Source organism: Kitasatospora sp. NPDC001683 (genome assembly GCF_053596495.1).
In genome coordinates this window covers 1-104,365 of record NZ_JBSFGK010000024.1, presented here as the reverse complement: position 1 = coordinate 104,365, position 104,365 = coordinate 1, and the positions used below count along the sequence as shown (strand labels likewise).

Genomic DNA, 104,365 nt, shown 5'->3' with positions numbered 1-104,365 from the left:
CTCGCTTGTTGCTCCTCCCTTTCGGCACCGGCGCGCCCCTTCGGCTCGGGGCGGGGCCACTCACCCGCTCGCCTCCGGGGCGCTCTGACCCGGTGCTTCGGCTCGGGGCGGGGCCACTCACCCGCTCGCCTCCGGGGCGCTCTGGCCCGGTGCCGACGGTCGGCGCTCCGGCGCTCGTTCCTCGCTTGTTGCTCCTCCCTTTCGGCACCGGCGCGCCCCTTCGGCTCGGGGCGGGGAGTAGCCAGGGTCACGGAGGCCGGGCGCCCGGAGTGTCGGCTGCGCCCGTTAACGTTGCGGGGTGACCGCCGTGCTCAGCCATCCCGACCAGCTCAAGGAGCTGCTGGGCATCCCGTTCAACCGGGAACAGATGGCGGCCATCGGCGCCCCCCTCGCCCCCGCCGTGATCGTGGCCGGCGCCGGCTCCGGCAAGACCACCGTGATGGCCGCCCGGGTCGTCTGGCTGGTCGGCTCCGGCGCCGTACGCCCCGACGAGGTGCTCGGCCTCACCTTCACCAACAAGGCCGCCGGCGAACTCGCCGAACGCGTCCGCACCGCCCTGCTGCGCGCCGGCGTCGCCGACCGGGACGCCGCCGAACCGCTCGGCGAACCCGAGATCTCCACCTACCACGCCTTCGCCGGCCGCCTGCTCAAGGAACACGGCCTGCGCATCGGCATCGAGCCGGACGTGCGGCTGCTCGCCGACGCCACCCGCTTCCAGCTCGCCGCCAAGGTGCTGCGCACCGCCCGCGGCCCCTTCCCCGCCCTGACCGGCACCTTCGCCAACCTGGTCGCCGACCTGACCGCCCTGGACGGCGAACTCGCCGAGCACCTGGTCGAACCCGCCGCGCTGCGCGCGTACGACGAGGAACTGCTCGACACCCTCGCCACCGTCAAGCTCAGCAACGACGACTTGCGGGCCGTCCCCGTCACCGCCCGCGCCCGGCTGGAACTGCTGCGCCTGGTCGAGGACTACCGGCGCCGCAAGCAGAGCGCCGGACTGATGGACTTCGGCGACCAGATAGCCGCCGCCGCCCGCCTCGCCCAGCAGCGCCCCGAGGTCGGCGCCCTGTTGCGCGGCCAGTTCAAGGTCGTCCTGCTGGACGAGTACCAGGACACCTCCGTCGCCCAGCGCCTCATGCTGGCCGGCCTCTTCGGAGCCGGGGCCGGCCACCCGGTGACCGCCGTCGGCGACCCCTGCCAGGCCATCTACGGCTGGCGCGGCGCCTCCGTAGCCAACCTCGACGACTTCCCCCGGCACTTCCCCCGGGCCGACGGCCGCCCCGCCGACCGCTACGCGCTCAGCGAGAACCGCCGCAGCGGTGGGCGCCTGCTCGCCTTCGCCAACGAACTCGCCGCCCCGCTGCGCGCCGTGCACGAGGGCGTCGAGGCGCTGCGCCCGGCCCCCGGCGCCGAACAGGACGGCTACGTGCGGGCCGCGCTGCTGCCCACCCACGCCGAGGAGGTCGACTGGCTCGCCGACTCGATCGCCCACCTGGTGCGCACCGGCACCGCGCCCGGCCGGATCGCCGTACTGTGCCGGGGGGGCGCGGCCTTCCCGGACATCCACGCCGCGCTGGTCGCCCGCGAGGTGCCGGTCGAGGTGGTCGGCCTCGGCGGGCTGCTGCAACTGCCCGAGGTGGCCGACGTGGTGGCGGTATGCGAGGTGCTGCAGGACCCGACCGCCAACGCCGCCCTGGTGCGCCTGCTGATCGGCCCGCGCTGGCGGATCGGCACGCGCGACCTCGCCCTGCTCGGCCGCCGGGCCGCCGACCTGGTGCGCACCGAGCGGCCCGAGGGCGTGGAGGCGCTGGCCGCGGCCGTCGCCGAGGCCGACCCGACCGAGGTGGTCTCGCTGGCCGACGCGGTGGAGACCTTCCTCGACGCGGACCAGCCGGACGACCTGCCGTTCTCCGCCGAGGCCAGGGTGCGCTTCGCCCGGCTCGCCGCCGAACTGCGCGAACTGCGCCGCTCGCTCGCCGACCCGCTGATGGACGTGCTGCACCGGGTGCTGACCGTCACCGGGCTGGAGGTCGAACTCGCCGCCTCCCCGCAGGCGCTGGCCGCCCGCCGGCGGGAGACCCTGCACGCCTTCCTGGACGTCGCCGCCTCCTTCGCCGACCTGGACGGCGACCCGGGCCTGGCCGCCTTCCTCGGCTTCCTGCGCGCCGCCCAGGAGTACGAGCGCGGCCTGGACAGCAGCCTGCCCGGCGGCGAGGACACCGTGAAGGTGCTCACCGCGCACAAGTCCAAGGGCCTGGAGTGGGACGTGGTGGCCGTCCCCGGCCTGGTCAAGGGCGCGTTCCCGTCCGGCACCGCGCGCGAGCGCTGGACCAGCACCAAGCGGGTGCTCCCGCACGCCCTGCGCGGCGACGCCGCCACCCTGCCCGACGTGCGCGGCGGCTGGACCGCGAAGTCGATGGCCGCGTTCAAGAAGGAGCTGGCCGAGCACTCCGGCACCGAGGAACTGCGCCTGGGCTACGTCGCGTTCACCCGCCCCCGGTCCCTGCTGCTGGCCTCCGGGCACTGGTGGGGGCCCAGCCAGAAGACCGTCCGCGGCCCGTCGGCCTTCCTGGAGCAGCTGCGCGCGCACTGCGAGCAGCCGGGCGCCGGCGAGGTCGAGCACTGGGCCGAGCAGCCGGAGAAGGGCGCCGTGAACCCGGCGCTGGCCGCCGCCGTCGAACGCCCCTGGCCGCTGCCGCTGGACCCGGCCGCCCAGCAGGCCCGCCGCCGGGTCGCCGAGGTGGTGCGGGCCAGGATCGCCGTGACTCGCCCGTTCGCCTCCGGGCCCTCGGACCCGGAGCCGATGGCCGTCGAGGACCAGCGCCAGGTCGCCTCCTGGGACCGTGACCTGACCGCGCTGCTGGGCGAGTTGGAGCGCTCCCGGCGCACGGCCCGCGAGGTGCCGCTGCCGCCCGCGCTGTCCGCCACCCAGCTGCTGCGGCTGGCCGCCGACCCGGACGGCTTCGCCCGCGACCTGGCCCGCCCGATGCCGCGCCCCCCGCAGCCCGCCGCCCGGCGCGGCACCCGCTTCCACGCCTGGGTGCAGTCCCGGATCGAGCCGCTGCTGCTGATCGAACCCGGCGCGCTGCCCGGCGCCGACGACGACGGCATCGAGGACGAGCAGGACCTGGAGCGGCTCAAGGAGGCGTTCCTGCGCACCCCGTACGCCCAGCGCCGGCCCCACCGGGTCGAGGCGCCGTTCCAACTGGTGCTCGCGGGGCGGGTGGTGCGCGGCCGGATCGACGCGGTCTACCGGGACGGTGACGGGGTGACGGAATCCGGTGGTGCGTCACGCTACGAAGTGGTCGACTGGAAGACCCACCGCGAGGAGACCGCCGACCCGCTGCAGCTCGCGGTCTACCGGCTCGCCTGGGCCGAGCAGGCGGGCGTCGATCCCGAGCAGGTCACGGCTTCGTTCCTGTACGTCCGCAGCGGACGGATCGTGCGTCCGGAAGGACTTCCCGACCGAAAAGAGTTGGAACGGCTCCTGATCGGGAACAGTGACTAATGAGTCACGCAGCGCATCCAAGTCATCGCGCCGACGCCCGAAACCTGTGCGTCGTGCACGTTTCGTGCCTATTGTGGGGTCGGTAACCGGTCAACCCCCGTGCTCCGGCCGCCAGCGAGGCCCGCATTCCCTGACCCTCAGTCATCACCGCAGGTGCCCACGGGCATCGGCGTCTTCTGCTGGAGAGACCGAAGTTGAGCGCGACCGGATGGATCAGAGAGCGGTTCACCGGGCCGACCCCGGGACCCGCTCCGGGCGCGACCGGCACCTGGCCGAGGACGGCGCTCGCGCTGCCCCTCATCGGCATGGCGCTGATCGTCGTCCTCGACTACCTCAGCGGCACCGAGGTGACGGTCGAACCCGCCCTCACCGCCGTACCCGCGCTGGCCGCCGTGGTCAGCCGCCGCACCTGGTACCCGCTCGCCATCGGCCTGTGCACCGAGGCGGCGGCCTTCCTGATGGCCTTCCGCAGCGACGCGCTCGGCGAGTCCGTGCACGCCGCCAGCGTCATCGCGATCCTGCTGGTCGCCACGATCGGCTGGGTCAGCGCCACCCTGAGACTGCGCCAGGAACGCGCCCTGGCCGACGCCCAGCTGGTCGCCTCGATCGCCCGCCGGGTGCTGCTGCGGCCCGTCCCGGAAAGGGTCGGCAGCGTGCGCGCCGCCGTCCACTACGAGGCTGCCGCCGCCCACGCCCGCATCGGCGGCGACCTGTACGAGGTCGTCAACACCCGGCACGGCGTGCGGGCCGTGGTCGGCGACGTGCGAGGCAAGGGCCTCGGCGCGGTCGAGACCGCCGCCGCCGTCCTCGGCGCCTTCCGCGAGGCCGCCCACCAGGAGCCCGCCCTCGACCGGGTCGCCGGATGGCTGGCCGTCAGCCTCGACCGAGCCCTGCACGAGAACGACCATCCCGGAGTGGAGGAGGAGTTCGTCACCCTCGTACTGATCGGGGTGCGCCCCGACGGCACCGCCGAACTCGTCAACTGCGGCCACCCCGCGCCGCTGCTGCTGCGCGGCGGACTGGTCCGCCCGCTCGAACTCGCCGACACCGTACCGCCGCTGGGCGTCCTCGACCCGGCCGACGTCCACCCCCCGGTGCACCGGGTCCCGCTGGACGGCGGCGACCGGATACTGCTGTACACCGACGGGATGATCGAGGCCCGCGACCGTTCCGGCGTCTTCTACCCGCTCGCCGAACGCTTCCCGCGCTGCGCCGACGGCCGCCCCGCCGACGTGCTGCGGCGCCTGCACGAGGATGTGGTGCGCCACGTCGGCCGCCAACTCGGCGACGACGCGGCCATGCTGCTCCTGCAGTACGACCCGGCCCCGCCCGCCGTCGCCCACCTGCCCCAGCAGACCGGCGTCCTGACGAACACCCGCTGACGCCTCACCGCCTCACCGCCTCACCGCCTCACAGCGACACCCGCACCAGCAGCGGCCGGTGGTCCGACACCACGGCGCGCGGCGCCGCCGCCGGGCCCACCGCCGCGCGCGGCACCCCCACCGCCAGCACGTGGTCGAACTGCACCGCCGGCCGGTGCGAGGGGTACGTCGGCGTGCGCGCCAGGTCGTACCAGCCCTGCAGCCGGGCCCGCGGCTCGCGCAGCCGCCGCCGGCGCGGCCCGGGCACCGCCGTCCGGGCCCGCCGGGCCGCCCGCAGCTCCCGCACCCGCACCCGTGGCGCCGTGCGCTCCAGCGCCATCGCCCCGCCGAGCACCGTGCGCGGCACCGCACCGACCAGGTTGAAGTCCCCCAGCACCAGGTACGGCTGCGGCAGGTCGGCGATCCAGCTCCGGATCCCGGCCAGCTGCGCCATGTTCCAGCCCGGCACGAAGGACAGGTGCGCGGCCACCACGGTGAACGGTCCGCGCTCACCCTCCAGCACCGCCGCCAGCGCCGCCCGCGGCTCGTCCGGCACCGGGGTCAGCCCCCGCCGCCCGGCCACCCGCAGCGGCAGCCCGAACGGGGCCGGGGCGAAGCGCCGGGCCCGCCAGTGCCGCACCGGCAGCCTGGTCAGCAGCGCCGTCCCGTACGAGGGCACGGCACCGTCGCCGACCTCGCCCGGCCCGTACACCCGCAACCCGTTCGGCCCGGACGGCTCCGGCACCCAGCCCGCCACCGGCGCCGGGCGCCCGTGCAGCGCGGCGGCGAAGCGCCAGTCGCCCGCGCCCATCGCCGCGGCCGCCACCGCCGCCTGGTCCGTGCCGCCCGAGCGCACCTGGTGCCGGTCCACCTCCTGCAGCGCCAGGACGTCGGCGTCCAGCGCGGCGATCGCCTCGGCCAGCGGCGCGCCCGCGTCCACCGGGTAGGGCCGCGGCGCGCCGTCCGGGGCGAGCGGCTGACCGTGCAACAGGTTGAAGGTGGCGATGCGCAACTGGCTCACACCGCACGACGGTACCCGAGGGGCGCGGCTTGAGGCCGTAGGGCATACCGGGTATACATACTGAGTATGTCCATCCGCCACGGTCTGCTCGCCCTCCTCGACCAGGGCCCCCGCTACGGCTACCAGCTGCGCACCGAATTCGAGGCGCGCACCGGCGCCACCTGGCCGCTCAACGTCGGTCAGGTCTACACCACACTGTCCCGGCTGGAGCGCGACGGCCTGGTCGAGGCCGCCGGGGAGGACGAGGAAGGGCACCAGTTCTACGCCGTCACCGACGCCGGCCGCGCCGAACTGCGGGCCTGGTTCGACACCCCGGTGCCCCGGACCAACCCGCCGCGCGACGAACTGGCGATCAAGCTCGCGATGGCGGTGACCGTCCCGGGGGTGGACGTCTCCGCCGTCGTCCAGGGCCAGCGCCGGCACAGCATCAAGGCACTGCAGGACTACACCCGGCTCAAGGGCCGCGCCCTGGCCGGCGAGACGAGACCCGGCACCGTGCCCTCCGAGAGCAACGAACTCGCCTGGCTGCTCGTCCTCGACCAGCTCATCTTCCAGACCGAAGCCGAGATCCGCTGGCTCGACCACTGCGAGACCCGGCTCGCCCAGCAGGCCGAACTCCAGCAGGCCCGCGCCGCCGAGGCCGCCCGCGACGGCGCCGCCAAGAAGCCCGGCCGGCTCGGCCGCCGCACCCGCGCCTAGGCCCCCGAGGCCCCGCCACCCGATCCACACGGCCGGCGCCCCGAACGCCTGGCCCGTACCCAGTACAAGGGGGGAACCGTGTCCCACACCGACCAGTCCCGGCAGGCGCCGGTGCTGCACCTGGAGGACGTCACCCGCGTCCACGGCCAGGGCGCCGCCGAGGTCCAGGCCCTGCGCGGCGTCGACCTCAAGGTCCACCCCGGCGAGTTCGTCGCCGTCATGGGCCCCTCCGGCTCCGGCAAGTCGACCCTGCTCACCCTCGCCGGCGGCCTCGACACCCCGACCACCGGCCAGGTCCTGGTCGAAGGCGTCGCCCTCGGCACCCTCACCCGCAAGAAGCTCGCCCAGGTCCGCCGCCGCTCCGTCGGCTACGTCTTCCAGGACTACAACCTGATACCGGCCCTCACCGCCGCCGAGAACATCTCGCTGCCGCGCGAACTCGACGGCCTGTCCGCCCGCGCCGCCCGCCGCGAGGCCCTCGCCGCCCTGGAGGAACTCGGCATCCCCGAACTCGCCGACCGCTTCCCCGACGACATGTCCGGCGGCCAGCAGCAGCGCGTCGCCATCGCCCGCGCCCTGATCGGCGACCGCCGCCTCGTCCTCGCCGACGAACCCACCGGCGCCCTCGACTCCACCACCGGCGAAGCCGTCCTCGCCGTCCTGCGCGCCCGCTGCGACGCCGGCGCCGCCGCCATGATGGTCACCCACGAAGCCCGGCACGCCGCCTGGGCCGACCGGGTCGTCTTCCTGCGCGACGGCCGCATGGTCGACGAATCCGTCAGCCAGGACGCCGCCAGCCTGCTCGTCAGCGCCGCCGCCAACAGCAAGCAGGGGGACGAGTGAAGCCCGGCGCCTGGCGGCTCGCCCTGCGCATCGCCCGCCGCGACGCCCTGCGCGCCAAGGGCCGCAGCGCCCTGGTGATCGCCATGGTGGCGCTGCCCGTCCTCGGCGTCACCGGCGCCGACGTGTTCTTCCGCAGCGCCACCCTCGAACCCGCCGAGAAGGTCGTCCGGACCATGGGCCGGGCCGACGGCCAACTGGAGATGGTCGAACGCGGCGGCTCCGTCAAACAGGCCCCCGACCCGAGCGACCAGTCGTACCTGGTCCTCAACCCCAAGTACGAGGTCAAGGACGGCGCCGCCCCCCAGTACACCCCCGCCCAGCAGCGCTCCCGCGACACCGAACCCGCCCGACTCGCCCAGCAGTTGCTGCCACCCGGCAGCACCCTGGTGCCCGAGAGCCAGGGCCCGGACACCGCGGCCAGCAGCACCGAGGGCCTGCTCACCACCCGCACCAGCGAAGCCGACCTCACCGACCCCATCTGGCACGGCCGGATCGACCTGGTCGAGGGCAGCGCCCCCGTCGACGACCGACAGGTCGCCGTCACAAGGGCGTTCCTCAACCGCTCCGGCCTCAGGATCGGCGACCGCACCACCGTCCGCGGCCTGGAAGCCAGCCCCTTCACCATCACCGCCGTCGTCGAGCACCCCGGCGACCTCAAGGGCACCGAACTCATCGCCCGCCCCGGCACCCTGATCGGAAAGCTCCCCGAGACCACCGGCCACGACGCCGCCTCCGCCACCCGCTGGCTGGTCAAGCTCCCCGCCGGCGCCACCCTCGACTGGGCCAAGGTCACCGAACTCAACGGCTACGGCTTCGTCCTGGCCTCCCGCACCGTCATGCTCGACCCGCCGGCCCGCGCCGACGTCCCCTACTACGTCGAAATGGACCGGATCACCCGCGCCAGCGGCACCGCGCTCCTCGACCGCACCGCCGTCGTCATCCTCGCCACCGTCGTCGGCATGGCCCTGCTGGAGATCGTCCTCCTCGCCGGCCCCGCCTTCGCCGTCGGGGCCCGCCGCTCCCGGCGCCAGCTCGGCCTGCTCGCCGCCGCGGGCGGTGACCGCGCCAACGTCCGCGCGGTCGTCCTCGGCGGCGGCATCGTCCTCGGCCTCACCGGCGCCGCCATCGGACTCGGCCTCGGCGTCGGCCTGGTCGCCCTGCTGCGCACCCGGGCCGAGGACTACTCCGGCGCCCGCTTCGGCCACTTCAACCTCCAGCCGCTCGACCTGCTCGCCGTGCTCCTGGTCGGCCTCGTCACCGGACTGCTCGCCGCCATCGTGCCCGCCGTCCAGGCCTCCCGCCAGGACGTCGTCTCCGCCCTCACCGGCCGCGACTCGCTCAAGCCCCCGAGCCGCAAACTCGCCCTGCTCGGCCTGCTGATGCTCCTCGCCGGCGCCGCCCTCGCCTTGGTCGGAGCGACCAGCGGCTTCTCCAGCCGCACCCTCGCCGTCCTCGGCGGCTCGCTCCTCGCCGAACTCGGCATGGTCGCCCTCACCCCGTACCTGGTCGGCCTGTTCGGCAAGCTCGGCCGCTGGCTCTCGCTCGGCCCCCGGCTCGCCCTGCGCGACTCCGTCCGCCACCGCGGCCGCACCGCGCCCGCCGTCGCCGCCGTGATGGCCGCCGTCGCCGGCTCCGTCGCCGTCAACGTCTACCTCGCCAGCTACGACGACCAGTACCGCCGCGAGTACGTCGCCGCCGGCCCCTCCGGCGCCGTCATGCTCGGCACCGGCTACGGCAACGCCACCGAGACCAAACTGCTGCCGCAGATGCGCGACAGCGTGGAACGCAGCATCCCCGCCCTCGGCCCGCGCGCCGACGTCTCCCAGGTCGACTACAAGGGCGACTGCCAGAACGGCGACTCCTGCGGCTACATCCAGGTCATGCCGCCCAAGGAACGGCGCTGCCCGGTCTTCGACCGCGACTCCCCGGCCGGACCCGACGAGATCAAGCAGGTGATGAGCACCGACCCGCGCTGCCAGGTCCACGACCGCCGCGGCAGCCACTACGGCTCCGTCACGGCCGGCGACGCCACCCTGCTGCGCAACCTGTACGGCGTCACCGACCCGGCCGCCGGCCAGGCCCTCACCGCCGGCAAGGCCGTGGTCTTCGACCCGCGCTACTACAAGGACGGCAAGGTCGTCCTGCGCTACAGCGAGCCGGTGACCACGGCCACCGACGGCACGCCCACCAAGCCCAGGACCACCGAGACCGCCATCGACGCCGTCCTCGCCCCCGCCGCGCTGCCGGCCCCCGGCCAGATCGTGCTCACCCCGGACGCGGCCACCCGGCTCGGCTTCACCACCAGGCCCGCCGGCTCGGTCTGGCTGCCCCAGGCCGCGCCCTCCGACGGCGACCAGCAGAAGGCCGACGGCGCCCTCGCCAAGCTCACCGACCACACCGTCCTCGAGATCGAGCGCGGCTACCAGTCCAAGGCCGGACTCATCGGCCTCGGCCTGGCCGGCTTCGCCGCCCTCGTCGCCCTCGGCGCGGCCGGCATCGCCACCGGACTGGCCGCCGCCGACTCCCAGCGCGACCTGACCACCCTCGCCGCGGTCGGCGCCGAACCCCGCATCCGGCGCTCGCTGTCCGGCTTCCAGTGCGGAGTGATCGCCGCCATGGGCACCCTGCTCGGCGCCGTCTGCGGCGTGCTGCCGGCCGTCGCCCTGCGCAAGGTCCAGGGCCTCGCGGCCGACTACCCCGGCATCAGCCCCGAGGAACTCGCCGACAGGTCGTCCGTGGTCCTGCCCTGGCCCACCATCGGCGCCACCGTCGTGGTGCTGCCGCTGCTCGCGGCGGGCCTGGCCGCGCTGCTCACCCGCTCGCGGATCTCGCTGCTGCGCCGCACGGGCTGAGGCCGGCGGCCCGGTCCGATGGCCTGGTCCGTCGCCCCCGTCCGCGCGACCGTCGCGGCGGGGGTGACGGAGGTTACAGCCCCGACGGGGTCCGGCACCCGGAGGGCCGGGGCTGGCACTCACACGGGCGAACTACAGTCGTCGGTATGACGAGAACTCCGGACAGCGCCGTCCGCTCCTACATCGACCAGCACCAGGACGCCTTCCTCGCCGACCTCTCCGAGTGGCTGGCCATCCCCTCGGTCTCCGCCGACCCCGAGCGCGCCGGCGACGTGCGCCGCTCCGCCGAGTGGCTGGCCGCGAAGCTGAGCGGGACCGGCTTCCCGGTCGCCGAGGTGTGGGAGACCGACGGGCTGCCGGCGGTGTTCGCCGAGTGGCCGTCCGGGGACCCGTCCGCGCCGACCGTCCTGGTCTACGGGCACCACGACGTGCAGCCCGCCGCCAAGGAGGACGGTTGGGACACCGAGCCGTTCACCCCGACCGTGATCGGCGAGCGGCTGTACGCGCGCGGCGCGGCCGACGACAAGGGCCAGGTGTTCTTCCACACCCTGGGCGTGCGCGCCCACCTGGCCGCCACCGGCCGCAGCGCGCCGGCCGTCAACCTCAAGCTGCTGATCGAGGGCGAGGAGGAGTCCGGCTCGCCGCACTTCGCCGACCTGGTCCGGCGCGAGGCCGAGCGGCTGGCCGCCGACGTGGTGGTCATCTCCGACACCGGCATGTGGTCCGAGACCACCCCGACCGTGTGCACCGGCATGCGCGGCCTCGCGGACGCCCAGCTCGACCTGTACGGGCCGGACACCGACATCCACTCCGGCTCCTTCGGCGGCGCCGTCCCCAACCCGGCCCAGGTCGCGGCGGAACTGGCCGCCGCCCTGCACGACGACGACCGCAGGGTCGCGATCCCGGGCTTCTACGACGGGATCGTGGAACTGACCGAGCGCGAGCGCGAGCTGTTCGCCGAACTGCCCTTCGACGAGGCGCAGTGGCTGCGCGTCGCCAAGTCGTACGGCACCCGCGGCGAGGCCGGGTACACCACCCTGGAGCGGGTCTGGGCCCGCCCGACCGCCGAGGTCAACGGCATCTGGGGCGGCTACACCGGCCCCGGCGGCAAGACCATCGTGCCGTCCTCGGCCCACCTCAAGCTGTCCTTCCGGCTGGTCGCCGGCATGGAGGTGGAGAAGGTCCGCGAGGCGGTCCGGGCCTGGGTCGCCGAGCGGGTGCCCGAGGGCATCCGGTACGAGCTGGTCTTCCCGGGCGCGACCCGGCCCTGCCTGACCCCGCTCGACCACCCGGCGCTGCAGTCCACCGTCCGCGCCATGGGCCGCGCCTTCGGGCAGAAGATCCTCTTCACCCGCGAGGGCGGCTCGGGCCCCGCGGCCGACCTGCAGGACGTGCTGGGCGCGCCGGTGCTGTTCCTCGGCATCTCGGTGCCCTCGGACGGCTGGCACTCGGTCAACGAGAAGGTCGAGCTGGACCTGCTGGCCAAGGGCGTCGAGACCGCCGCCTACCTGTGGGGCGACCTGGCCGAGAACTTCCGGCCCGGCGCGTGAGCTCGCTCGCTGCAGGCCCGTATGAGAGCCCGTTCGCGCACCATCGCAGTCAGATCACTCATCCGGATGATTCACCACGTGGGGATGGAACGAAGTGAGCACCGTGCCTGAGACCGAGCGCCCGCTGGCCCTGGCCCTGGCCAGGGCAGGGGTGGACCGGGCCGCCGAGCACCGGTTCGACGAGCCCTGGCTGGCGGCCGCCTGGAGCCACCCCACCACCCGGGTGCTGCCGATCGCCGGCGGCGAGGCCTTCGTCGTCGACACCGCGCAGGGCACCGAACTCGTCCTGCTGCCCTCCTTCGAGGCGCCGCAGACCGGGGACCGCTACTTCCTCGGCACCGACGAGGACGGCGTCTCCTACTTCGCGCTGGCCGGCGAGAGCCTGCCCGGCCGACTGGACGGCGACGCCCGCCCGGCCGGGCTGCGCGAGGTCGGCGCGCTGCTGTCCGACCGCGACGCCGGCCTGCTGGTGCACGCCGTCGCCCTGGAGCACTGGCACCGGCTGCACAGCTTCTGCTCGCGCTGCGGCCACCCGACCGAGAAGGCCGGCGCCGGGCACGTGCGGCGCTGCACCTCCTGCGCGGCCGAGCACTACCCGCGCACCGACCCGGCGGTGATCATGGTGATCACCGACGAGCAGGACCGCTGCCTGCTCGGCCGCCAGGCGCTGTGGCCGGAGGGCCGCTGGTCCACGCTGGCCGGCTTCGTCGAGCCGGGGGAGTCCATCGAGCAGGCGGTGGCCCGCGAGGTCCAGGAGGAGGCGGGGGTGCGGGTCGGCGAGGTCCGCTACGTCGCCAGCCAGCCCTGGCCGTTCCCGTCCAGCCTGATGCTCGGCTTCATGGGCAGGGCCCTGCCCGGCGGCACCGAGATCACCGTGGACGGCGAGGAACTGGCCGAGGCGCGCTGGTTCTCCCGCGAGGAGCTGCGCGCCGGGATGGAGGCCGGCGAGATCCTGCCGCCCTCCGGCATCTCGATCGCCCGTCACCTGGTCGAACTCTGGTACGGCGAACCGCTGCCCGCGGCGGCGCGCTGGTAATCCGGTACGAAATCCCGGGCGCTGCCGTGCACTTCCGCGCCCATGGGGGGCGCGTGGCTTATGCCGCGCGCCCCCGATTTCCTTTCCCAACCCTTCCCGAATCCGCCACGACCGGCTGTTCGTGGCCGGACGGGCCAGTTCTGCTACCGTCGGGTGCTCCAGTGTCCCCGCCGTCAACCCGCGCGGACGACATTGCCGGAAACGGCTGAAACCGCGTCACCGCGCTCGCTACATTCACTCGGGTGACAATTCCCCGGGGCACCGCCCAATCCCCCAAATACCAGCGCCTCGCCGCCGACCTGCGCCGCCGGATCGCCGAGGGCGAGTTCACCGCCGACGCCGCCCTGCCGGTCGAGAGCGAACTGGAACGCCAGTACGGCGTCGCCCGCAACACCGTCCGGCTCGCCGTCGACGTCCTGGTCAACGAAGGCCGCCTCGTCCGCCTCCAGGGCAAGGGCACCTACCTGCGCGAACACCCCGTGCTCGACCACCGCGCCTACGGACCCACCCTGCCCCCCGCGCCCCGCGACTGCCTCGCCGCACCCTCCGCCGTCTACCTCGGCGAAGCCGCCGAAGCCGGGCGCGAACTCAGCACCGACTTCGAGATGATGATCGTCCGGGCCCGCGTCGACATCGCCGAACGCCTCGGACTGCGCCCCGGCGAGGCCATCGTCGTCCGCCGCCAGCTGCGCCTGCTCGACCGCGAGCCGTACTCCATCGAGGAGAGCCACTACCGGGCCGGGCTCGCCGCCGGCACCCCGCTGATGGAACCCGACCCCGTCGAAGGCGGCGACGAAGCCGTCCTCGCCGCCCTCGGCCGCACCGAGATCGGCGCCGTCGACCACCTCGTCGCCCGGATGCCCGGCCCCGAGGAAGCCCAGTGGTTCCAGGGCGGCCCCGGCGTCCCGCTCATGGTCCAGACCCGCGTCACCTACGACCGGCGCGGCCCCGTCCGGGTCATCGAGACCCGCTACTCGGCCGACCGCAGCCGGCTCGTCTACGGCATCGGCGACCTCGGCGCGCGCACCACCCTGCCCGCCCCCGCCACCCCCGTCGACCCCGCCCGGGCCGACGCGCCGTGACGCGCGCCGCCCCCGGGCGGACCTCCCGACGCCCGGTCAGGCGGCCAGGGCCTTCTTGACCTGGATCAGGCTCGGGTTCGTCATCACGACCCGCTCGCCGCCGCCCACCGGCTCGACCAGCACCGTCGGCACCGTCTGGTTGCCGTCGTTCACCGACTCCACGAAGGCCGCCGACGCCGGGTCCTCCTCGATGTTGATCTCGGTGTAACCGATGCCTTCACGGTCCAGCTGGCTCTTGAGCCGGTTGCAGTACCCACACCAGGTCGTGCTGTACATCGTCACGCTGCCGGACATCGAGGGGGCTCCTTCGAAAGAGGGGTTCGTACGGTCTCACAGCCGCAACGTCCACCGGACGGCGGGCATTCCGGCCACCGCACCCGGGACATGCGCAGCGATCATCCTGCGATCACACCGGGCCTGTGGACAACCCCGCCCCCGTTGTCCCACCGGGCTGAGAGGATGGAACGCATGCAGGAAGACCTCTTGAGCGGCAGCCCGTACGACGGCCCCCACGGCTCCCCCTGGGCCGACCCCGGCGCCGCCACGGGCCCCGACGCCGTGCTCGCCGGGCTCGACCCCGAACAGCGCGCCGTCGCCACCGCCCTGCACGGACCCGTCTGCGTCCTCGCCGGCGCCGGCACCGGCAAGACCCGCGCCATCACCCACCGCATCGCCTACGGCGTGCGCAGCGGCGTCTACCAACCCGCGCAGGTCCTCGCCGTCACCTTCACCGCCCGCGCCGCCGGCGAGATGCGCGGCCGACTGCGCCAGCTCGGCGCCGACGGCGTCCAGGCCCGCACCTTCCACGCCGCCGCCCTGCGCCAGCTCCAGTACTTCTGGCCCCGCGCCGTCGGCGGCCCGGTGCCCCAGCTCCTCGAACGCAAGGTCCAGCTCGTCGCCGAAGCCGCCGGCCGCTGCGGACTGCGCGTCCAGCGCACCGAACTGCGAGACCTCACCGCCGAGATCGAATGGGCCAAGGTCACCCAGACCGCCCCCGAGGACTACCCCGCCGCCGTCGCCAAGTCCGGCCGCGAAGCCCCCCGCGACCCCGCCGAGACCGCCCAGGTCTACCGCGTCTACGAGGAGACCAAGACCCGCCGCGGCAGCATCGACTTCGAGGACGTCCTGCTGCTCACCGCCGCCATCCTCGAGGACCGCCCCGACATCGCCGACCAGGTCCGCAACCAGTACCGGCACTTCACCGTCGACGAGTACCAGGACGTCTCCCCGCTCCAGCAACGCCTCCTCGACCAGTGGACCGGCCCCGGCGGCGGCGCCAGCCTCTGCGTCGTCGGCGACGCCAGCCAGACCATCTACTCCTTCACCGGTGCCACCCCCGACTACCTGCTGAACTTCCGCAGCCGCCACCCCGAGGCGACCGTCGTCAAACTCGTCCGCGACTACCGCTCCACCCCCCAGGTCGTCCACCTCGCCAACGGACTGCTCGCCCAGGCCCGCGGCGAGGCCGCCCGCCACCGCCTCGAACTCGTCTCCCAGCGCGAGGCCGGCCCCGAACCCGTCTACACCGAGTACGACGACGAACCCACCGAGGCCGAGACCACCGCCCGCCGGATCAAGGACCTGCTCGCCACCGGCGTGCGCGCCAGCGAGATCGCCGTCCTGTTCCGCACCAACGGCCAGTCCGAGGTCTACGAACAGGCCCTCGCCGACCTCGGCGTCCCCTACCAGCTCAAGGGCGCCGAACGGTTCTTCGAACGCCCCGAGGTCCGCGACGCCGGCGTCCTGCTGCGCGGCGCCGCCCGCGCCGCCGCCGACCCGCTCACCGCCGGCGCCCCCGACCTCGCCGGCCAGGTCCGCGCCGTCCTCGCCAGCCGCGGCTTCACCCCCGAACCGCCCGCCGGCTCCGGTGCCGTCCGCGACCGCTGGGAATCCCTCGCCGCCCTCGTCCGCCTCGCCGAGGAGTTCGAGCGCACCCGCACCGCCGACGGCCTGACCACCGACCTCGCCGCGTACGTCGCCGAACTCGACGCCCGCGCCGCCGCCCAGCACGCCCCCGCCGTCGAAGGCGTCACCCTCGCCTCCCTGCACGCCGCCAAGGGCCTCGAATGGGACGCCGTCTTCCTCGTCGGCCTCACCGAGGGCACCCTGCCGATCATCTACGCCAAGACCGACGAACAGATCGAGGAGGAACGCCGCCTCCTCTACGTCGGCGTCACCCGCGCCCGCAAACACCTCAGCCTCTCCTGGGCCCTCTCCCGCTCCCCGGGCGGCCGCGCTTCCCGCAAGCCCAGCCGCTTCATGGACGGGCTGCGCCCCGGCTCCACCGCCCCGGGCGCACGCACCGGCGCGCGCGGCGGGCGGGGGAGCGTCGAACCCGGCGAGCGCTCGGCCGCCCGGCGGGTCCGCGGCCCGGTCAAGTGCCGGGTCTGCGACAAGCCGCTCACCGACGCCGTCGAACGCAAGCTGCGCCGCTGCGAGGACTGCCCGTCCACGATGGACGAGGCGCTGTACGAGCGGCTGCGCGAGTGGCGGTCCCGGGTGGCGAAGGAGCAGGGCGTCCCGGCGTACGTGGTGTTCACCGACGCGACGCTGATGGCGATCGCCGAGGACGTGCCCGCCGGCCACCGGGAACTGTCCCTGATCTCGGGGGTCGGCGCCATGAAGCTGGACAAGTACGGGGCTGCCGTGCTCTCTTTGTGCGCGGGGGAGGAGCCCGAGGAGGATCCGGACGGCGTCGAGGACGACGGTCCGGTCGATCCGGCGTGAGCCGGCGCGGGCGCGGTCCAGGGGACTGCTCGGGGGACTTCGCAACCGCCGCGGACGGTCGTGGCGAGCGCCGCGGGACGTCGCGGCGACCGCTGCGGAACGCCGCGCGGACTGCCGCGGAACACCGCGCGGATCGTGCCGTCGATGGCGTCGCGTGAACTCGCGTGAAAAATAGTTTGCGCGGCATACCGGGAGCGCAATAGCCTGCCGGAGCGGTCAAGGGGACGCGGTCGCACGGGGTGAAACCTGTGCTGATTCCCCTCGCCCCACAGCTTTACCGAGACAGACATCCGAACATTCGGAGCCAGGGGAACCAGGCTCCGCGAGACGCCGAGAGGAGGCGAAGACAGTGGGAAACATCATGATCACCAAAATGACTGGCCAGACCGTTGTCGCTGCCTCCCTGCGTGCCGCCCGTCTGCGGGCGCTCGCCGAGCTCGGTGGAACCGGTCTGGGTCTCGACGCCACCGGTGTCTCCGTCGCCTCCGTTGCCTCCGTTGTCAGTGGTCTTGGACACACTGATCTTTGCCTCACGGGCGGCAGGAGTGTCGAAGGCACCGTTGTCGAGACCGGTCTGTCCCGTGACTGGGCCTCGGTCGGCTTTTCGCGTCCCGAGTGCGATGAGCGACCGACCCAGGCACCGAAGGCGGCCGTAGCCGCCGCCATGCATGGCGGCTATGCGCAGGTCATCGGTGCCGGAAACGCCCAGAAGCAGAACGAGCAGCAGATCAACCAGGCCGCGGCCGCCTTCATCGGCGCCAAGGCCATCCGGATGCGGGCCTTCCGCGGGCCTGAACCCTGGAGAGAACGAACCTGAGTCAGCCTCAGGTCGGCGCCTCCAGGGCCGCGGAACCCGTCACACCGGGATCCGCGGCCCTTCTGTTTTGTCCGGTACGCAAGACCACCCAGGCCCCCCGGGGCCTCCGGCCCAGACCACCAGTCCACTGGGCCGGAACCACTGAGAAGACGAGGAAGACGCCAACAGTGTCCACGGTCATCACGCCGCCCATCCCGTCCGTACCGCCGACAAGCCAGATCACCAAGGCCGACCAGGCCGACCCCCCGGAGGTTCCGTTCATGCAGCTCAACTCGATCGAGCAGGCCGAGGCGCTCGGTCTCCCCATCCCCTGCCGCGCCTTCGACCCCGAGGTCTTCTTCGCCGAGACGCCCGCCGACGTCGAGTACGCGAAGTCCCTCTGCGGCACCTGCCCGGTGAAGGAGGCCTGCCTGGCCGGCGCCCTCGAGCGCCGCGAGCCGTGGGGCGTCTGGGGCGGCGAGCTGTTCGTCCAGGGCGTCGTCGTGGCCCGCAAGCGGCCGCGTGGCCGTCCGCGCAAGACCGAGGTCATGGCGTGAACCCCGCCGACCACGTCAGGGCCGTCCGCCGGGGAGAGCAGCCCCCGCTGGACACCGCCCTCCGCCGGTCCGTACGGATCGCCGCCGCCAAGGCCGACTCAGCGGCCAGCACCCGCCCATTCCCGAGCACGCACCACGAGCAGGACCACCACATGACCCCCGCCGCCATCGATCCCACCGTCCGCGCCGAGCAGACCACCGAACTTCAGATCCAGAACAGGACTCTCGAGATGCAACTTCTGCATGAATCCCTGGCCCGTGCCCATATGCAAGACAGGCTCCAGGAGGCCGAGGAGCAACGCCTCGTCAGCCGGGTCGTCCGGGCCCGCAAGCTCCGGCAGCGGGCCGAGCGGGCCTCCATGCGGGCCCGCAAGGCGCTCGCCGTCGCGCTGATGTAGGCGCGACCGCCGCTGATCCGACTGACCCCCGTCGTGCCGCAGGCCGCCCCCCGTTCGCGGGGAGCGGCCTGCGGCCGTTGTGGTCGGGGGTCGTCGCCTTTGCGGTCGCCCTTGCCGTCGTCCTTGCCGCCGTCCTTCAGGGGCGGGCGGGCTTGGTGGCCTTCCTGGCCGTTGCCGGGGTGCGTTGCGTGGGCTTGGCCGCCTCGGCCGCGTTTGCGGCCTTGACCGGCTTGACCGGTGTCGTGCGCGGCCGGTTGGAGAACTCGGGCAGCCACTCCAGCATCTCGGCGCGGAACGGTGCCTTGGCGCCCAGCTGGCACAGCACCCCGATGGTGCTCAGCGTCACCCGGTGGATCAGCAGGTACGCGGGCGGCAGGTTCAGCTGCTTGCCCAGGTTGTAGGCGGGCGAGCGCGGGTCGGCGATCCGGGCCGCCTGGGCTCGCATCCAGGCCCGGGTGAAGTGGAAGCTGTCCACCGCGGCCGGCTCGATGATCGGCAGCAGGTAGTCCAGCACCGCGTCCGGGTCCAGCTGGATCGAGGGCTTCACGAAGCCCTCCTCGCGCAGCATCTTCAGCACGCCCGCCGCGTCCCCGTCCAACGCCATCCGCAGCGAGGCCCCGATCGGCGCGGGCAGCCCGCCCGGCAGCCGGTCCACCGTGCCGAAGTCCAGCACACCCAGGCGCCAGCCGCCGACCGGTCCGTCGTCCTTCAACAGCCGGAAGTTGCCCGGGTGCGGGTCCGCGTGCAGCAGGCCGGTCCGGGACGGACCGGCGAACAGGAACCGGGCCAGTAGCTGCCCGGCGCGGTCACGCTCCTCCTGGGTGCCGTTCGCGATCACCTCGGCCAGCGGGGTGCCGTCCATCCACTCGGTGACCAGCACCTGGTCGGCCTGCGCCACGACGACCGGCACCACGATGTCCGGGTCGCCCGCGAACTCCTCGGCGTGCCGACGCTGGGCCTGCGCCTCCAGCTCGTAGTCCAGCTCCTCCGAGACGCGCTCGCGCAGTTCGGTGATCAGCGGCTTGATGTCCAGCCCGGGGATCAGCGGGCCGAGCAGCCAGGCCACCCGGCTCAGCTGGGAGAGGTCGGCGAGCAGTGCGTCACCCGCGCCCGGGTACTGCACCTTGACCGCGACCTGTCTGCCGTCGTGCCAGACCGCCCGGTGCACCTGGCCGATCGAGGCGGCCGCCGCCGGGCGGTCGTCGAACTCCAGGAACAGCTCGCGCCACCCGTCCCCGAGCCGCTGGGCCAGCGCGGTGTGCACCTTGGCGGCGGGCATCGGGGGAGCGGCGTCCTGCAGCTTGGTGAGCGCGGCCCGGTACGGCCCGGCGACCTCCTCGGGCAGCGCGGCCTCGAAGACGGACAGCACCTGCCCGAACTTCATCGCCCCGCCCTTGAGCTCCCCCAGGACCTTGAACAGCTGGTCCGCGGTGGCCTGCTGGAGCTCGGCCGTCACCACCTCGGCGGAGCGGCCGCCGATGCGCCTGCCCAGCCCGAGCGTGGCGCGGCCGGCTATCCCCAGCGGCAGGGCGGCGAGCCGTGCCGTGCGGGTCACTGCCTTGCGCGGAAGATCGCTCACCCGGGCCTCCAATCCCCTGGCCCCCCGACACCGGACGGCCCACCATCACTAGGCCATTGTGCCCGCTTCCCGGAGTGCGTCCGCCGGTATTTCACGCGGCCCGGCGGGCGGTGACTTCCCTTTGCGGGGAGTTGGGCGGCTTGATCCGGCGGGCGCCGTCGGCGGGGAGGACGCAGGGTGAGGCGGGCCGGGGAGGACTCTGGGGGCGGGCGGGGGGCTCGGTGTTGCGGTAGGTCGCCGGTGCGGGCGGGGCGGCGCCGCGGCGTCTGCCGCGGGGAGGCAGGGTGAGGCTCGGTGTTCTGGGCGGCCTGCGCAGGAAGTCGGCGGGGTCGACTTCCTGCGCAGGCGGGGTCGGGCGTCATGCGGTGGTGCCAGGGGCGTCGGCTTCGACGGCGCGGCGGTAAGTGGCCACGTGGACACCGGTCTTGGCGATCGCGGTGGAGGCCAGCTCGAGCGTGCGCCGCACGCCGTCGGTCGGGAAGAGCGACTTGCCGCCGCCGAGGAGCACGGGCATCACCATGAGCCGGAGCTCGTCCACCAGGTCCTCGCTCAGGAGGGTGCGGACGAGGGTCGGGCTGCCCATGATCAGCAGGTCGCCGCCGGCGGCCTCGCGCCGCTGCCGGACCCACTCGACGGCCGCGGTGCCAGGGACGAGGGTGCTGTTCGCCCAGGTGAGGTCGGCCTCGTCGAGGGTGTCGGAGACGACGTACTTCTTGATCGAGTTCATTTGGTCGGCGAGCGGGTCGCCGGCCCGGTCGGGCCAGGCGGCGGCCATGGTCTGCCAGGTGCGGCGGCCGAAGAGCAGGGCGTCGGCGGTGCTCATCGCCTCGTTGATGAAGGGGCCGAGGGTCTCCGGGTCGAAGAACCGGTGGGACCAACCACCATGGGCGAAGCCTCCGTCGGTGTCCTCCTGCGGGGCGCCGGGGGCCTGTACGACGCCGTCGAGGCTGATGAACTCGCTGATCACGATGCGCATGGGGTGCTCCTCTGGTGGCTTGTTCGGGTTGTGCAATGGAGACCGGGGGACCGGTGGAGACTCATTGCCCGCAAATGGTGACCTTGGTCACATTGTTGACGCTTCGGGGGTCCGCCCCCTCCCCCCACCCCCCCCACCCACCCGCCTCCTCCCGCCTCACCCGCCGCCTGCCCACCCACCTCCAGCCCTCGCCCCGCTCCTCGGAACAGCGGCTCCCGCTTCTCCCGGCCCGCGCCCTGCCCCAGGCGGGGCGCGGGCCATGGGCTCACCTGGCCATGGGCTCACCTGGCCGGGCGCTTCACCCGTGTCGGCCCGGATCTCAGGTCGGGCGGCTGCTGAGCCCCGCAGCCGCCGGGCCTGTGTCCGGTGCGTCCCTCGTTCCTCCCCTCTCCTCCTCAGCCCGGCGGCAGCGGCTGCCACAGGCAGCCGCAGTCCGGGTGTCCTCGTAGCCGCAGGCGGCGGGGCATCCCGTCGCCCGCCGAGACCTCGCACCAGCCGTCGACGCTCGGTGGCCGACCGCCGTCCAGGTACACCTGGACGTGGAGTGCGGCCAGGCCGGCGACGGCCGTCGCCAGGGCGGTGTCGCAGGCCGGTGTGCGGGCCCGGCCGGGGCCGTTGTCCGCCAGCTGGGCCAGGACCCGCGGCCAGGCCGCGTCCTCGTCCTCCCGCCGCAGCACCAGGCAGTGCCCGCAGGCGGACCTGCCCGGGATCACCAGCGGCCCGATGATGCCGAACTCCTCGACCACGCCCACGTACAAGTGCGGCACCCCAGCCCGGAGCAGCAGCCGGGCCTCGTACGTTCCGCCCGCGAAGGCGGCGCTGCCGTCCCTGGGCGCGAGGACCACGAAGTTGGGCGGCGGGTCGTCGGATTTCCGTCGTGGCACCGGGATCAGTGGACGGCCCGCGGCCCGCTGCACCGTCTCCCGGGCGACCGTCGCGCGCAGCCGCCCGACGTCCGCGGCCGGCAGCCCTGCGGGCGAGCAGTCGCCGGGCTGGACCCGCCCGCTGTCGGCCACGGTGACGGTGCCGGTACCGGCGGCGGCGAGCACCGCCGCGACGGCGGCGCCGACCCGGCCCGCGCCGCGCACCTCGATCCTGGTCTCGGCCCGCCGGGCCAGGACCGCGGGTGCGGCGCCGGGGCCGGAGTGGACCAGGGACAGGGAGGCGAGGTCGGGCCCGAGCAGGTCCCGGTGGGGCCGGGGGAAGCGGGAGAGCGCCCGGTCGGTCGCTTCCGCGTCGTCCAGCAGTCCGGTTTCCTCCAGTTCGCTCAGCAGGGTGTCGGTGGGCTCGCGGCCGAGCCCGATCCGCTCGCCGGCGGACAGCAGCTCGGGTCGGTCGCGCGTTCCGTCGACCAGTTCGAGGAACTCGCACAGGGTCTTGTCGGCGTTGCCGAGCACCCCGGCGTACCGGGTGATGGTGCCGAACTGCAGGGTCTCGGAGTCCCGCCAACTGCGGGACAGAGCGGGCTTCAGCACGAGGCGCACGACGATCTCCCTTCCGATCGTTTCCGGACGGCTGACCGCAGCATGCCCCATCGTGCCGACCGCGTGCAGAAAGTTATCCACAGGTCCGGGGGTATGATCACACCATCTGTTCGCAAGCCCTGTGGATAACTGGCTATCCGCCCTGACGTCGGTTTCCGGACACCCCGCGTCGGTCTTTCGTTCCCGATCGCTCCGTGAAAGATTTCGGCCACGGCACCGGACTTCTGTCAGCGGTACCGGGTAACGTCGTGTGCCATGGCAGCCGAGCGGGACTCCCATCCATCGGCGTCGCGTCGGCGTGCCCGTGCAGCGACCGGGTCGCAGGTGGCGGCGCCGAGCACGCGCGGGCGCCCGGACGAGGACCAGCGCGAGAAGCAGTGCGAGAGCCAGCACGAGAAGCAGCAGGCCAGAGCGCAGCACCCGCCCTCCGGGCTGGTGACCCCGGAGGCACACGACCGCAGCCGGGTCGAGGTGCGGCGCAGCGCCCGCCGGAGTCGTACCGTCTCCGCCTACCGCGAGGGCGATCGCACCGTGGTGCTGATTCCGGCTCGGATGTCGCACGCCGAGGAGCAGCGCTGGGTCGCACAGATGCTGGAGAAGCTCGCCGCTCAGGAACGTCGGCGGATCCTCGGGGACGATGCCCTGATGGCCCGGGCGCGGGAGCTGTCGGCGGCCCATCTGGGCGGTCGTGCCCAGCCCGTCCAGGTCCGCTGGGTGACCAATCAGAATTCGCGCTGGGGCTCGTGCACCCCCAGTGAGGGGACGATCCGGCTGTCCCACCGGCTGCAGGGCATGCCGGAGTACGTGCTGGACTACGTGCTGCTGCACGAGCTGGCGCACCTGCTGGTGCCGGACCACGGTCCGGCGTTCTGGGCGCTGCTGGAGGCCTATCCCCGGACGGAGCGGGCCCGCGGTTACCTGGAGGGCGTGGTGTCCGCCGCCCGTCTGCCGCACATTCCGGGGGCCCGGCACGGTGCACCCGGTCCGGATCCGGCGGCTTCCTGCGGGTGACGACGCGGACGACGGGATGACGGGTGGCGACGATGGCGACAGGTGATGAGGACGGGACACGAAAGGGGGCGCGGGCCATATCGGCCCGCGCCCCCTTGGCGCGTCGCACCTCAGTCGGTCAGGCGGTCAGCCGTCGGGCCCGGGCGACCAGGTCGCGCACCGAGTGGTCGGTGAGCTCCGGAAGCCGGTCGTAGTCGAACCAGCGCAGGTCCAGCGACTCCTCGCTGATCAGCGCCTGCGCCCCGGCCGGGGCCAGCGCGATGTACTGGACGTCCAGGTGGGTGTTCTCCGGCCGGTCCTTGCCGGTGCAGCGGACCTGGTGGCGGTCCAGCTTGGCGGGCACGGGGGAGTCGTTCTCCCGCAGCAGGGTGAGGTCGGGGATGCCGGACTCCTCGACGGCCTCGCGCAGCGCGGCGGAGGCGAGGTCGGCGTCGCCGAGCTCGCAGTGCCCGCCCATCTGCAGCCATCTGCCGACCTTGGGGTGCAGGGTGAGCAGCACCCGTCCGGCGACCGGGTCGACGACGGCCGCGCTCGCCGTGATGTGGGCGGGCAGGCAGGACCGGTACAGGCCCTCGGGCTGCTCGGCCAGGTGCGCGAGGTAGTCGAGCCGGAGCTGTTCCTGGTCCTGGTCGGTGGGCCGCCAGTCGGTCAGGGTGCGGACGGCGTCCGCGTGCAGGGTGGACGTGCCCGTCCCGGTGGCCGTCATGCGGTGGGCTCGTCCTTTCCGTCGGTGCCGTTCTCGTCGGTCTTCGGCTGGTCGTCCTTGGTGAGGTCGGGCTTGCCGGCCGCGGCTTCGCCCAGCAGCCTGTCGAGGGCGTCGAAGTCGAACCCGCCCTCCAGGTCGCCGCTGCCGCGGTGCACGAAGGCGTCGGGGTCGTCCAGGTCGGCGGCGGTGGGCAGCATGTCGGGGTGCTCCCAGAGCGCGTCGCGGCCCTCGACGCCGCGCGCGTCGGCGAGCAGCGCCCACAGCCGGGCGGCGTCGCGCAGTCGGCGCGGGCGCAGCTCCAGGCCGACCAGGGTGGCGAAGGTCTGCTCGGCGGGCCCGCCGGCGGCGCGGCGGCGGCGGACGGTCTCGCGCAGCGCGCCGGCCTGCGGCAGGTGGGGTTGGGCGGCGGCGTGGACGACGGCGTCGACCCAGCCCTCGACCAGCGCGAGCGCGGTCTCCAGGCGGGCGAGCGCGGCCTTCTGCTCGGGGGTGTCCTCGGGCTGGAGCAGGCCGCCGGCGAGGGCCTCCTGGAGGGCCTCCGGGTTGCTCGGGTCGAGCTGGCCGACGAGTTCCTCCATGCGGGAGGTGTCGACCTTGATGCCGCGGGCGTAGGCCTCGACGGCGCCGAGCAGGTGGGCCCGCAGCCACGGCACGTGGGCGAAGAGCCGCTGGTGGGCGGCCTCGCGCAGGGCGAGGTAGAGCCGGACCTCCTCGGCGGGCACGTTCAGGCCCTCGCCGAACTCGGCGACGTTCTGCGGCAGCAGGGCGGCCTTGCCGGCCGGGGCGAGCGGCAGGCCGACGTCGGTGGAGCCGACGACCTCGCCGGCCAGGGCGCCGAGCGCCTGGCCGATCTGGGTGCCGAACATGGCGCCGCCCATGGAGCGCATCATGCCCATCAGCGGGCCGGCCATGGCCTGCATCTCCTCGGGCAGGACGCCGCCCATGGCGGTGCCGACGCGCTCGGCGACCGGGTCGACGAGGTCCTTCCAGACCGGGAGGGTGGCCTCGATCCATTCGGCGCGGCTCCAGGCGACGGCGGTGCCGGCGCCGGAGGGGAACTCGGTGACGCCGTCGAGCCACAGGTCGGCCAGGCGCACGGCCTCCTCGACGGCGGCGCGTTCGGCGGCGCCGACCGAGCGGTCCTTGCTCTTGCCCTCGGCGGGTTCGGCGACGACGGTCTGCCGGGCGATGTTCTGGGCGAGTTCCCAGTTCACCGGGCCGCCCTCGAAGGAGAGCATCTGCCCGAGCTGCTGGAAGGCGGCGCCGAGGTCGCCGGGGTTGAGGCCGCCGAACATCGCGGCGAAGGGGTTGTCGGCTCCGGCGCCGCCGGGGCCGCCCGGGGTGCCGGGCATGCCGAACATCGCGCCGAAGGGGTTGCCGGTTCCGAAGCCGAACGGCTGCGGGCCGCCGGTGCCTTCCTGGCCCTGCTCCTTCTTCTGCGCGTCGTCGGGCTTGGCCTTGCCGTCCTCGGGCTCCTCGGGCGGAACGCCGAATCCGAAGGGAAGGTCGCTCACGGGGTCCTCGATCCGGTCGGCCGTCATGCGGGTGTGGCGGGAAGTGCTGCCCGCCCGGGGGTCCGGTGGAGCGGGGGACTCGTGGGCGGCTCCCGCGCGCAAGGCCCGCGCCGGGTGCACCGCCGGGCCTTCGCCTCGGGCAGGATGGACGTACGTGACACACGTCCGTACGCACATAAGCTAACCGTGGAGGATGGCCGGTGAGTTCCCCGCCTTCGGACGTTCGCTCTGGGCTGACCGCAGGAGAGGACGACCCGGACACCACGGTGTCGCCGCCTCCAGCCTACGGGGGGCGGCCGTTGACCGTGGCCGTCACCGGTGCGGCGGGTGCGCTGGGCGAGCGGGTCGCCGCCCGGCTGGTGGCCTCGCCGCACGTGCGCAGGGTGCTGGCGGTGGACGACCGGCGCGGTGAGGTCGCGGGCGTGCAGTGGCGGGTGCTGGACGTGCGGGATCCGGCGGTGGCCGAGCGGCTGGCCGGGGTCGACGTGGTGGTGCACCTGGCGATGGACTTCGGCATGGAGTCCGATCCGCGGGCCCGCAGCGCCTACAACGTGCGCGGCGCGCAGACGGTGCTGACCGCGGCCGCGGCCGCCGGGGTGCACCGGGTGGTGTTGTGCACCTCGGCGATGGTCTACGGGGCGCTGGCCGACAACGAGGTGCCGCTGGCCGAGGACTCCGAGCTGCGGGCGACCGAGGAGGCCTCGCTGGTCGGGGACCTGCTGGAGATCGAGCGCCTGGCGCGGCGGGCGCCGCGCGCCCACCCGGGGCTGCAGGTGACGGTGCTGCGCCCGGCGGTGGTGGTGGGCCCCGGGGTGGACACCGTGCTGACCCGGCACTTCGAGGCGCCCCGGCTGCTGGTGGTGGCCGGCTCCCGTCCGTGCTGGCAGTTCTGCCACGTCGACGACTTGGCGATGGCGCTGGAGTACGCGGCGCTGGGCCTGGTCGAGGGTGAGGTGACGGTCGGCTGCGACGGCTGGCTGGAGCAGGAGGACGTGGAGCGGCTGTCGGGGATCCGGCGGATGGAGCTGCCGGCCGCGCTGGCGCTCGGGACGGCGGCGCGGCTGCATCGGCTGGGCCTGACCCCGGCCCCGGCGGGGGACCTGGCGTACACGATGTACCCGTGGGTGGTGTCCGGCAGCAGGCTGTACGAGGCGGGCTGGCGTCCGGGGTTCACCAACGAGCAGGTGCTGGCCGAGCTGCTGGCGCAGGTGTCCGGCAAGCACGCGGTGGCGGGGCGCCGGCTGGGCGGCAAGGAGGCCGCGACCAGTCTGGGGGCGGCCGGGGCGACGGTGGCGCTGGTCGGTACGGCGGCACTGGTGCGCCGGGCCCGTAAGCGGCGGCGCCTCTGAGTCCGGGCTCGTGGTGTACGGAGCGGGCGGGGAACCGGTCGGGCGGGCGGCGGTGATTCTCGGATTCTCACGATGCGAAATTTCGTAATCGTGATGCGGAAGCCCCTTGCCGGGGTCGGCCCCGGATGGGCAATCATGGGGTCATGTCCGAGAACCACGACCCCATCCGCCTGCTCGCCATCCGCGACACCCCGCTCTCGCTGGACGAGGTGTACGAGGCGGTCGGCGACGACGCGGCCGGCGGCACCACCGTCTTCGTCGGGACGGTCCGGGACCACGACGGTGGCAAGTCGGTCGCCGCGCTGGAGTACAGCTGCCACCCCACGGCCGAGGAGGAGATGCGCCGGATCGCCGAGAAGGTCGTCGCCGACTTCCCGGTCAAGGCGCTCGCCGCGGTGCACCGGGTGGGCCGGTTGGAGATCACCGACAAGGCCGTGATCGTCGCCGTCTCCTGCGCCCACCGCGGCGAGGCCTTCGCGGCCGCCCGCCGGCTGATCGACGACCTCAAGCACGAGGTGCCGATCTGGAAGCACCAGGTGTTCGCCGACGGCGAGGAGGAGTGGGTCGGCGCCGACGGCTGCTGACCGCGCCCCTGCGGGGGCGGCGGAACCGGGTGCACACGGAGCGCGTCCCTCGGGTCAGGCGCGCCGTGACTTCACCCGAACGGGTTCGATCCGGTAGGCCGGATACTCCCTGGAAGTGAGCCGATCGGCCGTCCCGTAACCCGGACGGCGCCGGCCGCGTTGTCCGCCGGAGTGGTTAATCTGCTCATAGACACGACGAGCTGGGAGTACTGATATGGGTGCGCTCGCCTGGTTGATCATTCCGGTTGTCGCCGTCCTGGTCGCCGCCGCCTGGGCGGCCTGGGCCCAGCGGGCCCCGAAGGCCACGGGGGACCCGGCCTCGCTCGCCGAACACCGGCGCTTCATGGCCGCGATGGAACGCACCACCGCCGGCACCGGCACCCCCGGGGAGCGCTCCGGCCGGTAGCCCGGCGGGCAGCGCGTCACCCGCGTCCCGTACTGTCGAGGCATGCCACGCCGCTCCGCGACGATGCTCGCTGCCACCCTCCTGCTCATAGCGCTGCTCTGCGTCTCGGTGCTGATGAAGGTGCCGTACACGGAGATGAGCCCGGGCCCGACGTACAACACGCTCGGCGACCAGGGTGGCAAGCCGGTGATCAGCATCACCGGCCACGACTCGTACCGGACCTCCGGGCACCTCAACATGACCACCGTCCAGGTCACCGGGGCGAAGTACGAGCCCAGCCTGGTCAACGCGGTGATCGGCTGGATGCGCGACGACGTGCTGGTGGTGCCGCACGACAACGTCTACCCCAAGGGGCAGTCGGACGCCGACGCCAAGAAGCAGAACGCCGAGGAGTTCGCCTCCTCCGAGGACAGCGCCCGCACCGCCGCGCTCAAGCAGCTGGGCGTCCCGGTCGGCAACGAACTGATCGTCAAGTCGGTCACCGCGGGGGCCCCGGCCGAGGGCCGGCTGCACGCGGGCGACCAGATCGTCGCCGTGGACGGCACCGCCGTCGACTCGGTCGACCAGGTGGTCGCCGGCGTCACCAAGCACAAGCCCGGCGAGTCGGTGGTCTTCACCGTGGTGCCGCGGGCCAAGGACAACTCCGGCAACGGCTCGGCCACCCCGGGCACCAGGACCGACGTCACCGTCCCGACCGTACGGGCCAAGGACCTCGACCCGAAGGCCCCGGCCGAGCGGGCCGAGCTCGCGGTGGTCGGCATCGGCACCGGGATCCGGCACACCTACCCGTTCCAGATCGACATCGGCCTGCAGGACGTCGGAGGCCCCAGCGCCGGGCTGATGTTCTCGCTCGGCATCATCGACAAGCTCACCCCCGGCGGCGACCTGACCGGCGGCAAGTTCGTGGCCGGCACCGGCACCATCGACGACGACGGCAAGGTCGGCCCGATCGGCGGGATATCGATGAAGCTGATCGCCGCCCGGGACGCCGGGGCCGAGTACTTCTTCACCCCGTCCTCGAACTGCGCCGAGGCCACCAAGAACGTGCCGTCCGGGCTGACCTTGATCAAGACGGACACCCTGGACGGCGCGCTGAAGTCGCTGGAGCAGATCCGCTCCGGGCAGACCTCCGCGCTGCCGTCCTGCCCCAAGTGATCTAGGCGAAGGTCGCCAGCAGCGCGTCGGTCAGGCCGGGGACCAGGTCCGGGCCGGTCAGCACCTCGCGGGCGACGTCCTTGGAGCGCAGCCGCAGGGCGATCTCCTTCCGGCCGTCGCGCAGCACCGCGGCGGTGATCCGCACCTCCTCGCGCTGGGGGTGGTTGGCCACCCACTCGGCGAGCTGGGCGTCGGAGGCGCCCCGGGGGCGGGACTGCTCGGCGCCCGGCGGCAGCATCATCCGCTCGACCACCAGGGCGCAGCCGGCCACCGCGTCGGGCCAGGCGATGGTGCCGAGGAACTTGTCGAGCTCCATGCCGGCCGGGAGTTCGTCCTGCTCGACCGGGGTGAGGCCGGGCTCGTCGCCCTCCTCGAGGCCGAGTTGCTTGGCGATCCGGGGATCGGCCTTGCGCAGGGCGGCGCTGTCCACCAGGGCGAACAGGCGGGCCGGGAGGTCCCAGCCGAGGGTGGCGGCGTACTCGTCGATCTCCAGCGCGGCCCGGGTGAGCGGGGTGGCGGCCGGGAGCTTCGATACATCGTCGGGGGAGTTGTTCAGATCAGACGCGTCGGACATGACTCAATCCTCACACGCCGGGCGGTGGGCGCTCGCCGGGGCGGGGCGCAGCCGGCCGCGGCGGTCGGTGGCGGGGGCGCCCCCGGCGGGCCGGCGGGGGTCCGGTGGGGGTTGTGGGGGAACGGCGTCGTAACCGTCTGCTAACGGTGGGAACTCGGCCGAAGCCTGGTTTAGTTTTCCTGACGACCGATCGATTCCAGACGACACAGCTGAGGTGCCACCGTGGTATTCCAGATGCCGGAACGCTCAGGGCCGGGTTTCCGGCGGAGGGTGGGGCCGCCCTCCCGGCGGGCGCGGGTGGCGCTGCTGACCCTGGGCGTGCTCGCGGTGCTGTTCCTGCTGTTCGTCATGTTCGCCGGGTTCTGGACGGACTGGCTGTGGTTCAGGTCGGTCCGCTACTCCTCGGTGTTCACCACCCAGCTGTGGACGAAGATCGGGCTGTTCGCGGTGTTCGGCCTGCTGATGGCGGTGATCGTCGGCTTCAACGTCTGGCTGGCGCACCGGTTGCGGCCGCCGCTGTCGGCGATGTCGGTGGAGCAGCAGAGCCTGGACCGCTACCGGGCGGGTCTGGCGCCGTTCAAGCGCTGGGCGCTGATCGGCGTCTCGCTGGTGATCGGTCTGGTGGCGGGCGCCGCGGCGTCGGGCCAGTGGCGGACCTGGCTGATGTGGACGAACGCGACGTCCTTCGGGGAGAAGGACGCCCAGTTCGGCATGGACGTCTCGTTCTACGCCTTCGACCTGCCGTTCTACGAGTTCGTGCTGGGCTTCGCGTTCAGCGCGGTGATCGTCTCGCTGCTGACCTCGGCGCTGGTGCACTACCTGTACGGGGGGCTGCGGCTGCAGGGTCCGGGCCGTCGGGCGAGCGCGGGCGCGCAGGGGCACCTGGCGGTGCTGCTGGGCGTGTTCGTGCTGCTGAAGGCGGTGGCGTACTGGCTGGACCGGTACGCGCTGGCGGTGAAGACCGGCTCCTACAAGGGGGTGTCGGGCTGGACGGGCCTGCGCTTCGTGGACGCCAACGCGTTCCTGCCGGCCAAGACGATCCTGTTCTTCGTCGCGATCATCTGCGCGGTGCTGTTCTTCCTGACCCCGATCCGCCGGACCTGGGCGCCGGCCCTGATCGGGCTGGGGCTGATGGTGCTGTCGGCGGTGCTGATCGGCGGGCTGTACCCGGCGATCGTGCAGCAGTTCCAGGTCAAGCCGAACGAGCAGGCCAAGGAGACGCCGTACATCCAGAAGAACATCGACGCGACGCGGCGGGCGTACGGGATCGCGGACGCGCAGACCACGCCGTACGGTCCGCAGGGCTCGACCAGCGGCGACGCGCTGAAGCCGGACGCCCAGACCATCGCGGACGTGCGGCTGCTGGACCCGAACATCGTGTCGCAGACCTTCCAGTCGCTGGAGCAGGGGCGCAACTACTACGCCTTCCCGAGCACGCTGTCGGTGGACCGGTACGGCTCCGGCGCGGACAAGCAGGACACCGTGATCGGGCTGCGCGAGCTGGACCTCAACGGGGTGCAGCGCAACTGGATCAACGACCACTTCAAGTACACCCACGGGTACGGCGCGGTGGCCGCCAAGGGCAACCAGGTCGACGACCGGGGCCAGCCGGTGTTCACCGAGTCGGGCCTGCCGACCACGGGCACGCTGGGCGACTACCAGCAGCGGATCTACTACGGCGAGAAGACGACGACGTACTCGATCGTCGGCGGCTCGAACAAGGAGATCGACTACACCACGCAGACCGGGGAGAACAAGGAGTTCACCTACGGGGGCGACAGCGGGGTCTCGCTGGACAACCCGATCACCCGGGCCGCGTACGCGGTGCGCTTCGCCGAGCCGCAGATCCTGTACGCGGGGGCGATCACCGACGGCGCCAAGGTGATCTACAACCGGACGCCGAAGGAGCGGGTGGAGAAGGTCGCGCCGTGGCTGTCGATCGACGCCGACCCGTACCCGGTGGTGCAGGACGGCCACGTGGTGTGGGTGGTGGACGGCTACACCACCTCGGACGGCTTCCCCTTCTCGTCGAAGACGACGCTGGGCACCGCGACCAAGGACTCGCTGACCAACCAGCGCGGTGAGCTGCTGGCGGTGGCCAACCAGGTCAACTACATCCGCAACTCGGTCAAGGCCACGGTCGACGCCTACACCGGCGAGGTGAAGCTCTACCAGTGGGACGAGCGGGACCCGGTGCTGAAGACCTGGATGAAGGCCTTCCCGGGCACGGTCGAGCCGAAGGCGGACATCCCGCCGTCGCTGCTGCCGCACCTGCGCTACCCGCAGGACCTGTTCAAGGTGCAGCGCGACCTGCTCGGCCAGTACCACGTGACGGACGCCAACTCCTTCTTCAACGGCAGCGACATCTGGCAGGTCCCGGTGGACCCGACCAGTGACACCAGGCAGGTCCAGCCGCCGTACTACGTGACGGTGCGCACGCCGGACGCCGCCGCCGCGAGCTTCTCGCTGACCAGCACCTTCGTGCCGATCGGCCGCCCGAACCTGGCGGCGTTCATGTCCGTGGACGCGGACCCGGGGGCGGACTACGGGAAGATCCGGATCCTGAAGATGACGGGCGAGAGCGGCGCCCCCGGCCCGGGCCTGGTGCAGTCGAAGTTCAACTCCCGGCCGGAGGTGGCCCAGCAGATCACCCTGCTGAAGAACGGCGACTCGGAGCTGGAGTACGGCAACCTGCTGACCCTGCCGGTCGGCGGCGGGCTGCTCAACGTCGAGCCGGTGTACGTGCGCGGACGCGGCGCCAAGTACCCGACGCTGCAGAAGGTCCTGGCGGTGTACGGGGACGACAACGTGGCGTTCGAGGCCACCCTGCAGGACGCGCTGAAGAAGGTGTTCGGCGGGGCGGCTCCGCCGGCCACGCCGCCCGCGCCGTCCGGCTCGGGCGGTGCCACGACGCCGGGCGGCGGGACGACGCCGACCTCCCCGGGGACGCCGACGCCCGCGCCCACCGGGCCGGCCACCCCGGCGCCGGGCGGGACGATCTCGCCGGACCTGCAGAAGGCGCTGTCGGACGCGGAGAAGGCGTACAACGACAGCCAGACCGCGTTCAAGAACGGTGACTGGGTGGCCTACGGCAACGCCCAGAAGGCGCTCGGGGACGCCCTGAACGCGGCCGCGGCGGCGCGCGGCGCCGGCTCCGCGCCGGCTCCGACGACAGCTCCGTCCACGGCTCCGACGACCGCTCCGACGGCGGCGCCGACCGGGTCGGGGTCGCCGAGCCCGCACCCGTAGTCCCACTGAGCTGCGGTAACCGTTTTCGCTTTCCGTCCCGCGTCCGTGCTATGGTTCAACCACAACGACGCGGGGTGGAGCAGCTCGGTAGCTCGCTGGGCTCATAACCCAGAGGTCGCAGGTTCAAATCCTGTCCCCGCTACTCAGTGTCAGAGGCCCGGAGGATCATTCCTCCGGGCCTCTGTCGTTTCCGTGCGGACGTTCCGTCCGGAAGCGGTGGGAACCGCTCCGGTACTATCGACCGTCGCCAACGGGGACGGCACTGGGGTTTGTGGGGTGGAAGTGTCGGGAAATCGACAAAGCGCCGAAGCAATTTCGTCGGCTTCGGGTCCGCCCCGCCCGAATTCGGCCGGGGCAGGTGTACGCGGGTAGCGGGTGATGCGACGATGGGACACACGGGGGACGGTGCACGGCCGCTGATGGGCCGTCGGGTCCGGCGCCTCTCCTGGGAGTCCCCCCGGCCGTCGGCCGGGGCACGATGCCGCGACACTCTGGGGGAGCGGGAGTCGGCATGAGGCTGATCGGCAAGTCTGGTACCAAGTCCGGTGCGGCGGTCGAGGCGGACACCGACGCCTGGGCGGAGAGCGCCGAGAGCCCCGACAGCCGCCCGGGGGCCCTGCCCGCCCAGCGCACCAGCGGACTGTCCGAGCGCCCCCAGGCCGGCGGCTTCGGGCCCGACAGTCTCGTCCACGTGTCCACCCGTCAGTTCTCCGCCGCCGTCGGCCTGTACGGGGCGCCGGGCGGCGAGGAGTCGCCCGCCGGTGCCGCGCTGGACCCGGCCGGGCTGGACTCGACCAGCTTCGAGACCGCGCTGGCCGCCCGGGAGTCCGCCGCCCTGGAGGCGCGGCACCGGCAGGCCGCCGACGGCGGCGACGCGGACGCCGCCAGCCGGCTCGGCACCCTGCTGCTGCGCCGCGGTGACCTCGAGGACGCCGAGCCCTACCTCCGCGCCGCCGCGGCCGCCGGGGTGCGGGCCGCCGCCAACAACCTGGGCGTCCTGCTGCACCAGCAGGGCCACCGCGCCGAGGCCGGCCAGTGGTGGCACCAGGCCGCGGTGGCGGGCAGCGCCCCCGCCGCGCACGCGCTCGGACTCCAGCTGCGCGACCAGGGCGAGGAGGAGGCCGCCGAGTACTGGCTGCACTTCGCCGCCGACCACGGCCACCCGCTGGGCGCCTACGCGCTGGGCGACCTGATGGAGCACCGGCGCGACGTGCGGGCCGAGCGCTGGTTCAAGGTCTCCGCCGACGCCGGGCACCGCGAGGCCGCCTACCGGCTGGCCCGGATGCGCGAGGCCGCCGGCGACAAGGAGACCGCCGAGGCCTGGTACCGCACCGCCGCCGCCCGCAGTCACGCGCGCGCCGCGCTGCGCCTGGGCGTGCTGCTGGAGGAGCGCGCCCGCACCGACCAGTCGCTGCTGGAGGAGGCGGCCCGCTGGTACCGCCAGTCCGCGCAGAACGGCGAGCCGCGCGCCGCCTGCGCGCTCGGCTTCCTGCTGCGCGACTCCGGGGAGGTCACCGCCGCCGCCGAATGGTGGCGGGAGGCCGCCGAGGCCGGTGACGGCAACGCCGCCAACGCGCTCGGCGCCCTGCACGCGAGCCGCGGCGAGGCCAAGGAGGCCGAGCACTGGTACCGCACCGCCCTCGACGCGGGCGACCAGAACGGCGCCTTCAACCTCGGCCTGCTCTGCGCCGGCACCGGCCGCGAGCAGCAGGCCGAGCAGTGGTACCGCCGGGCCGCGTACGCCGGGCACCGGGAGGCCTGCAACGCGCTGGCCGTGGTGCTGCTGCAGCGCGGCGACGAGTCCGGCGCCGAGCCGTGGTTCTCCAAGGCCGCCGAGGCCGGCAGCGTGGACGGCGCCTTCAACCTGGGCGTGCTGCACGCCGGGCGCGGCGAGGCGCGGCAGGCCCAGGAGTGGTACGCGCGGGCGGCCGCCGAGGGGCACGGCGAGGCGGCGCTGCAGCTGGCCGTCGCCCAGGAGCAGCGCGGCAACCTGGCGGGCGCGCTGGAGCGCTACCGGCAGGCGGCGGCCGGCGGTTCGGCGGAGGGCGCGTTCCGGCTGGCCTCGGTGCTGGACCGGCGCGGGGACGCGGACGCGGAGGCCGAGCACTGGTACGCGCTGGCGGCCGACGCCGGGCACCGGCGGGCGCAGGTGCGGATGGGCGTGCGGGCGGCCGAGCGGGGTGCGCTGGAGATCGCCGAGAGCTGGTACCGGCGGGCCGCCGAGGCGGGCAGCCGCAGCGCCGCGTTCAACCTGGGGCTGCTGCTGGCCCGGCAGGACAGCGAGGCGGAAGCGATGCTCTGGTACACCCGGGCGGCCGATGCCGGGCACGGGCGGGCGGCGCTGCGCCTGGCGCTGCTGGCACTGCGCCGGGGCGAGCCGGTGCAGGCGGAGAACTGGTGCCGGCGGGCGATCGACTGCGGGCCGGCCGAGGTCGCGGAGCGGGCCGGGCGGCTGCTGGGCGCGCTGCACGCGGAGCTGAGCGCGTAGTAGTCCTGCGGGCCTTCAGGGCCTTCAGGGCCGTTCAGGGACGGCAGTCGGGGCACAGGCCGCGGTAGGTGACCTCGGCGGTGGTGACGGCGAAGCCGAAGCGTTCGGTGACGGGCAGCGCGGCGAGCGGGTCGCCCTGCGGGTGGACGTCGCGGATCGCGCCGCAGCCGGAGCAGATCAGGTGCTGGTGGGCGCGGTGGGCGTTGGGGTCGTAGCGCTTGGCGCGGCCGTCGGTGGCGACCTCCAGCACCTCGCCGAGGGCGACGAGTTCGCCGAGCGTGTTGTAGACGGTGGCGCGGCTGATCTCGGGCAGGCGACCGGCGGCGCGGGCGTGCACCTCGTCCGCGGTGAGGTGGACGTGCTCGCCGTCGAGGACCTCGGCCACCACGCGGCGCTGCGAGGTCAGCCGCCAGCCGCGTCCGCGCAGTCTCTCCAGCAGGTCACTCATGGAACCAGAATAAGTCACGCTCTGAGATTGGTTCCAGTGTTGACTTGGACGGAGTCCAAGTTAGGATCGTGTCATCACGACCGGATCCCTCGGAGGCACCCGTTATGACCACGCAGGACGAGCTGCGCCCGACCCTCACCACGGAGGCGGGTGCCCCTGTGGCCGACAACCAGAACACCGAGACCGCGGGCGTCGGCGGCCCGGCCCTGATCCAGGACCAGCTGCTGTTCGAGAAGCTCGCGCACTTCAACCGCGAGCGGATCCCGGAGCGGGTGGTGCACGCCCGCGGCGCCGGCGCGTACGGCACCTTCACGGTGACCGCCGACGTGACCCCCTGGACCCGCGCCGCCTTCCTGTCCGAGATCGGCAAGCGGACCGAGGTCTTCCTGCGCTTCTCCACCGTGGCCGGCAACCTCGGCGCGGCCGACGCGGTGCGCGACCCGCGCGGCTTCGCGCTGAAGTTCTACACCGAGGAGGGCAACTACGACCTCGTCGGCAACAACACCCCGGTGTTCTTCATCAAGGACGCCATCAAGTTCCCGGACTTCATCCACACCCAGAAGCGCGACCCGTACACCGGCTCGCAGGAGGCCGACAACGTCTGGGACTTCTGGGGTCTGTCGCCCGAGTCCACCCACCAGGTGACCTGGCTGTTCGGCGACCGCGGCATCCCGGCCAGCTACCGGCACCTGAACGGCTACGGCTCGCACACCTTCCAGTGGCAGAACGAGGCCGGCGAGCACTTCTGGGTCAAGTACCACTTCAAGACCGACCAGGGCATCCGCAACCTCACCCAGGCCGAGGCCAACAAGCTCGCCGGCGAGGACCCGGACAGCCACCAGCGCGACCTGCGCGAGGCGATCGAGCGCGGCGAGTTCCCCAGCTGGACGGTGCAGGTCCAGATCATGCCGGCGGCCGACGCGGCCACCTACCGCTTCAACCCCTTCGACCTGACCAAGGTCTGGCCGCACGCCGACTACCCGCCGATCGAGATCGGCCGGCTGGAGCTCAACCGCAACCCCGACAACGTCTTCGCCGAGGTCGAGCAGTCGGTGTTCTCCCCGGCGCACTTCGTGCCCGGCATCGGCCCGTCCCCGGACAAGATGCTCCAGGGCCGCCTCTTCGCCTACGCCGACGCCCACCGCTACCGGGTCGGCATCAACGCCGACCACCTGCCGGTGAACCGCCCGCACGCCACCGAGGCCCGCACCAACAGCCGCGACGGCTACCTGTACGACGGCCGGCACGGGCGGCAGAAGAACTACGAGCCGAACAGCTTCGGCGGCCCGGTGCAGACCGGCCGCCCGCTGTGGGCCGCGACCGCGCTCGACGGGTACACCGGCACCCACGCGGCGCCCTCGCACGCCGAGGACGACGACTTCGTGCAGGCCGGCGACCTGTACCGGCTGTACTCCGAGGACGAGAAGCAGCGGCTGATCGCCAACCTGGCGGGCTTCATCGCCAAGGTCTCGGCCGACCGCGAGGACATCGTGGAGCGGGCGATCGACAACTTCCGCAAGGCCGACGCCGACTACGGGCAGCGGCTGGAGACGGCGGTCCGGGAGCTGCGCAAGCAGTAGGACGGGCCGAGCGAGCGGCGGGCCCCTTGACCAGCTCCCACTGGTCAAGGGGCCCGCGCTGCTACTCGCCCGCGCTGCTACTCGCCCGCTCGCCTCCGGGGCGCTCGGACCCGGTGCCGACGGTCGGCGCTCCCTCGCTCCTGCGTCGCTCCCTCGCTTCTCCCTTTCGGCACCGGCGCGCCCCTTCGGCTCGGGGCGGGCTCGCCAGCCGAAGGGGCTCGGGGCGGGGCGGCGGGGCTCAGACGGACAGGCGCCGCAGGGTCTCCTCGTGCAGCAGGCCGTTGCTGGCCACCGCGTCCGCGCCGCCGGGGCCGGGGACGCCGTCCAGGCCGGTGAAGCGGCCGCCGGCCTCCTCGACGACGATGCAGGGCGCGGCCATGTCCCACAGCGACAGCTCGGGCTCGGCGGCGATGTCCACGGCGCCCTCGGCGACCATCATGTAGGACCAGAAGTCGCCGTAGGCGCGGGTGCGCCAGCAGGCACGGGTGAGGTCCAGGAACGGGTCGAGCCGGCCGCGGTCCTCCCAGCCGGTGAGGGAGGAGTACGAGAGGGAGGCGTCCTCGATCCGGGAGACGCCGGAGACGTGGATCCGGGAGGCCTTGGCGAGGCTGCGGCCCGCGTAGGCGCCCAGGCCCTTGGCCGCCCACCAGCGGCGCTGCAGCGCCGGGGCGGAGACGATGCCGACCACCGGGCGTTCGACGCCGTCCGGGCCGTCCTCCAGCAGGGCGATCAGGGTGGCCCAGACCGGGACGCCGCGGATGTAGTTCTTGGTGCCGTCGATCGGGTCGATCACCCAGCGGCGCGGGCCCGAGCCCTGCAGGCCGAACTCCTCGCCGAGGACGGCGTCGCGCGGGCGGGCGCGCTGGAGCACGCTGCGCACGAGCTCCTCGGCGGCCTTGTCGGCGTCGCTGACCGGGGTGAGGTCCGGCTTGGTCTCGATCTTCAGGTCGAGGGCGCGGAAGCGCTCCAGCGTGACCGAGTCGGCCGAGTCGGCGAGGACGTGGGCGAGTCGGAGATCGTCGTGGTAGTCGGCCATGTCGGAAACCCTAGCTCAGGCCGCCCTGAGCCGAAGGGGCGCGCCGGTGCCGAAAGGGTGGGCCCCTCCCCGCCCGCTGGCGGGCAAGGAGGGCGAGCGACAAACGAGGAACGAGCGCCGGAGCGCCGACCGTCGGCGCCGGGTCCGAGCGCCCTGGAGGCGAGTGGGCGAGTCGCAGCTCAGTGGGCGGTGCCGCTGAGCTGGAGGCCGATCACGCCGGCGATCACCAGGGAGATGGAGACCAGCTTGAGCACCGAGGTGGTCTCGTCCAGGAAGACCATGCCGTAGACGGCGGTGCCGGCCGCGCCGATGCCGGTCCACACCGCGTAGGCGGGGCCGACCGGCAGGCTCTTCAGCGAGAGGGTGAGCAGCCCGAAGCTGCCGAGGGCGAACGCGCAGAAGCTGATGGTGGGCCAGAGCTTGGTGAAGCCCTCGCTGAGCTTGAGGTTGATCGCGAAGCCGGTCTCCAGCAGGCCGGCCAGGACCACCAGGGCCCATGCCATCGCGTGCCCTCCCTGTCGATCGACGGGCGGGCCGTTGCCCGGCCCGACTTTCCTATGATCACCAGGCGGGGCCGGTCCGACACCTCGAACGGGCCATGAACCCAAGGGGGGCGGCGCAGCCGTCAGTCGCCCTCGCGGGCCTCCTTGCTGGACAGCAGGCGGCGCAGCGAGTAGAGCCGGGCGGCCTCGGCGTGGCCGTCGGCGACCCAGGCGTCCAGGGCGCAGTCCGGCTCGTCGTGGCTGCACGCGCGCGGGCAGTCGACGGTGCCGGGCTCCAGGTCGGGGAAGGCGTGGATGACCCGGGACGGGTCGATGTGCGAGAGGCCGAAGGAGCGGAAGCCGGGCGTGTCGATCACCCAGCCGGTGTCGAGCGCCTTCCTGGAGCCGGGCTTGGCGCCGGGCGGCGGGGGCAGCCGCAGGGCGAGGGCCGAGACGGTGGTGTGCCGGCCGCGGCCGGTGACGGCGTTGACCTGGCCGGTCTGCCGTTGGCGGTCCGGGACGAGGGCGTTGACCAGGGTGGTCTTGCCGACGCCGGAGTGGCCGATGAACACCGTGGAGAGTCCGCGCAGGTGCTCGCGGACGGCCTCGGCGCCGGTGGTCGCCAGTTCGTCCCGGCGGGTGACGACGTAGTTGATGCCGAGCGGGGCGTAGGACTCCAGCAGCGGCTCGGCCGGGGCGAGGTCCGATTTGGTGAGCACCAGCAGCGGTTCCATGCCCGCGTCGTAGGCGGCGACCAGGCAGCGGTCGATCAGCCGGGGGCGGGGCTCGGGGTCGGCCAGCGCGGTGACGATGGCCAGCTGCTCGGCGTTGGCGACGACGATCCGCTCGTACGGATCGTCGTCGTCCGCGGTGCGCCGCAGCACCGAGCTGCGCTCCTCGACCCGGACGATCCGGGCGAGGGTGTCGGTGTCGCCGGAGAGGTCGCCGACGAGGTTGACCACGTCGCCCACGACGACGCCCTTGCGGCCCAGCTCGCGGGCCTTCATGGCGACGACCTGGCGCTCCTGCTTGGTCCCCGGGTCGACCAGGCAGGTGAGCCGGCCGCGGTCGACGGTCAGGACCATCGCCTCGGCGGCGTCCTCGTGCTTGGGCCGGATCCGGGTCCGCGGCCGGGAGCCCCGGCGGGCGGGGCGGTTGCGGATGTCGTCCTCGTCGGCGTCCTTGCCGTAGCGGCGCATGGTTCCAGTCTCCGCTCAGGCGTCCGTCGCCGCTCCGCCGTCGCGGTCGCCGTCGCGGTCGCCTTCGCCGAGCAGCTCCGCCCACATCTTGGGGAAGTCGGGCAGGGTCTTGGCGGTGGTGGCCACGTTCTCCACCTCGACGCCGGGCACGGCGAGGCCGAGCACCGCGGCGGCGGTGGCCAGTCGGTGGTCCTCGTAGGTGTGGAAGACGCCGCCGCGCAGCGGGCGCGGGCGGATCCGCAGGCCGTCCTCGGTCTCGCTGACGTCGCCGCCGAGGTCGTTGATCTCCTTGGCGAGGGCGGCGAGCCGGTCGGTCTCGTGCAGGCGCAGGTGGGCGATGCCGTACAGGTGGGACTCGGAGTCGGCGAGGGCGGCGACGGCGGCGATCACCGGGGTGAGCTCGCCGACGTCGTGCAGGTCGGCCTCGATGCCGTGGATCCGGCCGGTGCCGGTGAACCGCAGGCCCTCGTCGGTGAACTCGCAGCTGCCGCCCATCCGGGTGTAGAGGTCGCGCAGCTGGTCGCCGGGCTGGGTGGTGTGCTTGGGCCAGTCGCGCACGGTCACCCGGCCGCCGGTGACCAGGGCGGCGGCGAAGAACGGGGCGGCGTTGGACAGGTCGGGCTCGACCACCAGGTCGCGGCCGAGCAGGGCGCCGGGGGTGACCCGCCAGACGTCCTTCTCCCCGCCGTCCTCGGGGGCGTCGACCTGGGCGCCGGCCAGGCGCAGCATCTCGACGGTCATCCGGATGTGCGGCAGCGACGGGACGGGCCCGCCGACGTGCCGGACCTCGACGCCGTGGTGGTAGCGGGCGCCGGAGAGCAGCAGGGCGGAGACGAACTGGGAGGAGGAGGAGGCGTCCAGCTCCACCGGGCCGCCGTCGAGGCCGCCGGTGCCGACGACGGTGAGCGGGAAGGTGCCGCGGCCGTCGTCCTCGATCCGGGCGCCGAGCGCGCGCAGGGCGTTGATCACGCCGTGCTGGGGGCGCTCGTGGCTGCGCGGGTCCCCGTCGAAGTGGACCGGGCCGTCGGCGAGGGCGGCGAGCGGGGGCAGGAAGCGCATCACCGTGCCGGCGTTGCCGACGTCGACGTTGGCGGGGCCGCGCAGCACGGGGGCGGGGATGACCCGCCAGGCCTCGCCGCCGCCGGTGCCACCGGCGTCGTTGTTGACCTTCTCCTCGATGGTGACGCCGAGGGCGCGCAGGCCGTCGGCCATCAGCTGGGAGTCACGGCTGCGCAGCGGTCGGCGCACCCAGCCGGGCCCGTCGGCGAGTGCCGCCAGCACCAGGGCCCGGTTGGTGACCGACTTGGAGCCGGGGATGGTGACGGTGGCGTCGACTGGGGCGGTGGCGACGGGGGCGGGCCACAGGGTCTCGGTCATGTGAGCCAGTCTAGGGGCCGCACCGGGGCGGTCCGGATACTGGACGATGACTCGCCCGCTCGCCTCCGGGCCGCTCCGGCCCGGTGCCGACGGTCGGCGCTCCGGCGCTCGTGCCTCGCTTGTCGCTTCTCGCTTTCGGCACCGGCGCGGCCCTTCGGCTCGGGGCGGGTGCTCGCCCGCTCGCCTCCGGGCCGCTTCGGACCCGGTGCCGACGGTCGGCGCTCCGGCGCTCGTGCCTCGCTTGTCGCTTCTCGCTTTCGGCACCGGCGCGGCCCTTCGGCTCGGGGCGGGTCACAGTGGTTGGAGCAGCCAGCTGGCGCCCAGGGCGAGGCAGGCGAGGGCGATCAGCAGGAAGACGGTGACCCAGGCCAGGGCGGGGACGTGGGTGAGCCGGGCGAGCTGGTCGGCGTCGGAGTCGCGGGCCCAGCCGATGCGGCGCTGGTGCTGGAGTTCCAGGACCGGGCGCACCGCTCCGAACAGCAGGAACCAGCAGCCGAGGTAGGCGAAGCCGGCCTGGACCTGGGCGCTGCCGAACCAGGAGACCAGGAAGAAGGCACCGCCGGCGATCAGGACGGTGAACAGGCCGTAGACATTGCGGATGCGGACGAGCAGGGCCAGCAGCAGGGCGACGGCCAGCCACAGCAGCAGGGTGATCCGGTCGGCGGCGAGCAGGGCGGCGCAGCCGAGGCCGAGCAGGGCGGGGGCGGTGTAGCCGGCGGCGGCGGTGAGGACCATGCCGGGGCCGGTGGGGCGGCCGTAGGAGAGGGTGAGGCCGGAGGTGTCGGAGTGCAGCCGGATGCCGGCGAGCTTGCGGCCGGTGGCGAGCGCGGCGAGGCCGTGGCCGCCTTCGTGGGCGATGGTGACGGCGTTGCGGGCGACGTGCCACAGCGGGCGGGCGAGGACGGCGAGCAGGGCGGCGCAGCCGGTGGCGAGGACGAGCCAGCCGGGCGGGGCGGCCTGGGCGCCGGTGACCCGGTCCCACAGTTCGCCGAGGTTCTGGTTGTTCGGGTTCATCGGCGGGTCTGCGCCTCCGTTCGCTGCGTTGGGCCGTTCGGGGCAGCCTCCCATGCCGGGACGGGAGGGCGGGAGCGGGCGGTTGCGGTCCGTGGATGAGGAAGTGGTGAGGGCGGGCGGCGTGGCAAGCTGGCCCGCATGTGCGGTCGCTTCGCAGCCAGCAGCAAGCCCGAGGACCTCGTCGAGCTGTTCGACGTGGAGTTCTGGGACCCGGCGGAGTCCCTGGACCCGAACTGGAACGTGGCACCGACCAACAGCGCCTTCGTGGTGCTGGAGCGGTTGTCTAAGGGGGCGCCGCGGCCGGTGCGGCAGCTGCGGGCGCTGCGCTGGGGGCTGGTGCCGCAGTGGTCGAGCTCCGCCGAGACGGCGGTGAAGATGATCAACGCGCGGTCGGACACGGTGCACGAGAAGCCCGCCTACCGGCAGGCCTTCGCCTCGCGCCGGTGCATCCTGCCGGTGGACGGCTACTACGAGTGGCAGACGGTGCCGGGGGAGCGGGGCAGGGCCCGCAAGAAGCCGTTCTTCGTCTCGCGGGCGGGCGGCGGCCCGCTGGCGCTGGCCGGGCTGTACGAGTTCTGGCGCAACCGGGCGGTGCCGCCGGGGCACCCGGAGGCCTGGCTGGTGACGTTCACGATCGTCACCACGGACGCCGAGGAGGCGCTGGCGCCGATCCACGAGCGGATGCCGCTGTTCCTCGCCCCGGACTCCTGGGGCGAGTGGCTGGATCCGGGGCTGGACGACCCGGAGGAGGTGCGCCGGCTGCTGATACCCCCGCCGCCCGGCGCGCTGCTGGCCACGCCGGTGTCGCCGGCGGTGGGCAACATCCGCAACAACGGCCCGGAGCTCAAGGAGCCGTGGGTCGAGGTCGAGTACGAGACCACACTGTTCTGAACGTCGTTGGGAGCCGCTGAGATGACCACCTCCGAACTGGTCGCCACCGAGGCCGGGGACGCCCGGATCACGTACCACCGGGCGGCCGCCCCGAAGGCGGTGCTGGCGCTGGGGCACGGCGCGGGCGGCGGGATCGGGGCCCGGGACCTGGTGGCGCTGGCGGAGCGGTTGCCGGCGCGGGGGATCACCGTGGCGCTGGTCGAGCAGCCGTGGCGGGTGGCGGGCCGCAAGCTCGGTCCGGCGCCGAAGACCCTGGACCTCGGCTGGCGGCCGGTCGCGGAGCGATTGGCCGGGCAGGGGGTGCCGCTGGTGGTCGGCGGGCGCAGCGCCGGGGCGCGCGTGGCCTGCCGGACGGGGGCGGCGAGCGGTGCGGTGGGGGTGGTGGCGCTGGCGTTCCCGCTGCACCCGCCGGGCAAGCCGGAGAGGAGCCGGGCGGAGGAGCTCCTGGAGTCGGGGCTGCCGACGCTGGTGGTGCAGGGCGCGGCGGATCCGTTCGGCGGGCCGGAGGAGTTCCCGGAGCTGCCGCGGGGGCACGAGCTGGTGGCGCTGCCGTACGGGAACCACGGGTTCGAGGTGCCCAAGCGGGCGTCGCTGGGGCAGGACGAGGTGCTGGGGATGATCTGCTCGGCGGTGGGGGACTGGGTGCTGGGGCTGCTGTGATCCCTCCCGCTGGTGTGGTCCCGCTGGTGCGACTCCGCCGCGATGAGCAGGGCGTTTCCGCTCGCTCACTCGTGCGAGTGAATGGCGGGCCGGGGCGGGAATGCGGGCGGGGTCGGGGTGGTTGTCGTCTCCGTCAGCACGAGTCACCGGTGAGAGGCAGGGCAGATGGGTTCGATCGCGTGCCCCGAACGGCCTGAGGAGCGTGAGGCCGCCGTGGCGTTCGCTCCCTCCTGGTCGGAGTGGATTGACGCGGGCGAGAAGCCCGTCAGCCCGATATCCTCCATTTCTGGGCGGCCCGCCGTGGGCCGCGCGCGTGTTGCCGAGGAGGTGGGTCCGGTCGTCGGGACCGAGCACGAGGCCGAGCCGGGCCGGGGTCCGGACGAGGCCCAGCCTGCGGGCGAGGCGCTCACCGGTGAGGAACTGGCCGAGGCGATCGGTGAGGACACCTTCCGGGTGTCGGCGGAGGAGTCCGAGGAGGCCCGGCGGGAGCGCTTCGAGCGCGACGCCCTGGGGTACCTCGATCCGATGTACTCCGCGGCGCTGCGCATGACACGCAACCCCGCGGACGCGGAGGACCTGCTCCAGGAGGCGTTCGCGAAGGCGTACGCGTCCTTCCACCAGTTCCGTGAGGGCACGAACCTCAAGGCCTGGCTGTACCGCATCCTCACCAACACGTTCATCAACTCGTACCGCAAGAAGCAGCGGGAGCCCCAGCGCACCGCGGCGGAGGAGATCGAGGACTGGCAGCTGGCCAGGGCCGAGTCGCACATGTCGACCGGTCTGCGCTCGGCCGAGACCCAGGCGCTCGACCACCTCCCCGACAGCGATGTGAAGGACGCGCTCCAGGCCATCCCGGAGGAATTCCGGATCGCCGTCTATCTCGCGGACGTAGAAGGCTTTGCGTACAAGGAGATCGCGGACATCATGGGTACTCCCATCGGTACGGTGATGTCCCGGCTGCACCGCGGCCGCCGGCAGCTGCGCGGCATGCTGGAGGACTACGCCCGTGAGCGCGGGCTGGTCCCGGCCGGCAGCGGGGCAGGGCAGGAAGCGAAGGGCTCGGGCTCATGAGCTGCGGCGATCCGCACGAAACCGAGTGTGGCGAGGTCCTCGACCACCTCTATGAATTCCTCGACAACGAGATGGCCGAGGGCGACTGCGCCAAGTTGCGGGTGCACTTCGAGGAGTGCTCGCCCTGCCTGAAGCAGTACGGGCTGGAGCAGGCGATCAAGGCGCTGATCAAGCGTTCCTGCGGCTGCGACGACACCCCGGCGGACCTGCGCGGCAAGGTGCTGGCCAGGATCGACTCGATCCGGGCCGGGCAGCGCTCGGGCGATCCGGTGGTGGTCGCCGCGGAGGCCTCGGTCGAGGTGCACGCCGAGTCGGCCCGCCCGGCGCCCAGGCCGGGGCAGTCCCCGGCGCAGGCTCAGGAGCGCGCCCAGGCGCAGTCCCCGGCGCAGGGGGGCGCGGCCGAGGAGCCCGCCGTGCGCCCCGGTGCGCCGGTCGAGGCGGGAGCCCCGGCGGAGTAGTCCGGCGGGTGGCCCGTACGTCCGCCGGCGAGGGCGGGCGAAACGGTCGGGCAGGGAGTTCAGCGGCCCCGGGAGCGTGTGCTCCCGGGGCCGCTCCCGTCCTGCTCGCATGCGCCCTCACTCGTTCGAGTGAGTTGGCGGTGCGCCAACTGCGCCATTGCGCGATCATGCGTCCCCGCGCCCGGACGGCGGCCTATCCTCCTGACGGACGCTCACCGCCGGTCATCCCGGCGCGCTGAGGCAAGACGGGGTCCGGACGCGGGGAGGTCGAGATCGCTACCGACAGTGGAGGCGCGACCCTGCCGCGGGGAGCGGCGCGATACCTGGTGGCCGTTCCGGTGGCGGCGCTGTGCTGCCTGCTGCCGCTGCTGCCCCAGGCCCTCACGCCCGGGGCGCCGCACTGGCTCGGCCACCCGGCGGACTGGCCCAAGATCGGGTTACTGGGCTTCCTGCACGGCTGCTGGGAGTCGCTCGCCCAGGGCCTGCCGACCCCCTGCTCGCTCCTGCTGCGCCGGCTGCTGCGCCGCTCCGCGCCCGCGGGCCGGGCACCCGCCCGCCCCGGGGTGAACGCCTTCTTCCCGGTGCTGTTCGCCGGGGCGCTGATGCTCCCGCCGGCCGCCGCCGCCCTGGTCGCCGCCCCGGCCGCGCTGCTCGGCGGCCCGACCGGCCCCGGCTGCCGCGGGCGACAGCTGTTCAACGGCTCCCAGCTCGCGCTGTGCGCCTTCGCCGCGTCGGTCGCCTTCCACCTGCTGCGCGGCCCGCAGCTGCTGCTCGGCTCCCGCTTCCCGGCCGCGCTGCTGCCCGGCTTCGCCGCCGTCGCCGCGTTCTGCCTGGTCAACGGGCTGGTGGTGGGCGTCATGGTGGTGCTCAGCGAGGGCCGGCGGGCCGGCGAGGTGCTGCGCGGGGCCTGCTCGGTGTGCGGGCTGCCGGTGCTGGTGCACGCGGCCGGCGGGCTGATGGTCGCGGTGCTCTGGCAGGGCCCGTACGGGGCGTTCGCCGCGCTGCTGGCGCTGCTGCCGCTGTCCATCTCGGCCTGGGTGTTCGCCCAGGGCCAGCGCGAGCGGGACGCCCACCAGGCCACCGTGCAGTCGCTGGTGCAGGCGGTGGAGATCAAGGACGCGTACACCCGCGGGCACAGCGAACGGGTCGGCCGCGCCTCGGTGCTGATCGCCACTCAGCTCGGCATGGAGCCCGAGCGGCTGCGCACCCTGCGCTTCGCCGGGATCCTGCACGACGTCGGCAAGCTCGGCGTGGCCACCGAGCTGCTGCGCAGAAACGGTCCCCTCAGCGAGGACGAACGCCGGGCCGTGGAGATCCACCCGGTGTACGGGTACGAGCTGGTGCGCGGGATCGACTTCCTCGGCGAGGCGCACGCCGGGATCCTGCACCACCACGAGCGGATGGACGGGCGCGGCTACCCGAGCGGACTGGTCGGCGAGCAGATCCCCGAGTTCGCCCGGATCATCTCCGTCGCCGACGCCTTCGACTCGATGACCTCCACCCGCTCCTACCGGCGCGGCCGGCCCGTCACCGAGGCGGTGACCGAGCTGGAGCGCTGCTCCGGCAGCCAGTTCGACCCGGTGATGGTGCGGGCGCTGATCGACGCGCTGGCCGTGCACGAATGGCGGCCCGTGGTGCCCTCCGAGGACTGCGTGCGGGCCGTGCCGGACATCCCGCTCGGGGTGCCCGAGCCGGTGCGGGCCGCGCCCGGCCGGGTGCCCGCCCAGGGCCGGACCGTCCCCGTGGCCGGGCAGTCGTGACCGGGCGCGGGCGCGGCTCCGACCCTGGGCGGGCGGCCGCCGGCCGGACCGTCCGCGCCCGTTCGGCGCGCGGGAGCACCGCCCGCGCGATGCACACGGCCGCCGCCGCGCTGTTGGTGCTCGCGCTCGGCGCGGTCGCCGTGCGCGGGGTCGCCGAACCGCGGGTCGCGCTGGCGTTCACCGCGCTGATCGCGCTCGGCGAATGCGTTCGGATCACCCTTCCGGGTGACCGCGAGCAGGCGCCCATCGGCGCGGCCGGTGCGCTGGCGTACGCCCTGCTCGGACCGCTGCGCGGGGTGCCGACCGCGCACGGCACCCTCCAGGTGGTCGCGGTCACCGGGATCGGCCTGCTGCTGGCCTGGCTGCCCGGCCTCGCCCTGCCGCACCGCCCCGGACGTCCGCACCGGCGCCCGCCCTGGGCCGACCAGGCCCGCCGTGACAGCGCCGCCCGCCGGCTGCTCGCGGTCGGCTTCTCCGCCGCCGTGTTCCAGCCGCTCTACAACGGCGGCATGGTCGACCGCTTCTCGCCCGAGGGCCCGGCCTACGGGGCGTTCCTGACCGCCGTCGCCGCGCTGACCGGGCTCTGCGACGCGACCCTCGCGGCGCTGCTGCGCGCCTCCTCCGCCAAGGGGCTGCGGTTCCCGGCCGCGCTGGAGGACGAGCTGCGGTCGCTGTTCGGCATCGGCTCGGCGATCGTCGCCACCGGCATGCTGGTCAGCCTCGCGGCCGGCGAGGTGGGGCTGTGGGCGCTGCCGCTGTTCTGCACGCCGCTGCTGCTCGCCCAGATCTCCTTCCGGCGGGCCGCGGCGGTGCGGGCCACCACCGGGCAGACCATCGCCAGCCTGGCCAGGGCCACCGAGGTCGCCGGCTACACCCCGCACGGGCACGCGCGCCGGGTCGCGGACACGGCGTGCGCGCTCGGCCGCGAGCTGGGGCTGGGCACCCGGGAGCTCGCCCTGCTGGAGTACGCGGCGCTGATGCACGACGTCGGCCAGCTGTCCCTGGTCGAGCCGGTGCCGGACGGCGCGACCGCACTGCTGTCCTGCGCCGAGCAGCAGCGCATCGCCCGCCTCGGCAGCGAGGTGATCAGCCGCACCGGGGTGCCCCGGCAGGTCGCCGAGCAGGTCGCCCGACTGGCCGACCCCTGCCCGGGGCCGGTCGGCGGTGAGGGGCCGGTGCCGCTCGCGGCCCGGATCATCCGGGTCGCCAACGCCCACGACGACCTGCTGACCGCCGCCCGGGGCCGGGGCCTGGGCGAGGCGGTGGGGCGGCTGGAGGCCCTGGAGGTGCTGCGGCTGGGGCGCGGGCGGGTCTACGACGCCCGGGTGGTGGACGCGCTCGCCCGGGTCGGCGGGCAGGCCCGGGGCTGAGGCGAGCGGGCCCGGGGTTGCGGCGGTGCGTGTCCGGGCCGGTGCGGGGTGCTTGGTCGAGGCGTGGTCGGGCGGCACCGCCAGGGGTTGAGGAGGCGCGCCGCGGCGGGCAGGCTGGGGAGGGGCGGGCCCCAACCTCGGCGGTGGGGAGCGCGGGCGGGGGCGGGCGTGGTTGGATGCGGTCGTAGCGTGGAACACCGACCCGGAGCACCGGGACCCGGCCCCGTCGAGGACGGGACGGGCCCGGCGGTACGGGACTTGAGCGGACGACGACGGCAGGGACGAACGTGAGGATCTTCCACCGGGCACGGCACCGGCCGTCCGCCACCTGGCGGCAGACGACCGACCGGGCCTTCACGCTGATCGGCGACGGCCGCTACGAGGACGCCGGCGCCCTGCTGGTGATGGCCGCCGACCTGGAGCCCTGGCTGTCCGACTCCTGGTTCAACCTCGCCCTGCTGCACAAGTTCCGCCGCGACTGGGAGCAGGCCCGCTCGGCCGGCCTGCGCGCCGTCGCCCTGCTGGACCGCGAGCACGGCGCCCCCGACTGGTGGAACCTCGGCATCACCGCCACCGCCCTGCAGGACTGGCCGCTCGCCCGCCGCGCCTGGCAGGCCTACGGGCTGAAGCTGCCCGGCGGCCCCGGCGGGGACGGCCCGGTCAGCCTGGACCTCGGCACCACCCCGGTGCGACTGTCCCCGGACGGCGAGTCCGAGGTGGTGTGGGGCCGCCGGCTCGACCCGGCCCGGATCGAGGTGCTGTCCATCCCGCTGCCCTCCTCCGGCCGCCGCTGGGGCGAGGTGGTGCTGCACGACGGCGCCCCGCACGGCGAGCGGGTCACCGACGGCGTCGCCTACCCCGTCTTCGACGAGATCGAGCTGTGGGCGCCATCCCCGGTGCCGACCTACGTGGTGCTGCTGCAGGCCGCCACCGCCGGCGACCGGGACGCCCTGGAGCGGCTGGTCGCCGAGGCCGGGTACGCGGCCGAGGACTGGACCTCCTCGGTGCGGCTGCTGTGCCGGGCCTGTTCGGAGAGCCGGATGGCCTCGGACGACGGCGTCGTCGCCCACCACGACCCGCACGACGACGGCGACGCCGCCCACCCCGGGCACCTCAGCCACCTCAGCCAGGGCGGCGCGGCCGGGATGTCCTGGTTGGTCGAGCGCGAGTGCGGGATCGCGGCGCCGGCGCACCTGGTCCGGGTGCTGCTGGACCGCTGGGTCGCGGCGGCCCCCGCAACCCGGGCTTACCGGGATCTCGAAGAAGTCTGCTGAGTACCCTGGTGAGGTACGCGTAGACCTATTGGAAGCGGAAGACATGGCGGAGCAGCACGACCACGGGCACGAGCACGACGTGGAGGGGGCGGCGCCCGAGGCCCCCGTGAAGGTGATCGGTGAGGAGCCCGACCTCAGCAAGGGCACCGCGCGCCCGATCACCGTGGTCGGCAACCCCGTCCTGCACCGCGAGGTCAAGGACGTCACCGTGTTCGACGGCGAACTGTCCGCGCTGATCGACGACATGTTCCAGTCGATGTACGCCGCCGAGGGCGTGGGCCTGGCCGCCAACCAGATCGGCGTCGACCTCAAGGTCTTCGTCTACGACTGCCCGGACGACGAGGGCGTGCGCCACATCGGCCACGTGATCAACCCGCGGCTGGAGGAGTACCCGGCCGACCGCCGCCGGGTGCTCGACGACGGCAACGAGGGCTGCCTGTCCGTCCCGACCGCGTACGCCGAGCTGCCCCGCCCGGACTACGCGGCGGTGACCGGCGTCGACAAGGACGGCGAGCCGATCCGGGTCGAGGGCACCGGCTTCTTCGCCCGCTGCCTGCAGCACGAGACCGACCACCTGTACGGCACCCTCTACATCGACAAGCTGTCGAAGCGGGACCGCAAGGACGCCCTGAAGCAGATGGCCGAGGGCACCGCGAAGTACGCGACCGTGCCGAACGACTGAACGGCTAGCCGCTGAGCGGTAGTGGTCGGCGAAGGCCGGTGCGGAGCCGTCCGCACCGGCCTTCGTGCGGTCCGGGGCCACTACTGGACGAGGAGCCACTCCGGGCCGTAACGGAAGCGCGGGTCGGCGGGCAGCTTGACGCCCGCGATCTGCTGGGCGGAGCCGCGCATCGCACCCATCATGGCGATCGCGGTGGAGATCGCGTTCGGGGCGCCGGCCCAGGCCTGTTCGAGGGCGCGCAGCATGTCGCTGTACTCCTTGTTGAAGTCGTTCAGGAGCTTCGCGGTGGACTGGTCGGGCGAGTTGGGGTCGCCCTGGCGGGGCCAGCCGCCGCCGGGCACCTTGGCGACCGGGGAGGTGTCCGGCAGCGGGACGGCGTCGCCGGTGAACTCCCACTTCCGGGTCATGTCGTTGAAGACGAGCTTCCGGCCCTCGGCGATCTCCTTGAAGGCGTAGTAGTGGGCGAGTCTGCTCGGCCCGCCACCGGAGGGGTCCTCCGGGGAGGCGCTGGTCCCCTCGCCCTGGGTCTGGATGATCCGGATCGCCCTCAGGACGTCGTCGATGGTCTTCATCTCGATCATCTCGCGCTTACCACCCGGCGAGGTGCTCACCTGCCGCTGACCGCTGAGGAGGTGCGCGTACTTGGGGAAGACGTTGGCGATGCGCTGGTAGAAGGCGCCGATCGTGTTGCCGTCGGCCGCGAAGGCGAGCGGGTTCTCGGGCTTCTCGATGTCGGAGAAGAGCTTGGCCGAGTCGCGGGACAGCCCGCTGAGGTAGACCACCAGCCCGGGGTTGACGCCACCGGGGAGCTCGCCCGGGTACTTCGGGACGGTGGCGGGGTCGGTGAGGACGACCGTGCCGCCGATGCTGGTGAGCATGTTGCAGACCAGTCCGAAGTGCCACATCTCGTCGAAGATGATGTCGCGGATGGTCTGGGCGACCGGCTTGCCGGAATCGGCGTCGGTGATCGACCAGAGCGCGGTGGCGTAGGGCGCGATGGTCGACACCTCGAGCATGATCGCCCGCTGGAGGGCGTCCTTGAGGTCCTTCTCGGTCCAGTCGTCCTCCGCGATGCTCATGAGCTGGACGATGGCGTCGCTCTCGTAGTCGAGGATTCCGGTCGTCATGGGGTGCCCCTTTCGTTCGACTGTGCGCCGGACCGTAGCCGGGGGGCGGTCGTGCGTATGCGTGTGGTGCCGGTGTGGCTCGGGAGTTCAGCCGAACGGGTGGAGCGCGGGGGCGGCTTCCCGCCTCCGGCCGGTGCGAACGCTCTTCGGGGGCCGGTGGGTTGGCCGTCAGCGCGGGGTGGCGTCCAGGGCGGGGGCGACGGCGGCGAAGGCCTGGTCGGTCAGTGCGGCCGGGTCGTCGGTGCCGTCACCGGCGCTCCAGCGCTGGAGCACGACGTCGAAGGCGGTCAGGGCGGTGCCGGCGGCGAGCCGGGGGTAGAGGCTGGTCGCGAGGTCCAGGCCGAGCCGGGTGGCGAGTTCGGCGGCCAGCTCCTCGCGCCAGTTGGCCTGGCGTTCCAGGAAGCGGGCGTGCAGGGCCGGGGTGCCGAGGATCAGCTGCACCACGCGCAGGGTCTGACGGGCGTGGTCGGCGCGGCCGGCCAGGCCGACGTGGTCGGCGTGGCCGGCGCAGGCGTCGATGGCGGCCCGGACGGTGTGCCGCAGGGCGGTGGAGGGGCTCTCCCCGGCGGGCCGGGCGGCGAGTTCGGCGCGCATGCCGGCGCCCAGCTCCGCCAGGAACCGGACGACCACGTCCTCCTTGGACGCGAAGTAGCGGAAGAACGTCCGCTTGGACATGCCGGCGGAGGCGGCGATCTCGTCGACGGTGACCGCGTCGAACCCCTGCTGGACCAGCAGGCTCAGGGCGGCCTTGGTGAGCTCGTCGGCGACGAGCCGGCGCTTGCGTTCGGCGAGGCTCGGGGCGGGGAGGGTGGTCACCCAGCGATGCTACACGTGGGGCCGTTTCTGGCGTGAGGAGTCGTGCTTGACACTTGGTGACATAGACGGCAGCGTGTGACGCGTGACGAGACATCAGGCATGGGGCGTGGAGCGGATTCCGGACCAGACCGGACGGCTGTTCGTCGTCACCGGGGCGAACAGTGGCCTCGGACTGGCGACCACCCGCGCGATCGCCCGGCGCGGTGGCGAGGTGATCCTCGCCGTCCGCGACGAGACCAAGGGGCGGCGCGCGGTCGCGGAGATCACCGCCGACCAGCCGGGGGCGCGGTTGGAGGTGCGCCGCCTCGACCTGGCCGACCTCGACTCCGTCCGCGCCTTCGCCGAACGGCTGCGCGCGGACGGCGTCCGCCCGGACGCCCTCGTCAACAACGCCGGAGTGCTGGCGCCGCCGCGCACGCTCAGCGCCCAGGGCCACGAGCTGCAGTTCGCCGCCAACCACCTCGGCCACTTCGCGCTCACCGGGCTGCTGCTCGACCTGCTGGCTGGCGGGAGGGACCCCCGGGTGGTCACGGTGAGCTCCTCCAACCACCGGCAGGGGCGGCTGTTCTTCGACGACCTCTCCGGCGAGCGCGGGTACTCGCCGATGGGCTACTACAACCAGTCGAAGCTCGCCAACGCCGTCTTCGGCTTGGAGCTCCACCGGCGCCTCGCCGCCGCCGGCAGCCCGGTCCACAGCCTGCTCGCCCACCCCGGCTACGCCGCCACCAACATCCAGGCCCGTGCGGTCGGCCCGGTGCGGCTGCTGTTCGGCCGCGTCCTGATCCCGCTCGCCCAGACCCCCGACCGGGGCGCGCTGCCGCAGCTGTTCGCGGCGACCGACCCGCGGGCGTTGGGCGGGCAGTTCATCGGCCCCGGCGGGATGGGCGAGCTGCGCGGCGCCCCGAAGGTGGTGCGGCCGGCTCCGAGGGCCGTCGACCCGGAGACCGGGCGGCGGCTGTGGGAGCTGTCGGAGCGGCTGACCGGCGTGCGGTACACGGTCTGACCGGGGCGGACGCACGGGAGGTCGGCGGGGCCGACTTCCCGTGCGCTGGGCCATGGGAGGGGGCTGCTCCCGTTCTGAGCGGGGCCGGTTGTCGGTGGGGGTGCTTAGGGTGGCCCGCAAGATCACCGGCGGGTCGTGCCGGGGTCCGGTGGAGCGATCTCGCGGGGGTATGGCCTGGTGAAGTGGTGGACGAGGAAGCCGGGGGAGGAGCGGGAGCGGTGGGTGCTCGATCCGCTGGTGGGGGTCGGGCCGCTGCGGTTCGGGATGAGCCCGGATCAGGTCCGGGATGCGCTGGGCGGGGCCATCGCCTATGTGTCGCAGGGGCTGGAGGACAGCCTGTCCTGGCAGCGGTACGACGGCTTCGAGGTGACCGCGATCTACGGGCCGGGGCCGCGGCTGGTCGCGGTGGCGGTCGACGCGCTGTCCGGTCCGCTGGTGCGGCTGGGGGAGGTCGAGCTGATCGACCGGGTTCCGTCCGAGGTGCGCGCGGACCTCGTCGAACTCGCCCACCGGGAGGGGGTTTCGGTGCGGGTGAACTGGAGCGGCGATCCGGAGGTGGCGGCCTGGGGGCTGTCGATGGGCGCCGGGAAGGGGTGGGCGCTGTCGCCCGAGGGATACGCGGAGCGGACGGACCGGATGGTCACGGACGCCCTGTTCGTCGGCCCCGAGCCGGCCGAGGACCCGTACCGGAGCGAGCCGGTCAAGAGCTGGCGCAACGTCCAGGAGTGGGACGCGAACCCCGGGGACTGGCCGGTGCGGGCCGACCGGGACCGGCCGCGCTGGGACTGCACGCCGCTGGAGGGCGTCGGTCCGCTGCGGTTCGGGATGAGCCCTTCGCAGGTGGTCGCCGCGCTGGGCGGTGACGCGCCGGCCGTGCGGCGAGGGCGGTACGCCTGGGCTTGGCGCGGGGCCGAACCATGGTGCCTGGAGGAGGACCGCTTCGACCGGGCCGGGGTGACGGCCCACTACTGGCACCCGGAGGGCGTCCCCACCCTGGGCGCCGTGACCGTGCACGGGCGCACCGGGCCGCGGGTCGCCTTCGAGGGCATCGAGCTGATCGGCAGGCCGGTTTCGGAGGTCGACGCGGCCGTCGTCCGGTACGTCGAGGAGCGCGACCTGGGCCTGCGCATCGGCTGTGCCGGGGACCAGGGGCCGGACGGCACCAACCTGTACGTGCGGGCCGACCGTGCCGGGGACGCCGTGGTCACCGGGGCCCGGTTCTGCGCCCCGGACTGGGAGGACCACGGCTGACGCGGGTGCACGGGAAGTCGGCGGGGCCGACTTCCCGTGCAACGGTCAGGCTCAGCCGTGCGAGGTGGCGGGGGCCAGGACCGCCATCAGCAGGCGGTTGGCGAGGGGGGTCGGGGCGCCGAAGTCGGTGCCGAGGTTGGAGACCGAGTACACGGCGTGGACGGACAGGTCGCGGGTGGCGAACATGCCGTTGGCGTAGCCGTCGTCGTGGCCGGTCTTGCCCCAGAGGACGGCGCCGTTCGGCAGCGGGGTGGACATCAGTCCGGCGCCGAAGCAGGCCACCTTGTTGCAGGAGGTGCCGCCGACGAAGGGCACGAGCTTGCCCTCGTTGTCCTTGGGGAGGGTGAACAGCTCTTCCTGCTGCGCGGCGGGCAGCAGGCGGCCCTGGAGCAGCGCGGTCAGGAAGCGGTCCAGGTCGGCCGTGGTGGAGATCATGTTGGACGGGTCGCCGCCCTGCTCGCTGGTGTCGACGGCCTGGCCGTTGTCGGCGGTCATGTAGCCGTGCAGGTAGGGGCGGGGCATCTCCGGGTCGTCCTCCGGCACCGAGGTCTGGTTCAGGTGCAGGGGTGGTGAACTGCTGGCGGTTGAGAGTTGTTGAGTGATCTTTGGTGTTCATGAGTGAGTCTGTCGGTTTCCGACGAAGGGTCGTCGAGATGCTTTCGGTTGACCCGTTTCGGGCCGTTGGTGCCGTTGTGTGTGTCACCCTGTGCGTAGTCGAAGGAATCGCCGGGGATCGGGGGTGGGGTGGCTGTGTTGCGGCAGATCGCTCGGCCGTTCGTCGCCGATCCCGCGTCGGGTGTGTGCATCCGGGACCGGCTCAGGGGCCTGACCGCCGAGGACGACGCGGTGTTGCGCCTGCTGGGCGGGCACCTCGGATCCCTCGCCTCGCGGGACCTGGCCCGGCGCGTCGCCGACGGCCTGGAACACTCGGCCGAGACGTGGGCGGCCCGTAAGCGGGACCTCACGCCGCTGTCGTCGTCGCGCTGGGCCGGGTCCATCACGAAGGCCACGCACGAGCAGTGGGGTCTGTCCCGGCGTGCGCAGTGGCAGCACCTTCATGGCCTGGAAGCCGGGATCGTAACGATCCGCCAGCGCCTCGCGCTGCCGCTCGGTGAGAAGGGTGCCGGACGCCGGCCCGGCGGCTACCGCTCCCGACGGGAGTGGCACGCCAAGTCCCGCCGCCTGAAGCACCTGGAGCGCGAGCACGAGCGGGTGAGGGCCGACCGTGAGGCGGGCCGGGTGTCGGTGGTGCGCGGAGGACGCAAGCTCCTCAACAACCGGCACAACCTCCACGAAACCGGCCAGACCATCGGGCAGTGGCGCGCCCGGTGGCAGGCGGCGCGCTGGTTCCTGGCGGCCGACGGGGAGTCGGGCAAGCGCTACGGGAACGAGACGATCCGGGTCACCCCGGCCGGTGGGATCAGCATCAGGTTGCCGGCTCCGCTCGCGTATCTGGCCAACGCCCCGCACGGCCGCTACGTCCTGGCGTCGACTGTGTCGTTCCCCCAACCGGGGTGGGGAGTGGCGCGACCGTATCGAGGCGAACCGGGCCGTCGCCTACCGCATCCACCTGGACGTCGAGCGGGACCGCTGGTACCTGGACGCGAGCTGGCAGCGCAAAGACCTCCCCGTCGTGCCACTGGAAACCCTGCGGGCCGGTGAGGTGATCGGCGTGGACATGAACGCCGACCACCTCGCCGCCTGGCGCCTTGACACCCACGGCAACCCCACCGGCCAGCCCCATCGTTTCGACTACGACCTGTCCGGAACCGCCGATCACCGCGACGCACAGATCCGCCACGCGATCACCCGCCTGCTCCACTGGGCGAACGACACCAGCGTCAAGGCGATCGCGATCGAGGACCTGGACTTCACCGACTCCAGAACCCGCGAGAAACACGGCCGCAAACGCCGCTTCCGGCAACTCGTCAACGGCATGCCCACCGCGAAGCTGCGCGCCCGGCTCCTCGCGATGACCGCCGAAGCCGGAATCGGCGTGATCGCGGTCGATCCCGCCTACACCTCCGTGTGGGGAGCCGAGCACTGGCACAAGCCCCTCACGACACCGGATCGCCCCGTGAGCCGCCACCAGGCGGCGAGCGTGGCCATCGGACGGCGCGCCCTCGGACACCGGATCAGGCGACGGACGGCACCGCCCCGTGCACACCAGAGCGATGTGCACGGGCATCGGACCGCCCAGGCCCGACCCGGTGACCGGGGGCGTGAGGGGAACCGCCCCCGCGTACCCGGACCACGGACACGATCCGTCGGCGCCGAACGCGGCAGGAACGCGGTCGACCAGAACGCCCAAGACCGTTCGGGGCGTTCGGCTGAGCAAAGCCCTGGCAACAGGCCTCACTCCCGCTCAGTCCCTAGGAACGGTTGAGGATGCGGGCGGTGACCTCGTCCTTGAAGGAGTTGCCGGTGGTCTGCTCGATGAGCTTGCCCGCGATGCGGAAGCCGAGGGAGTTGTACTCCTGCTTGGTGCCGGGCGCGAAGTGCGGGCCGGGCGCCGGGCGGCCGTCGTCGGGGCGCAGGGTCTGCTGGATGATCTGGTCGAAGGTGCGGTAGTCGTACCGGTCGGCGATCGTCTCGTCGGCGCTCGCGGGGGGCTTGCCCTCGTCCACGTTCGGCAGGCCGCTGGTGTAGTTGACCAGCTGGCGGACGGTGATCGGGTCGAAGGTGTCGGGCAGCAGGCCCGGTATGTAGTGCTGGACGGTCTGGTCGAGGTCGATCCGCCCCTCGGCCGCGAGCTGCAGGATGACGGTGGTCTCGAACACCTTGGAGATGCTGCCGGCATGGAAGTGCGCGCTCTCCGGGATCTTGCGGCCGGTCTGGCTGTCCACGGTGGAGCCCTTCCACACCTGGCCCGGCTCGGAGACCAGGGCGACCGCGCCGGAGGCGTTGTCGGAGGGCCGGGTCTCGATGGCGGCCTGGAGCGCGGCGGGGTCCAGGGCCGGAAAGGCCGTGGCGGCGGTGGAGCCCGTGCCCGTGCCGCTCGCGGCGAAGGCTTGGGCGCCCGAGACGGCGGTGAGGCCGACGAGGGCGCAACAGGCCAGACCGAGGGCGGCGGTACGGCGGGCGAGCGGCTTCATGGTGGGGCACCCCGTGGGATCAGCTCGGCTGAGTGGGCCTCAGCGACGTGTTCGATCCTGCTGGGCAACGGGCCTGCCCGATATCGGGATCGACCCCGATCGGCCCCTGAGGTGACCCCGAGCTCTGACCGGGGACTTGGTGTCGGTGGGGGTGCTCAGGGTGCCCGACAAGATCACCGGGAGCGGGTGTGGCCGTCCCCGGCCGGGCGTGAATGCCGAGCGGGGACGACGAGTTCAAGGGGCCGGGTGGGTGGTGATGGTGATCGGGTGGGCCGTCCAGTCGGTCATGTCGCCGATGTAGAGGGTGACGGACCAGCGGCCGCCACGGGCGAGGCAGTGGGCGACGCCGTCGCCGCCGCCGGGGCCGATGCACAGGCGGATGAAGTCCCGGTGGGCCTCGCGGATCGGGCGCCGGCGGACCTGGTCCCAGAGGACGGGCAGGGCGTGGTCGAGGCTGGGGAAGACGGTCGGCAGCATGATGCCGGAGATCTCGGCCCGGACGGCGCTCACGCGGCGGCCGCCTCGGGGGAGGCGGTGATGTGGCACCAGATGAACTTGCCGATGCCGCCCCGGCGCGGGCAGCAGCCCCACTCGGAGGCCAACTCCTGGACGAGGAACAGGCCTCGGCCGCTCTCGGAGGTGAGGGTGCTCGCCGGCTCGGCTCGGAGCTTCGCCGTCTCCGCGAAGCTGCGGGCAAGGGCACCGAAGACGCAGCGAAGGCGCTTGCGTGCTCCCGCGCCAAGATCAGCCGCATAGAGACCGGAGCGTCGGGCGTTCGGCGCCTGGACCTGGGGGTCTTGCTGGATCTGTACGGCGTGAGTGGGAATGAACGTAGTGCTCTTGAGGAGTTGTCCAGGGATAGCAAGAAGCGCGGATGGTGGCACGACTACGGCGACACGATTCCGTCGGCCTATGCGGACTTCCTGGGACTCGAAGGGGATGCCCGGTACATCCGCACATGGCAATCGATGGTCGTGCCGGGACTGTTGCAAACCGAGCAGTATGCCCGCGCGGTACTGGAGGCCAACCCGGCTGCTGTTCGCCCGGAACGCATCGATCAACTCGTCAAGATTCGGATGGAGCGGAAGGAGGTTCTCTCCAGGCCTGACCCGGCCAGATTTTGGGCGATCATCTGGGAGCCTGTGCTCAGGTGTCTCGTCGGAGGCAGGAATGTCCAACGAGCGCAGCTTGATCACCTTGCCGTGGTTGCACAGCTTCCGAACGTAACCTTGCAGGTTGTTCCGTTGGATTTCGGCGCCACGGCTGGTGCGTGCGGAGCGTTCGTGATGTTCGGGTTCACCGACTCGCCGAATCCTGGGGCCGTTTTCCTGGAGACCCTGACGAGCAGCCACTACATGGAGCAGCAAGCAGAGCTGGACGGATATGGTCTGGTCTTCGAGTACCTCCGGTCTTCGGCCCTGAACCCTGCGAACTCGCTGGATATGATCTCCGCAATCGCGGCAGAGATGTGAGCACGAGACTAGACAGAGGTGTGAGCGCAATGGCCCTACCGGAGATGGCTGTTCGGGCTTGGTACAAGAGCAGCTACAGCGCTCAGGCGAATGATTGCGTGGAGACCGGTCGCCTTGCGTCGAACGGGATGGCCGTCCGAGACTCCAAGGATCCGGATGGGCCCACTCTGCTCTTCCCGGCTGAGGCGTGGGCGTCCTTCCTCGCCGGGGTCAAGGGTGGTGAGTTTCCGTCCCTCTGAACCAACAGCGATGCCCCGCACGGGCTGTGGCCGTGCGGGGCACCTTCGTCTTCGCCAGCGCGCGCCTCGGGTGTGTGCGCCCCTGGTGCGCCTTTGCGCGTCTGGCATCGAGGGCTGCTGCCACGCAAGGGTGGGCCCCGAACGTGTCCGTGCCCGAAGGGAGCGACGCATGGGGCAGCACGAGAAGCCGCCGCCGGACCCGGGGCAGGGAACTCCACCACCGGGCAACGCCGATGGGCAGGTCCCGCCTCCGCCGCCGGGGGACGGGAAGCACAAGAAGTGAGCGGTGACCTGGCTGACCGCCGCGAGCGGATGGACGCCGTGATGGAGCAGCGGGGCGCGTGGCCGGCTGACTCGCCGTGGCTCCGTGAGGCCATGGCAGCGCTGCCTCGTGATGCGTTCGCGCCGGATCGGTTGTGGCGGTGGGACGGGTACTCGTACGTGCCGGTCGACCGTGCGAGCGACCCGGCCGGCTGGGCGGACGAGCTCTACGCCGATCCGGATGCGGCGGCGGTCACCCAGGTCACCGATGGACTTCCCTCATCGAGCCTCTCCGGGCCCTCGGTGGTGGCGGACATGCTGGACAGTCTGAGGCTGGAGCCCGGCCACACGGTTTGGGACATCGGCACAGGCCAGGGCTGGAGTTGTGCACTCGCCGCCTGGCGCGCGGGGCCCGGTTTGGTCGTCTCCACCGAGATAGATGAAGGCCTTGCCGTTCTCGCTCGCAAGCGGCTTGCGGCTGCCGAGGTGTTCGTCGGCAACGCCATGAGGAGTGTGCCGCCCGGTGGCCCGTTCGACCGGATCCATGCGACCTACGCCGTCGAGACTGTTCCGTACGAGTGGATCGAGGCGGCCAAACCAGGCGGGCGGATCGTCTACCCGTGGGGTCGGCTCGGGCACGTGGCGCTCACGGTGGCCACCGACGGGCGTACCGCGAGCGGCTGGGTGCAGGGCCTCGGGCAGTTCATGGCCGACCGGTCCGGGCCGGTCCCGGTCTCGGGCGGCTACGCGCAGGTGCGCGGCACCGGCGACCCGGAATCCGAGCGGATCGTCGAACGCGACCTCGCCCCGCTCGCCGACAACTGGGACCTGCGGTTCGCGGTGCGCGTCGCCGTCCCGGACGCCATCCTGATCACCGGCCGGGACGAGGACGGCGTCAACGCCTGGATCCACGACGGCAACGCCTCGTGGGCGGCCCTGTCCGCGCGGGGCGACGGCAGTGCTGTGCTGCACCAAGGCGGCCCGCGCCGCATCGGGGACGAGTTGCTGACCGCCTGGTCGCAGTGGGAGACCCTCGACCGGCCGACGCCGTACGACTACGGGATCACCGTCACTCCGGAGCAGCAGTGGGTGTGGCTGCGCGAACCCGCTCTGAAGTTCGCTCCGTAGGCGTCAGTTGGGGCCGAAGTTGTCGTACCAGAACAGGCAGAACCTCAGCAGCGCGCCCGGGGCGCCGGCGCCGAAGGCGAGGAGCATGGCTTGGCCGACCGCCACGTCGGTGGGGTCGATGCCCTGGGACCAGTTCACCCGGGCGTCGAGGCCGGGGATGGTGCTCCCCGGGGCGTACGAGCGGTAGGTGCCGCGGGCGTGGGCGATGAGCACGCCGTTGCGGCGCAGTTCGGCCCGGCGGAGGCTGGTCGGCCTCAGCTCGTAGGCGCGGTCGCCGACAACAGCCGTGCGGGTGCGGTTGCGGGCCCGGGTGGTCGGCACGTCGTGCCCGTTGATGTTCATCGCGCCGTGGTCGCGGTCGGGCACCACCGTGACGGTGGGCATCCCCGCCCCCTGCACGCGGGCGATGACGGACGGCCAGCGGTCGTGGCTGATCTGTATCGGCCCGAACGGGCCCTCGATCACACGTTGTTGGAGCTTGGGCATTGCCTGGGCTACTCCTGAACGCCGGGTAGCGAACAGCGGAGCTGCCATCTCGGCAGCTCCGCTGTTCGCTGGACGACCTGTCTTAGAACTCGTCGTCGAAGGACACCGAGCCCTCGACCGCGACCTGGTACGCCGACACGCGACGCTCGAAGAAGTTGGTCAGCTCCTGGACGTTCTGGAGCTCCATGAAGCCGAACGGGTTGGTGGACCCGTAGCGGATCGGGAGGCCCAGGCGGGCGAGTCGCTGGTCGGCAACCGCCTGGAGGTACTCGCGCATGGACGCGGTGTTCATACCGGGCAGGCCGTCGCCGCACAGGTCCTGGGCGAACTGGAGCTCGGCCTCGACGGCCTCCTCCAGCATCTCCGTGACCTGCTTGGCCATCTCGTCGTCGAAGAGGTCGGGCTCCTCCTCGCGGACGGTGTCCACCACGGAGAACGCGAAGTCCATGTGCATGGACTCGTCACGGAACACCCAGTTGGTGCCGGTCGCGAGACCGTGCAGCAGACCGCGCGACCGGAACCAGTACACGTACGCGAACGCGCCGTAGAAGAACAGGCCTTCCACGCACGCGGCGAAGCAGATCAGGTTCAGCAGGAAGGCCCGCCGGTCCTCCTTGGTCTGCAGCGAGTCGATGTGGTCGACCGCGTTCATGTACTTGAAGCAGAACTTGGCCTTCTGCGCGATGGAGGGGATGTTCTCCACGGCGGCGAAGGCGGCCGCGCGGTCCTCCGGGTCGGGCAGGTAGGTGTCCAGCAGCGTCAGATAGAACTGGACGTGCACGGCCTCCTCGAACAGCTGGCGCGACAGGTACAGGCGCGCCTCCGGGGAGTTGATGTGCTTGTAGAGGCTCAGCACGACGTTGTTGGCGACGATCGAGTCACCGGTCGCGAAGAAGGCGACCAGGCGGCCGATCATGTGCCGCTCGCCCTCGCTGAGCTTGGCGAGGTCGGCGACGTCGGAGTGCAGGTCCACCTCCTCGACGGTCCAGGTGTTCTTGATCGCGTCCCGGTACCGGTCGTAGAACGACGGGTAGCGCATCGGGCGCAGGGTCAGCTCGAAGCCGGGGTCGAGCAGCATCTTGCGGTCGTCGGCAGTCATTACTGGCAGGCCTCGCAGGACTCGGGGTTCTCCAGGGAGCAGGCGATGGCGGCTTCCTGCTCCGGGGTGAGGGCGGGGGTGTTGACCGGCACGGGCGCGGCGGCGCGGGCGGCGCCGGAGGCGGCCTGGGCGATGCGGGTCGCCGGGCGCGAGCGCAGGTAGTAGGTGGTCTTGAGACCGACCTTCCACGCGTAGGCGTACATCGAGCTGAGCTTGCCGATGGTCGGCGCCGCCATGAACAGGTTGAGCGACTGGCTCTGGTCCAGGTACGGCATGCGCGCCGCGGCCAGGTCGATCAGCGCGCGCTGCGGCAGCTCCCAGGCCGTGCGGTAGAGCGAACGGACCTCGGCCGGCAGCCAGTTGAACTCCTGCACCGAGCCGTTGGCGTCGCGCAGGGCGTCGCGGGTCTGCTGGTCCCAGACGCCGAGCTCCTTGAGTTCCCGCACCAGGTACGGGTTGACCTGCAGGAACTCGCCGGAGAGCGTCTCGCGCTTGAACAGGTTGGACACCTGCGGCTCGATGCACTCGTACACGCCGGCGATGGACGCGATGGTCGCGGTCGGGGCGATCGCGAGCAGCAGGGAGTTGCGCAGGCCGGTCTCGGCGATGCGGGCGCGCAGGGCCGTCCAGCGGTCGGCCCACTGGGGGGCGGCCGTCGGGAAGTGGTCGATGTGCAGCTCGCCGCGCGCCGCACGCGTCTCGCCGTAGGCCTCGTGACGGCCCAGCTGTTCGGCCAGGTCGGCGGAGCGCTCGTAGGCGGTGAGCATGATGCGCTCGGAGATGAGCGTGGACAGCTGCTTCGCCTCGGCCGAGTCGAAGTCGATCCGCAGCTTGAAGAAGACGTCCTGCAGGCCCATCACGCCGAGGCCGACCGGCCGCCAGCGCGAGTTGGACGTACCGGCTTCGGCGGTCGGGTAGAAGTTGATGTCCACCACGCGGTCGAGGAACGTCACGGCGGTACGGACGGTGGCGTCCAGCCGCTCCCAGTCCATCGCGCCCAGCAGGTCGTCCGCTGAGGCCCCGGCAGCCACGTGCGCGCCGAGGTTGACCGACCCCAGGTTGCAGACGGCGGTCTCGGAGTCGTCCGTGACCTCCAGGATCTCGGTGCACAGGTTGGAGGAGTGCACCGTGCGGCCCGGCAGCGCGGTCTGGTTGGCGGCGCGGTTGGAGGCGTCCTTGAAGGTCATCCAGCCGTTGCCGGTCTGCGCGAGGGTGCGCATCATGCGGGCGTACAGGGTCTGCGCCGGGATGGTGCGCACGGCCTTGCCGGCCAGCTCGGCCTTGCGGTAGGCCTCGTCGAAGTCGGCTCCCCACAGGTCGACCAGTTCGGGCACGTCGGCCGGGGAGAACAGCGACCAGTCCTCGTTGGCGTTGACCCGGCGCATGAACTCGTCCGGGATCCAGTGCGCCAGGTTGAGGTTGTGGGTGCGGCGCGCCTCCTCACCGGTGTTGTCGCGCAGCTCGAGGAACTCCTCGATGTCGGCGTGCCAGGTCTCCAGGTAGACGCAGGCCGCGCCCTTGCGGCGGCCGCCCTGGTTGACGGCGGCGACCGAGGAGTCGAGGGTGCGCAGGAACGGGACGATGCCGTTGGACTTGCCGTTGGTGCCGCGGATCAGGCTGCCGCGCGAGCGGATGCGCGAGTAGGACAGGCCGATGCCGCCGGCGTGCTTGGACAGGCGGGCGATCTGCGCGTAGCGGCTGTAGATCGAGTCCAGGTTGTCCAGCGGCGAGTCGAGCAGGTAGCAGCTGGACATCTGCGGGTGCCGGGTGCCGGAGTTGAAGAGCGTCGGCGAGGAGGTCAGGTACTCCAGGCGGCTCATCAGGCCGTACAGCTCGGCCACTTCGCGCACCGACTGCTCGGTGTCGCCGACCGCCAGGCCGCAGGCGACGCGGAGCAGGAAGTGCTGCGGGGTCTCGATGACCTTGCGGGTGATCGGGTGGCGCAGCAGGTAGCGGGACTGGACGGTGCGCAGGCCGAAGTACTCGAAGCGGTCGTCGCCCGCGGTGTCGATCAGGGCGTCGAGGGCGGCGGCGTGCTTGGCGACGAAGGCCGCGGTGGTGTCGCCGATCAGGCCCTCGGTGTGGCCGACGGCGATCGAGGCGGAGAAGGAGACCGAGCCCTGGCTGTTCGCCTCGTCGACGATCTCCAGGGCGAGCAGGCGGGCCGCGAGCTTCGAGTACTGGGGGTCCTCGGCGATCATCGACGCGGCGGCGTCCACGGCCAGCCCGCGCAGCTCGGCGAAGTCCGAGCCGGCGTGGCGACCGCGCAGCGCGGCGGCGGCGACATGGCCGGGGTCGACCTCGGTGAGGTCGGCGCTGCGGTCGGTGAGCAGCCGCAGCAGCGCGCCTCCGGGGTCGGAGACCGTCGGGTCGGTGAAGGCGGTACCGGAGCCCTGGGTGGGCAGGGTGGCTGAGGCAGCGGTGGTCAAGGCGCTCTCTCCTGGCGGCGATCGGCGGCGTGATCGGGGTCACCCGGGCCGATCTGGGCAGGGGAGCACGGCGCGAACGCGGGGACGCGTCGCGCGAGGTGTCTCCCCGGCCCGCCCGCGAGGCCCGGAGGGGTGGTGCTGAGTGCCGGCGCGGCCTCTGCGGGAGGGCCGTGGCGCACGCTGTCCGGCAGGTACTCGGACTCGCGGGTACGGCTGTTGGGGCCGCCCGCACACCGCTGCGGGGCAGTCCCGGACTCTCACCGGGTTCCCCTGCATCGACAGCAGGAGTGAGCATACATGTAGTGCCGGCTGACTGCGGCGGCACCATATGTTGTGCCTGTCGTGTCGTGCGCGCCGACGGGCTGGGCGGCCCGTCAGTGCTTCAGGTAGACCTTGTACGTACTCGAATCGCCGGTCGGGGAGGTGAATTGGGCGATCAGCCGGTAGTGCCCGCTGGCGGTCAGGGCGGCGCTCAGCGCCCGGTCGGTGGCCTCCGGGGCGGTGCTGTCGAGGACGACCATGGTGAACCAGCCGTCCCGGATCGCGGCGGTGCTGCCGTCCTCGCCGTGGTGCTGCATTCCGGCGCCGTCGCGGTAGTCCGTCCCGGCCCGCGCGGAGACCCACTGTTCGGGCTTGGAGACGCTGCCGAGGTAGTACTCGGCGAGTCCGTCGACCTCGGTGAGGTAGTGGCCCTGGGGAACGGCGTGGGCCCGCAGGACGGCCAGCAGGCGGCCGGAGTCGGGCCCGTTCTGGTAGCGCAGGGCGGACTGCTCCATGCCGAGGGCGAGCAGCGCGACCCAGACCAGGATGCCGAGTTGGGGGTGGCGGAAGTGGGCGCCGACCAGCCGGGTGAGGCCGAGCCCCGCGATCGGGGTGGCGAGCAGCATGCCGTAGCCGAGGTGGCGGAACAGCGCCCCGGAGGTGCCGGTCGACAGGTGGACGGCGGGGATCAGCAGCGCGGTGGCGGTCAGCACGGCGCCGAGCAGGACCCGCCCCGCCCGGGTGGTGGCGGCGCGCTCGCCCTCGGGCGACTCGTGTTCGGTCATCTGCTCGCGGCGGGCGTACGAGATCGTGCCGGCCACCGCGAGGACGGTGAACAGTCCGCCCCACTGGAGGGTGCCGAGCAGGATGGAGCCGGCCGAGCCGGGGGCGTTGCCGTGCGCGGGGGACCAGTGCGCGACCTTGCCCAACTGGCCGTAGGGCAGCAGCAGGAGGGCGGTGCCGACGGCCAGCAGCAGGGCGCGCAGGGCGGCCGGGCCGGGCCGGCGGTGCGGCCAGGCGCAGGCGAGGGCCAGCAGGACCAGGGCGGGGACGGCCAGGACCGCCGAGTACGCGACGGCACAGGCCAGCGCGGCGGGCGGGGCGGCGGTCAGGACCAGGGCCGGTGAGCGCCGGGCGGTGAGCACCGTGAGCCAGGCCGTGAGGGCGACCAGGAGGACGGCGAGGGACTCGGGGGCGCCGTAGAAGCCGACCACGACGGTGGACTGCAGCACGGCGTAGGCGGCTATGCCGCAGATGGCGACCCGTTCGTTGAACAGCCGCCGGGTCAGCGAGTACAGCAGCACCGTGGTGAGCAGTCCGAAGCCGAGGCTGAGCAGCCGGGTGCCCCAGATGCCGCCCGCGTTCGCGGCGGCGCCGGCCAGCGGCGGGTACAGCCACGGCGAGCCGGGGACGCGGTCGAGCAGGTCGGTGGTGACCGGGGTGCCGTGCAGGAGGTGGTCGAGCTGCTGGCGGCCGGCGACCATGGCGGCGGCCTCGTCGGGGTGCGCGGCGGCGAGCAGGCGCAGCGAGAGCGCGGCCTGGACGGCCAGGACGGCGCCGAGCAGGCCGCGGGCGATCCAGCGCCGCCGGGGGCTGGAGGCCGGGTCCCAGCCGATCGCGGGGACCTGCGGGATGGTGTACGGGGCCAGCTCGACGCCGTCGGGGTTGTCCACGGCCACGGCCACGGCCGCGGCTCGGCGGGGTGCGGCCCCATCGGGGGCGATCGGCTCGGCGTCGAGGGGGTGCTGGGGGGAGGACTCGGGCTCTGTGCTCATCATGGGTTCCGGATGTCGAAGCCGTAGCGGGGGGCGGACACGCGCTTCTTGAACTCGGCGAGGGTGTCCGGAACGGTCTCGACCCGCCAGTCCGCCCGCTTGATCATGTTGAACCAGATGAAGCCGACGATGTCGTCGTGCGCCTCCAGCCCGGTGAACAGCTGGTCGACGAAGTCGCGCTGGTGCCTGCCCTGTTCGGCGGCGGTCTCGCTGATGAAGAAGGGCTTCTTGCAGAAGGTGCGGATCTCGGCCATCGTCGCGCCGTACAGGGCCTCGAAGGTCTTGGGGCTGTCGTTGGTGAAGTAGCCGGTCATGCCGGCCCAGTCGACGTAGTCGTCGCCCGGGTAGTACGGCGCGAGGCGGGTGTTGGGCGCGGGGACGGTGATGTTGGGGCTCCAGACCCAGATCACGTTGGTCGCGCCGGCCCGGTCGAACAGGTCGTGCACGTGGCGCCAGGCCGCGACGAAGTCCTGGGGGCTGGCGGTCTTGCGGCCCCACGGGTACCAGTCGCCGTTCATCTCGTGGGCGATGCTGATGGCGATGGGCTGGTCGAGCTTGGCGACCGCCTTGGCCACGCCGCGCACGTAGTCGTCGGTGTCGCCGGCCGCGATCGAGGCGAGCGAGTGGTCGTACGGCTCCCAGGCCATGAAGGGCAGGGCTCCGGCCTGGTAGATCCGGCGCACGCCGGCGGTGTCGAAGCCGCCCTTCCAGTGGGCGTAGTACTCCAGGATGTTCGGCTGCTTGCCGATCGCGGCGGTGTAGCCGGGCAGCGCGTCCATCGAGGCGGGCACGTCGGGCAGGGCGGCGCCGAGGTACTTGCGGCCCGGCTTGAGCAGCGGGGTGACGTCGTACGGGACGCCGGTGGGCAGCGCCCTGGGCTTGGCGGGGGTGCTCGGGGTGGCGCCGGGGCCGGTGGCGGTCGGCGCGGCCTGGGCGAGGTCGTCCTGCAGGGCGAAGCCCGGGTCGGCGGGGCCGCAGGCGGCGAGCAGCAGCAGGGTGGCGGTCAGCAGCGGGAGCGCCAGTCGACGACGGAGCAGGCCGGCCCGTCGGGGATGGGCGGACATGGCGATCACGCTGCTTCCGTGGGGCGCGGCTGGACGAGGACCCGGCCGACGATGGTGGCGTAGAAGAGGCCGGAGGCGAGGACCAGGGCGAAGTTCAGCGGGCCCATGGTGAGCATCCGCCAGATGCTCGTGCCGACCCAGAGCAGGGCCGTCCCGCCGCCCCAGACGATCACGCCGAGCCAGAACCGGCGGGTCTTGTTCTTCTTGGCGCCGCTGGAGCCGGTCGGCTGCCAGGCCATCCGGTTGCGGCGCACGATGTCCCAGATGGCGAAGACGTGCGCCCAGCCGTACATCATGCGGGCGGCCCAGGCCTCCAGCCGGTAGGGGTTGCGGTGCCAGAGCGGGAAGATCACCGTCGCGTAGATCAGGCCGGGCAGCACCAGCGCGGTGTTCTGCCAGCGGACCAGGTCGGGGCGGGCGAGCAGCAGGATGATCGGGACGAGCGGCGAGACGAGGGTGAACAGCGCGGTGTGGATGTAGTAGAAGAACCCGGACAGGTAGCAGGCGCGGGTGACCGGCCGGAGCTTGGTCTGCCAGAACTTCTTGCTGCCGAGCAGGCTCATCGAGCCGGTGCACCAGCGGTACTGCTGGTTGAAGAAGCCGCCGACGTTGTCGGGGCAGACCCCGGTGGCCAGGGCGATGGGTATGTACTGCAGGTCCCAGCCGAGGCGGCGCAGGTCGAAGCCGGTGTGGACGTCCTCGGAGTGGCCGATCAGCGTGGTGCCGCCGTTCTCCTCCAGGGCGGCGCGCCGGTATATCGCGCAGCTGCCGACGCAGATGGCGCCGTCGTTGCGCTGCCGGGAGACCTGGACGGTCCGGTAGAACAGCTCCTGGACGGCGCCCGCGCCGCGCTCGATCCAGTTCTGCGAGTCGAGGATGCGGAAGAACTGCGGGGACTGGACGATGCCGAGGCGGGGGTTGGCCGCCATGTAGGGGAGCATCTCGTCCAGCAGGTCCGGCCGGGGCGCGAAGTCGGCGTCCAGGATGAGGATGTAGTCGCTGTCGGAGTTGCGGAAGCCGAACTGCAGGTTCCCGGCCTTCTTGAACCAGCCGAGCTTGTCGCGGGTGCCGTAGACGAATTCGAAGTCGACGGCCATCTGCGCGAGCTGGGGGCTGTTGCTGTCGTCGAGGACGTACGGCGTGACCTCGCCCGGGTACTGGTCGCGCAGCCTGGCGACGTGGGTCCAGGTGTTGTGCAGGACCTCGATCGGCTCGCCGGCGACGGGCAGGAAGACGTCGACGGTCGGATAGCGCTCGGGCCGCCAGGACTTGACCAGCTTGCGGTGCGCCGCGAGGTCGAAGGTCTCGTTGAAGCCGTGCACCCAGCGGGATATCAGGTAGTAGACGATGGTGAAGGCGAGCGGGGGCACGAAGACGAGGAACCAGGGCGTCGCCTTGAGCAGCCCGATCTCGCTGGCCACCATGCAGGCGAAGCTGACGAGGGAGAAGCAGGTCAGCACCCACAGGTGGGTGCGGGCGTAGAGGTACTTCTCGGTGTTGTCCGGCGGCTGGGGGAGCAGGCCCCACTGGTTGCGGGCGGCCGGGTCGCGCCGGCTCCGGCGACGTGAGACGGGTGGTTGACCGCTGCCCGCGAGTCGCGCGCTCTCGGTGACAGTCACGTGCTCTACTCCCCCGGAAGCCGTCTTGTATCTGAACCTTCCCCGCCGGTCGGCCGTTGTCGGTCGGGCTCGCGGGGGACGCCAGGATCGTACGGGACCGGTCGTGGCCGATTCGCTCCCCCCTCTACCGTCGGCCATCCGGAACCGATATCGAGTTCCGATCGTGATGTGCACGGAGGTGCAGACGGAGCACTTGTGTACGGTTGTCCGCCCAGGGGGCGAGGACGGAAGCGTGATGAACATCGAGGTCGGTGGGGTGCGGCGGGCCGCGCGGAGGCTGCGGGCGGTCGCCGCGTTCGGTGCGGTCACCGCACTGCTGGCCGGGTGCAGCGGCCAGGTCGGGGCGGTGGAGCAGCCGCCGGCCGCCTCCGCGTCGACGGCGAGCCTGTGCTCGACCCCGCAGAACCCCTTCCCCAAGCTGGCGTTGGACGGCGGGTCGAAGGTCCTCGAACCGAACCCGTGGAACACCGCGGGAACCATCTGCGTGGACCCGGTGGACGACACCGGCTTCACGGTGTCCCAGATCCGCGACTTCGTCCCGAAGAACCCGCTGGCCCCGGGCGCCTACCCGAACGTCTCCACCGCCCCCGGCGCGAGCGGCCTGCCGGTGCCGGTCAGCGCGCTCGGCGACGCGACCGCGGACTGGGACGCCAACGGCCGGGTGAGCGGCTCCTTCAACCTGTCCTTCGACCTCTGGTACGGCTCCAGCCCGGACAACTGCCTGCCGGGCGAGAGCGCCGAGCTGATGGTGTGGCTGGACTCCACCGACAGCGTGCGCCCGGCCGGGGACAAGGTCGCCGACGCCCAGCAGTTCGGGGACGCCGCGTACAACGTGTTCCAGGCGCCGATCACCGGCCCGCACAGCGTGATCAGCTACGTGCGCACCACGCCGACCCACACCACCCGGGCCCTCGACCTGCGGCTGTTCACCGCCGACGCGATGGCCCGCGGGTACGTCCCCAAGGGCTCCTACCTGTGCCGGGTGCAGGCGGGCTTCGAGGTGTGGAGCGGCGGCACCGGCCTGCGCAGCGAGTCGTTCGCCTTCCACAACCGGGTCGGCCTGCCGGTCGGCGAGATCCCGGCCGGGGCTCCTGGGATCTGCCTGCGGCACGGCGGCGGCCCGGGGGGCGCCGTGGTGAGCGTCGGGGCCTGCGGCGACCCGGGCTCGTCGACCAGCTGGACGGTGGGCAACGACGGTTCGCTGCGCGGGGGAGCGGCCTGTCTGGTGCCGGGCGCCGACCGGACCTCGGTCACGCTGGCCGACTGCACCGGCGGCTCCGGGCAGCGCTGGGTGCCCACCGCCGGGGGGCGGTTGATGCACCAGGACTCGGGCCTGTGCCTGGGCACCGCGGGCGGTGCGCTGGCGGACGGTACGGCGGTGCAGCTGCGGACGTGCGCGGACGTGGTCTCGCAGCGTTGGCGGATCCCGTACAACGGGGTTGCGTGAGGCGGCTGTTCGTCGCCGGCCGGGCCGGCATCGACGCTTCGTCCGCGCAGCCCCCGGGGGGTTCGTCCGCGCACCCCCCATGGGAGTGGTCGGCCCGATGCCCTAGCATTCCGGCCATGAGCGATCGACCGGTACCGAGTGGCGAGCCGGGGCAGCCCTACCCGCCACCGCAGCAGGCACCGGCCGGGGGGCCCGCTCCGGCCACCGGTGTGCCACCGCAGTCTCCGAGCGGTGCGTTCGGCCCCGCGACCGGCTTCGGGCCACCGCCCGGTGCGCCCGGCCAACCACCCCAGCAGATGACGCCCCGTTCGCAGCCGGTGCCGCCGGTGCCGCAGCCGGGTGGAGCAGCGCCGGTGCAGCCCGGGCCGGTGCAGCCGGGGCCGGTGGCGGCCGGTCCGGTGGCGCCGCAGCCGCAGCCGCAGCCGCAGCCGTTCCCGCAGCAGGCGCAGCCGCCGCAGTCCTTCCCGGCGCCGGGGCAGCCGGGCCAGCCGCAGCAGCCCGCGCCGCAGTGGCAGCAGCAGTCCGGCTTCCCGCCGCCGGCCTCCTCGTCCGGCACCCCGGACTGGGAGGCGCTGGCCGAGCAGAACGAGAAGTCCGCCAAGCGCGGCCGCCGGCTCAAGCTGATCGGTGCGCTGACCGCCGTGGTGGTCGTGGCCGGCGCCGGCGCGGGCTTCTGGCTGTACAAGAAGGACGGCGACAAGAAGCCGGGCCCCGTCGCCACCTCGCCCGGCCCGTCCTCCGCCTCGAGCAGCGCCCCGCCGGTCAAGGGCATCACCAGCCCGCCGACCGTCGGCACCCTGGCGGCCAAGAAGGGCCCGGCGCTGAACCTGGGCGCCGACGCCCAGCCGGGGACGATGAGCGGCTTCTCCGGACAGGTCCTCAAGCTGCCCAGCGGTCAGGACTCCTTCGCCTCGACCTCCGGCCAGGTCGTCGACGTGAGCAAGAGCTTCACCGTCTCCGCGCGGGTGCTGGTCGACAAGCCGGACGGCAACCGCAGCGCGGTCAGCCAGGGCGACGGCCAGTACTACGCGTACTCGCTGGGGCGGGCCGGCAACAACGGACACGACCAGTGGTACTTCAAGGTCCAGATCCCGGGCGGCGGTTCGGCGATCGCCTGGTCCAAGGCCGACGCGACGGTCAACCAGTGGGTGCTGCTGACCGGCGTGTACGACGACTCGTCGCAGACGCTCACCCTGTACGTCAACGGCGCCCCGCAGTCCTCGGCCAAGTCGGCCGGGGTGCAGCCGTCCGGCAACAACAACCTGCAGGTCGGGCGGCTGAGCTCGAACGGGCAGTGGGCCGACCCCTGGCACGGCGCGGTGGCCGACATCCAGGTGTGGAACCAGGTGCTGCCGGAGGCCGACATCGTCAAGATCGTGGCGGGCCCGAGCTCGCCCCCGTCGGTCCCGCCGGCAGCCGCCTGGCTGAACGGCTGAGCCGGCCCGGGGCCGATCGCCCCGGAACCCGTCCGGCCCGAGAACGAAGAGCCGCCCCGCACCGCCACCACGGCAGTGCGGGGCGGCTTGACGCACGCCCCGGAGCGTGGGGCGCCCTCGGGCGCATCCGGAGGCAGAGCCCCAGATAGGAGCACCACTGATGAGCGCGGACGGTCGCTGGATCCGGCCCGAGTCCACCCGCAAGCCCGTCCTGGGCCCCGCCGGGGCCCGCCCGGGCGCGGGCGTGGCGCTGGGCGAGCGCGACCGTGCGGCCGCGGCCGTGCCGGCGCCGTCCGCGACCGACCGGCGGCGGCGCAAGCCCGGGCTGCTGCCCCGGGTGCCGCACCCGGCCCGCCCGGCGCTGCGGGCCGACTGGCTGCCGCTGCTGGCGGTGCTGCTGGTCCAGGGCGCGCTCTCGTACCACCTGATCGTCAGCAACACCGCCTTCATCGACGAGGGCACCTACATCTACTCCGGGTACCAGGAGATCGCCCACCTGCGGCACGGCACTCCGGTGTCGACGTACGAGACCTTCTTCTCCGGCTCCCCGCTGATCTACCCGGTGGTCGTGGCCGTGGCGGACTTCGTGGGCGGGCTGAACGGCGCCCGGCTGCTCAGCCTGGCGTTCATGCTCTCCGCGACCGTGGCCGTCCACCTGGCGACCCGGCGGCTGCACGGCTCGCCGGCGGCCTTCTGCGCGGCGGCGGCCTTCGCGGCGCTCGGCCCGACCCAGTTCCTGGGCGGGCTGGCCACCTACGACGCGATGGCGCTGGCGATCCTCGCCTGGGCCGGCTACCTGGCGGTGCGGCTGACCACCGGCGGCGGGTACCCGAGCCTGGTGGGTTCCGGGCTGCTGCTGGCCCTGGCGGGTGCGACCAAGTACGCCGCGCTGCTGTGGGTGCCGGTGGTGTGCGGCATCGCGGTGCTGGCCGGGACGGGCGGCCCGGTGCGCGCCTGGGCGCGCTGGCGGCGCGGGCTGCTGGTGCTGCTGACCTTCGCGGTGGCGGTCGGCGCCGCGGCCCTGGCGGCCGGTCAGCGGTACGTCGACGGCTTCAACCACACCACGCTCCAGCGCGCCCCGGGCCATGACGCCTACTCCTACGTGGCGAGCGAGGCCGCCCGGTGGGTGGGCCCGCTGCTGGTGGTGGCGCTGGTCGGGGTGCTGGCGCAGCTGGTGCCGGCGCGCCGGCGCGGCGGCGCGGCCTGGACGGAGTTCTGGCTGGCCGCGCTGCTGCTGGTGGCCGGTCTGCTGGCGCCGGTGAACCAGATCCGCATCCACACCTGGCTGTCGCTGCAGAAGCACGTGGACTTCGGTGCCTGGTTCTCGTGCATCGTGGTGGGCGCACTGCTGGCCCGCGCGGTGCTGTGGCTGCGCGGCCGCGTCCACGTCACGGCCGGGATCGTCGTCGCCGCCCTGGTGGTGGGCCCGCTGGCCTGGGTGGGGGCGGCCCAGGGCCGGGAGATGTTCGGCGAGTGGTCGAACTCGAAGGAGTTCGTCGCCGCGCTGGAGCCGTACGTGGTCAAGGGCGACGACCGCTACCTGGTGGAGAACTACAACGTCCCCGCCTACTACCTGCGCAAGCAGAGCAACTGGCAGCAGTGGCACGACCTGGTGGCGGTGTTCCGCCGGGACCCGGCCACCGGCCAGACGCAGAACGGGGTGCCCGCCATCCAGGCCGGGATCGAGGCGCACGAGTGGAAGGTGGTGGTCCTGGACTTCACCCAGACCGGAGCCACCGACCGGGCGATCCAGCCGACGTTGAAGGCGGCCGGCTACCGGGTGGCCACCGTGGTGAAGAGCGGCGAGCACGGCCGCTACACCGTCTACCTGGCCCCGGGGTACGACAAGCGGCCGTGACTGCAGGAGCTCAGAAGGTCATGGTGTAGACCATCAGGTCCATCCCCGGGTACGGCGCCCAGTCGCGCTCCGGGGTGCGCCGGAAGCCGACCCGCTCGTAGACGCGGTGGGCGGTGGTCATCTCCGGGCGGGTGGAGAAGGCCATCCCGGCCAGGCCGAGTTCGCGGCTGCGGGTGAGGGAGGCGCGCACCAGGGCCTCGCCGACGCCGCGGCCGCGGGCGAGGGCGGCGGTGGCGAGCATCCGTATCTCGCCCTCGCGCGGGGTGGCGATGTCGGCCCACTCGGTGCCGCCGACGGCGAAGGTCACGCAGCCGAGGACCCGTTCGTCCGCCGCGTCGACCGCGACCAGGAGCTCGGCCTCCCGGGACCGGCGCCCGGCGTCGCGCAGCAGGTCGACGTAGCCGCTGGTCGGGCTGGTGAAGCCGTCGCCGACGAAGGCGTCGACGGTGATCCGGCCGGCCGCTTCGAGGTCCTGGGGGAGGGCGTGGCGGATGAGGTAGTCCATCGGGCCAGTGTGCCGGAGCCGTGCGGGGTCCTGATTTCGGGGGTCGAGCGGACCGGGAGCACGGCCGGGTCGGCGGAGGGGCGCAGCGAGGCGGCGGGCATGGTGCCGTACAGCCGGTCGGCGCGGGCGGGGTCGGCCGGGTAGCCGCCGGCGCGGTGGTGGTTGTCGCGGCCGGCGGCGGGGCCGCGGGAGAGTTCGCGGCCGATCAGGGTGCCGAGCAGGCCGAAGCCGCCGACGGCGCCGACCAGGCCGAGTGCGCTGGCGAGGGTGTCGGTGTCCATGGCCACCACTGTGGCCGGGCGGCCCGGGTGTCCACGAGTGGCAGGAATGCCGGGTTGCCTCGAAATCCTGTCACTCCGCCTCTTTCGCCGGCCCGGCCGGTCGGGGCATCCTGGGCGGCATGCTGAAGAACGTGGTCGCGGTGGTGCTGGAGGAGGTCCACCCGTTCGAACTGGGGGTGGCCTGCGAGGTCTTCGGCCTGGACCGCACCGCGGACGGGCTGCCCGGGTACGACTTCGCGCTGGCCGGCGCCCGTCCGGGCCCGCACGCGACCCACTCGGGCTTCGCGGTGGACGTCCCGTACGGCCCGGAGCGCCTCGCCGGGGCGGACCTGGCGGTGGTCACCGCCTCGGGGATCCGCGAGCGGTACCCGGAGCCGCTGCTGGAGGCGCTGCGCGCGGTGGTGGCGGGCGGCGGCCGGGTGCTGTCGATCTGCAGCGGCGCCTTCGTGCTGGGGGCGGCCGGGCTGCTGGACGGCCGCCGTTCCACCACTCACTGGCGGCACAGCGACGAGCTGGCCGAGCGCTTCCCGGACACGGTGGTCGAGCCGGACGTGCTGTACGTGGACGACGATCCGGTGATCACCTCGGCCGGTACGGCGGCCGGCATCGACGCCTGCCTGCACCTGGTGCGCAAGGTGCAGGGCGCCGAGGTGGCCCGGGGGATCGCCCGCCGCATGGTGGTGGCGCCGCACCGGGAGGGCGGGCAGGCGCAGTTCGTGAACCGCCCGCTGCCCGAGGGCGGCGGTGACTCGCTGGCGCCGCTGCTGGACTGGCTGCGCCACCATCCGGACCAGGAGGCGAGCGTCGAGCAGCTGGCCGCCCGGGTGCACATGTCGCCGCGCACCTTCGCCCGGCGCTTCCAGCAGGAGACCGGTACCACCCCGCACCGCTGGCTGGTGGGGCAGCGGGTGCTGCTGGCCCAGCGGCTGCTGGAGTCGACCACCGAGTCGGTGGACGCGATCGCGGCCCGCTGCGGCTTCGGCAACGCGGCGGCGCTGCGGCACCACTTCGGGCGCCGGCTGGGCACCACGCCACTGGCCTACCGGCGCTGTTTCTCGGACGTGTGACGGACGGTCAGCCGGCGCCGGCGTGCAGGTGGTCGACTTGGTTCCAGCGGTCCGGCCGCAGCCGTCCCTCCTGGGCCCGCCAGAGGCTGGTGGAGCAGTTGTGCACCGGCTCGAGCGCGGTGAGCTGCTGCTCGGTGAGCCGGTCCAGCGCGTAGCGCAGCATCAGCACCGTGCAGTCGTGGGCGACCAGCAGGACGGGCCGTCCGGCGTCCTCCTCGCAGACGTCCCGCAGCAGGCTGCGCACCCGCAGGGCGACGTCGGCCCAGGACTCGCCGCCGGGCGGGCGGTAGTACAGCTCGCCCATCTTGCGCCGCCGGGCGGCCTCCTCCGGGTGCTTGGCCTCGATGGCGGCCTTCGGCAGCATCTCCAGGACGCCGAGCTCGCGGTCGCGCAGCCGCTCGTCGTAGCGGACGGCCAGGGTGACCGGCACGGCGCCGAGCCCGGCGGCCTGGGCGAGCGCGATCCGGGCGGTCTCGGCGGTGCGCACGTACGGCGAGCACCAGACGCTGCGCGGGCGGTCGGCGCTGGGCAGGGCGGCCCACCAGCGGCCGAGCGCCTGGGCCTGCTGCCGGCCGCGCAGCGACAGCGGGATGTCGGCGTCGCGGCAGCTGATCGGGACGCTGAGCGCGCCGGCGGCCTCGGCCAGCTGGAACTCGACGTTGGCGGTGGACTCGCCGTGCCGGGTGGCGATCAGCACGGACGGCAGCCGGGTGGCCGCCGAGCCGTTCGCGGCCACGGCGGTCAGCGTGGGCGGGTGCTGGGTGGCCTGGTGCTGGATGGCTTGGTGCTGGGTGGACTTGTGTTGGCCGTTCAGGGTGGTGCCGGATTCTGCCATGGCCGCGAGCTCCCCGTGGTCGATCAGGTTCCGGCCGGATGCCGGTCCGGTCTGGTGGTGCCCGGCGTGCACGTCTGTTCATGCATATGATCGTGCCGCCTCCTCCAGTGTTCACGGAGAAGGCGGCACGGTCACAGGGCGCGTGCAGTGCCAAATCAGTGCGCCGCTACGGGCTCCGGCGCGTTCTCCAGCTCGTCGTCGCCGGCCTCGGCGCTGTAGTCGGAGGGCTTGGTCTCGTCGACCCCCACCGGCGCCTTGACCGCCCGCAGCACCAGGGTGAGCACCACGGCGACGACCAGGTTGAGCACGAAGGCGGTCAGGCCGATGTAGCCCAGCTCGCCGATGCCGGGGATCTTGGCCGCGTTGCCGCCGAAGTGCTTGGTCGCCGGGCTGGCCAGCCCGTAGGCCAGCCAGGTGCCGTAGACCATGCCGGCCGCCCAGCCGGCGAACAGCGCCCAGTGGTGGAACCAGCGGGTGAACAGGCCGCCGACGATCGCCACGAAGGTCTGCAGGATCCACAGGCCGCCGAGCAGCTGGAGGTTGATCGCGGCCTGCTTGTCCATGCCGAGCACGAAGACCAGCGCGCCGACCTTGACCAGCAGCGAGACCAGCTTGGCGACCCGGGTCTCGTCGGCCGGGGTGGCGGCGGGCTTGAGCCACTCCTTGTAGACGTTGCGGGTGAACAGGTTGGCCGCCGCGATGGACATGATGGCGGCCGGCACCAGCGCGCCGATCCCGATCGCGGCGAAGGCCACGCCGGTGAACCAGTCCGGGAACATGCTCGCGAACAGCTGCGGCACCGACAGCTGGGAGTTGTAGCCCTTGACCCCGCTGCCGACGCCCGCCGCGATCGCCATGAAGCCGAGCAGCGCCAGCAGGCCGAGCATCAGCGAGTACGCGGGCATGATCGCCATGTTGCGGCGCACGGTGTTGCGGGACTTGGAGGCCAGCACGCCGGTCACCGAGTGCGGGTACATGAACAGCGCCATCGCCGAGCCCAGGCCCAGCGTCGCGTACGTCCACTGCTTGTTGACCGGGACGGTCATCGCCCCGGCCTTGGTCTGCTTGAAGTGGTCCGCGGCCGCGCCGAAGATGTGCCCGTAGCCGCCGAGCCGGATCGGGATGTAGATCACCGCGACGATGATCACGATGTAGACCAGGGCGTCCTTGACGAAGGCGATCAGCGCCGGGGCGCGCAGGCCCGAGGAGTAGGTGTAGGCGGCCAGCACGCCGAAGGCGAGGAACAGCGGCAGGTCCTTGACGAACCAGTTGGCGTTCTCCCCGCCGCCCACGCCGAGCACGTCCAGCACCGCCTGGATGCCGACCAGTTGCAGGGCGATGTACGGCATGGTGGCCAGGATCCCGGTCAGCGCGACGACCAGGGACAGCGGCCGGGAGCCGTAACGGCCGCGGACGAAGTCCGCCGGGGTCACGTAGCCGTGCACCCGGGAGACCGACCAGAGCCGGGGCAGGAAGAGGAAGACCAGCGGGTAGGCGATGATCGTGTACGGCACCGCGAAGAAGCCCGCCGCACCGGTCGCGTACACCGCCGCCGGGACGGCCACGAAGGTGTACGCGGTGTACAGGTCGCCGCCGAGCAGGAACCAGGTCACCCAGGTCCCGAAGCTGCGCCCGCCCAGGCCCCACTCGTCCAGGTGGGCCGCGTCGTCCGCGCGGCGCCAGCGGGAGGCGAGGAAGCCCATCACGGTGACCAGCAGGAAGAACAGCACGAAGACCGCGAGGGCCGTCACATTGACGTCCTTCATCGCGCACCGCCCGTCCGGGCCGCCTTGCGGGCCTTCTCGTCCCGGTTGATCAACAGGTAGGCGGCGACCGTGAAGACGGCCGACACCGGCACCCAGAGCAGCTGGTACCAGTAGAAGAAGGGCATCCCGGCCACCGCCGGGTCGGGCTTGTCGTACGAGGAGACCCAGAGCATCGCGACGATCGGCACGAGCAGGGCGAGTGCGGCCAGCACCCGTTCGGGGGTCACCGCCGGGACGGGCTCCCCGGCTGGCTCGGGCATGACAGCTTGGTCGGGGTCTTGATCAGAGGGCATCTTCGGCTCAACTCCGGAGGGTTCTCCCCGTCGGCGCCGCAGCCCCCGGAGGCACCGTGCACCCCCCGCGAGCCCGCCGAGCAGCACCATCGGTGATCGGCAGTCAGTATGGCTGCGCAATCTAGAGCATGGAGTGATCCATGTCACCCGATATGGCGCAACTTCCCGCCATCCGGACGCTGCTACTCGCCCGCGCTGCTACTCGCCCGCGCTGCTACTCGCCCGCGCTGCTACTCGCCCGCTCGCCTCCGGGCTGCTCTGACCCGGTGCCGACGGTCGGCGCTCCCTCGCTCCTGCGTCGCTCCCTCGCTTCTCCCTTTCGGCGCCGGCGCGGCCCTTCGGCTCGGGGCGGGTCACTCGCCCGCTCGCCTCCAGGCAGCCTCAGAGCGGAACGGGCACCGGCGCGCGGGTCGCGTGCGCCGGTGCCCGTGGTGGAGCGGGGGCGTGCGGTTACTCCGGACGCTTCAGCCGGGTGATGAACTTGTAGCGGTCACCGCGGTAGATCGAGCGGACCCACTCCACCGGGTTGCCCTCGCCGTCGAAGGAGTGCCGGGAGAGCTGGAGCATCGGCAGGCCGAGGTCGGAGCCGAGCAGCCCGGCCTCGCGCGGGTTGGCGAGGGTGGTCTCGATGGTCTCCTCGGCCTCGGCCACGGTGACCCCGTAGACCTCGCGCAGCGCCGCGTACAGCGAGTTGTGCTTGGCGAGGTTGCGCCGCAGGGCGGGGAAGCGCTTCGCGGACAGGTGGGCGACCTCGATGGCCATCGGGTCGCCGTTGGCCAGGCGCAGCCGCTCGATCCGCAGCACCCGGCCGCCGGGCTTGATGTCCAGCAGCGGGGCGAGCCGGTCGTCGGCGGTGATGTAGCCGATCTCGATCAGCCGGGAGGTGGGCTCCAGGCCCTGGGCGCGCATGTCCTCGGTGTAGGAGGTGAGTTGCAGCGCCTGGGCGACCTTGGGCTTGGCCACGAAGGTGCCCTTGCCCTGGATGCGCTCCAGCCGGCCCTCGACCACCAGTTCCTGCAGGGCCTGGCGGACGGTGGTGCGCGAGGTGTCGAACTGGGCGGCCAGCGCGCGCTCGGGCGGGACCGGGGTGCCCGCGGGCTGGGTCTCGGTGAGCTGGAGGAGGTGGCGCTTGAGGCCGTAGTACTTGGGGACGCGCGCGGTCGGGTCGGCGTCGGCCGGTGCCGGGAGGTTCTTCACCTCGGGGTCGTCGGCCTGGGCGGTGGTTCCCCCGTCGCTGCTCATCGGACCTGTTCTCCCGCTTCTCGCGGGGCCTTCTGCCGCCCCGCCACATCGTTAACGGACCACATCGTTGCATGTATGGCTACGGAACGAATACCTCATCACGCGATGAACGATGTGCGGTGTCGGCTTGATAACGGGTGGTCGAGATCGGTCGAGCAGCCGTTGACAGGCCCATTGGTCTAGGCCAAGCTCCAGGCATCTGGTCTACACCACTAGGCCGGCAACGATGAATCCCCCACCCGTTCGAAGGGGTTCGCGGCACCCGTTCTCCCGCTTTGCGTGGATCTGCCGCTGCCGCCCGACGGGGGTAACCCAGGCATCCCTCAGGAGGATGGCGTGAAGCGTCAGCTCATCGCGGCGGTCGGCGTCGCGGCAATGGTCGTCGGTCTCGCGGCTTGTGGCTCGGACGGCAAGAAGGACGGCGACTCCAAGTCGTCCTCCACGGCCGCCGACCGGTACAAGGGCAAGACGCTCAAGGTGTGGACCATGACCGGCTCGGCCCCCAAGGGCTGGACCGAGGCGGTCAAGACCGAGTTCGAGACCACCTACCCGGGTTCGAAGGTCGACTTCCAGACCCAGGAGTGGACCGACATCGGCCCGAAGGTCACCGCCGCGCTGTCCGAGGGTTCGGTCGACGTGCTGGAGCTGGGCAACACCCAGACCGCCGGCTACGCCGCCACGGGCGGTCTGCTGGACCTCACCAAGGACAAGTCCGCGCTGGGTGGCGACGCTTGGGCCGCCAACCAGAACGAGGCCGCGATGCTGGACGGCAAGCAGTACGCCGCCCCGTGGTGGGTCTCCAACCGCGTGGTCGCGTACAACAAGGACCTCTGGGCCAAGGCCGGCCTGACCGCCGCGCCGAAGACCCTGGACGAGTTCTACGGCGACCTGGACAAGCTGAAGGCCACCGAGGGCGTCGCCGACCCGATCTACCTGCCGGGCCAGGAGTGGTACACCTACTTCGGCCTGCTCACCGGCGAGGGCGGCAAGATCGCCAAGAAGGACGGCGACAAGTGGGTCGGCGGCCTGGAGTCCCCCGAGGCCCAGAAGGCCTTCGAGACCTACAAGAAACTGCAGAGCTACTCGGTCACCGGTCCGAAGGACAAGGACGAGGCCACCCCGCAGCAGAAGGACGTCTTCGCCAAGGGCAACGTCGGCACCATGATCGCCCTCGGCTGGGAGCTCCCGGACCCGAAGGACATGCCCAAGGACAAGATCGGCTTCTTCCCGCTCCCGGGCAAGACCGCCGACAAGCCCTCCGGCGTCTTCATCGGTGGCTCGAACCTCGCGATCGCCGCGCAGAGCAAGAACACCGACATGGCGAAGGACTTCCTGAAGATCGCCCTCAACGACAAGAACGAGGGCCTGGTCGCCGCGGCCGGCAACATCCCGAACAGGCCGGCCCTGAACAGCCAGCTCACCGGTGACTTCGCGCAGGCCGCCCAGGCCGCCACCGCGGTCGGCGGGATCACCCCGAACACCCCGAACTGGGCCAGCGTCGAGAACAAGCCGAACCCGATCAAGGACTTCCTGACCGCCGCGCTCCAGGGCGGCGACTACGCGGCCACCGCGAAGAAGTACGACGACGAGATCGCCAAGCGGCTCAACGAGAAGAACTGAGCACTGTGAGCGGCGTCGCTCACCGGTCCCCGGCGGGGGGCCGGTGGGCGACGCCATCCGTCGTGGCCGGGTTGTGAGGAAGTGAGAACGATGGCTGTGCATTCGGAGCGGGTGCAGACACGGTCCCCGGAGTCGGGGGAGGCCGTTGTGGCCGAGATTGACACCAGTGCCGCCGGCGGCGGGGCCGAGGGCGCCGCGCCGAAGCGCACCAGATCCGCGGGGGGACCGGGCATCGGCTCCCGCCTCGCCCCCTACCTGCTGCTGCTGCCGGCCACCGTGGCGACCCTCGCCCTGCTGGGCTGGCCGCTGCTGAAGACCGTCCTGCTGTCGTTCCAGAACCTCAACCGGCGCCAGCTCGTCATGCATCTGACCGAGTGGACCGGCTTCGACAACTACAAGGAGCAGCTGACCGATCCGGACTTCTGGGCGGTCACCGGGCGCACCGTCGTCTTCACCCTGGTCAACGTGGTGCTGATCATGGTCGGCGGCACCCTGATCGGCCTGCTGCTCAACCACCTCGGCAAGAGGATGCGGCTGGCGCTGTCGATCGCGCTGCTGATGGCCTGGGCCATGCCGGTGGTCGCCGCGACCACCGTCTACACCTGGCTGTTCGACGAGCAGTGGGGCGTCGTCAACTGGTTCCTGGACCAGCTGGGTTGGCACTCGATGGCCGACTACAACTGGATGAGCGACGAGTACTCGACCTTCTTCGTCGTCATCCTGCTGGTCGTCTGGATGTCGATCCCGTTCGTGGCGTTCAACATGTACGCCGGCCTCACCACCATCCCGAAGGAGCTCTACGAGGCCGCCCGGATGGACGGCGCCGGCTCCCTCAAGATCTTCGGTTCGGTGATCTTCCCCAACCTGAAGCCGTTCTTCCTGGCCACGACCTTCCTCGAGGTCATCTGGGTGTTCAAGTCCTTCACCCAGGTCTACGCGATCAACGGCGGCGGCCCCGAGAAGCTGACCCGCACCCTGCCCGTGCACGCCTTCCTGGAGGGCTCGGGCGGCCAGCACTACGGCGTCGGCGCCGCGATCGCGGTGCTCACCATCCTGATGCTGGGCGCGCTGATGGCCTACTACTTCCGCATCATGATCAAGCAGGAGGACGAGCTGTGAGGCGCTCTCTCTTCGGACGCACCTGGCCGAACGTGATCGCGGTCGTCCTCATCGTCTTCTTCGCCTTCCCCGTCTACTGGATGATCGCGACCGCGTTCAAGCAGGACCGCGACATCATCAGCAAGACGCCGGTCTTCATCCCCTTCGACGCGACCTTCGACCACTTCAGCACCGCGGTGAACGCGCCGGACTTCTGGACGTACGTCACCAACAGCGCCACCGTCACCGTCGGCGCGGTGGTGATCTCACTGGTGATCGCGACCCTGGCGGCCTTCGCGATCGCCCGGATGAGGTTCCGCGGCCGCAAGACCTTCGTGCTGGTCATCATGACGGCGCAGATGGCGCCCTGGGAGGTCATGACCATCGCGGTCTACATGATCTCCCGCGACAACGACATGCTGAACAGCCTGCTGCCGCTGACCCTCTTCTACATGATGATGGTCCTGCCCTTCACCATCTGGACGCTGCGCGGCTTCATCGCCGCGGTGCCGAAGGAGCTGGAGGAGTCGGCCATGGTGGACGGCTGCACCCGCACCCAGGCCTTCGTGAAGGTGATCTTCCCGCTGCTGGCCCCCGGCCTGATGTCGACCTCGCTGTTCGGCTTCATCACCGCGTGGAACGAGTTCCCGCTCGTGCTGATCGTGAACAAGGAGCAGGGCAAGACCCTGCCGCTGTGGCTGTCCTCCTTCAAGACGGCCTTCGGCAACGACTGGGGCGCGACCATGGCGGCCTCCACGATGTTCGCCATCCCCGTGCTGATCCTGTTCGTCTTCCTGCAGCGCAAGGCGGTCGGCGGTCTGACCGACGGCGCCGTGAAGGGCTGAGCCACCGTGAGCATCCTCGTACCCACCGCCCCGGCCAGCGACCAGCTGCACCGGGACGCCCTGACCGTCCTGCAGCCCGGCTTCGTCGGCACCGAGCCGCCGGCCTGGCTGCGCCGCCACCTGGCCGCCGGGCTCGGCTCGGTCGCGCTGTTCGACCGCAACGTGGTCGACCTCGACCAGCTCTCCGCGCTCACCCGGGCGCTGCGCGCGGAGAACCCCGACCTGCTGATCGCGATCGACGAGGAGAGCGGCGACGTCACCCGGCTGGAGGCCGGCTCCGGCTCCTCCTGGCCCGGCAACCTCGCCCTCGGCGCGATCGACGACCCGGCCCTGACCCGGGACGTCGCCCGCGAGCTGGGCCGGGCGCTGGCCGCGGCCGGCGTCAACTACAACTGGGCGCCCACCGCGGACGTCAACTCCAACCCGCGCAACCCGGTCATCGGCGTCCGCTCCTTCGGCGCCGACCCGGAGCTGTGCGCCCGGCACACCGCCGCCTGGGTGGAGGGCCTGCAGTCGGCCGGCGTGGCCGCCTGCTCCAAGCACTTCCCCGGCCACGGCGACACCGCGGTGGACTCCCACCACGGCCTGCCGGTCATCGACGTCGACCTGGACGTGCTGCGCGCCCGCGACCTGGTGCCGTTCCGGGCCGCGATCGCGGCCGGTACCAAGGCCGTGATGACCGCCCACATCATGGTCCCGGCGCTGGACCCGAAGCTGCCGGCCACCCTGAGCCCGACCGTGCTGCGCGACCTGCTGCGTGCCGCCCCGGCCGACGGCGGCCTCGGCTACCAGGGCCTGATCGTCAGCGACGCGATCGAGATGGGCGCCATCGCCGACACCTTCGGCATGGGCGAGGGCACCGTGCTCGCGTTGGCGGCCGGCGCGGACGCGATCTGCGTCGGCGGCGGGCTGGCCGACGAGGAGACCGTGCTGATGCTGCGCGACGCCATCGTGGCGGGCGTGCGCTCGGGCGGGCTCGGCGAGGAGCGGCTGGCGGACGCCGCCGACCGGGTCCGGGCGCTGGGCAGCTGGGGCCGGATCGCGGCCCAGGGCGAACAGCCCGAGCCGGACCTCGCGGTGGGCCTGCGGGCCGCCCGGCGGGCGCTGAAGGTGGTCCGGGCGCCGGGCCGCGAGGTGCTGCCGGTGAGCGAACGCCCGTACGTGGCCTCGTTCTCGGACGAGCCGAACATCGCCGTCGGCGACGTGACCCCGTGGGGGGTGGCCGGGATGCTGGCCGACCGCTTCCCGGGCACCCGCACCCGCGAGGTGTCGGCCGCCGAGGCCGCGCCGGAGCTGCTGGACGCCCTGGTCGCGGAGCTGGTGGCCGGCGCCGAGGGCCGCCGGCTGGTGCTGGTGGTCCGGGACGCGCACCGGCACGCGTGGATGGCCGCCGCGCTGAGCCGCCTGGTGGCGGCCCGGCCGGACGCCGCCGTGGTGGAGATGGGGCTGCCCCAGTCCGAGCCGGTCGGCGCGCTGCACATCGCCACCCACGGCGCCGCCCGGGTCTGCGGGCTGGCGGCCGTGGAGGTGCTTACCGGGCAGCCGGGAGCGATCGGCTGAACCGCACGGGAGACGTCACCGGCTGGATCCGGGAGGTGTCGGCCGACGGGCCCGGCATGCGCATGTCGCATGGCGGGCCCGTTCCGTTCTCCGGGCGCCGACCCGCGCTTCCGGCGGGTGACCGTGCTCCCTCAAGCGGGCCTTAAATCCCGCTTAAGTACGACGTGGGGTGACGGGGCGGCGACCGATCGCCACGGAATCCCGGCGCGGTGCAACGGAACGGCAACGGCCCTGGCGGGAAGGGGAGTTGGGCGTTGACAGCTACAGTGGCCTAGGCCAAAGTCCACTCCAATCCCTCCCGAGCACCGCCCTCGGCTCCAGCACCTCGGAGAATGACGCGACGAAGCGTCAGTTCGTGTCCGTGTTCGGAATCACGGCCCTGGCGGTCGGACTGACGGCCCGCTCCTCGTCCGGATCACCCTCCGGTGACGGCAAGCCGCTGCCGACCTTCATCGGCGGCTCCGAAGATCATCCCGGACATGCTGACCGCGATCCTCAAGGGCGAGTCGGTGGACCAGGCCACCAGGGAGGCCGACGCGGCGATCGACCAACTGATCAACAACCCGTCCTGACCGGCCCGCTGACCGCCTCCCGCCTTCCGGGAGGCGGCGGTTCGGGGGTGCCGGACGGGGAGCGCGCTCGTAGGATTGCCCGCGAAGAACCGCAGCGAGTGTGCGGACTCGCCGCCGTAGAGGTCCCCGTCGGGCGATCCGCCCGGCCGGGGTCGACCCGTCTCATCGGAGGCATCCAGATGTCCGACCCGCACACCGTTTCCGTCCCCGGCCGGATCATGGCGGCGGAGATGGCCGAGCAGCCGGCCGTCCTGCGGCGCATCCTCGAGGAGGGTGCGCCGAAGATCCGCGAGATCGCGGCCGGGATCGCCGCCCGCAGCCCCCGCTTCGTCCTGCTGACCGCGCGCGGCACGTCCGACAACGCGGCGCTCTACGCCAAGTACCTGATCGAGATCCTGCTCGGCAAGCCGGCCGGGCTGACCTCGATGTCCACCACCACCGCGTACGGCGCCAAGCCGGACCTCACCGACGTCCTGGTGATCACCGTCAGCCAGTCCGGCGGCTCCCCGGACCTGGTGGCCTCCACCAAGGCCGCCCGCGAGGCCGGCGCGATCACCCTCGCCGTCACCAACAACCCCGGCTCCCCGCTCGCCGAGGTCTCCGAGTTCCACATCGACGTGCTGGCCGGACCGGAGAAGGCGCTGCCGGCCACCAAGACCTACACCGCCGAACTGCTGGCGCTCTACCTGCTGGTCGAGGGACTGCGCGGCGGGGACGGCTCGGCCGCCGAGGAGCTGCCGGACCTCGCCGCCGGCGTGCTGGCCCGCCAGGCCGAGGTGAAGGCACTGGCCGAGCGCTACCGCTTCGCCCAGCGCCTGGTGATCACCTCGCGCGGCTACGGCTACCCGACCGCCCGGGAGGCGGCGCTCAAGCTGATGGAGACCACCTACATCCCGGCAACCCCGTTCTCCGGCGCCGACCTGCTGCACGGCCCGCTGGCCATGGTGGACAACGTCTCGCCGGTGATCGCGGTCGTCCCGGACGGCAAGGGCGGCGAGGCCCTCCAGCCGGTGCTGGACCGGCTGCGCGGCCGCGGCGCGGACCTGGTGGTGATCGGCCAGCGGGCCCAGGTGGACGCCGCCTCGGCGGGCTTCGCACTGCCGGCCGGCGTGCCGGAGGAGGTCCAGCCGATCCTGGAGATCCTGCCGCTGCAGCAGCTGGCCTACGAGGTCACCATCGCCCGCGGCCAGGACCCGGACGCCCCGCGCGCCCTGGCCAAGGTCACCGAGACCCGCTGAGGCGGCTATTCGCCCGCTCGCCTCCGGGGCGCTCGGGCCCGGCGCCGACGGTCGTCGCTCCGATGCCCTCGTTCCTCGGGCCTCCTCGCTCCTCCCTTTCGGCACCGGCGCGCCCCTTCGGCTCGGGGCGGGGATTCGCTTGTCGCTCCTCCCTTTCGGCACCGGCGCGCCCCTTCGGCTCGGGGCGGGGACTCGCCCGCTCGCCTCCGGGACGCTCGGGGTGGGGAGTCGGCCCTCCGTCCACAGCCTGTGGACGGAGGGCCGGTTCTCTGAGCGGCGGAGCGTGCTTCGGGGAGGTCGCGAACGCAGGCCGGAAAACACTACGGGCCACGGCGCCGACACGGGACCCTCAACCCGTGCGGCACCGCAGCCCGGAGCTGTCGTCGGGCACCGGTGTCGATCGAGGACTGTGCGGGGTCTTCGTTCGGCGGCGTCCGACCGAGGAGAAGCCGCGCGCGGTCAGGGCAGTTGCGCGGTGGGCCGCTCCTTGGTGCCCTTCCATTGTGGACTAGACCAATCTGGGTTGTCCAGGCCTCCCCGTAAATTGGTCTAAACAACTCCGGGCAGCCGGCCGCCGGCACCGCACGGTCCGCCGAGCCCGCCCCCCGGCCGACGGCGCTACCCTCGCCATGTGCCCTCGTTGAACGAACTCGTCCGCCGCCACACCACCCTGACCGGGGCCGACGTGGAATGGCTCCACATGCTGGTCTCGGAGTGGCAGCTGCTCTCCGACCTCTCCTTCGCCGACCTGGTGCTGTGGATCCCCACCTGGGACGGCATCCGCTACGTCTCGGTGGCGCAGATGCGGCCCAACACCGGCCCCACCTCCTACCAGGACGACATGGTCGGCCACCTCGTCCCGCGCGGGCGCCGCCCGCTGCTGGACGCCGCCTTCGACGAGGGCCGGATCGTGCGCGAGGGCGACCCGGAGTGGCGCGAGGAGGTGCCGGTCCGGGTCGAGTCGATCCCGGTCCGGCGCGAGGGCAAGGTGCTCGGGGTGATCGCCCGCAACACCAACCTGCTGACCGTGCGCACCCCCAGCCGGCTGGAACTCACCTACCTGCAGAGCGCCTCCGACCTGGCCCAGATGATCGCGGCCGGCAGTTTCCCGTACCCCGGCGTGGAGCAGGCCGACATGGACGCCGCCCCCCGGGTCGGCGACGGCCTGATCCGCCTGGACGCGGACGGCATCGTCACCTACGCCAGCCCCAACGCCCTCTCCGCCTACCACCGGCTCGGCCTCACCTCCGACCTGGTCGGCAGCCACCTCGGCCGGGCCACCGCCGACCTCGCCCCGCCCTCCCGCTCGGCCGTCCACGAGGCGCTGGTGAAGCTGGCCAGCGGCTGGGCGCCCCGGCAGACCGAGGTGGAGGCGCAGGGGGGAGTGGTGACCCTGCGCGCGATCCCGCTCAAGCCCAAGGGGACCCTGACCGGTTCGCTGGTGCTCTGCCGGGACGTCACCGAGCTGCGCCGGCGCGACCGCGAGCTGATGACCAAGGACGCCACCATCCGGGAGATCCACCACCGGGTGAAGAACAACCTGCAGACCGTCGCCGCGCTGCTGCGGCTGCAGTCCCGCCGGATGGAGTCCGAGTCCGGCCGGGCCGCGCTGGACGAGGCGGTGCGCCGGGTCGGCTCGATCGCGATCGTGCACGAGACGCTCTCCCAGGCGCTGGACGAGCAGGTGGCCTTCGACGAGATCGCCGACCGGGTGCTGGCGATGGTGATGGAACTGTCCCAGGACGGCCGGGTGGCGACCCGCCGCAGCGGCAGCTTCGGCATCCTCTCCGCCGAGGTGGCCACCCCGCTGTCGATGGTGCTGACCGAGCTGCTGCAGAACGCCCTGGAACACGCCTTCGGCCCGACGGCCTCCGGGAACCTGGAGGTGAGCGCGCTGCGCGGACGGGCCCCGGCGACCGGCAAGGGCTGGTCGGACAGCTGGAACGGCGGCGCCCGGCCGGAGGAGTACCTGCTGATCACCGTGCAGGACGACGGCCGGGGCATGCCCGAGGGCTTCGACCCGAAGACGGCCGGCAACCTCGGGCTGCAGATCGTCCGGACGCTGGCCACCGGTGAGCTGGGCGGGACCTTCGACATGGTGGCCGGCCCGAACGGCGGGACCAAGGTGATCCTGGAGATCCCGGTGCGTTGATGCGTTGCGGCGCGCGGTGGGGGCGCGCGCTCGGCGGATGCGCCGGGTGCCCGCTCCGTGCGCCCGGGGCGCGGTACCCGGAACTCGGGCGCGGAACCCGGGCCGCGCAACACGGAATCGGGGGCGCGGAAACAGAAACGAGGCCCTGTCGACCGGGGGGGGGTGGGTCGACAGGGCCTCTCAACCCGTTCCGGCCGTCGGGGGGAGTCGGCCGGAACGGGGGCTCTGGGTGGTGCGACACCTCGCATGTGCGTTGCACACGGTGAGCGCCACAGCTCCACAGTATTGCTCTAAGTGAACAGTATCAAGTGGCTGGACGGTCCGGTGTCGCGGGACCTCGCCGGGCAAGGCCCTTGGTGCGGAAGGCTTCACCAGGAAGTGCAGGGAAGCCTTTGATCATGTGTTGATCGGTACGGCGGTTACTGCTGGTGCTACGGCGTGTGATCAGACGCTGCTGATCAGGCGGTGCGGGCGCGGTTGCGGGCGGCACGGCGCTTCATCGCGCGACGCTCGTCCTCGCTCATCCCGCCCCAGACGCCGGCGTCCTGGCCGGTCTCGAGCGCCCACTGGAGGCACTGCTCCATCACCGGACAGCGGCGGCACACGGCCTTGGCTTCCTCGATCTGCAGCAGAGCAGGACCGGTGTTCCCGATCGGGAAGAACAGCTCCGGGTCCTCTTCGCGGCAGACAGCGCGGTGGCGCCAGTCCATGGTCGTCCAACTCCTCCTGCCGCGGGGGGTGGCCCGATCGGCATAATCGAATGGCTTGTGAATGTGAACGCTTTCACGAATCCCACAACAGCAAAAGAGACCAAAGGCCCACCGGGCCCGGGTGGTCTGTGCTGGGAGGGGATTCGGCGATTCGAGGGGCACTCCGCGGTCGGTGCTCCTGTGGTTCCGGAGTTGCCGTCGCTGCGATGTGTCCCGATCGCCATGTAGAGGTTCGCAAACCTCGGGCTCGGATACAACCCCCTTCGGGGAGGAATTTTTGATTCTTCGGTGTCGCATAGCTCACAGCCGGTACTTCTATGGAGTGAAGGGGGCTTGTGCGTTCGAGAAGAAGGGCGAACCCCGCTTCCGGTCACACAATCACACGCAGTGCCCGCCGTACGCCTGTGAAACTGACGCGACTCCGGTCTCCAAGATGGTCCCCGTCGACCTGGAACGGGACGGGTTCCTGCGAAACCAAGGTGAAGTGTCTGACGTCGTGATAGGAGACGACGTGTTTTCCGGACGGCCCGGCCGGCGGGGCACCGTCACTCGAAGGCGCGTACGACCGCAGGATCTGACGGACCGTTCGAGCCGTACCGAACGCCGTCATACGGGTGACGCCGAAGACGTCCAGATCCGTGTCGAAGGAGGCGAGCGGCGAGGGATACACCGGACGGTTGCCGAGGAACGTCCACGGCGAGGTGTTGCTGACTATGGCCAGCACCAGGCCCGGAACGGCTTGGTGGCCCGGGAGTTCGAGGGCCACCGGGCCCGAGCGGCGCTGCTCACGCTGGGTGAAGTAGTGCTTGACCGCCTGCCCGACGTACAGCGCGTGGGTGGACTTGCGCCCGGCCCGGCGCTGCTCCTCGACCCGGCCGACCACCCCGGCGTCGAAGCCGAGGCCGGCGGTGAAGGTGAACCAGCGGTCCGGCAGCCCGTCGGTCATCGCCTTGCCCAGTCCGATCGGCCGCTCGCGCCCGTGCTCCAGCGCGTCCAGCAGGGCGCCGGTGGCCTCCACCGGGTCGTTGGGCAGGCCCAGTGCGCGGGCGAAGACGTTGGTCGAACCGCCCGGCACCACGGCCAGTCGCGGGACCTTGTCGCCCGGGCCGTGCGTCAGCAGCCCGTTCACCACCTCGTTGACGGTGCCGTCCCCGCCCAGTGCCACCACCAGGTCCACCGTGCCGTCCGCCGCCGCCTCACGGGCCAGGTCGCGCGCGTGGCCCCGGTACTGGGTCTCGGCGACCTCCAGCTTGAGGTCGCTGCGCAGGGCGTGGATCAGTACGTCCCTGGTCCGGCCACTGGTGGTGGTGGCCTTGTGGTTCACGACCAGGAGAGCGCGCATGGGGAAAGCCTACGGGGCGGTACGGACCGGCCGGCGGCTACCCTGCTGGAGTGACCGCAGAAACCTCCGCATCCGCACCCGCTCGCCCGGTTTCGCTCACCCTGGGCGCCGCCATCACCGCCCTGGAGGGCGCCGCGCTGGCCGTCGTCGGCATCTTCGACATGGTGTCCGCGCTGTCCGGGCAGGCCAAGCAGCTGGCCCTGAACGAGTTCGGCGGCCTGGTCATCGTGCTGCTCGGGGTGCTGCCGATACTGGCCGCCCGGGCGCTGCTCAAGGAGCGCCGCTGGGGCCGCAGCCCGGCGGTGCTGACCAACTCGATCTGCCTGCCGGTCGCCTACTACATGGTCCAGAGCGGCGGCGCGATGATCGCGGCCGGCGTGCTGGTCGGCCTGCTCGGTCTGGTGGGCATCGGCGCGCTGCTCAACCCGAAGTCCACGGCGGCCCTGTACGTCCAGGAGAACTGAGCACGCGGCAGGACTGGGCGCACGGGCCGCCGCAGGCCCGCAACATTCCGAACGGCAGAACGGCAGAACGGCAGAACGGCCGCCGCAGCGGGAGCTGGGCGGCCGTTCGGCGTCTGCTACTCCTCGACCAGGAGCTTCTCCCGCAACTGGGCCAGGGTCCGCGCCAGCAGCCGGGACACGTGCATCTGGGAGATTCCCACCTCGGCGGCGATCTGCGACTGGGTCATGTTGCGGAAGAACCGCAGCACCAGGATCTTCTGCTCGCGGGGCGGCAGTTGGGCCAGCAGCGGCTTGAGCGACTCGCGGTACTCGACGCCCTCCAGCGCCTCGTCGGTGGCGCCCAGGGTGTCCGCCACGGCCGGCGACTCGTCGTCGCTGTCCGGCACGTCCAGGGACAGCGTGGAGTACGCGTTGGCGGACTCCAGGCCCTCCAGGACGTCCTCCTCGGAGATCCCCAGGTGCTCGGCCAGCTCGTGCACCGTGGGGGAGCGGCCGTGCCGCTGGGAGAGCTCGCTGGTCGCCGTGGTGAGCGACAGCCGCAGCTCCTGCAGGCGGCGCGGGACGCGCACCGCCCAGCCCTTGTCGCGGAAGTGCCGCTTGATCTCGCCGACGATGGTCGGCGTCGCGTAGGTGGAGAACTCGACCCCGCGCTCGTGGTCGAAGCGGTCCACCGACTTGATCAGTCCGATGGTGGCGACCTGGGTCAGGTCGTCCAGCGGCTCGCCCCGGTTGCGGAACCGCCGGGCCAGGTGCTCGACCAGCGGGATGTGCATCCGCACCAACTGGTTGCGCAGCTCGACGCGCTCCGGGGAGCCCTCGGGCAGCGCGGACAACCTGACGAACAGCGCGCGGGCGGCCTCCCGGTCCGGCGCACCGGTGCGGTGCGAGCCCTGGGCGGGCACGGCGCCGTGCAGGTCCGCGGCGTCCTCCGCCGGTTCCGGCGCAGGAGCGGAGGCGTGCGTCGGCTCAGACGTCGGCTCGGTCGGGTGGCTCATCCGGTGGGCGTCCTTCGGGTGCGCTTCGTCGTTGGCGGCGAGGCCGGGAACGCTCGCCTGGGTCGGTACGGCAGGTCCCGCCGTCGCGAGGCCGGTACGGTCCAGATCACTCACGGCCATTCCCCCGTTCCGTTCCGGGAGCACCGGGGCCGTCGGCCCCGGCATCGTCTCGTTGGTCGTACCGCCCGGGGGCGGTACCGGGAGCCGCCCGTCGGGCCCCGGGTGGGGAACGGCGGACGGCCCTTGCAGGGTGCTGCTCGGTGCCCGTCAGTGGGCGGCGGACCCGCCGCGCTTCTTGTGCAGGCTGATCGACACGGTGTTGTCCTCGCCGACCGAGGAGTCCACCTCGCCGGCCAGCGCGGAGAGCACCGTCCACGCGAAGGTGTCGCGCTCGGGCGCCTTGCCGTCCGTGGTCGGAGCGGCGACGGTCACCTTCAGCGAATCGCCGACCAGCCGGAACTCGCAGGACAGCACGGAACCCGGCACCGCCTGCTGGAGCAGGATGGCGCAGGCCTCGTCGACCGCGATCCGCAGGTCCTCGATCTCGTCGAGGGTGAAGTCCAACCGGGCCGCGAGCCCGGCCGTCGCTGTTCGCAGCACGGAGAGATAGGCCCCCGCCGCGGGCAGCCGGACCTCCACGAAGTCCTGAACTCCGAGATCGCTGTCGATCTGGGACACCCTTGCCTCCTGGGTGACGCGCTGTGCTTGCTTGGTACCCCCGGTGAGGGGGCCTCTGCTACCGCTGTTCTACCGCTACCGGTTGCGCCGTTGGTACCCCTGACCGGGGGTATCGATGCGGCAGTTCCGCCAGCGTTGGGTCTGACCTCCGCACCCGGTGCGGGAGTTACTCATGGTAAGGCATTGCGACGCAGGGTGGCAGGGCCTTTGCCCGTACTCCGTGCGTTCGTATGCCGTGCGTTCGTACGCGTGTGCCCGTTCAACGGCTCCCGGCGTCCCGGAGTGCCTCGTCGGTGAGCCGGTAGACGGTCCAGCCGTCCATCGGCACCGCGCCGAGTGACTTGTAGAAGTCGATCGAGGGCTGGTTCCAGTCGAGCACCGACCACTCCACCCGCGCGTAGCCGCGCACGACGGCGATCCGCGCCAGCTCCAGCAGCAGCGCCTTGCCGTGGCCGCCGCCGCGGGCCGCCGGGCGGACGTACAGGTCCTCCAGGTAGATCCCGTGGGTGCCGCGCCAGGTCGAGAAGTTGAGGAACCAGACCGCGAAACCGACCGGCTCGCCGGTGACGTCGTCCTCGGCGATCAGGCCGAACAGCGCCGGGTTGGCGCCGAACAGCGCCTCGCGCAGCTGCTCCTCGGTGGCCACCGCCTCCTGCGGGGCCTTCTCGTACTCCGCCAGCTCGCGGATCATGGCCAGGATGACGGGAACGTCGGTGACGACGGCGGTGCGGATCATGCCGCGAGCCTACTGCTCGGTCCCCGCCTCGTCCCAGGCCTGGACGGAGGTCTGGTCGACGATCCGGCCCTCCCGCAGGTCGGCCATCGAGGCCATCAGGACCCGCACCCCATCGGGGTAGCGGCAGGACTCCAGGAAGGCGACGTGGTCGCCCTGGACCACCACCTGCTCCAGCTTGTGGGTCATCTCGCGGCCGTAGATGTCGTCCAGCATGGCGCCGATCTCCTCCCGCCCGTGCATCACCAGGGGGTGGCTGGGCTGGGTCTTGCGGTCGACCACGCGCAGCTCGGCGTCCTCGGCGTACAGCGCCAGCAGGGTCTCGGCGTCGCAGCGCTCGATGCCCTCGCGCAGCGCTCGGGTGTCGAAGGCGGCGGGGGCCGACATGGTGCTCATGGTCTCGCTCCTCCGGTCGGGGTCCGTCGGCTCGCACTTCGAGCGTACGCCCGACCGGGGGCTTCGATCGGGCCGGTCGGCGGGCCGGGACGGTGCGCGGGAGGTCGGCCGGGGTGCTGATCGCGGCCGGGTCGCGCGGGCCCTCGACCAGGTCGACGTAGTCCATGCGACGATCCGGTCGTTCCCGATCGCGGAGACGTTCGTCGGCGGCGGGAAGGACTTCGGGAAGGCCCGGGACTCCCCTCGGGCGGTCGGCACCGGACTTCTCCGTCGGACGCCCTGGCGGCATGACGGTCACTCAGGCCATCGGCCCCCACCGGGGGGTGATCGCACGTGGACGCACGACCGCCCCCGTCCGGCGGAGCGGACGGGGGCGGTCGACTGGCGACGCGTCAGGCTCAGGCCTGCTTGGTCTCCCAGAAGATCTTGTCGACCTCGGCGATCAGGTCCAGCAGGGCCTGGCCGGTGGCCGGGTCGGTGGACGCCTTGGCGGCCGAGGCGGCCTTCAGGGTGTCGTTGATCAGCTGGTGCAGCTGCGGGTACTTCTCGAAGTGCGGGGCCTTGAAGTAGTCGCTCCACAGCACCGAGATGTGGTGCTTGACGGCCTCGGCGCGCTGCTCCTTGATGATGATGGCGCGGGCGCGGAAGTGCGGGTCCTCGTTGGCCTGGTACTTCTCCTGGGTGGCCTTGACCGACTCGGCCTCCAGCTTGGCCTGCGCCGGGTCGTACACACCGCACGGCAGGTCGCAGTGGGCGTGAGCGGTGGCGCGCGGTGCAAACAGACGAGAGAACATGGGAGTCCTTCCTTAGATCGTCTTCCCGCGCCCGAGACTACCCTTCCGGCCTCCGGGTTTCGCGGCCGGGCGGTGGGCCTAGGGCAAAAGACGGACCCTGAACCGGGGTAATCCGGACACCGAACGGATGACGGTCCGTACGGCAGACTGGGGGCGGGCGGTCCGGGAGGAGGAGTCGTGGCGCGGAGCACGGAACCGCAGGGCGGTGCGGGCGGTGGCCTGCTGCCGTTCGGACTGGTCGACGTGGCGGGCCCGTCGATGATCCCGACCCTGCGCGAGGGCGACCGGCTGCTGGTCCGCTACGGCGCGCCGATCCGGCCCGGGGCGGTGGTGCTGTTCCGGCACCCCCTCCAGCAGGACCTGCTGGTGGTGAAGCGGGCCGCCGAGCGCCGCCCGAAGGGCTGGTGGCTGCTGTCCGACAACCGCCCGGTGGACAGCGACAGCCGCAGCTACGGTCCGGTCCCGGACGAACTGGTGCTCGGCCGGGTGCTGCTGCGGCTGCGCCCGAGCCCCGCCTGGCTGGCGCCGGGCCGCGGGCTGGAACGGCTGCTGCTCGGCCCCCGGCTCTCCCGGGTGCCGGGCCTGGCCCGCCGCCTCGGCGTGTGGGTGGAAGAGGTCTGACCCCCCCGAGGCCCTAGTTGCCCGAGTGCAGTGCCGCCTCGGCCTCCTGCCGCTTGCGGGCCCGGTACGCGGCGACGTTGGCGCGGGTCGCGCAGCGGTCGGAGCAGTAGCGGCGGGAGCGGTTGGTCGAGGTGTCCAGGTAGGCGTTGCGGCACGGCGCGGCCTGGCAGATGCCGAGCCGGTCGGCGCCCAGCTCGGTGAGGTGGACGGCCAGGCCCATGCAGGCGACGGCGCTGAAGTGCGCGGTGGCGGTGGGCGAGTTGTCGGCCAGGTGCAGGTGCCAGCGCGGCCGGCCGGCGGCGTCCGGGTAGTCGTGCCCGGAGACCAGCGGGCTGACGGGGTACTCCATCAGCAGACTGTTCAGCAGGTCGACGGCCCGGACCTCGTCCCCCTCGGCGGCGGCCTCGAACACCCCGCGCAGCCTGGTCCGCACTGCCCGCAGCCGGGGCACGTCGGACTCGTCGGCCAGCGCGGCGGCACGGGACGAGTCGGAGAACAGGGCGCGCACGGCGTCCACCGAGGTCAGCGAGTCAGTGCCGCGCTCGGGTTCCTCGGTGTTCACCAGCCGAACGGCGAGATCGGCGTACGAGGCGAGCTCCACGGCGGTCCTTCCAGGGGTATCGGTAACGGGCTGATTGCTTCCAGCCTATTACCCGGCTGGGGAAAACGGCGGCGCCCGGCAGGAAGTCGCCTGCCGGGCGCCGACCGTACGGGTTCAGAGCACCTTGGAGAGGAACGCCCTGGTCCGCTCGTGCTGGGGGTTGGTGAGCACCTCGCGGGGGTTGCCGGATTCGACCACCACGCCGCCGTCCATGAACACCAGTGCGTCGCCGACCTCGCGGGCGAAGCCCATCTCGTGGGTGACGACGATCATCGTCATCCCCTCCTCGGCCAGGCCGCGCATGACGTCCAGCACCTCGCCGACCAGCTCCGGGTCGAGCGCCGAGGTGGGCTCGTCGAAGAGCATCAGCTTGGGCTTCATGGCCAGCGCGCGGGCGATCGCCACCCGCTGCTGCTGGCCGCCGGAGAGCTGCGAGGGGTAGTTCTTCGCCTTGTCGGCGAGGCCGACCCGCTCCAGCAGGGCCATCCCGCGCTCCCGGGCCTCGGCCTTGTTCTCGCCCTTGACCTGGACCGGCGCCTCCATGACGTTCTCCAGGGCGGTCATGTGCGGGAACAGGTTGAAGTGCTGGAACACCATGCCGATGTCCCGGCGCTTCTGCGCGACCTCGCGGTCCTTCAGCTCGTGCAGCCGGCCGCCCTTCATCCGGTAGCCGACGAGTTCGCCGTCCACCGAGAGCAGGCCGCCGTTGATCTTCTCCAGGTGGTTGATGCACCGGAGGAAGGTCGACTTGCCGGACCCGGAGGGGCCGACCAGGACGAACACCTCGCCCTTCTTGACCTCCAGGTCGATGCCCTTGAGCACCTCCACCAGGCCGTAGGACTTGCGCACGCCCTGCGCCTCGACCATCGGGACCGCCACGGCGTCCGTCACCTGCGGCTTCGTCAGATCGGTCATACGTGGCCACCTCCTTCGAGGCCGGGCACCACGTCGTCCTTGGCCGGCGGGACGGGCTTGCCGGCGAACAGCCGGCGCAGTCGCTGCAGCGGCGTGGGCGGGAGCACCCGGTTGGCGCCGCGGGCGTAGTAGCGCTCGATGTAGTACTGGACCACGGTGAGGATCGAGGTCATCAGCAGGTACCAGATGCTGACGACGATCAGCAGCGGAATGGTCTGGAACGTGCGGGAGTAGATGTTCTGGCCGGCCCGGAGCAGCTCCTCCAGGGCGATCGACGAGACCAGCGAGGTGGTCTTCAGCATCGAGATGGTCTCGTTGCCGGTCGGCGGGATGATCACCCGCATGGCCTGCGGCAGGATGATCCGCCGCATGGTGTTGAACTGGCTCATGCCCAGCGCGTGGGCGGCCTCGGTCTGGCCGAGCGGCACGGACTGGATGCCGCCGCGGACGATCTCCGCCATGTAGGCGGCCTCGTTGAGGCCCAGGCCCAGCAGGGCGGCGACGAACAGCGGGATCGCCTGGTTGGTCGGCTCGGACCAGAAGGCCGGGCCGAACGGGATGCCGAACGAGATGTTGGCCCACAGCGTGCCCAGGAAGTTCCAGAACAGCAGCTGGACCAGCACCGGGGTGCCGCGGAAGACCCAGATGTAGAACCAGGCGGTGCTGGAGAGCACCGGGTTCGGCGACAGGCGCATGATCGCGAGGATCACGCCGCCCGAGACGCCGATCAGCATGGAGAGGAAGGTCAGTTCGAGGGTGACGCCGAGGCCGTGCAGGATCGAGGAGTCGAAGAGGTACGTGCCGACGACGTCCCACTGGAACTGGGGATTCGTGGTGAGGGCGTGGATCAGCATCGCCGCGAGGACCGCGACGACTGCTGCCCCGACCCAGCGTCCGGGGTGGCGGACCGGGACGGCCTTGAGGGTTTCGGGCCGTCCCGGGTGCACCGACCCCTGGTCGGAAGAGTTCACTGTGTGGCCTCAGGGGTTGTGTTCAGAGCAGCGGATTCAGCTGGTGGCGCCGTTGAGGACGGACTTGTCGATCGCGCCGGCCTGCACGCCCCACTTCTCCAGGATGCTCTTGTAGGTGCCGTCCGCCATCAGGGACTGGATGGCGCCCTGGACGGCCTTGGAGAGCAGCGAGTTCTTCGGCAGCACGACGCCGTACGGGGCGGTGTCGGTCACCTGGCCGACCTTCTCCAGCTGGCCGTTGGTCTGCTTGATCGCGTAGTCGATGACGGGGGAGTCGGCCAGCATGACCTGGTCGCGGCCGGAGACCAGCGCCTGGGTGACGTCGGTCTGCAGGTCGAACTTGTCGCCGTCGTTCGGGACGGTCGGCTTGCCGGCCTTGGTGCAGGCGGGGTTGATGGTGTCCTTGACCGAGTCGGCCTGGGTGGTGCCGGTCTGGACGGCGACCTTCTTGCCGCACAGGTCGGTGGGGTCGATCTTCTCCGGGTTGCCCTTCTTGACCGCGGCGCCCGTGCCGGCGCTGAAGTAGGTGACCATGTCGACCGACGCCTCGCGCTCCTTGGTGTCGGTGAAGGAGCTCATGCTCATCGTGTACTTGTTGCCCGTGATGCCCGGGATGATCGCGTCGAAGGTCGCGTTCTGGACGTCGGCGGTCAGGCCCAGCTTCTTGGCGATGGCGTTGGCCAGGTCCACGTCCATGCCGACGATGGCGCCCTTGTCGTCCTTGAACTCGTTGGGCGCGTAGGAGGCGTCGGTGGCGACGACGATCTTGCCGGCGGACTTGACGTCGGCCGGGACGAGCGCGGCCAGTGCCGCGTCGCTGGTCACGGCGGGGACCGTCGCGCTCGCGTTGACGCCGGAGGAGCCGGACGGCTTGCTGCTGCCGCAGCCGGTCAGCACGAGGGACACGGACACGGCGGCCACGCCGGCCGCGAGGAGGCGGGTGCGCTGGGTACGGGCGGTCATGAGGGGGATCTCCTCCTGGGGAGAGAAATCGGGCGGAGCGCGCCGCGGGAGCGGCGCACCGGGGCAGCTGGCCGTACGGAGCCGTACGGGTGGTGGTGTCGCTGTACGTCGTCGTACGGGCGTTGCCGGTGGTGCAGTTGCCTGGGCGCAGGGGGCAGCCCAGGGTGGTGCGGGGTACTGCTTTCCGCCACCCTCCGCCGAGGTGGACGTCGATCTGAACCGCCTCGACCAGTGGCCGGCTCGATCCGAGATGGGGGGAATCCTGCCATCTGAGGACGGTCAGGTGGCCCTCATTCAGATCAAAATCGGATAACAAGGGCCCGCGGCGTCCGCTATTCGGACGGATCGCGTGCCCCTGTCACCCTGCGTATAAGTATGCAGATCCGCCTGTGCTCTGCCGGGAGGCCCGCCGCCCCCGCTCAGATGCCCCCGTTGACCACCGCGTTCTGCGCCGCGCCCGCGCTCACGTTCCACTTGTCGAGGATCTTGTCGTACTCGCCGCTGCGGATCAGCTGGTCCACCGCCTTGGACAGGGTGTCGCGCAGCCCGGTGTCCTCCTTGCGCACCGCGATCCCGTACGGGTTGGAGGTGGACAGGGTGCCGGTCACCTCGAAGCGGTTGCCGCCGTCGGTGGTCTTCGCCGCGTAGGCGGCCACCGGGTAGTCGTTCAGGCCGGCCGCGGCCGCGCCGGAGGCGACCTCGGCCAGCACCTTGGCGTCGGAGTCGAAGCGGTGCACGGTCAGCGGGCGGCCGGTGCGGGCGCAGACGGCCGTCTGCCGGGTGGCGATGTCGTCCTGGTTGGTGCCCTGCTGCAAGGCGATGGTGCGTCCGCACAGGTCGTCCAGGGCGCGGATCCCCTTGGGGTTGCCCTTCGGGACGACGATCGAGGTCCCGGCGATGAAGTAGTCCACGAAGTCGACGCCCGGGTTGACCTGCTTGCCGTTCTCGTCCAGGCCCTCGCGGCGCTGGCGGATGTCGCTGAGCGCGGACATCGCCACGTCGAACTGCTTGCCCTGCAGGCCCGTTATCAGCTTGTCGAACGGGGTGTCCTGGAACTCGACCCGCACGTCGAGGATCCGGCCGAGGGCGGCGGCGAGGTCCGGGTCCAGACCGGTCGGCTTGCCGTCCGGGCCGTGGAACTCCACCGGCGTGAGGTTGACGTCCATGCCGATGCGCAGCACCCCGGCGGAGCGCTGGGCCTTGGGCAGCTTGGCCCGGATGTCCTTGACCGGGTCGCTCGCGGCGGCCTGCCCGCCACCGCCGCAACCGGTGAGCAACAGGGCTCCGACGGCGGCCAGGACGACTCCGGCGACGGCCGGACGGTGGGCAGGGAGGACGTGAGGCATGAGGGCTGCTCCTGGGGGCGGACCGCGGGGCGCCGCGGTGTCGCGCTGGTGTACGGCGAATGACGGACATGCGATCCTGTCATCCCGCCCTGCCGGGCCCGGCGGCGGGTGTGTCAGAATTCGGTACCGGGTGACCCCCGGACGCTCGAACCAGACCGACGAGCCCCGACAGGCTCGGGGTGCCCAGGACCGGAAGTCATCACGTGGCTCCGTATCCGGGGCGCCGACTCCCCCACGGGTCTGCGTTCACTCCTGTGGGTGCGCGTGCCTCCACGCCGTTGCCGCCGCCGGGGCCCGGCGCTTCCGACGCCGGACTCCAGTCGAGGCGACAGCACGGCGATGAACGGCACGTGACGAGGACGAAAAGGCATAGGTGCGATGCCTCCGTCCGACCCTACGCTCGGCCCGGTAGCACAATGCGGATCAAGAACAAGACCCCATAAAACCCTCATCCGAGGGCGCCACCCGACGACAGCGCCCCACCCCGACCCCGGGTCCGCTTCGGCGTACCCGGTTTCCGGCTTCCGGACGGGGCCGCCCTGCCCGTCGGCCGCGCACCTCGCCAGATCAATGACGAAGAGGTCATCGTGGCAGCGGAGATCATCAGCAGCACCCAGGACACCGACGATCCGGTCGACGCCGTTTTCGCGCTCCACCGCGGCGGCAAGATGGAGATCCGGGCGACCGTGCCGGTGCGCGACGCGGACGACCTGTCCCTCGCCTACACCCCCGGTGTCGCCCGGGTCTGCACGGCCATCGCCGAGCAGCCGGAGCTGGTCAACGACTACACCTGGAAGTCCAACACCGTCGCGGTGGTCACCGACGGCACCGCGGTGCTGGGTCTCGGCGACATCGGCCCGGAGGCCTCGCTCCCGGTGATGGAGGGCAAGGCCATCCTGTTCAAGCAGTTCGGCGGCGTGGACTCCGTGCCGATCGCGCTCGCCTGCACCGAGGTGGACGAGATCGTCGAGACGGTCGTCCGGCTGGCCCCCTCCTTCGGCGGCGTCAACCTGGAGGACATCTCCGCCCCGCGCTGCTTCGAGATCGAGCGCCGCCTCCAGGAGGCCCTGGACATCCCGGTGTTCCACGACGACCAGCACGGCACCGCGATCGTCACCACCGCCGCCCTGTGGAACGCCGCCAAGGTGACCGGCCGGGAGATCGGCTCGCTGCGGGCCGTGATCTCCGGCGCCGGCGCGGCCGGCATCGCCATCGCCAAGATGCTGGTGGCCGCGGGCATCGGCGACGTGGCCGTCTGCGACCGCAAGGGCGTGGTGTACGAGGGCCGCGGCGACCTGACGGACGTCAAGGCCGAGATCGCCGAGCAGACCAACCGCTCGGGCCTCAAGGGCTCGCTGGCCGACGCGCTGGCCGGCGCCGACGTGTTCATCGGCGTCTCCGGCGGCACCGTGCCGGAGGAGGTCGTGGCGACCATGGCCGAGGGCGCGTTCATCTTCGCGATGGCCAACCCCGACCCGGAGATCCACCCCGAGGTGGCGCACAAGTACGCGGCGGTCGTCGCCACCGGGCGCAGCGACTTCCCGAACCAGATCAACAACGTGCTGGCCTTCCCGGGCATCTTCGCCGGCGCCCTCCAGGTGCGGGCCTCCCGGATCACCGAGGGCATGAAGCTGGCCGCCGCCAAGGCGCTGGCCGGCGTGGTGGCCGACGAGCTGACGCCGCAGAAGGTCATCCCCTCGCCGTTCGACGAGCGGGTCGCCCCGGCGGTCACCAAGGCCGTGGCCGACGCCGCCCGCGCCGAGGGCGTGGCCAGGATCTGACGCGGTGTCGAGGGAGCGCGCCGACTGTGACGGCCGCTCCCCCGGTTCCCCCCGAGTCGAAGGGCGCGCCGCTCCCGAAAGGGTGAGCCCCTCCTGCCCGATGGCGGGCAAGGAGGGAGAGCGACAAGCGAGGCACGAGCGCCGGAGCGACGACCGCCGGCAGCGGGTCCGAGCGCCCGGAGGCGAGGGGGGAACAGCTGAGGCCGGGACGCGCGTCACACGTACGCGTGGTTCCCGGCCTCGGCCGTCCCGGCTAGTGTCCGGGGCATGTTTGCTGCCTATGCCGCCCGTATCGACGCCGACGACCCGCTCAGCGGCCTGGAGTTGGGCGAACTCCCCGAGCCGCAGGCCCGCCCCGGCTGGAGCGTGGTGACGGTCAGGGCTGCCAGCCTCAACCACCACGACCTGTGGTCGCTGCGCGGCGTCGGCCTGCCCGCCGAGAAGCTGCCGATGATCCTCGGGTGCGACGCCGCCGGCGTCGACGAGAACGGCAACGAGGTCGTCATCCACTCGGTGATCGGCCAGACCGGTCACGGCGTGGGCCCGGACGAGCCCCGGTCCATCCTGACCGAGCGCTACCAGGGCACCTTCGCCCAGCAGGTGGCCGTGCCGACCTGGAACCTGCTGCCCAAGCCCGCGGAGCTGAGCTTCGAGGAGGCCGCCTGCCTGCCCACGGCCTGGCTGACGGCCTACCGGATGCTGTTCACCAACGCCGGGGTCAAGCCCGGTGACACCGTGCTGGTGCAGGGCGCCGGCGGCGGGGTGGCGACCGCGCTGGTCGTCCTCGGCAAGGCGGCCGGCCTGCGGGTCTGGGTCACCGGCCGGGACGAGGCCAAGCGCCGGCGGGCGGTCGAGCTCGGAGCGGACGCGGCCTTCGAGAGCGGCGCCCGGCTGCCCGCCCGGGTGGACGCGGTGATGGAGACGGTCGGCGCGGCGACCTGGTCGCACTCGGTGAAGTCGCTGCGCCCGGGCGGCACCATCGTCATCTCCGGCGCCACCTCCGGCCCCAGCCCGAAGGCCGCCGAGCTGAACCGGATCTTCTTCCTGGAGCTCAAGGTGGTCGGCTCGACCATGGGCACCAAGGAGGAGCTGGCCGGGCTGCTGGCGCTGTGCGCGAACACCGGCGTCCGGCCGGTGATCGACTCGGTGCTGCCGCTGTCCGAGGCCCGGGACGGCTTCGCCCGGCTCGCCAAGGGCGAGGTCTTCGGCAAGGTCGTGCTCAACCCCTGACGCGCGGCGGCCCGGTGTCCTCGGGTGTCCACCCCGACCATCCCGGCCGCCCGGGCCGCCTCCAGCGGCATCGTCCGC

At 72.5% G+C, this 104,365-nt stretch carries 89 protein-coding genes, 1 tRNA gene, 1 pseudogene and 1 riboswitch; of the genes and pseudogenes, 49 read left to right on the top strand and 42 right to left on the bottom strand.

Going from position 1 to position 104,365, the window contains the following annotated elements; all coding sequences use genetic code 11:
• The first annotated feature begins 298 nt into the window (after positions 1-298).
• A complete protein-coding gene (locus ACWCYO_RS15855) occupies positions 299-3,508 on the top strand; it encodes a UvrD-helicase domain-containing protein (protein WP_449784532.1) in 3,210 nt (1,069 codons plus the stop codon).
• A gap of 194 nt (positions 3,509-3,702) precedes the next feature.
• Positions 3,703-4,890: a PP2C family protein-serine/threonine phosphatase gene (locus ACWCYO_RS15850; RefSeq protein WP_449784531.1), complete on the top strand. Its 1,188-nt coding sequence runs from the start codon at positions 3,703-3,705 to the stop codon at positions 4,888-4,890.
• A gap of 28 nt (positions 4,891-4,918) precedes the next feature.
• On the opposite strand, the gene ACWCYO_RS15845 is transcribed toward ACWCYO_RS15850, so the two are convergent.
• Complete coding sequence (locus ACWCYO_RS15845; protein WP_270144320.1) at positions 4,919-5,890, bottom strand: endonuclease/exonuclease/phosphatase family protein; 972 nt, start codon at positions 5,888-5,890, stop codon at positions 4,919-4,921.
• A 66-nt stretch (positions 5,891-5,956) separates the two neighbouring features.
• Between ACWCYO_RS15845 and ACWCYO_RS15840 the strand changes: the two genes are divergently transcribed.
• From ACWCYO_RS15840 to ACWCYO_RS15815, 6 genes are all read left to right on the top strand, one after another.
• Entirely contained in the window at positions 5,957-6,589 is a 633-nt protein-coding gene (locus ACWCYO_RS15840) for a PadR family transcriptional regulator (protein WP_449784530.1), read from the top strand.
• Positions 6,590-6,667: 78 nt separating this feature from the next.
• On the top strand, positions 6,668-7,432 hold the full coding sequence (locus tag ACWCYO_RS15835) for an ABC transporter ATP-binding protein (RefSeq protein WP_270144316.1): 765 nt from the start codon (positions 6,668-6,670) through the stop codon (positions 7,430-7,432).
• Positions 7,429-10,284, top strand: a complete 2,856-nt coding sequence (locus ACWCYO_RS15830) for an FtsX-like permease family protein (RefSeq protein WP_449784529.1) — start codon at positions 7,429-7,431, stop codon at positions 10,282-10,284. The genes ACWCYO_RS15835 and ACWCYO_RS15830 overlap by 4 nt, the downstream gene beginning before the upstream one ends.
• 146 nt (positions 10,285-10,430) lie before the next feature.
• Positions 10,431-11,834 carry a dipeptidase gene (locus ACWCYO_RS15825; protein ID WP_449784528.1) on the top strand — a complete coding sequence of 468 codons (1,404 nt, stop codon included), beginning with the start codon at positions 10,431-10,433 and terminating at the stop codon, positions 11,832-11,834.
• A gap of 94 nt (positions 11,835-11,928) precedes the next feature.
• On the top strand, positions 11,929-12,870 hold the full coding sequence (gene nudC, locus ACWCYO_RS15820; RefSeq protein WP_270144311.1) for an NAD(+) diphosphatase: 942 nt from the start codon (positions 11,929-11,931) through the stop codon (positions 12,868-12,870).
• A gap of 242 nt (positions 12,871-13,112) precedes the next feature.
• Positions 13,113-13,952: a GntR family transcriptional regulator gene (locus ACWCYO_RS15815; RefSeq protein ID WP_270144309.1), complete on the top strand. Its 840-nt coding sequence runs from the start codon at positions 13,113-13,115 to the stop codon at positions 13,950-13,952.
• A gap of 36 nt (positions 13,953-13,988) precedes the next feature.
• Here ACWCYO_RS15815 and ACWCYO_RS15810 read toward each other — a convergent pair whose 3' ends face one another.
• Positions 13,989-14,246, bottom strand: coding sequence for a mycoredoxin (locus ACWCYO_RS15810; protein ID WP_270144307.1), 258 nt, complete (start codon positions 14,244-14,246; stop codon positions 13,989-13,991).
• Between the two features lie 264 nt (positions 14,247-14,510).
• Between ACWCYO_RS15810 and ACWCYO_RS15805 the strand changes: the two genes are divergently transcribed.
• From ACWCYO_RS15805 to ACWCYO_RS15790, 4 genes are all read left to right on the top strand, one after another.
• Positions 14,511-16,679 carry an ATP-dependent DNA helicase UvrD2 gene (locus ACWCYO_RS15805; RefSeq protein WP_449784535.1) on the top strand — a complete coding sequence of 723 codons (2,169 nt, stop codon included), beginning with the start codon at positions 14,511-14,513 and terminating at the stop codon, positions 16,677-16,679.
• Between the two features lie 349 nt (positions 16,680-17,028).
• A complete protein-coding gene (locus tag ACWCYO_RS15800; protein ID WP_270144305.1) occupies positions 17,029-17,496 on the top strand; it encodes a hypothetical protein in 468 nt (155 codons plus the stop codon).
• 167 nt (positions 17,497-17,663) lie between these two features.
• Complete coding sequence (locus ACWCYO_RS15795) at positions 17,664-18,032, top strand: WhiB family transcriptional regulator (protein ID WP_370863281.1); 369 nt, start codon at positions 17,664-17,666, stop codon at positions 18,030-18,032.
• A 152-nt stretch (positions 18,033-18,184) separates the two neighbouring features.
• Positions 18,185-18,430 carry a hypothetical protein gene (locus ACWCYO_RS15790; protein ID WP_270151012.1) on the top strand — a complete coding sequence of 82 codons (246 nt, stop codon included), beginning with the start codon at positions 18,185-18,187 and terminating at the stop codon, positions 18,428-18,430.
• Positions 18,431-18,566: 136 nt separating this feature from the next.
• On the opposite strand, the gene ACWCYO_RS15785 is transcribed toward ACWCYO_RS15790, so the two are convergent.
• The 3 genes from ACWCYO_RS15785 to ACWCYO_RS15775 form a co-directional block, all read right to left on the bottom strand.
• Entirely contained in the window at positions 18,567-20,009 is a 1,443-nt protein-coding gene (locus tag ACWCYO_RS15785; protein WP_449784527.1) for an ABC1 kinase family protein, read from the bottom strand.
• 358 nt (positions 20,010-20,367) lie between these two features.
• Entirely contained in the window at positions 20,368-20,985 is a 618-nt protein-coding gene (locus tag ACWCYO_RS15780) for a dihydrofolate reductase family protein (RefSeq protein ID WP_449784526.1), read from the bottom strand.
• Between the two features lie 395 nt (positions 20,986-21,380).
• Complete coding sequence (locus tag ACWCYO_RS15775; protein WP_270144299.1) at positions 21,381-22,469, bottom strand: TOMM precursor leader peptide-binding protein; 1,089 nt, start codon at positions 22,467-22,469, stop codon at positions 21,381-21,383.
• A 324-nt stretch (positions 22,470-22,793) separates the two neighbouring features.
• Between ACWCYO_RS15775 and ACWCYO_RS15770 the strand changes: the two genes are divergently transcribed.
• The gene (locus ACWCYO_RS15770) at positions 22,794-23,480 is read left to right on the top strand and encodes a M48 metallopeptidase family protein (RefSeq protein ID WP_405000652.1); all 687 of its coding nucleotides are present in this window, start codon (positions 22,794-22,796) and stop codon (positions 23,478-23,480) included.
• Between the two features lie 118 nt (positions 23,481-23,598).
• On the opposite strand, the gene ACWCYO_RS15765 is transcribed toward ACWCYO_RS15770, so the two are convergent.
• Both ACWCYO_RS15765 and ACWCYO_RS15760 read right to left on the bottom strand, forming a co-directional pair.
• Complete coding sequence (locus ACWCYO_RS15765; protein ID WP_270144297.1) at positions 23,599-24,186, bottom strand: NUDIX hydrolase; 588 nt, start codon at positions 24,184-24,186, stop codon at positions 23,599-23,601.
• Positions 24,183-25,700, bottom strand: coding sequence for a zinc-dependent metalloprotease (locus ACWCYO_RS15760; protein ID WP_270144296.1), 1,518 nt, complete (start codon positions 25,698-25,700; stop codon positions 24,183-24,185). Before ACWCYO_RS15760 ends, ACWCYO_RS15765 begins: the two co-directional genes overlap by 4 nt.
• Before the next feature lie 200 nt (positions 25,701-25,900).
• Here ACWCYO_RS15760 and ACWCYO_RS15755 point away from each other — a divergent pair, with 200 nt between their 5' ends.
• The 4 genes from ACWCYO_RS15755 (at position 25,901) to ACWCYO_RS15740 (ending at position 29,194) form a co-directional block, all read left to right on the top strand.
• Positions 25,901-27,049: an NAD-dependent epimerase/dehydratase family protein gene (locus ACWCYO_RS15755; RefSeq protein ID WP_405000651.1), complete on the top strand. Its 1,149-nt coding sequence runs from the start codon at positions 25,901-25,903 to the stop codon at positions 27,047-27,049.
• Positions 27,050-27,192: 143 nt separating this feature from the next.
• The gene (locus ACWCYO_RS15750; RefSeq protein WP_270144294.1) at positions 27,193-27,633 is read left to right on the top strand and encodes a molybdenum cofactor biosynthesis protein MoaE; all 441 of its coding nucleotides are present in this window, start codon (positions 27,193-27,195) and stop codon (positions 27,631-27,633) included.
• A gap of 232 nt (positions 27,634-27,865) precedes the next feature.
• Complete coding sequence (locus tag ACWCYO_RS15745; RefSeq protein ID WP_333493462.1) at positions 27,866-28,039, top strand: hypothetical protein; 174 nt, start codon at positions 27,866-27,868, stop codon at positions 28,037-28,039.
• 42 nt (positions 28,040-28,081) lie between these two features.
• Positions 28,082-29,194 carry a YlbL family protein gene (locus tag ACWCYO_RS15740; RefSeq protein WP_449784525.1) on the top strand — a complete coding sequence of 371 codons (1,113 nt, stop codon included), beginning with the start codon at positions 28,082-28,084 and terminating at the stop codon, positions 29,192-29,194.
• Position 29,195: 1 nt separating this feature from the next.
• Here ACWCYO_RS15740 and ACWCYO_RS15735 read toward each other — a convergent pair whose 3' ends face one another.
• Positions 29,196-29,768, bottom strand: a complete 573-nt coding sequence (locus ACWCYO_RS15735; protein WP_270144289.1) for a PPA1309 family protein — start codon at positions 29,766-29,768, stop codon at positions 29,196-29,198.
• 234 nt (positions 29,769-30,002) lie between these two features.
• Here ACWCYO_RS15735 and ACWCYO_RS15730 point away from each other — a divergent pair, with 234 nt between their 5' ends.
• From ACWCYO_RS15730 to ACWCYO_RS15720, 3 genes are all read left to right on the top strand, one after another.
• Positions 30,003-33,017 carry a UPF0182 family membrane protein gene (locus ACWCYO_RS15730; protein ID WP_449784524.1) on the top strand — a complete coding sequence of 1,005 codons (3,015 nt, stop codon included), beginning with the start codon at positions 30,003-30,005 and terminating at the stop codon, positions 33,015-33,017.
• Between the two features lie 68 nt (positions 33,018-33,085).
• Positions 33,086-33,159, top strand: a tRNA-Met gene (locus tag ACWCYO_RS15725).
• 369 nt (positions 33,160-33,528) lie between these two features.
• Positions 33,529-35,505 (top strand): tetratricopeptide repeat protein, encoded by a 1,977-nt coding sequence (locus tag ACWCYO_RS15720; RefSeq protein WP_449784523.1) that lies wholly within the window; start codon positions 33,529-33,531, stop codon positions 35,503-35,505.
• Positions 35,506-35,539: 34 nt separating this feature from the next.
• Here ACWCYO_RS15720 and ACWCYO_RS15715 read toward each other — a convergent pair whose 3' ends face one another.
• Complete coding sequence (locus ACWCYO_RS15715) at positions 35,540-35,953, bottom strand: Fur family transcriptional regulator (protein ID WP_270144283.1); 414 nt, start codon at positions 35,951-35,953, stop codon at positions 35,540-35,542.
• A gap of 104 nt (positions 35,954-36,057) precedes the next feature.
• On the opposite strand from ACWCYO_RS15715, the gene ACWCYO_RS15710 reads away from it, so the two are divergent.
• On the top strand, positions 36,058-37,533 hold the full coding sequence (locus tag ACWCYO_RS15710; protein ID WP_270144281.1) for a catalase: 1,476 nt from the start codon (positions 36,058-36,060) through the stop codon (positions 37,531-37,533).
• Positions 37,534-37,771: 238 nt separating this feature from the next.
• On the opposite strand, the gene hisN is transcribed toward ACWCYO_RS15710, so the two are convergent.
• From hisN to ACWCYO_RS15685, 5 genes are all read right to left on the bottom strand, one after another.
• Positions 37,772-38,569 (bottom strand): histidinol-phosphatase, encoded by a 798-nt coding sequence (gene hisN / locus ACWCYO_RS15705; RefSeq protein WP_270144279.1) that lies wholly within the window; start codon positions 38,567-38,569, stop codon positions 37,772-37,774.
• Positions 38,570-38,748: 179 nt separating this feature from the next.
• Positions 38,749-39,072: a DMT family transporter gene (locus tag ACWCYO_RS15700; RefSeq protein ID WP_449784522.1), complete on the bottom strand. Its 324-nt coding sequence runs from the start codon at positions 39,070-39,072 to the stop codon at positions 38,749-38,751.
• Between the two features lie 122 nt (positions 39,073-39,194).
• A complete protein-coding gene (gene rsgA, locus ACWCYO_RS15695) occupies positions 39,195-40,250 on the bottom strand; it encodes a ribosome small subunit-dependent GTPase A (protein WP_270144275.1) in 1,056 nt (351 codons plus the stop codon).
• Positions 40,251-40,265: 15 nt separating this feature from the next.
• Complete coding sequence (gene aroA / locus ACWCYO_RS15690) at positions 40,266-41,627, bottom strand: 3-phosphoshikimate 1-carboxyvinyltransferase (RefSeq protein WP_449784521.1); 1,362 nt, start codon at positions 41,625-41,627, stop codon at positions 40,266-40,268.
• Between the two features lie 291 nt (positions 41,628-41,918).
• The gene (locus tag ACWCYO_RS15685; RefSeq protein WP_270144271.1) at positions 41,919-42,641 is read right to left on the bottom strand and encodes a M50 family metallopeptidase; all 723 of its coding nucleotides are present in this window, start codon (positions 42,639-42,641) and stop codon (positions 41,919-41,921) included.
• Positions 42,642-42,779: 138 nt separating this feature from the next.
• On the opposite strand from ACWCYO_RS15685, the gene ACWCYO_RS15680 reads away from it, so the two are divergent.
• The 8 genes from ACWCYO_RS15680 (at position 42,780) to def (ending at position 50,807) form a co-directional block, all read left to right on the top strand.
• Complete coding sequence (locus ACWCYO_RS15680; RefSeq protein WP_270144268.1) at positions 42,780-43,532, top strand: SOS response-associated peptidase; 753 nt, start codon at positions 42,780-42,782, stop codon at positions 43,530-43,532.
• A gap of 21 nt (positions 43,533-43,553) precedes the next feature.
• The gene (locus ACWCYO_RS15675) at positions 43,554-44,192 is read left to right on the top strand and encodes an alpha/beta hydrolase family protein (RefSeq protein WP_270144266.1); all 639 of its coding nucleotides are present in this window, start codon (positions 43,554-43,556) and stop codon (positions 44,190-44,192) included.
• A gap of 327 nt (positions 44,193-44,519) precedes the next feature.
• Positions 44,520-45,263 carry a sigma-70 family RNA polymerase sigma factor gene (locus ACWCYO_RS15670; RefSeq protein ID WP_333493461.1) on the top strand — a complete coding sequence of 248 codons (744 nt, stop codon included), beginning with the start codon at positions 44,520-44,522 and terminating at the stop codon, positions 45,261-45,263.
• Positions 45,260-45,721, top strand: coding sequence for a mycothiol system anti-sigma-R factor (rsrA, locus tag ACWCYO_RS15665; RefSeq protein WP_270144263.1), 462 nt, complete (start codon positions 45,260-45,262; stop codon positions 45,719-45,721). The genes ACWCYO_RS15670 and rsrA overlap by 4 nt, the downstream gene beginning before the upstream one ends.
• A 326-nt stretch (positions 45,722-46,047) precedes the next feature.
• Complete coding sequence (locus tag ACWCYO_RS15660) at positions 46,048-47,481, top strand: HD-GYP domain-containing protein (RefSeq protein ID WP_449784520.1); 1,434 nt, start codon at positions 46,048-46,050, stop codon at positions 47,479-47,481.
• 89 nt (positions 47,482-47,570) lie between these two features.
• On the top strand, positions 47,571-48,851 hold the full coding sequence (locus tag ACWCYO_RS15655; protein ID WP_449784519.1) for an HD-GYP domain-containing protein: 1,281 nt from the start codon (positions 47,571-47,573) through the stop codon (positions 48,849-48,851).
• 287 nt (positions 48,852-49,138) lie between these two features.
• Positions 49,139-50,125, top strand: a complete 987-nt coding sequence (locus ACWCYO_RS15650; protein WP_030282252.1) for a tetratricopeptide repeat protein — start codon at positions 49,139-49,141, stop codon at positions 50,123-50,125.
• A 28-nt stretch (positions 50,126-50,153) separates the two neighbouring features.
• Complete coding sequence (gene def / locus ACWCYO_RS15645) at positions 50,154-50,807, top strand: peptide deformylase (protein ID WP_449784518.1); 654 nt, start codon at positions 50,154-50,156, stop codon at positions 50,805-50,807.
• A gap of 80 nt (positions 50,808-50,887) precedes the next feature.
• Here def and ACWCYO_RS15640 read toward each other — a convergent pair whose 3' ends face one another.
• Positions 50,888-51,934 carry a ferritin-like domain-containing protein gene (locus tag ACWCYO_RS15640; RefSeq protein ID WP_270144253.1) on the bottom strand — a complete coding sequence of 349 codons (1,047 nt, stop codon included), beginning with the start codon at positions 51,932-51,934 and terminating at the stop codon, positions 50,888-50,890.
• Between the two features lie 168 nt (positions 51,935-52,102).
• Positions 52,103-52,750 carry a TetR family transcriptional regulator gene (locus ACWCYO_RS15635; RefSeq protein ID WP_270144251.1) on the bottom strand — a complete coding sequence of 216 codons (648 nt, stop codon included), beginning with the start codon at positions 52,748-52,750 and terminating at the stop codon, positions 52,103-52,105.
• An 82-nt stretch (positions 52,751-52,832) separates the two neighbouring features.
• On the opposite strand from ACWCYO_RS15635, the gene ACWCYO_RS15630 reads away from it, so the two are divergent.
• Together ACWCYO_RS15630 and ACWCYO_RS15625 are read left to right on the top strand one after the other, a co-directional pair.
• Positions 52,833-53,753, top strand: a complete 921-nt coding sequence (locus ACWCYO_RS15630) for an oxidoreductase (RefSeq protein WP_449784517.1) — start codon at positions 52,833-52,835, stop codon at positions 53,751-53,753.
• Positions 53,754-53,975: 222 nt separating this feature from the next.
• Positions 53,976-55,004 (top strand): hypothetical protein, encoded by a 1,029-nt coding sequence (locus ACWCYO_RS15625; protein WP_270144247.1) that lies wholly within the window; start codon positions 53,976-53,978, stop codon positions 55,002-55,004.
• Between the two features lie 51 nt (positions 55,005-55,055).
• Here ACWCYO_RS15625 and ACWCYO_RS15620 read toward each other — a convergent pair whose 3' ends face one another.
• Positions 55,056-55,562 carry a serine hydrolase gene (locus tag ACWCYO_RS15620; protein ID WP_449784534.1) on the bottom strand — a complete coding sequence of 169 codons (507 nt, stop codon included), beginning with the start codon at positions 55,560-55,562 and terminating at the stop codon, positions 55,056-55,058.
• A 186-nt stretch (positions 55,563-55,748) separates the two neighbouring features.
• Here ACWCYO_RS15620 and ACWCYO_RS15615 point away from each other — a divergent pair.
• Positions 55,749-57,334: pseudogene (locus ACWCYO_RS15615) on the top strand (IS200/IS605 family accessory protein TnpB-related protein); the annotation flags it as partial.
• A gap of 42 nt (positions 57,335-57,376) precedes the next feature.
• On the opposite strand, the gene ACWCYO_RS15610 reads toward ACWCYO_RS15615, so the two are convergent.
• Positions 57,377-58,099, bottom strand: coding sequence for a serine hydrolase domain-containing protein (locus ACWCYO_RS15610; RefSeq protein ID WP_449784516.1), 723 nt, complete (start codon positions 58,097-58,099; stop codon positions 57,377-57,379).
• Between the two features lie 234 nt (positions 58,100-58,333).
• Positions 58,334-58,609, bottom strand: coding sequence for a hypothetical protein (locus ACWCYO_RS15605; protein ID WP_270144242.1), 276 nt, complete (start codon positions 58,607-58,609; stop codon positions 58,334-58,336).
• Between the two features lie 95 nt (positions 58,610-58,704).
• Here ACWCYO_RS15605 and ACWCYO_RS15600 point away from each other — a divergent pair, with 95 nt between their 5' ends.
• From ACWCYO_RS15600 to ACWCYO_RS15590, 3 genes are all read left to right on the top strand, one after another.
• Complete coding sequence (locus ACWCYO_RS15600; protein ID WP_270151007.1) at positions 58,705-59,571, top strand: helix-turn-helix domain-containing protein; 867 nt, start codon at positions 58,705-58,707, stop codon at positions 59,569-59,571.
• Positions 59,572-59,600: 29 nt separating this feature from the next.
• Entirely contained in the window at positions 59,601-59,810 is a 210-nt protein-coding gene (locus ACWCYO_RS15595) for a DUF397 domain-containing protein (protein ID WP_449784515.1), read from the top strand.
• A 375-nt stretch (positions 59,811-60,185) separates the two neighbouring features.
• Positions 60,186-61,199 (top strand): protein-L-isoaspartate O-methyltransferase family protein, encoded by a 1,014-nt coding sequence (locus tag ACWCYO_RS15590; RefSeq protein WP_449784514.1) that lies wholly within the window; start codon positions 60,186-60,188, stop codon positions 61,197-61,199.
• 3 nt (positions 61,200-61,202) lie between these two features.
• On the opposite strand, the gene ACWCYO_RS15585 is transcribed toward ACWCYO_RS15590, so the two are convergent.
• From ACWCYO_RS15585 to ACWCYO_RS15560, 6 genes are all read right to left on the bottom strand, one after another.
• A complete protein-coding gene (locus ACWCYO_RS15585) occupies positions 61,203-61,685 on the bottom strand; it encodes a hypothetical protein (RefSeq protein WP_270144236.1) in 483 nt (160 codons plus the stop codon).
• 82 nt (positions 61,686-61,767) lie between these two features.
• Positions 61,768-62,784: a ribonucleotide-diphosphate reductase subunit beta gene (locus tag ACWCYO_RS15580; RefSeq protein WP_270144234.1), complete on the bottom strand. Its 1,017-nt coding sequence runs from the start codon at positions 62,782-62,784 to the stop codon at positions 61,768-61,770.
• Positions 62,784-65,189, bottom strand: coding sequence for a ribonucleoside-diphosphate reductase subunit alpha (locus ACWCYO_RS15575; RefSeq protein ID WP_449784533.1), 2,406 nt, complete (start codon positions 65,187-65,189; stop codon positions 62,784-62,786). The genes ACWCYO_RS15580 and ACWCYO_RS15575 overlap by 1 nt, the downstream gene beginning before the upstream one ends.
• A 193-nt stretch (positions 65,190-65,382) precedes the next feature.
• Positions 65,383-65,515, bottom strand: a riboswitch (cobalamin riboswitch).
• 72 nt (positions 65,516-65,587) lie between these two features.
• Positions 65,588-67,252, bottom strand: a complete 1,665-nt coding sequence (locus ACWCYO_RS15570; protein WP_449784513.1) for a glycosyltransferase family 39 protein — start codon at positions 67,250-67,252, stop codon at positions 65,588-65,590.
• Positions 67,249-68,313 carry a glycoside hydrolase family 26 protein gene (locus ACWCYO_RS15565; RefSeq protein ID WP_270144230.1) on the bottom strand — a complete coding sequence of 355 codons (1,065 nt, stop codon included), beginning with the start codon at positions 68,311-68,313 and terminating at the stop codon, positions 67,249-67,251. Before ACWCYO_RS15565 ends, ACWCYO_RS15570 begins: the two co-directional genes overlap by 4 nt.
• Before the next feature lie 5 nt (positions 68,314-68,318).
• A complete protein-coding gene (locus ACWCYO_RS15560; protein ID WP_270151003.1) occupies positions 68,319-69,737 on the bottom strand; it encodes a glycosyltransferase family 2 protein in 1,419 nt (472 codons plus the stop codon).
• Positions 69,738-70,167: 430 nt separating this feature from the next.
• Here ACWCYO_RS15560 and ACWCYO_RS15555 point away from each other — a divergent pair, with 430 nt between their 5' ends.
• The 3 genes from ACWCYO_RS15555 to ACWCYO_RS15545 all read left to right on the top strand — a co-directional run bounded on the left by ACWCYO_RS15555 (position 70,168) and on the right by ACWCYO_RS15545 (position 74,673).
• Positions 70,168-71,379 carry a GH12 family glycosyl hydrolase domain-containing protein gene (locus ACWCYO_RS15555; protein WP_270144229.1) on the top strand — a complete coding sequence of 404 codons (1,212 nt, stop codon included), beginning with the start codon at positions 70,168-70,170 and terminating at the stop codon, positions 71,377-71,379.
• A gap of 353 nt (positions 71,380-71,732) precedes the next feature.
• On the top strand, positions 71,733-72,815 hold the full coding sequence (locus ACWCYO_RS15550) for a LamG domain-containing protein (protein ID WP_449784512.1): 1,083 nt from the start codon (positions 71,733-71,735) through the stop codon (positions 72,813-72,815).
• A 160-nt stretch (positions 72,816-72,975) separates the two neighbouring features.
• On the top strand, positions 72,976-74,673 hold the full coding sequence (locus ACWCYO_RS15545; protein ID WP_270144225.1) for an ArnT family glycosyltransferase: 1,698 nt from the start codon (positions 72,976-72,978) through the stop codon (positions 74,671-74,673).
• Between the two features lie 10 nt (positions 74,674-74,683).
• Here ACWCYO_RS15545 and ACWCYO_RS15540 read toward each other — a convergent pair whose 3' ends face one another.
• Positions 74,684-75,178: a GNAT family N-acetyltransferase gene (locus tag ACWCYO_RS15540; protein WP_270144223.1), complete on the bottom strand. Its 495-nt coding sequence runs from the start codon at positions 75,176-75,178 to the stop codon at positions 74,684-74,686.
• A 400-nt stretch (positions 75,179-75,578) separates the two neighbouring features.
• On the opposite strand from ACWCYO_RS15540, the gene ACWCYO_RS15535 reads away from it, so the two are divergent.
• The gene (locus ACWCYO_RS15535) at positions 75,579-76,526 is read left to right on the top strand and encodes a helix-turn-helix domain-containing protein (protein ID WP_270144221.1); all 948 of its coding nucleotides are present in this window, start codon (positions 75,579-75,581) and stop codon (positions 76,524-76,526) included.
• A gap of 7 nt (positions 76,527-76,533) precedes the next feature.
• Here ACWCYO_RS15535 and ACWCYO_RS15530 read toward each other — a convergent pair whose 3' ends face one another.
• The 4 genes from ACWCYO_RS15530 to ACWCYO_RS15515 form a co-directional block, all read right to left on the bottom strand.
• Entirely contained in the window at positions 76,534-77,361 is an 828-nt protein-coding gene (locus tag ACWCYO_RS15530) for a histidine phosphatase family protein (protein ID WP_449784511.1), read from the bottom strand.
• A 155-nt stretch (positions 77,362-77,516) separates the two neighbouring features.
• Positions 77,517-79,127, bottom strand: coding sequence for a monocarboxylate uptake permease MctP (mctP, locus tag ACWCYO_RS15525; RefSeq protein WP_270144217.1), 1,611 nt, complete (start codon positions 79,125-79,127; stop codon positions 77,517-77,519).
• On the bottom strand, positions 79,124-79,387 hold the full coding sequence (locus ACWCYO_RS15520; RefSeq protein ID WP_270144215.1) for a DUF3311 domain-containing protein: 264 nt from the start codon (positions 79,385-79,387) through the stop codon (positions 79,124-79,126). Before ACWCYO_RS15520 ends, mctP begins: the two co-directional genes overlap by 4 nt.
• A gap of 483 nt (positions 79,388-79,870) precedes the next feature.
• A complete protein-coding gene (locus tag ACWCYO_RS15515; protein WP_270144213.1) occupies positions 79,871-80,662 on the bottom strand; it encodes a GntR family transcriptional regulator in 792 nt (263 codons plus the stop codon).
• Between the two features lie 336 nt (positions 80,663-80,998).
• Between ACWCYO_RS15515 and ACWCYO_RS15510 the strand changes: the two genes are divergently transcribed.
• From ACWCYO_RS15510 to ACWCYO_RS15485, 6 genes are all read left to right on the top strand, one after another.
• On the top strand, positions 80,999-82,282 hold the full coding sequence (locus ACWCYO_RS15510) for an extracellular solute-binding protein (RefSeq protein WP_449784510.1): 1,284 nt from the start codon (positions 80,999-81,001) through the stop codon (positions 82,280-82,282).
• Positions 82,283-82,372: 90 nt separating this feature from the next.
• Entirely contained in the window at positions 82,373-83,401 is a 1,029-nt protein-coding gene (locus ACWCYO_RS15505; protein ID WP_405000648.1) for a carbohydrate ABC transporter permease, read from the top strand.
• On the top strand, positions 83,398-84,225 hold the full coding sequence (locus tag ACWCYO_RS15500; RefSeq protein ID WP_449784509.1) for a carbohydrate ABC transporter permease: 828 nt from the start codon (positions 83,398-83,400) through the stop codon (positions 84,223-84,225). Before ACWCYO_RS15505 ends, ACWCYO_RS15500 begins: the two co-directional genes overlap by 4 nt.
• A 6-nt stretch (positions 84,226-84,231) precedes the next feature.
• The gene (locus ACWCYO_RS15495) at positions 84,232-85,785 is read left to right on the top strand and encodes a glycoside hydrolase family 3 protein (protein ID WP_270144206.1); all 1,554 of its coding nucleotides are present in this window, start codon (positions 84,232-84,234) and stop codon (positions 85,783-85,785) included.
• Positions 85,786-86,536: 751 nt separating this feature from the next.
• Complete coding sequence (locus tag ACWCYO_RS15490; protein WP_449784508.1) at positions 86,537-87,595, top strand: SIS domain-containing protein; 1,059 nt, start codon at positions 86,537-86,539, stop codon at positions 87,593-87,595.
• 631 nt (positions 87,596-88,226) lie between these two features.
• Positions 88,227-89,747 (top strand): sensor histidine kinase, encoded by a 1,521-nt coding sequence (locus ACWCYO_RS15485; protein ID WP_270144202.1) that lies wholly within the window; start codon positions 88,227-88,229, stop codon positions 89,745-89,747.
• A gap of 458 nt (positions 89,748-90,205) precedes the next feature.
• On the opposite strand, the gene ACWCYO_RS15480 is transcribed toward ACWCYO_RS15485, so the two are convergent.
• Together ACWCYO_RS15480 and ACWCYO_RS15475 are read right to left on the bottom strand one after the other, a co-directional pair.
• A complete protein-coding gene (locus ACWCYO_RS15480) occupies positions 90,206-90,457 on the bottom strand; it encodes a WhiB family transcriptional regulator (RefSeq protein ID WP_014138019.1) in 252 nt (83 codons plus the stop codon).
• 370 nt (positions 90,458-90,827) lie between these two features.
• The gene (locus ACWCYO_RS15475) at positions 90,828-91,799 is read right to left on the bottom strand and encodes a diacylglycerol/lipid kinase family protein (RefSeq protein WP_270144196.1); all 972 of its coding nucleotides are present in this window, start codon (positions 91,797-91,799) and stop codon (positions 90,828-90,830) included.
• A gap of 50 nt (positions 91,800-91,849) precedes the next feature.
• Between ACWCYO_RS15475 and ACWCYO_RS15470 the strand changes: the two genes are divergently transcribed.
• Positions 91,850-92,263, top strand: coding sequence for a hypothetical protein (locus ACWCYO_RS15470; protein ID WP_270144194.1), 414 nt, complete (start codon positions 91,850-91,852; stop codon positions 92,261-92,263).
• Between the two features lie 116 nt (positions 92,264-92,379).
• Here ACWCYO_RS15470 and ACWCYO_RS15465 read toward each other — a convergent pair whose 3' ends face one another.
• From ACWCYO_RS15465 to sodN, 5 genes are all read right to left on the bottom strand, one after another.
• Positions 92,380-93,372: an RNA polymerase sigma factor SigF gene (locus ACWCYO_RS15465; RefSeq protein ID WP_270144192.1), complete on the bottom strand. Its 993-nt coding sequence runs from the start codon at positions 93,370-93,372 to the stop codon at positions 92,380-92,382.
• A 153-nt stretch (positions 93,373-93,525) separates the two neighbouring features.
• A complete protein-coding gene (locus ACWCYO_RS15460; RefSeq protein WP_270144190.1) occupies positions 93,526-93,936 on the bottom strand; it encodes an ATP-binding protein in 411 nt (136 codons plus the stop codon).
• A gap of 259 nt (positions 93,937-94,195) precedes the next feature.
• The gene (locus ACWCYO_RS15455; RefSeq protein ID WP_449784507.1) at positions 94,196-94,672 is read right to left on the bottom strand and encodes an N-acetyltransferase family protein; all 477 of its coding nucleotides are present in this window, start codon (positions 94,670-94,672) and stop codon (positions 94,196-94,198) included.
• A 9-nt stretch (positions 94,673-94,681) separates the two neighbouring features.
• Entirely contained in the window at positions 94,682-95,065 is a 384-nt protein-coding gene (locus tag ACWCYO_RS15450) for a nuclear transport factor 2 family protein (RefSeq protein WP_270144186.1), read from the bottom strand.
• Positions 95,066-95,463: 398 nt separating this feature from the next.
• On the bottom strand, positions 95,464-95,859 hold the full coding sequence (gene sodN, locus ACWCYO_RS15445; protein WP_045699892.1) for a superoxide dismutase, Ni: 396 nt from the start codon (positions 95,857-95,859) through the stop codon (positions 95,464-95,466).
• A gap of 177 nt (positions 95,860-96,036) precedes the next feature.
• Here sodN and sodX point away from each other — a divergent pair, with 177 nt between their 5' ends.
• A complete protein-coding gene (sodX, locus tag ACWCYO_RS15440; protein WP_405000647.1) occupies positions 96,037-96,480 on the top strand; it encodes a nickel-type superoxide dismutase maturation protease in 444 nt (147 codons plus the stop codon).
• A gap of 13 nt (positions 96,481-96,493) precedes the next feature.
• Here the strand turns inward: sodX and ACWCYO_RS15435 are convergent, their stop codons facing one another.
• The 5 genes from ACWCYO_RS15435 to ACWCYO_RS15415 all read right to left on the bottom strand — a co-directional run bounded on the left by ACWCYO_RS15435 (position 96,494) and on the right by ACWCYO_RS15415 (position 101,276).
• Entirely contained in the window at positions 96,494-97,081 is a 588-nt protein-coding gene (locus tag ACWCYO_RS15435; RefSeq protein ID WP_270144182.1) for a CGNR zinc finger domain-containing protein, read from the bottom strand.
• Positions 97,082-97,195: 114 nt separating this feature from the next.
• Positions 97,196-97,948: an amino acid ABC transporter ATP-binding protein gene (locus ACWCYO_RS15430; protein ID WP_405000807.1), complete on the bottom strand. Its 753-nt coding sequence runs from the start codon at positions 97,946-97,948 to the stop codon at positions 97,196-97,198.
• Between the two features lie 44 nt (positions 97,949-97,992).
• Positions 97,993-98,967 (bottom strand): amino acid ABC transporter permease, encoded by a 975-nt coding sequence (locus ACWCYO_RS15425; RefSeq protein ID WP_270144178.1) that lies wholly within the window; start codon positions 98,965-98,967, stop codon positions 97,993-97,995.
• A gap of 36 nt (positions 98,968-99,003) precedes the next feature.
• Positions 99,004-99,930, bottom strand: coding sequence for an ABC transporter substrate-binding protein (locus tag ACWCYO_RS15420; RefSeq protein ID WP_449784506.1), 927 nt, complete (start codon positions 99,928-99,930; stop codon positions 99,004-99,006).
• Between the two features lie 419 nt (positions 99,931-100,349).
• Positions 100,350-101,276, bottom strand: coding sequence for an ABC transporter substrate-binding protein (locus ACWCYO_RS15415; protein WP_270144174.1), 927 nt, complete (start codon positions 101,274-101,276; stop codon positions 100,350-100,352).
• Positions 101,277-101,863: 587 nt separating this feature from the next.
• On the opposite strand from ACWCYO_RS15415, the gene ACWCYO_RS15410 reads away from it, so the two are divergent.
• Together ACWCYO_RS15410 and ACWCYO_RS15405 are read left to right on the top strand one after the other, a co-directional pair.
• Positions 101,864-103,057, top strand: a complete 1,194-nt coding sequence (locus tag ACWCYO_RS15410) for an NAD(P)-dependent malic enzyme (RefSeq protein WP_270144172.1) — start codon at positions 101,864-101,866, stop codon at positions 103,055-103,057.
• A gap of 267 nt (positions 103,058-103,324) precedes the next feature.
• Positions 103,325-104,287 carry a zinc-binding dehydrogenase gene (locus ACWCYO_RS15405; protein WP_270144170.1) on the top strand — a complete coding sequence of 321 codons (963 nt, stop codon included), beginning with the start codon at positions 103,325-103,327 and terminating at the stop codon, positions 104,285-104,287.
• The last annotated feature ends 78 nt before the right edge of the window (positions 104,288-104,365 follow it).

What these genes read in the sequence shown, in the direction of transcription:
- ACWCYO_RS15840 (WP_449784530.1), top strand. Translation starts at nt 5,957, where the DNA reads ATGTCCATCCGCCACGGTCTGCTCGCCCTCCTCGACCAGGGCCCCCGC.
- ACWCYO_RS15825 (WP_449784528.1), top strand. Translation starts at nt 10,431, where the DNA reads ATGACGAGAACTCCGGACAGCGCCGTCCGCTCCTACATCGACCAGCAC.
- ACWCYO_RS15810 (WP_270144307.1), bottom strand. Translation starts at nt 14,246, where the DNA reads ATGTCCGGCAGCGTGACGATGTACAGCACGACCTGGTGTGGGTACTGC.
- ACWCYO_RS15790 (WP_270151012.1), top strand. Translation starts at nt 18,185, where the DNA reads ATGACCCCCGCCGCCATCGATCCCACCGTCCGCGCCGAGCAGACCACC.
- ACWCYO_RS15780 (WP_449784526.1), bottom strand. Translation starts at nt 20,985, where the DNA reads ATGCGCATCGTGATCAGCGAGTTCATCAGCCTCGACGGCGTCGTACAG.
- ACWCYO_RS15765 (WP_270144297.1), bottom strand. Translation starts at nt 24,186, where the DNA reads ATGACGGCCACCGGGACGGGCACGTCCACCCTGCACGCGGACGCCGTC.
- ACWCYO_RS15750 (WP_270144294.1), top strand. Translation starts at nt 27,193, where the DNA reads ATGTCCGAGAACCACGACCCCATCCGCCTGCTCGCCATCCGCGACACC.
- ACWCYO_RS15740 (WP_449784525.1), top strand. Translation starts at nt 28,082, where the DNA reads ATGCCACGCCGCTCCGCGACGATGCTCGCTGCCACCCTCCTGCTCATA.
- ACWCYO_RS15735 (WP_270144289.1), bottom strand. Translation starts at nt 29,768, where the DNA reads ATGTCCGACGCGTCTGATCTGAACAACTCCCCCGACGATGTATCGAAG.
- ACWCYO_RS15730 (WP_449784524.1), top strand. Translation starts at nt 30,003, where the DNA reads ATGCCGGAACGCTCAGGGCCGGGTTTCCGGCGGAGGGTGGGGCCGCCC.
- ACWCYO_RS15720 (WP_449784523.1), top strand. Translation starts at nt 33,529, where the DNA reads ATGAGGCTGATCGGCAAGTCTGGTACCAAGTCCGGTGCGGCGGTCGAG.
- ACWCYO_RS15715 (WP_270144283.1), bottom strand. Translation starts at nt 35,953, where the DNA reads ATGAGTGACCTGCTGGAGAGACTGCGCGGACGCGGCTGGCGGCTGACC.
- ACWCYO_RS15710 (WP_270144281.1), top strand. Translation starts at nt 36,058, where the DNA reads ATGACCACGCAGGACGAGCTGCGCCCGACCCTCACCACGGAGGCGGGT.
- hisN (WP_270144279.1), bottom strand. Translation starts at nt 38,569, where the DNA reads ATGGCCGACTACCACGACGATCTCCGACTCGCCCACGTCCTCGCCGAC.
- ACWCYO_RS15700 (WP_449784522.1), bottom strand. Translation starts at nt 39,072, where the DNA reads ATGGCATGGGCCCTGGTGGTCCTGGCCGGCCTGCTGGAGACCGGCTTC.
- rsgA (WP_270144275.1), bottom strand. Translation starts at nt 40,250, where the DNA reads ATGCGCCGCTACGGCAAGGACGCCGACGAGGACGACATCCGCAACCGC.
- aroA (WP_449784521.1), bottom strand. Translation starts at nt 41,627, where the DNA reads ATGACCGAGACCCTGTGGCCCGCCCCCGTCGCCACCGCCCCAGTCGAC.
- ACWCYO_RS15685 (WP_270144271.1), bottom strand. Translation starts at nt 42,641, where the DNA reads ATGAACCCGAACAACCAGAACCTCGGCGAACTGTGGGACCGGGTCACC.
- ACWCYO_RS15680 (WP_270144268.1), top strand. Translation starts at nt 42,780, where the DNA reads ATGTGCGGTCGCTTCGCAGCCAGCAGCAAGCCCGAGGACCTCGTCGAG.
- ACWCYO_RS15675 (WP_270144266.1), top strand. Translation starts at nt 43,554, where the DNA reads ATGACCACCTCCGAACTGGTCGCCACCGAGGCCGGGGACGCCCGGATC.
- rsrA (WP_270144263.1), top strand. Translation starts at nt 45,260, where the DNA reads ATGAGCTGCGGCGATCCGCACGAAACCGAGTGTGGCGAGGTCCTCGAC.
- ACWCYO_RS15655 (WP_449784519.1), top strand. Translation starts at nt 47,571, where the DNA reads ATGCACACGGCCGCCGCCGCGCTGTTGGTGCTCGCGCTCGGCGCGGTC.
- ACWCYO_RS15640 (WP_270144253.1), bottom strand. Translation starts at nt 51,934, where the DNA reads ATGACGACCGGAATCCTCGACTACGAGAGCGACGCCATCGTCCAGCTC.
- ACWCYO_RS15610 (WP_449784516.1), bottom strand. Translation starts at nt 58,099, where the DNA reads ATGAAGCCGCTCGCCCGCCGTACCGCCGCCCTCGGTCTGGCCTGTTGC.
- ACWCYO_RS15595 (WP_449784515.1), top strand. Translation starts at nt 59,601, where the DNA reads ATGGCCCTACCGGAGATGGCTGTTCGGGCTTGGTACAAGAGCAGCTAC.
- ACWCYO_RS15590 (WP_449784514.1), top strand. Translation starts at nt 60,186, where the DNA reads ATGGCAGCGCTGCCTCGTGATGCGTTCGCGCCGGATCGGTTGTGGCGG.
- ACWCYO_RS15585 (WP_270144236.1), bottom strand. Translation starts at nt 61,685, where the DNA reads ATGCCCAAGCTCCAACAACGTGTGATCGAGGGCCCGTTCGGGCCGATA.
- ACWCYO_RS15580 (WP_270144234.1), bottom strand. Translation starts at nt 62,784, where the DNA reads ATGACTGCCGACGACCGCAAGATGCTGCTCGACCCCGGCTTCGAGCTG.
- ACWCYO_RS15570 (WP_449784513.1), bottom strand. Translation starts at nt 67,252, where the DNA reads ATGATGAGCACAGAGCCCGAGTCCTCCCCCCAGCACCCCCTCGACGCC.
- ACWCYO_RS15565 (WP_270144230.1), bottom strand. Translation starts at nt 68,313, where the DNA reads ATGTCCGCCCATCCCCGACGGGCCGGCCTGCTCCGTCGTCGACTGGCG.
- ACWCYO_RS15560 (WP_270151003.1), bottom strand. Translation starts at nt 69,737, where the DNA reads ATGGTGGCCAGCGAGATCGGGCTGCTCAAGGCGACGCCCTGGTTCCTC.
- ACWCYO_RS15555 (WP_270144229.1), top strand. Translation starts at nt 70,168, where the DNA reads ATGAACATCGAGGTCGGTGGGGTGCGGCGGGCCGCGCGGAGGCTGCGG.
- ACWCYO_RS15545 (WP_270144225.1), top strand. Translation starts at nt 72,976, where the DNA reads ATGAGCGCGGACGGTCGCTGGATCCGGCCCGAGTCCACCCGCAAGCCC.
- ACWCYO_RS15540 (WP_270144223.1), bottom strand. Translation starts at nt 75,178, where the DNA reads ATGGACTACCTCATCCGCCACGCCCTCCCCCAGGACCTCGAAGCGGCC.
- ACWCYO_RS15535 (WP_270144221.1), top strand. Translation starts at nt 75,579, where the DNA reads ATGCTGAAGAACGTGGTCGCGGTGGTGCTGGAGGAGGTCCACCCGTTC.
- ACWCYO_RS15530 (WP_449784511.1), bottom strand. Translation starts at nt 77,361, where the DNA reads ATGGCAGAATCCGGCACCACCCTGAACGGCCAACACAAGTCCACCCAG.
- mctP (WP_270144217.1), bottom strand. Translation starts at nt 79,127, where the DNA reads ATGAAGGACGTCAATGTGACGGCCCTCGCGGTCTTCGTGCTGTTCTTC.
- ACWCYO_RS15520 (WP_270144215.1), bottom strand. Translation starts at nt 79,387, where the DNA reads ATGCCCGAGCCAGCCGGGGAGCCCGTCCCGGCGGTGACCCCCGAACGG.
- ACWCYO_RS15515 (WP_270144213.1), bottom strand. Translation starts at nt 80,662, where the DNA reads ATGAGCAGCGACGGGGGAACCACCGCCCAGGCCGACGACCCCGAGGTG.
- ACWCYO_RS15505 (WP_405000648.1), top strand. Translation starts at nt 82,373, where the DNA reads ATGGCTGTGCATTCGGAGCGGGTGCAGACACGGTCCCCGGAGTCGGGG.
- ACWCYO_RS15490 (WP_449784508.1), top strand. Translation starts at nt 86,537, where the DNA reads ATGTCCGACCCGCACACCGTTTCCGTCCCCGGCCGGATCATGGCGGCG.
- ACWCYO_RS15480 (WP_014138019.1), bottom strand. Translation starts at nt 90,457, where the DNA reads ATGGACTGGCGCCACCGCGCTGTCTGCCGCGAAGAGGACCCGGAGCTG.
- ACWCYO_RS15475 (WP_270144196.1), bottom strand. Translation starts at nt 91,799, where the DNA reads ATGCGCGCTCTCCTGGTCGTGAACCACAAGGCCACCACCACCAGTGGC.
- ACWCYO_RS15455 (WP_449784507.1), bottom strand. Translation starts at nt 94,672, where the DNA reads ATGATCCGCACCGCCGTCGTCACCGACGTTCCCGTCATCCTGGCCATG.
- ACWCYO_RS15450 (WP_270144186.1), bottom strand. Translation starts at nt 95,065, where the DNA reads ATGAGCACCATGTCGGCCCCCGCCGCCTTCGACACCCGAGCGCTGCGC.
- sodN (WP_045699892.1), bottom strand. Translation starts at nt 95,859, where the DNA reads ATGTTCTCTCGTCTGTTTGCACCGCGCGCCACCGCTCACGCCCACTGC.
- ACWCYO_RS15430 (WP_405000807.1), bottom strand. Translation starts at nt 97,948, where the DNA reads ATGGTCGAGGCGCAGGGCGTGCGCAAGTCCTACGGCCTGGTGGAGGTG.
- ACWCYO_RS15420 (WP_449784506.1), bottom strand. Translation starts at nt 99,930, where the DNA reads ATGACCGCCCGTACCCAGCGCACCCGCCTCCTCGCGGCCGGCGTGGCC.
- ACWCYO_RS15415 (WP_270144174.1), bottom strand. Translation starts at nt 101,276, where the DNA reads ATGCCTCACGTCCTCCCTGCCCACCGTCCGGCCGTCGCCGGAGTCGTC.
- ACWCYO_RS15405 (WP_270144170.1), top strand. Translation starts at nt 103,325, where the DNA reads ATGTTTGCTGCCTATGCCGCCCGTATCGACGCCGACGACCCGCTCAGC.